This is a genomic window from Streptomyces sp. NPDC002156 (genome assembly GCF_053593675.1).
In genome coordinates this window covers 1-110,352 of sequence record NZ_JBSFDA010000013.1, presented here as the reverse complement: position 1 = coordinate 110,352, position 110,352 = coordinate 1, and the positions used below count along the sequence as shown (strand labels likewise).

Below are 110,352 nucleotides of genomic sequence, written 5' to 3'. Positions count from 1 at the left end.
AGCAGCCTCGGCTACCGCAGCCCCGCCGAATACGAGACCGCACTCGCAGCCTGACCACCACACCAATGGTGTCCGTCAAAGCGGAACAAGCTCACTCCGCGCCTCGATGATATGGCTCGGAGATCTCCTGCAAGCAGCCTACTGATCCCAACATCACACAGGCCCTAGGGGCCGTCGGCGATCGGTGTCGACCGTCTGTGGTCGAAGAACTGACGTTCGCGGGCAGTGATTCGGCTCGTGCTTGTCGGGCCCCGTTGTCACCGGCCGGATGGTGGGAGGGCGTCAGTGTTGACGGTCGTCAGGTCCATGTCCATGAGGATGTCCGCGCGAGCGTAGTAGTCGTCGACGGGGAGATCGTCCTTGGTGATGCGGCGGAACCCTGCCCGTTCGTAGAGGTGGATGGCGGGTTGGAGGCGGGAGTTCGTGCCAAGGAACAGCCGCCGCCCGCCACGTGCGGCGGCATGTTCTACGGCTGCGCGGATCAGAGCGTTGCCTATTCCGTGTCCCTGCGCCTCGAAGGTGACGCCCATCTTGGACAGCTCGAAGACATCGCCGGGGTAGGAAAGCAAGGCGATGCAGCCGACCCGTGCGTCATCGTCTGTGCGCGCGATGAGCACCGCCCCGCCCGGCGCGATGATCTGACCCACAGGATCGTCGAGCACGCGGCGGTCTTCGTCTGTGAGTGAGAAGAGCTCCGAGATCCACACAGCGTTGATCCGCTGAAACGCCTCAGCGTCCTCGGCGTCGGTGAGCGGTGTGATGTGGACAGTGTCGGAGGTGGCGGTCATTCATCTAGCATGCCGGTCACGCATTCAGATGTCTAAGACGAATGAACCAAGGGATCGATAAGATTGGAGAATGGATTCTCGGGTCGAACTGCGTCTGCTGCGGTCCTTCAGCGTCCTGGCTGGTGAACTGCACTTCGGCCGTGCCGCGCAGCAGCTTCGTATCGCGCAGCCGGCACTGTCTCAGCAGATCCGCCAGCTTGAACGGGCGGTCGGCGTCACTCTGTTCGAACGGACGTCCAGATCGGTCGCCCTGACTCGGGCTGGGAGTGTCTTCGCGGCGCGGGTGCGCGATCACCTGCAGCGAATCGAGGAAGACATCGAGGAAGCGCGACGTGTCGACAGGGGAGAGTCCGGCCGAATAGACCTCGCATTCATCTCTTCCGCCGCGCCGGTCGTGGCGACGATCACACGATGGATCGCCGGCGAACGCCCGGGCGTGCTTCTCGACCTCCACGAGGGTACGACCGAGAGCGTGCTCGACCACATCGAGCGCGGCACCGCGGACCTCGGGATCGTCCGCGATGCCGAGAATCGGCCGGGCATCACCCTCACCACGGTGCGCGTCGAGGGCTACGTCGCCGTGCTTCCTCGCGGTCACGCACTCGTCGAAGAAGCCCAGGCCACGGCCGCGGACCTCGCAGGCTCACCCCTTGTGCTCTTTCCGAGGACGGCAGGGTCTCTCGCCTACGCGCGGGCGCTTCAGCCGTTTCGGGAGATGGAGGTCGAACCCGTGATTGCCTTCCATGCATCCCAGTGGAGCAGCATCTTCCAACTCGTCGCCGCAGGCGCGGGCACGACCATCGCCCCCGAGAGCGCGGCTGATCACGTTCCCGCCGGCGTAGCGGTGGTGCCGCTCGGCGGAACGGACACTCGAACGCTCGTACAAGTGGCGCACCGGGCACACCAGACGCATCCCATCGTCCCCACCCTCATCGATCTCCTGCGCACGGAATAGGTCAGACTCGCTCCTTGCGGGCACGGAGGTGTCCTCGTCGTCGCGGTAGGTGGAGAACTGCAGCGGCCTCGTCCGTCAGCTCATGAAGAGATCGATGCTCATCGCGCTACTCCCACCAGCCGGCCGCCGCGTCGACCGTGTCAAGGCCAGCATGCACTGCTTCCCGCGAGGGCTGATAGATCGACTTGTGGCTGATGCTCCGGCACTGGGCGGCGGTGATCTTCTGCAGCGATCAGCACATCGTTCAGTCGGGCGAGGGCCTCGTCCCGCAGTTGGCTGAGTCCGACAGGGGTTCTGTGCGCGGTCCTGCTGATTCGGTCCGATGGGGCTGCGGCTGCCTCAGACCGCTGATGAGCAGGGTCACGACTTCTCGCACGTCGTAGTCCGGGTCGTGTGGGCTCCAGGCGACGAGGTCGCCGACGGCGCGGAGGAGGCGGTAGGCCGAGATGGGTGCGACCACCTCACCTGATGCGCGGGCCGCGTCGAGCAGGTCGGCCAGGACCGGCACGAGGCGGTCGAGGAACAGGACGTGCAGGGCGGTGAACTCGTCGGCGTCCCCCTCCCAGACTCGCGCCAGTCCATGTTTCGTTCCGAGGAAGTCGACGAACAAGTGCACCCAGCACAGGGTCGCTTCGAAGGGACTCGGCGTGGACGCCAGAAGCTGCGGTCCGGCCTGTGCGCACTCCTCGATCTGATGGCGGTACACCGCGACCACCAGATCCGAGCGGGTCGGGAAGTGCCGGTAGAGCGTGGCCACGCCTACTCCGGCGGCCGCAGCAACCTCGCGGACCGGCGCGTCGACCCCCGATGCGGCAAACACCACAGCGGCGGCCTCGAGTAGTGCCCGCTGATTGCGCTCCACATCCCGGCGCCGCCGAGGCGCGTCGGCCGCGGGGGCTGCATTCCTGGGGGAGCTCACCGCCTCATCATCGCACGCCCCTCGCGCATTCGGAACATTGATCCGGTTCGACTTGAAAGAACGGATCAATGTTCCGTATCGTTCCGGAACGGCGATCCGTTTTTGGTCGTCCTTGTCCGTGACCATGGAAGGACTCTCGTGTCTCTCGTTGAAACAACTCCCCGTCCCGCCGCTCAGGTCCTGAGCGTGCGGCCGGTGATTCTCCCCGCCCCGGCTCGTGGCGGCGATCTGCAGGTACGCATCACGGCGCCGGCCGCGGACACCGATCTGCCTGTCATCGTCTTCGCCCATGGCTTCGGTCAGTCGATGACCGCGGGGGACCCGTTGGTGGACTATTGGGCGGCCAACGGATTCGTCGTGGTGCAGCCGACCTTCCTCGACTCCACGACCCTCGGTTTGACGCCCGCCGACCCGCGCTACCCGACGATCTGGCAGACCCGGATCGACGACCTTGTGCAGGTCATCGACGAGCTGGACACCGTCATCGCCGCAGTCCCTGGGCTGACCGGTCGTGTCGACACTCACCGCCTCGCGGTTGCCGGACATTCCTGGGGCGGGCAGTCAGTCGGGATGCTGCTCGGGGCGCGCGTCATCGGCGCGGACGGCCAGCCCGGCGAGGACCGCACCGACGCCCGCGTGAAGGCCGGGGTTCTCCTGTCCACGACCGGAATCTCACGTGGGGACCTCACCCCCTTCGCGCAGGGGCACTTCGCGTTCATGAGCCCGGACTTCACCCGCCTCGCGACGCCCTCGATCGTCGTCGCCGGCGACCAGGACCAGTCACCGCTCTCCACCCGCGGTCCCGATTGGTTCACCGACGTCTACCACCACAGCCCTGGCGCTCGACACCTCGTCACCCTCCATGGCGGCGAGCACACGCTCGGCGGCATCCAGAACTACAACTCGACCGACACCACCGACGAAAGCCCCGAGCGAGTCGACCTGGTACGACGCACCACCACGGCGTTCCTGCACACAGCGCTCGGGATCAACGAAACCGCCTGGTCCGACCTGGCCGCTACCTCCGTCGAGCCCATCGGTCACATCGACTCCAAGTAGACCGCCCCCGCCCCACACAGATCTCGATCCGCGCAAGGACGCCACTGTGACAACCAGACGACACCCCATTGGCAGCGGCTTCACCGCCGCCTCTACCGCGACCGATGTCCTGGCCGGGGTCGACCTCAGCGGCCGCGAGGTGATCATCACCGGCGGGCACAGTCGCCTCGGTCGCGAGGTCACCCGTTCGCTTGTCACCGCAGGGGCTTCGGTGACCGTAGCCGCCCGTGACCCGCAACGAGCCGCAGCGATCCTCACCGACATCACCAACGCCGACGACATCAACGGTCTGGGCGGCGTCCAGGTGGAGGGGCTTGACCTCGCCGACCCGGCCTCGATCGAGGCATTCGCGCAGAGATGGCAGAAGGCCGACCGGGCGCTCCACGCGCTGGTGAACAATGCCGCGATGCTCTTCGCCTCCGAGCGGCGTCTCGACGCACGCGGGAACGAGCTCTCGTTCGCGACCACCCACCTTGGCCACTTCCAACTCACCCGGGCACTCCTACCCGCCCTCCGGCTAGCCGGGAGCGCGCGAGTGCTCACCACCACCTCCGGCGCCGCCCGATTCGGCTCCATCCGATGGGACGACCTGTCCTTCCGCAACGGGTACGACGCGGGCGCGGCCTACGCCCAGTCCAAGTTGGCCAACGTCCTGTTCACCGTCGAGCTCGACCGTCGGTACGCCGATGACGGCATCCGTGCGTTCGCGGCGCACCCGGGAGTGGTCATCGGCCCGGGCCCGCACGCCCCCAGCGCAGTTGCGAACTACCGCGCGCAGGGCCTCGTCGACGACGACGGCGCAACGGTCATCGACCCCGCAGCCGGCAAGAAGACAGCCGAACAGGGCGCCGCGACTCTCGTCTTCGGCGCAGTCAGCCCGCTCCTCGACGGCACCGGCGGCGTCTACCTCAAAGACAGCGACATCGCCGTCCTAGACAACAGCGAACGCCTGCTCACCCGCGACAGCATCCCCTCCGACGCGAACGCGGCCATACTCGACTCGGAAGACGCCCGCCGACTCTGGACCATCACCGAGCGACTGCTCGTCCCATGAACCGCTGCGCTGGGGGCGTGCGTTTGAAGTAGTTGGACGGTTGGCCTTCGCGAGGATTTGGTCGGCGGTCTCGATCCACACGAACGGATGACAGCGATCGTTCCAGCCGTCGACGAACGCGCGGACCCTGGCGTTGACATCGTGCACGGGTTTGAACACGCCCCGGCGGGTGGTCTGACGCTCGGCAACATTGAACCAGATCTCGACGACCGGTAACTTAGGGCTTTGATGTTCGTTTGACCCGTTTGGGTTTGGTGGCACCAACGATGGTGACGGCCGGAACGCATGGGCGGTCTGCAACCTGGTGGACGGCGCGTTTGAGGGGCCAGTTGGCGACTTTGCGTTTGATGACGCGGGGGTTGGCCCGGCGGCGTCGCCGTGGCAGGAGGCGTTCGAGGAGTTCAGCGTGGGTGGCCTTGACCGCGCGGGCGAGTCGACCGGGGGAAAATGCCGCCTGGTCGGTGACCTGGCGGCGCACGACGCGCAGTGAGCGGGTGAAGGAGATCCGGTCGGGGTCGCGTTCGGCTTGTCGTGCAGCCTGGTGCATCAGGTGCCGGATGGCGTGGTGGACGAGCAGAAAGCCGTAAAGCTCCTGCTCGGCCCCGTCAGGGTGTTGCGAACGCAGTACCAGGTGCGACCCGCCCAGGTGAGTCTTGATTTCGTCGAGGGTGGACTCGAACTCCCATCGCTGGGCGTAGAGGGCGGCCAGTTCCGCGGCTGGGGCCTTGTCCGGGTCAAGAATCGTGGTGATGAGCCGGTAGACGCCCTCATGGCCAGCGATCGTGTATTCCACCGCGCGTACTGGCACCCCACGACGGGTGTGGTGGATGTCGCTCCGGTCGAAGATTTCGGTGAGGTAGGAGCCGTCCGACAACTGCTCGACCACTGGCAGTACGAGGTCTTTGCGGACTCGCCACAGCAGGTCCGCCCCCGTGGCCGCAGCTGTGCGCCACAGGTCCACGCCGTAGAAGCCACGGTCGGCCAGCAGCAGCATCCCCGGCCGCAGGGCCACCAGGACAGCCCGGGCCAGAGCCTGCTCTCCGGTGCGCAGAGCTCCGATCGCAGCATCGAAAATGGCGTGGGTGCCACACTCCACCAGGCCGACCATGCGCAACTGCGGGTAGCCGACGTTCTGTTCGCCGCGCCCGGAGCGGGGCGGACGGCCAAACGCCTCCACGTTCGCCTTCGTGTCGGGCAGGTCGAATGTGGTGCCGTCGATCGCGGTCAGCCGCCAGTCGCGGTAGAAGGCGCCCTGAGTGTCCGGTGTGGCAACCGGACGGCACACCCGCGCGAACAACTGCCGCAGCGGCGCCACCCCCAGCCGGGACCTGGCCTTCCAGATCGCCGCTGTACTCGGCACCACCCACGATGTACGCCAATGCCGCGCACCCTGCAAATCCGCGGTCAGCAGTCGGGCGACCTCTTCATAGCTCTGCCCGGAAAACAGGCACATTGCCAGCACGAAGTAGACCACCAGCCGGGCCGGCAGCAGCCGGTTCCGCTGCTGCACCCGACCCGTCTCCGCCAACACCTCGTCCACAAGCGACTGAGGAAACGCCTGTGTCAGCACCCCGACCGCGACCCGGTCCGACAGCCGCTCACCAGATGACTTCAGCTGACCCGCTCTTGCCACACCAACAACAACGACCGGATTACCCCTAACCTCGCGCTTTCATGAAGCGGGCTGTCCGATAGGCGGTCAGGCAAGCAGAAAGTGCCTCTGACCAGCAAGAATGAGGATTGTCTAGGTCCTTGTTCCCGCTGAAACCAAAGGCACTTTCCAGGTGAAGAAGCCTATCGGGTCCTACCCCCGTGTCCGTATCCGGGAGGACGGCCGGGCCGTGGTCTCGCAGGCCGGTTCGGTCCTGCTGATCGAAACTGTCCGCAAGACCGGTCTTGACCAGGCCTTATCCGCAGCCCTGACCTTGTGGCGGAAGCCGCGGGCCGTCCACGACCCCGGCAAGATACTCGTGGACCTCGCACTGGCGGTCGCGCTGGGCGGGGACTGCCTCGCCGATATCACCCTGCTGCGGTCCGAGCCTGCCGTGTTCGGGCCGGTCGCCTCCGACCCTACGGTCTCCCGGCTGATCGACACCCTTGCCGCCTCGGGCGAGAAGGCGCTGACCGCCGTCCGCGCCGCACGTTCCGAAGTCCGCCGACGCGTCTGGGAGTTGGCCGGCAACCGGGCTCCGGACACCGGCGGACAGGTGACCGTGGACCTGGACGGGGTCCTGGTCGTCGCGCACTCGGACAAGCAGGACGCGGCCCCGACCTGGAAGAAGTCCTACGGTCATCACCCGCTCATGGGGTTCGTCGACCACGGTCCGGGAGGGACCGGTGAACCCGTCGCCGCCCTGCTGAGACCCGGGAACGCGGGCTCGAACACGGCCGTCGACCACATCGCAGCCGCCCGCCTGGCCCTCGCTCAACTGCCCAAAAAGTACCGGCAAGGACGGCGGACGCTGATCCGCTGTGATTCTGCGGGCGGCACCCATGAGTTCGTGGCCTGGCTCGCCCAGCGCGGGCGTTGGCTGTCCTACTCGGTCGGCATGGTGATCACCGAGGCCATCCACCAGCACGTTCTTCAGATCCCCGCATCGGCCTGGACGCCCGCGGTCGAGCCGGACGGCGAGGTTCGTGACGGGGCCTGGGTCGCCGAACTCACCGGAGACCTGCTCGACGGCTGGCCGCAGGGCATTCGGTTGCTCGTCCGCAAGGAACGTCCCCACCCCGGAGCCCAGTTGCGGATCACGGATGCGGACGGCATGCGTCTCACGTGCTTCGCCACCAACACCGCCGACCGGCCGATCGCCGAACTCGAGCTCCGTCACCGGTTGCGGGCTCGCGCGGAGGACCGGATCCGAGCCGCCCGGGCCACCGGGCTCCGCAACCTTCCCCTGCACGACACCGCGCAGAATCAGGTCTGGCTGGAGACCGTCCAGATGGCGCTCGATCTGCTGGCCTGGATGCCCATGCTCGCCCTGACCGGCCAGGCGAGACTTTGGGAACCGCGTCGCTTGCGGTTCCGCCTGTTCTCCGCGGCCGGCCAGCTCGTCATCACCGGCCGGCGCCGCCTCCTCCGCCTTGCCCGCCACTGGCCCTGGACCCGCGAGATCACAGACGCCCTCGAACGGCCCGCACTCTTGCCGAACCCCGGCTGACCAGCAGCTTTCCCACCCCTACGAGCAGCATCACCCTCACCCGGAACAGTGGAAACCGGCGTCCACCCGAGACGACACCCGGGCCCCCGGCCTGCCCGGTCTCGGCCATCGACAACGAAATGGGCCGCCGACTTCGTCGACGGCCCATCAAGAAAGATCGAGGCTAGTCGGAGTAGTCAGGTCGAATCGTAATTCGCCCACGGCAGACACGAAAGACTGGAACCTCCTTCGGAAGCTATGTCAACGTACAACACCCCGTCAGTGCGAGGTTGGTAAGAGACCCGCCGGGATACCCGATGAGGAGCTCTCTTTAGTTGAGGCCGCACTTACCCAGTCGCCAGCAAGACACTCTTGCAGGACGGCGCGAGCACCATAGCCCACGATTCCCGATTATCGAAACCGGGGATCCTGCAGATCATTGATGTCGTTCGTGGCGGCTGTACGTAGAGGTGGAGCCGCGCGTGGCGTATGACGACTCCCAGGTTCAAGGAAGACATCAATGGCTCGTCCCCCTGCACTCAAGCTTGCCGAGGTCCTGCAAGAGATCCGCATGAGTCCATCGGCCTTCTACCGCTTGCGTGCCAGAGGTCAGGCCCCCCGAATGATCAAGCTGCCTAACGGCGAACTGCGCTGCCGCCGCGCCGACTTGGATGCGTGGTGGCAAGCGTGTGAAAGGGATACGCCTGAATGGCGATGAGTTACAAAGTCCGGTTCTGGGAGATACGCGAGCGGACCGATCGTCCCTCCAGCTTCGAGGTCCGCTGGACGGTCAACGCCAAAGAGAACTCCGAGTCCTTTCGAACCAAGGGGCTCGCGGACAGCCGACGGTCCAAGCTGATGGTCGCCGCTCGCGATGGCGAACCATTCGATACGCAGTCTGGTCTGCCGGCCTCCGAGATACGCGCTCTAAGGCAACGTACGACGTGGTACGTCCTCGCTAGGGAATACGTTGAGCGGAGGTGGGAGCGGACTCCAGGAAACACTCGCCGCACGATCGCAGAGGCCCTGGCCACGATTACCCCAATGTTCGTCGAGGGAGGCGCTGTCTACCGGGAACCTCGCGTGCTACGTCGAGCCCTGTACTCGTGGGCCTTCAACAAGAAGGCGTGGCAGGACGATCCCCGAGAAGACTGGCAAGCCGCACTCAAGTGGCTGGAGCGCCGCTCGCTGCCTGTCAGTGAACTGGAGGAGCCGGATGTCTTGAGGAGAGGGCTCGACGGACTCTGCCGGAAACTCGATGGGACAGCGGCTGCCGCGAAGACCGTGAAACGAAAGAGAGCAGCGGTCAACGAGGTGTTCGGCGAAGCAGTCGAACGCGGCTACTTCTCACACAACCCGCTCAATGGTCTTCGCTGGTCGGCGCCAGAAGTCGACGATGAGGTCGACCCCGACTGCGTGCCGAACCCCGTTCAGGTCGCCCGACTGCTGTCTGCTGTGAAGGCCCTGCCAGGTCGCGGCCCTCACCTGTACGCCTTCTTCGGTTGCATGTACTACGCCGCCATGCGCCCGGCGGAGGTCATCCACCTCCAGAAGTCACAGTGTCGGCTTCCGGCGAGTGGCTGGGGACTTCTGAACTTGAAGGGCGGCGTTGTGACCGCCGGTAAGGAGTGGACAGACGATGGTGCAGTACACGAGATCCATTCTCTGAAGCGCCGGGCAGCCAGGGCAACGCGGCCGGTCCCGATTCCTCCCGTCCTCGTCCGCATGTTGCGCGAACACATGCGACAGTTCGGAGTTGCTCCCGATGGACGTGTGTTCCGCAATGCGGCGGGAAACTACATCGATGCCTCGGCGTACGGCATCACCTGGGGGCGTGCTCGCGAGGCCGCTCTTACTCTGGACGAGCACTCCCTGGAGCTGGCCAAGCGCCCTTACGACCTGCGCCACGCCGGCATCTCGTTCTGGTTGGCCTCCGGGGTCGACCCAGCGGAGTGCGCGCGCCGAGCGGGCCAGAGCATCCAGGTCCTCTTCCGCTACTACGCCAAGTTCCTCGCCGAAACGAGGAACCACGCCAACCGGCTGATCGAGGCCTCCATGGAGCGCTGGGAGGGCCCGGCGGATGATGCAGAGGGGCCATTAGCGGAACCTTGGCCCGGAAATGCCCCGGAACTGCTGGTCAGAGGTGGGATAGCGGTGGGAGATATCGGGAGTAAGGGCGCGTTTCGACTCGCCGCTTGATTGCGCACCGAGAGGGGTGCCTGACGGGAATCTTCCCTGGTCAGGCGCCCCTTTTGCTGTGCCTAAAAGAAGCCCAGCTTCTTCGGCGAGTAGCTCACCAGAAGGTTCTTGGTCTGCTGGTAGTGCTCCAGCATCATCTTGTGCGTCTCACGCCCGATCCCGGACTGCTTGTACCCGCCGAACGCCGCGTGCGCCGGATACGCGTGGTAGCAGTTCGTCCACACCCGGCCCGCCTGGATCGCGCGGCCCGCTCGGTAGGCGGTGTTCATGTCCCGGGTCCACACACCCGCCCCGAGGCCGTACAGCGTGTCGTTGGCGATCTTGATCGCGTCGTCGAAGTCGCCGAACGACGTCACGGACACCACCGGCCCGAAGATCTCCTCCTGGAAGATCCGCATTCGGTTGTCGCCCTCGAAGATGGTCGGCTGGACGTAGTAACCGCCCTTCAACTCGCCGTCGTACTCGACGCGTTCACCGCCCGTGAGGATCCTGGCGCCCTCCTGCCGACCGATGTCCAGATAGGAGAGGATCTTCTCCAGCTGGTCGTTGGACGCCTGCGCGCCGATCATCGTGTCCGTGTCGAGCGGGTGACCCGGCTTGATCAACTCGGTCCGGGCGACCGCCCCTTGGAGGAAGTCGGCGTAGTTGCCGCGCTGGACCAGCGCCCGGGACGGGCAGGTGCACACCTCGCCCTGGTTGAGCGCGAACATGGTGAAGCCTTCGAGCGCCTTGTCGCGGAAGTCGTCGTCCGCAGCCCACACGTCGTCGAAGAAGATGTTCGGCGACTTGCCGCCCAGCTCCAGCGTGACCGGCTTGATGTTCTCCGAGGCGTACTGCATGATCAGCCGCCCCGTCGTGGTCTCACCGGTGAACGCCACCTTCGCCACCCGCGCACTGGACGCGAGTGGCTTGCCCGCCTCCACCCCGAAGCCGTTGACGATGTTCACGACACCCGCCGGCAGCAGATCCGCGATCAGGCTCATCCAGTAGTGGATGGACGCCGGCGTCTGCTCGGCGGGCTTGATCACGACCGTGTTGCCCGCAGCCAGCGCGGGCGCCAGCTTCCACACGGCCATCAGGATCGGGAAGTTCCACGGGATGATCTGCGCGACCACCCCGAGCGGCTCGTGGAAGTGGTACGCCACCGTGTCGTCGTCGAGTTCGCCGAGCGACCCCTCCTGCGCCCGGATCGCGCCCGCGAAGTAGCGGAAGTGGTCGATGGCGAGGGGGATGTCGGCGGCGAGCGTCTCCCGTACCGGCTTGCCGTTCTCCCAGCTCTCGGCGACCGCCAGTGCTTCGAGGTTCGTCTCCATCCGGTCGGCGATCTTCAGCAGGATGTCGGACCGCTGGGTCACCGACGTACGGCCCCACGCCGGCGCCGCCGCGTGCGCCGCGTCGAGCGCGCGCTCCACGTCCTCGGCGGTGCCCCGCGCGATCTCCGTGAACGGCTGCCCGTTCACCGGACTCGGGTTCTCGAAGTACTGCCCCCGGGCCGGCGGCACGTACTCGCCGCCGATGAAGTGGTCGTAGCGCGCCTGGTAGGAGACGATCGCGCCGTCGGTACCGGGCGCCGCGTAACGGGTCATGCTGGCCTGCCTCCCTGAGCAGAACCGCCCGCCGTTGGACGGCTCACGCCGCGAGGCTAGAAGCGCCGAGGTTGCAGCCAGGTTGCGCACGGATCCCGGCGGCGCCGTGCGCGCGGAGTCGGGCACGGACCTGTCATGCGTACGAGGGTGCCGCCACGTGTGCCGAGAGGTGCCGGACACCCGCGTGAGCCGGGGGACCCGCGCCCCACGATCCACGGGCCCTGGACGGCGCCGCCCGGACAGCGGCTCCTCGGGCGCATGGGTGCCCGCCCGCCTGCCGTCAGTGCCGGACGGCCTGATGCGGCCATCCCCGTGGGGCCGCCTGTTCCGACTCCAGTTCGTTCAGGCGTGCCCGCACGGCCGCCGTCGGTCGTACGGCCGCGAGCGCGCGCCAGACCTCGAGGTCGTCCTCGCCCCACGGCGCGTGGGCCCAGTCGGCCAGCAGGTCCGGGTCCCGGCGGGCGACGAGTGCGGTGCGCAGACCGTCGGCGAGCCTGCGCCGCAGCCGGGCCACAGCCGGCGCCCGGGAACCGGGCAGCAACGGTCCGGCGTACGCCCGCACCGCCGTCGTGACCGCCCCCGACTGCAGCGCCCGCTCCACGACGGCGATGTCCGACTCGACCGGCACCGTCAGCCGGTACGGACGCGACGCCAGCAGCCCGGGAGCCAGGACGCGCCGCAGCCGGGCCAGTTCGGCGCGCAGCGTCACCGGCGTCACCGACTCGTCCTCGTACAGCGCGCACTGCAGCTCGTCCCCGGTGAGCCCTTCCGGGTGGCGGGCGAGCAGGACGAGGATCTCGCTGTGCCTGCGACTCAGCCGCAACTTCCGTCCGGCGGCGAGCAGTTGGGCCTCGTCGCGGCCCAACGCGGTCAGTTCGAGCACGTCCGTGGCGGGCAGGGCCGGGGTGAGCAACGCCAGCTGGGACTCGGCGGCCCGTGCCACCGCCTGTACGAACCCGAGGCTGTGCGGATGCGCGAGTCCGTCCCGGCCGGTGATGTCCACGGCACCGAGCACCCGTCCCGTACGCGGATCGTGCACCGGAGCCGCCGCGCACGTCCACGGCTGCACCTGCCGGCTGAAGTGCTCGGCCGCGAACACCTGCACCGGCCGGTCCACGGCGACCGCCGTACCCGGCGCGTTCGTACCGACCGCCGACTCCGCCCAGCGCGCACCGGGTACGAAGTTGATCCGTCCCGCCTGCCGTCTGGTCGCGGGGTGTCCCTCGACCCACAGCAGCCTGCCCTGCGCGTCGCACACCGCGAGCAGATGCTCGCCGTCGGCGGCGAAGGTGCCCATGAGTTCACGGATCAGGGGCATCACCCGGGCCAGCGGGTGCTCCGCGCGGTAGGCGCCGAGGTCGCCGTCCATCAGCTCCACGCTCGCCGAGCCGTCCGGCCCCACCCCCGCCCGGGCGGAGCGGCGCCAGGAGTCCGCCACCACGGAACGCACCGGCCGGGTCACCGTCCCCGCCTCGGTGAACGTCTCGTGCGCGCGACGCAGCACCCTGACCCGTTCGACGGGGTCGGCCCCCGGTTCCAGGGCCACCCATGGATCGGTCAACTCGGCCTCCCCGGTAGGCGATGCGGCTGGTGACATCGTCACTCCGGGGCTGGACCCGGACAACCGTTTGGACGGAGTCGACCGAACGACGCCACCACTGTTTCGCTCAGGCGGTGTTGACGAGGCGTATGTAGCGTGTCCAGTCCCATTCGGGTCCGGGGTCCGTGTGATCGGTGCCGGGCACTTCGTAGTGCCCGATGATGTGCGCGCGGTCCCTCGGTATGCCGTAGCGCGCGCAGATCGTCGCGGTGAGCCGCGCCGACTTCTCGTACAGGACGTCCGTGAAATATCCGGGCTGGTCCACCCACCCTTCGTGTTCGATGCCGATGCTGCGCAGGTTGTGGTCCCAGTCGCCCGCGTGCCAGGCGATGTCGTGCTCGCGTACGCACTGCGCCACGTGTCCGTCGCCGGACCGCACGACGTAGTGCGCGGACACCTTCTTGTCCGGGTGCTGGAAGACGGCCAGGGTGTTGGCGTAGGACGCCTGGGTGACGTGGATGACGACGAGGTCGGGGACCTGGGTACCGGGGCGGCCGGCCGGCGTGTAGTTGGCGGTGCTCGCCGGCTCCCAGGTGCCGAGGGGGTAGTCGCGGGACGGGGGTTGGGCGCCGATCCGGGGAGCGGGGAGCAGGGCGTAGGGGCCGACGGCGAGCGCGGCGTTCTTCAACAGCCGCCGTCTGCTGGGGAACGACCTGATCCGCGCCATCCGTGAAGGGCCTTTCGAGAGGGGGAGTAACAACAGGGAGTGGGGGAGTACGGGTCGAGAGACGCACTGCTGTGCCAAGGGGGTTGCAGATGCCCGACAGACAGGCTTCCTGGCTCAGAGCCGTAGCGCCGCCGCCGTCTCGCGCAACTGTGCGTGCAGCCCGCGATGGGTCTCGCGCGCGGGCAGCCACTCCTTCCGGATCTTCGCCACACATGTGTAGTTGGTGTCGCAGACATTGGCCAGCGGCGACTCGACGGCCTGCGTCGCGAACTGGTACGCGTCCAGCTCACTGAACCCGTAGTCCCGCACCAGCCACCGCACCAGGTCGAGCTGGGATATCCGGAACGCGTCCTCCAACGGCCGTGCCGAGCCGGTCGAGATGATGTGCGTGTCGGACTCGATACGCGGCCAGGGGGTGGCGACTCCCTTGAGCAGTTCGACGATCACCACGGTGTTCATCGCGCACTCGACGGCGACCCCACAGGTCTCGCCCTCGCCCTGCCGCGCGTGCCCGTCGCCGAGGCTGAGCAGCGCGCCCTCGACGTTCACCCCGAGATAGCAGGTGACACCGGCCCGCATCTCCGGCGTGTCCATGTTCCCGCCGTGCGCGTCGGGCACCAGCGCGGACCGCACCTCCAGGTTGGCGGGCGCCACACCCACCGTGCCGTGCATCGGGTCCATGGGCAGCTCGATCTCGATGTCGCTGTCCCGCGCGCGGAACAGCGCCGTACGCCGTGTCCGGTCGAGCTGCCAGATCCAGACCGTCTCCGGCAGCGCCGGCTGCAACGTGGCCGTGGTGTGCGTGGACGTGAGCGCCCCGAACAGCGGGACCGTCGTCGACGCCGCCCAGTCCCGGGCCGGTTCGATGGACACGAAGTGCACGGCGACCGTGTCTCCCGGCTCGGCGCCCTCCACATGGAAGGGACCCGTCTGCGGATTCAGGAACGGGAACTCGCACACCTCGGACACCAGGTCCTTCTCGGACCGCACCCGGCCGGCGAAACAGTCCTCCGTGTACAGGTCGAGGACGGTGCCCGGCGTGATCCGTGCGACGGGCGGCGCACCGCCGAACGTCCAGGCGTACTCGCCCGGTTCGGGGCGTACGGTCAGGATTTTGGGGTCGCTCACAGCTGCCAACTCCGTTCTGCGGACGGTCGGTGGAGGGGGTTCGCACCAACCGCCACCAGGACGGCCGGGCCTCACGTGGATCACGCTACGGCGCCCGGCGGTCGGGCAGGAAGAGCCCATGGATTTCGGTGGACGACCGAGCGATTGTGGATAACTCGGCCACCCGAACGGGTGAGGGTGGTGCACTGTGCGGCGGACAACGGCCGCGGCGGAGGCGCTCAGCCCGCCCCCACCGTCCGACCGGTCGGAGTCGCTCAGCCCCGCCCCGCCACCGCCCCCGGATCGTCCAGCACCGCCCGCACCACCGAGTGCGCGGCGCCCAGCAGCGGACCCTCGGGCCCCAGCCGCGACACCGACACCGCACAGGCGGGTCCCGTCGTACGCCGGTCCAGTTCCGCCTCCAGCGACGGCAGCAGCCACGGCGCGAGCTCGGACAGCGCACCGCCCAGGACGACCGTCTCGGGGTCCAGCAGATTGACCGCTCCGGTCAGCGCGATACCGAGTGCCGTGCCGGCCTCCTCCAGGACCCGCCGTACATCCGGGTCGCCCTGGGCGGCGCGCTCCGCGAGCAGCCCGACCCGGTCCTCGCCCGGCTCGACGCCCGCCGCCCGCAGGACCGCCTCCTCACCCGCGTACTGCTCCAGGCAGCCACGACCGCCGCACACGCACTCCGGTCCCTCCGGCCACACCGGCACATGCCCCAGCTCGCCCGCGAAACCCCGCGTTCCGCGCAGCAGCCGTCCGTCCACGACCACCGCCGCGCCGATGCCGATCTCGGCCGACACATGCAGGAAGTCGGGTGGGGTGCCGTCGCCGAGCCAGAGCTCCGCCAGCGCGCCGAGGTTGGCCTCGTTGTCCACGGTCAGCGGGAACTCGGCGGGGAGCAGGGCGCCGAGATCCGTGTCGTGCCAGTCGAGGTTGGGGGCGCGGACGACCGTGCGTCCGTCGCGGGCCACGAGTCCCGGCACGGCGACCGCGAGGCCGGCCGGCCACAGGCCCTCGCGCTCCGCCTCGGCGATCACCTTCCGCACCAGCCCGGTCAGTTCCTCGATCACCGGTTCGGGGGAGCGCCCGCGATGTGCACCGTGGCGCACGGCGCGCGCCCGCACCTCGCCCCGCAGATCGACCGCGCACACCGCGAGATGGTCGACACCCACCTCCGCGCCGATCCCGGCCGGACCACGCCCGCTCACGGCGAGCGCCGATCCGGGGCGCCCCACTCGGCCCGGTCGCTCGGGGCCCAGCTCTTCGAGCAGCCCCGAGCGGATCAGCTCGTCCACGAGCGTCGACACCGCGGCCCGCGTCAGCCCGATGTGCGAGGCGACCCCGGCACGGGAGAGCGGCCCCTCGGCGCTGACGGTGTGCATCACGCGCGCGAGGTTGCGGCGGCGCATGCCCTGCTGGGTGTCGGGCAGCCGGGCGCCCGCGCCGGGCGGACGGGCCTCGTGCAGCGGTGCGGTCATGCCTCCCTCAGTCCTCGGTGGGTGTCAGCGACGCCGGCTTTCGCGGACGTGCTCCTACGCCGGTTCGTATGCGTCAGCCGACGTCCGTACCCCGCTCCAGCAGCGGCGATGCGTCGGAGAGTACCCCGGCGATCCGGTCCAGCGTCGCCTGGTCCCGCTCCACCGCGTCCAGGACCGGCCCCCGGGCCGTGTCCCAGCGCCGGGCCACCGCGGCCGGGTCCTCGCCGGTCAGCAGCCCTGCCGCCTGGGCCGCGGCGCCGAGCGCGACCAGCTCCTTCGCCTCGGGCACCTGGACGGGCCGCCCCGACAGCCGACGTACGGTCTCCTGCCAGGCCGTGCCGCGCGCCCCGCCGCCGATCAGCAGCAGCGGCACCGAGCGGTCGGCGTCCGCGTCGAGCACCAGATCGAGGGCGCCGAGCAGCGAGTGCACGGCACCGTCGTATGCGGCCTGGAGCAGCTGTCCGCCGGTCGTGTCGTGGCGCAGCCCGTGCAGCAGTCCCGAGGCACCCGGGAGGTTCGGGGTGCGCTCGCCGTCCAGGTAGGGCAGCAGGGTGACGGCCGTGCCGGGTTCGACGGCCTCGCGGTCCAGGCCGAGCAGGGCCGCGACACGGTCCACGGCGAGCGTGCAGTTGAGGGTGCAGGCCAGCGGCAGCCAGTCCCCGCGCGCGTCGGCGAAGCCCGCGACGGTGCCGGTCGGGTCGGCGGGCCGGTGCGTCGAGACCGCGTACACCGTGCCCGAGGTGCCGAGGCTCAGCACCGGAGTGCCGGGGCGCAGCCCGAGTCCGAGCGCGGCGGCGGCGTTGTCGCCGGTCCCTGCGGCGACCAGGGTGCCCTTGGAGAACGGCAGGTCATGGCTGTCGCGGACGGTCCCGGCCACCTCACCGGGGCGGACCACCCGGGGCAGCAGCGCGGGGTCGAGCCCCACATGTGCGAGCACCTCCGCGTCGTACGCCTCCGTCCCGGACGCCCACCAGCCGGTGCCGGAGACATCGCCGCGGTCGGTGGTGCCCTGGCCCGTGAGCCGTTCGGTGAGGTAGTCGTGGGGGAGCCGTACGGCCTTGGTGGCGCGCAGTGCCTCCGGCTCGTGCTCCGCCAGCCAGGCCCACTTCGTGACCGTGAAGGAGGCGCCCGGCACGCTTCCGGTGCGCTCCGCCCAGGTCTTCGCGCCGCCCAGTTCCTCGACCAGGCGGCGGGCCTGCGGCGCCGAGCGCACGTCGTTCCACAGCATTGCCGGACGGACCGGCTCGCCCTGGGCGTCCAGGGTGACGAGCCCGTGCTGCTGGCCGCCGATCGACACGGCGGCGGCCTCGCGGGCCGCGTCACCGCATTGGCTCAGCGCCTCGCACAGGGCGTTCCACCACTGCCGCGGGTCGCTCTCGCGGCCCGCCCCGGTGGTGACGGTGTGCGAGGCCTGGCCGCTCGCCACGACCTGTCCGGTGGCCGCGTCTACGACCAGCGCCTTGGTGGACTGGGTCGACGTGTCCACGCCGACGACGAGCGGACCCTCGGCTGCTGACATCGGGCTCTCCCTTTTCCGCGGCTCCGCGGGATCTGGCCTGGTGTTTTCCGGTGCCTGTCCGGGTCGCGGCGACCCGTCCCCACCCTCAGTCTCTGCTCAGGGAAACGTTTCAAGGACACGTTGTCTCTTCCCAGAGATGCTTCCGCATACTAATTTGTAAACCGCCATGACGAAATAGTCGGAGCAGCAAGGAGCCGCGGCATGAACTACCAGCCCACCCCCGATGACAGGTTCACCTTCGGCCTGTGGACCGTCGGCTGGCAGGGACGGGACCCGTTCGGCGACGCCACCCGCCGTGCGCTCGACCCGGTCGAGACGGTGCAGCGCCTGTCCGAGCTGGGCGCCCATGGGGTGACCTTCCACGACGACGACCTGATCCCGTTCGGGTCCTCGGACGCCGAGCGCGAGTCGCACATCAAGCGCTTCCGCCAGGCCCTCGACGCGACCGGCATGAAGGTGCCGATGGCCACCACCAACCTCTTCACGCACCCCGTCTTCAAGGACGGCGCGTTCACCGCGAACGACCGTGAAGTGCGCCGCTACGCGCTGCGCAAGACGATCCGCAACATCGACCTCGCGGTCGAACTCGGCGCGGAGACCTACGTCGCCTGGGGCGGCCGGGAAGGCGCCGAGTCCGGCGCCGCCAAGGACGTACGCGTGGCTCTGGACCGGATGAAGGAGGCCTTCGACCTCCTCGGCGAGTACGTGATCTCCCAGGGCTACGACCTGAAGTTCGCGATCGAGCCCAAGCCGAACGAGCCGCGCGGCGACATCCTGCTGCCGACGGTCGGCCACGCCCTTGCCTTCATCGAGCGTCTGGAGCGCCCGGAGCTGTACGGCGTCAACCCCGAGGTCGGGCACGAGCAGATGGCCGGGCTGAACTTCCCGCACGGCATCGCCCAGGCCCTGTGGGCGGGCAAGCTCTTCCACATCGACCTCAACGGCCAGTCCGGCATCAAGTACGACCAGGACCTGCGCTTCGGCGCCGGTGACCTGCGTGCCGCCTTCTGGCTGGTCGACCTTCTGGAGAGCGCCGGTTACGCGGGCCCGAAGCACTTCGACTTCAAGCCGCCGCGGACCGAGGACCTCGACGGCGTGTGGGCCTCGGCGGCCGGCTGCATGCGCAACTACCTCATCCTGAAGGAGCGTGCGGCGGCCTTCCGCGCCGACCCTGAGGTCCAGGCGGCCCTGCGTGCCTCGCGCCTGGACGAGCTGGCGCAGCAGACGGCCGCGGACGGCCTGGCGGGCCTGCTCGCGGACCGCTCGGCCTTCGAGGAGTTCGACGTGGAGGCGACCGCCGCGCGCGGCATGGCCTTCGAGCAGCTCGACCAGCTGGCCATGGACCACCTGCTGGGGGCGCGCGGCTGAGTCGCGTACCGGGGACACCCGTCTCCGACGGGTGTCCCCGGTTCACTGCCGCATCGGCTGTGCTCCGGTTGATCCCCTGTGACCGGTCCTCGCACGGATTGCTCCGGAATCGTGCGGTCCATGGCATGAGGCCGTATCAACTTCCGCGTGGGGGTCGCGTGCTGACCGGTTCGCGGCGAGTCTTGACGGTATGGCCATGCCGCCCGTACCGCCTCAGCCGCCCGGGCCGCCGGGGGGCGCTCCGCCTCCGGGCGGTGGCTTCGGACCACCTCCTGAAGGCTTCGGCCCGCCCTCCGGAGGAGGCTACGGAAGCGGGGGCTACGGCCCTCCTTACGAGGGCAACGGCAGCGGTGGCTACGGGCCTCCTCCGGGCGGCGGCAACTGGCTGCCGCCGGAGCAGCCCGGGCAGCCCGGTGACCCGGGCGGACACCGAGGGCCGGGCAGGCGTCCGAGTCCGCTCCTGATCCTGATCGCCGCGATCGTCGTGCTCGGAGCCGTCGTCGCCGTGGTGCTCCTGGCCTCCGGAGGCGACGACCCGGAGAAGAACCCACCGGAGAGCAGCCAGAGTTCGAGCGGCACCCCCGAGCCGTCGTTCAGCCTCCCGACCGAACTGCCCACGAAGCTCCCCACCAAGTTGCCCACGGAACTGCCGTCCGGGTTCCCCACCGAGCTTCCGACCGAGTTCCCCACGGATCTGCCGAGCGAGTTCCCGAGCGACCTGGAGTCGCTCATCCCCCTGTCCGGCGAAGAAGTCCCGTACTACATGCTGCGAACGGGCGACTGCTTCGACACCGACGCCTCCCACCCCGGACAGGCCGCGAAGCGCGCGTGCGACGGACCGCACGACGCCGAGGTCGTGAAGGTGGCAGAGCTGGAAGGCGGTCACTCGACGGACGCCGCCCTGAAGAAGGCCGCGTCCGCCCTGTGCCGGTCTCCCCTGGAGCGCGCGGCGGCCGAGCAGCCCGCAGGTACCGTGCGGGGCAGCCTGGTGCAGTACCCGGACACCGCGAGCTACCGGTTGGGCATCGACAAGGTCGCGTGCAGCCTGGCCGCCGACCTCGGCTCCGGCACCCGGAAACTCACCGCACCACTGACCTGACGGCCCGGCAGATCGAGCTCCACGCGTGCGTGCCGCTCGATCGGCCCCTTTCCAGGGCCTTCAGAGAGACTCCTCCGGGGCCATGTGCTCCAGCGACGCCAGGGCGGTTGCCGGGTCCTGTGCCGACCGCCCGGCGGGCGCCCAACGGCCGCTCTCCTTCCGGTACGGCCACCAGCGGCCGTCACGCCCCAGGCGCAGCTGGCTGCCCGCGCCGACCACCGTCCACCGGTTGCGCGCCGCCCGCAACGCCGGTCGCCCGCCCTCGTCCCAGGCCGAGTCGAGAGCGGCACGCGCGCGTGCGAGTTCCTCGCCCTCGACCGCCCACTCCTCCTCCAGCACCGACAGCGCCGCCGTACCTCCTGACAGCCAGGCCCGGCCGGCCGACGCCAACTGCTCCCGGCTGCGACCGGACCCCTTGGCGAGCCGGTCCGAAACGGGCCCCGAAGGGCCGCCCACAGCCAGCCGGACGGCGTCCTGAGACACCGTCAACTCCTCCTCGACCGGCCGCCGCTCATGACCGGACCCGAGCGCCTCGGCAAGCAGCCGATGCGCCTGCACGGCCGTCCGCGCGGCCAGGAACTCCAGCGCGCCCGGGTCCACCCCGGGCGCGGGCGGGACCTCGGTGTCCAGGGCCGGCGGTATCCCGGGCGCTTCGGGCAGCTGAGGCAGGGCGGGCAGCGCGGGGAGGATGTCCCCGGCCGCGTACGCCTCGGCCGCGTCCACACCCGCCGGCACGGCGGAACCGTCGGCAGGCGCGGCGCTACGGCTCTGTACGTCGTCCAGCAGGGCGCGTTCGCCGCGTCCCCGCATCAGCAGCAGGACGAACGGGTCCTGATCCAGCAGCCGAGCGACCTGGTAGCAGAGAGCCGCCGTATGACCGCAGTGGTCCCAGGCGCCGCAGTCGCACTCCGGCTCCAGATCGCCCATGCCGGGCAGGAGTTCGACTCCGGCGGCGGCCGAGTCCTCCACCAGGTGCGGAGGCATCTCCCGGTCGAGCAGGGCCGCGATATGACCGGCCCGTTCGACGGCCATGTCCAGAAAGCGGTCCCATTGGTCGCCGGACAGCTCCTGCAGCAGGACGTCGGAACGGTGCGTGGTGCGGTCGAGGTCCTGGACGACGGCGGTGATGCGTCCCGGACGCACCGACACGGCGCCCACGGCTCCCGCGCGCGCGAGCCGACGTCCCGCCCGCACCTGTTCGGAGTCCAGCGCCGCGTCCTCCAGCGACTTCAGCCAGGCACGCCCCCACCACGTCTCCGCGAACCCTCGCCCCGCTGGCGGGGGCAGCGCGGCGAACGTGCGCTCCAGGCCGACACCGGACGCGTCGCCCTCGTATGCCTCGCCGTCGTAGTCGTCACCGTTGCGCGCGTCCCTGTTGTGCTCGTCAACGCTGTGTTGATTCATCGCGCGCCCCCTCGCAGCCGCACCAGATCGGCCAGTTCGGTGTCCGTCAGTTCCGTGAGCGCGGCCTCGCCGGAGCCGAGCACCGCGTCGGCCAGAGCCTGCTTGCGGTTCAGCATCTCGGCGATGCGGTCCTCGATCGTGCCCTCGGCGATCAGCCGGTGCACCTGCACGGGGCGGTTCTGCCCGATGCGGTACGCGCGGTCCGTGGCCTGGGCCTCGACCGCGGGATTCCACCAGCGGTCGTAGTGCACGACATGCTCCGCCCTGGTCAGGTTCAGGCCGGTGCCCGCGGCCTTCAACGACAGCAGGAAGACCGGTACTTCACCCTCCTGGAAACGCTCCACCATCGCCTCGCGTTCCGTGACCGGCGTGCCGCCGTGGAGGAACTGCGTGGGTACGCCGCGTGCCGCCAGATGCCGTTCCAGGAGCCGCGCCATCCGCACGTACTGGGTGAAGACCAGAACGCTCGCCCCCTCGGAGAGGATGGTGTCGAGCAACTCGTCCAGCAGCTCCAGCTTCCCGGAGCGCCCCGCGATCTTCGGCCGGTCCTCCTTGAGGAACTGCGCCGGATGGTTGCAGATCTGCTTCAGACCGGTCAGCAGCTTCACGATCAGCCCGCGCCGGGCCATGCTGTCGGCGCCGGAGATCTCCGCCAGCGTCTCCCGGACCACGGCCTCGTACAGTCCTGTCTGCTCCTTGGTGAGCGACACGGCACGGTCGGTCTCCGTCTTCGGCGGCAGCTCGGGAGCGATACCCGGATCCGACTTGCGCCGTCGCAGCAGGAACGGCCGTACGAGCCTGGCCAGACGCTCCGCGGCGGCCGGGTCCTGACCGCCCTCGACGGACTGCGCGTACCGCGAGCGGAAGGTGCCGAGCCGGCCCAGCAGCCCAGGAGTCGTCCAGTCGAGGATCGCCCACAACTCCGACAGGTTGTTCTCCACCGGAGTACCGGTGAGCGCCACGCGTGCGCGTGCACCGATGGACCGCAGCTCCCGGGCCGTCTCCGAGTACGGGTTCTTGACGTGCTGTGCCTCGTCCGCCACGACCATGCCCCACGGCACCTCGGCCAGCCGACGCGCGTCCAGGCGCATCGTCCCGTAGGTGGTGAGCACGAACTCGCCGTCGGCCAGGGCTTCCAGACTGCGCCGCGACCCGTGGAAGCGGCGGACGGGCGTACCGGGCGCGAACCGCTCGATCTCGCGCTGCCAGTTGCCCATCAGGGACGTCGGACAGACGACGAGGGTGGGTCCCGCCGCCGACTCGTCGGTCTGCCGGTGCAGATGCAGCGCGATCAGGGTGATCGTCTTGCCGAGGCCCATGTCGTCGGCCAGACAGCAGCCGAGCCCCAGGGAGGTCATCCGGGCGAGCCAGTTCAGGCCCCGCAGCTGGTAGTCGCGCAGGGGCGCAGCGAGAGCGGCCGGCTGACCGACCGGGTCCTGTGCCTCCGGGTCCGAGATGCGGTCCCGCAGGGCCGCCAGCCAGCCGGTGGGCCGCACCTCCACCTGGCGCCCGTCGACCTCCGTCGAGCCCGTCAGGGCGGCGCTGAGGGCGTCGACCGGCGTGACCTTGCGGTCCTGCTGCGCATGGGCGCGGCGAACCTCCCCGGGGTCGACGAGGACCCACTGGTCGCGCAGCCGCACCACCGGGCGGTTCGCCTCGGCGAGCCGGTCCAGCTCCTCCCGCGTGAGCTGCTGGTCGCCCAGGGCGAACCACCAGTTGAAGGCGAGCAGCGCGTCGGCCGACAAGAACGACGGCGTGTCCGACGGGACCTTCCCGGGGCTCGTGTCGTCGTCGGGCGGGCCGACGACCGCGCGGGCCGTCAGCTTGCGGGCCAGTTCCTTGGGCCAGTGCACCTCGACCCCGGCGGCGGACAGCGCGCGGGCGCCCTCCCTGAGCAACTCGGTGACCTCTTCGGCGGCCAGTTCGACGGCGTCCGGCACGGCCGCCGAGAGCAGGGGCGTCAGCGGAGGCCAGGTCCGGGCCGCGCGGCGCAGCGCGAGCAGGGCGTCCATCCGCGCGCGCGGGCCGAAGGCGGAGCCGCCGGTCCCGGCCCACACCTCGGCCGCGTCCGCGACGAGCCCGGGCTCGCTGACACTGTGCACCTGGAGCACGGCCCGGAAGCGGAGAGCCGTCTCGTCCGGTTCGGCGGACGCCAGACCCGGAACCTCGATCCGCAGCGAGATCCGTACGCCCGCGTCGTGCCCGGCGGCGACCTCGGTGGCCCACGCGCGCTGCTCCGGCACGTGCTGCGGTTCCCGCATCGCGTAGGCGGCTCCGCCCGTGGCGAGAGAGGCTGCGGGGGAGCGGGGCAGCGAGTCGGCCACCGCGTCCAGGAAAGCGCGCAGCAGCCGCTCCGGGTCGGGCAGCCGGGGCGGCTCCGTGCCCTCCAACGGCACGGCGTGTGCGTCCGGGGGCATCGCGGCGGCGAGTTCGCGGACACGCTCCACGTCCGACGCGCCCAGTGGACCGGCCCGCCAGGCGTCGTGGTCCCGTGCGGACAGGCCGGGCAACAGCAGCCCGCGCGCGGCCAGTTGCAGGGCGAGAACGGCGGCCGTCCCCCAGAACGCCGTCGCCCGATGGGCCTGTGCGGCGGCACGCGCGCGCGTGAGGACCGGCAGCGCCGCACGCACCGGGAGCAGGACGGCGGTCACCCGCGTTCGCTTGACACCGTGGTCGCCCGGCAGGACAACGGTCAGCTCGTCGACGGTTCCGGCGGCGACGGCGAGCGGTGGGTCGTCGTCGGGCCGCCAGAACGCGACCGTGCCGGTGCGGGCCGGATCGGCGGGCACGAACACGGCACAGCAGCGGGCCAGTTCGGAGATCTCGGACGGTGTTGCCGCGGGAATCCTCTGCACAGCGATGGCCGCATTCCTCAAATTTGACTACTGGGGTCCGGGTCGCCGAGAGTACAGCACCCCGAGGGCCAACCCCGCATGGCCGAGTCATGACCCAGGTCACTTTGCCGAAGGGGTGCCATCAACCCCCTCAAGGCGGCGGGGATTTCCCCCGCACGGACACGGGTGGTGGCGTCATGGTCGCCGAGGGTGTCCGCTTCGTACGTTTCCTCAGGTCAGCCCGATGCCCGAAGAGAGCCGGAGACCGACCATGTCCCAGACCGCCGCCCTTGCCGCCGAATCTCCGGGTTCTCCCGCCGCGCAGTCCGGCGGCAGCGACTTCGCCCCGCTCCTGCGCACCATCAGAGGGCAGGGCCTTCTGGAACGGCGGCACACCTGGTACGCCCTCGGCATCGTCGGCAACCTGCTCGCGCTGGCCGGCATCGTCACCGGCATCGTGCTGATCGGCAGCTCCTGGTGGGTCCTGCTCCTCGCACCGCCGCTCGCCGTGTTCTGCGCCCGCACCGCCTTCATAGGCCACGACGCGGGCCACGCCCAGGTCACCGGCAACAAGGCTGTAGGCCGTGCGATCGGCCTGTTCCACGCCGACCTGCTGCTGGGGATGAGCTATTCCTGGTGGATCGACAAGCACAACCGGCACCACGCCAACCCCAACCACATCGACAAGGACCCCGACGTCGTCGCCGACGTCCTGGTCTTCACCGGCGAACAGGCTCGGCACCGCACCGGCTTCCGGCGCTGGCTCACCCGCAACCAGGCCTGGCTCTTCTTCCCGCTCACCCTCCTCGAAGGCATCGCCCTGAAGATCTCCGGCTTCGGGGACCTGCGCCGACAGGCGCCCCGGGAACGGGCCGTGGAGGCCGTCCTTCTGGTGACTCACGTCGCCGCGTACACGACGCTGCTGCTGACCTCCGTCTCCGTCGGCCAGGCACTCGCCTTCGCCGCCGTCCACCAGGCGCTGCTCGGCCTCCACCTCGGCCTGGCCTTCGCGCCCAACCACAAGGGCATGGAGATGCCCGACCCCGACGGCGAGCGCTGGGGCCATCTGCGCCGCCAGGTGCTCACCTCCCGCAACGTCCGCGGCAGCGCCCTGACCGACTGGTTCCTCGGCGGCCTCAACTACCAGGTCGAGCACCACCTCTTCCCGAGCATGCCCCGCCCCCATCTGCGGCTCGCCCAGCCGACGGTGCGCGCCTACTGCCGTGAGATGGGTATTCCCTATACGGAGACTGGGCTCGTCGACTCGTACCGGCAGGCCCTGCGTCACATGTACGAGGTGGGAGAGCCCCTCAGGGGCATCTAAGGGTCGCGTCTCAGGGACGTCTCAGGGTCGCGGTCCGGAACCGTGGGAGGCGCGGACCCGTTTTCAGAGCAGAGAGCGGCCGTGGCCGCGAAGGAGGCGACACTCATGTCGAGGAACGCGAAGATCGCCGCAGGGGGCGTGGCAGTCGGGATCATCCTGTTGTTCTGGCTGCCGTGGTGGGCCGCGCTGCTGATAGTGCTGGGAGTCCCGGCGGCTGCCTATCTCACGCTGGACCCCGCACAGCGGCGCAGGCTGCGCCGTGTCTCACGCAAGAAGGAGATCGGCCGCTGAGGCGCCGCGACCCGGTGCCGCCCGCGCCCCACCCCGGCTGACGCCCCGACCTGCTGAACTCCGCCTGGAACCACAGGTGTCCGGGTGGGGCTCAGCGGGGCTCAACTGGGGCGTACGGCCATCTTGTCGAGCGCTTCGAGGAGGCCGGGAAGTTCCGGTCCCCGGCCCACCGGCAGCACCTCTCCGGGCTCGTCGTCGAGCAGCACGAAGGCGATGTCGTCGGTCCTGGCCACCATCGACCAGCCGGGACCGTCGGCGCGCAGTGTCCGCGCGTCGCCCGGAGCGAAGGAGGAGCGGACGCGGCCGAGCGGCGGAGGCGTCTCCACGTACGCGCGTGCCTCCGCGAGGACCCGCCGGATCCCGGCACGGGGCCGGTTCACGGTGCCTTCGGCCCGGTTCACGGTGTCCTCGGCCGGGTCGGCCGCCTCCGCGACCTGGTCCGTGTCCGGCTCGGCGCCGTCCGGCTCGCCCCCGGATGCCTCGGGAGCCTCGGGTGTCGCGGACCTGCCGCCCGGTGGGGTGAAGTCCGCGTCGCTGAGCTGCTCCCGCCAGGTCGCCCACTGGAGCGCGATCTCGTCGGCGCCCAGACGCCGCTGGGCCGGGCCCCAGGTGGTGGTGTCCGGCGGAGCGAGCGGCGGCCGGTCCGTGAGTTCGGGGCCCGGGTCGTGCGGGGCGGGCACATCCGGAGCCGCGACGGCGACCGCGAGAGGCCAGCCCGGCAGGGCGGCGACGACCGTGTGCTCCTCCGGGGACAGGTCGTACTCCATACCGCAGTCCCACGACGCGATCGCGACCGCGACCAGGGAGACGTCGTCGATGACCACCGTCCACCGCGCGCCGTCGCCGTCCTGGCCGAGCACCAGCCCGTATCCGTCGGCGAACGGCGCGAGGCCGAGCGCCGCACAGGCCTCCGGATAGTCGTCGCCCAGCACGCTCGGGAACTGCGCGGGCGTCAGCAGCACCGCCGTGAGCACATAGAGCGCGTCGTCCTCGGCGGCGACGGCCTCCTCGTCCGTCTCTGCCATCCCAGCCTCCCCATCGGTTCGTCCATCGGCGCGCACCCTAATCCGAGCGGAAGGTCCTTGTCACGACTCCCACCCCACCCGGAGCTGCTGTTTTCCCGCCGGACAGGGAGGAATCGACCGGATGTGCCCGCTTCGGTCAGGTGGCCGGGAGTCCGAGGAGATCCCTGGCCACCGTCCGCGGTGACTCGTCGCGCTCCCTGGCCAGTGCGATGACGGCACGGCACGCCAGCTCGTTCACCCCGAAGGACAACGCCTCCGGGGACACCCAGGCCACGGCCTCGTCCATCTGATCCTGGTCGTCCTCCGCGCATGCCGACACATACACGGCAGCGGCCTCGAAGAGATTGTGCGTGCGCTTCTCCTGCCCCGCGCCCACTTCCGAGCGCCAGGAATGAAGAAATCTGGTGAACGATTTATGGATTCCGCCGAACATGTGGACCACCCTCCCCCTGTGTGGTTGCCATGGTTGATCGTTCATCTGCTCCTACCAACGTAGGGTTGGAGTTCCGGCGGCAGAAGAGGGCATGCGCGGGTGACGGGCTCCGTACGCCGTTGACGGCCCGGGTCAGACCGTCCGGACAGCCAGCGCCAGGAACCGGGCGTCCTCGTCCACGTACGACGTCATGCGCCACCCGGAACCGGCCAGCAGCGGACCGAGGTTGGCCTCCGCGCGCAGATCCTCCGGGGTGATCCGGCGCCCCTGCCGGGCGGCCAGCGCCGCCCTGCCGATCGGGTGGAACAACGCCAGGGTGCCGCCGGGGCGCACCACGCGCGCGAGTTCCCGCAGGTTCTCACCAGGATGCGGCAGATGCGCGATCAGACCTGCCGCGAACACGGCGTCGAGCGACTCCGAGCGCAGCGGAAGGGCGGCCACGTCGGCGAGCAGCAACTGCCCGTCGAGGTTCCTCCCAGCTCGCACCGCCTCCTCCAGCATGGCCGGGGTCAGATCCGCTCCCAGGACCACTCCCGAGGGCCCCACGGCGGCACGCAGCGGCGTCAGGGCCCGCCCGGTGCCACAGCCCGCGTCCAGCACCCGGGCGCCCTTCCGCAGCCCCAACTCGGCGACCGCGGCGGCGTAGACGGGCTCATCGCCGGAGAACTTGCGGTCCCAGTCGGCCGCGCGGGCGGTGAAGAATTCCTGGACGTGTGTGTGGTCGTCGCTCATGGTCCGCATGATCCCGCACAGACGCGAAGCACCCCACGGCGCGCATGTTCGAGCCGGACTCGGTCGTTCAGTCGCAGTTCCCTGTCATATTTCACTACCTTTCGAAATGCGCCCCCTTCGTGCTCCCGTGCCCCCACTAGCGTCCCGTGGTCATGGGACACCTGGACCACGCGGCCTTCGGCTGGCTGACCCCCGTACTGTCATACGTAATGGCCTGCATGGGCGCCGCCCTCGGGCTGCGCTGCACCGTCCGGGCCCTCGGCGCGACCGGACGCTCGCGCCGCAACTGGCTCGTCACCGCGGCCTCCGCGATCGGCACCGGCATCTGGACCATGCACTTCGTGGCCATGCTCGGCTTCAGCGTCGGCGGCACCGACATCCGCTACAACGTGCCGCTGACCATCCTCAGCCTTCTCGTCGCCATGGCCGTCGTCTCCACCGGGGTCTTCGCCGTCGGATACGGGCACGACCGCGCCCGCGCGCTCCTCGTCGGCGGACTCACCACCGGGCTGGGCGTGGCGAGCATGCACTATCTCGGCATGGCCGCGGTACGGCTGCACGGTGACGTGAACTACGACCCGGCGCTCGTCGCGCTCTCCGTGGTGATCGCCGTCGTCGCGGCCACCGCCGCACTGTGGGCGGCGCTGAACATCAGGTCGCCGATCGCGGTGACCGTCGCCTCGCTCGTCATGGGCGCCGCGGTCAGCAGCATGCACTACACCGGGATGTTCGCCGTGCGCGTGGACGTCACGCCCTCCGGCGAGGTGCTGCCCGGGGCCACGGCGATGCAGTTCATCTTCCCCCTCGCCGTCGGCCTCGGGTCCTATCTCTTCCTGACCTCGGCGTTCGTCGCGCTGTCGCCGACCGCCGGAGAACGCGAGGCATCCGCGTCCGCCCAGCGACCGGTCGAGAGCGTCGCTGCCCGCTAGAGGAGCGCCCCGAACCACACCACGAGCGAGGAGGCCATGCGTACACCCCGTAGGACCCCCAGAGCCGGCGCCGTCCCGGCGCCTCCGCCCCCGGTGCGCGGACGCCGCGCCCACGCCGGTCCGCCGGCCGACGAAGGCGCCGAAGAACTCGTCGGAGGCCTGCCCGACGAGATACCCACGCGCGCGGGACGCCGACGACTGCGACCAGGGACCGTCCGCGCCAAGATCGTCTGCCTTCTGATGGTGCCGGTCGTCTCCCTGCTCGCGCTGTGGGCGTACGCCACCGTCACCACGGCCCAGGATGTCGCCCGGCTGCGGCAGTTGCAGCGCGTCGACTCCCAGGTGCGCGCCCCGGTCGCCGTCGTCGTCGCCGCGCTCCAGGCCGAACGCGCGGTCGCCGTACGCCATGCCACCGATCCGGCCGCCGTCCCCGGCATCGACCTCAGGACCCTCGGCGAGCGCACCGACCGGGCCGTGGCGAAGCTGCGCCTCGGCGACCGCAACACCGTCGCCGACGCCGAGGAACTGCCCGCCGGAGTCGCGGACCGCCTGGAGACCTTCGTCGTCGGCGTCGAGCAACTGCGCGCGCTGCGGACTGCGGTCCTCGACCGTCGTACCGGATGGGCCGAGACGTACGCGCGGTACACCAGGACCATCTCGGCGGCCTTCGCCGTCGGCGGTGCGCTCACCGGCATCCAGGACGCCGAACTCGGCTCCGACGCGCGCGTACTGCTCGAATTCTCCCGCGCCGGAGAGGCACTGGCCCAGGAGGACGCTGTTCTCGCCGGGGCGCGGCTCGCCGGGAGCCTCGACGGACAGCGGCTGAGGCTGTTCACCGGGGCCGTGGAGACCCGCCGAACCCTCGTCGAATCCACAGCACCGGACCTGCGCGGCCCGGAACGGACCACCTGGCAGAACCTCGCGACAGGCAGCGCGTACGCCGCCCTGGCCGCTGTCGAGGACAAGGTGCTCGGCAACCACCCCGGCGCCAAGGCGATCGCCGCCGCGCCCGAAGCCGTCTGGACCAAGGCACACGCGCGCGTGCAGGGCGGTATGCGGGCCATCGAGGCGGACGCGGGCCACGACGTCGCGGACCGCGCCGACCCCTTCACCCGAGGCCTGCTCAGCCAGGCCGGCGCCGCGGTGCTGTTCGGCCTCGCCGCAGTCGCCGCGTCCCTGGTGATCTCCGTACGCATCGGACGCGGCCTCGTCGTCGAGCTGGTGAGCCTGCGCAACAGCGCCCTGGAGATCGCCCGCCACAAACTCCCGCAGGCCATGCTGAGACTGCGCGCGGGAGAAGAGATCGACATCCGCGCCGAGGCGCCCCCCGGACCACCTGCCGAGGACGAGACCGAACAGGTCGCGGAAGCCCTCGCCACCGTCCACCGCGCCGCCCTGCGCGCCGCCGTGGAACGCGCGGAACTGGCCAGCGGGATCTCAGGCGTCTTCGTCAACCTCGCGCGCCGCAGCCAGGTCCTCGTCCACCGCCAACTGAACCTCCTCGACAGCATGGAGCGCAGGTCCGACGACCCGAACGAACTCAGCGACCTGTTCCGGCTCGACCACCTCACCACCCGCATGCGCCGCCACGCCGAGAGCCTGATCATCCTCTCCGGAGCGGCACCCGGCCGGGCCTGGCGCATGCCGGTCTCCCTGACGAACGTCGTCCGCGCCGCCGTCTCCGAAGTCGAGGACTACGCGCGCGTGGAGGTACGTCAGTTCCCCGAGGCCTCGGTCTCCGGCACCGCCGTCGCCGACCTCACCCATCTCCTGGCGGAGATCGTCGAGAACGCCGCCCAGTTCTCACCACCGCACACCAGGGTGCGCATCGCCGGAGAACCGGTCGGCAACGGCTACGCCGTGGAGGTCGAGGACCGGGGACTCGGAATGGGCAAGGAGACCCTCGCCGAGGCGAACCGCCGCATCGAACAGTCCGAGGCGCTCGACCTGTTCGACAGCGACCGCCTCGGCCTCTTCGTGGTCAGCAGGCTCGCCGCGCGCCACGACATCAAGGTCCACCTGCGGACCTCGCCCTACGGCGGCACCACCGCGGTCGTCCTGCTGCCCACGGCACTGCTGCACAGCGGCGCGGCAGAACGTGCCCCGCGCGCCGCCATGGACCGGGAGCGTGCCGAGGAACGCGAGTACGCGCGCGTGCCCGCCGATGCTCCGCCCCAGGAACCGGTCCGGGCGTCGGCGGACCGCCCCGCACTGGTGGCTCCCGCACAGGCCGCGGCGCAGAACGCCCCCGAGCCCCCACCGCCAGGAGTCACCGCCCTGCGACTGCACCGTCCGCCCGAGGACCCCGGCGAGGCGGACGAGTCCGACGACCTCCCACGGCGCGTCCGGCAGGCGAACCTCGCCCCCCAACTGCGCGACCAGCGCCCCGAGGAACCGGCCCGGACCGCGGGATCCCGGAACGAGGACAAGCGCACCCCCGAGGCCGTACGGGACCGTATGACGGCCTACCGCGACGGCTGGGTGCGCGGCGGCGGCAGGTCACCCGGCCGCGGAGCCGCCCCCGGCCCCGAAACGGGCAGAGACAGCAGCGAAGGAGACCGCACATGATCAAGGACCCGGGCACCAGGGCGGAGCGGCGGTCCGGCGAACTCGACTGGCTGCTGGACGACCTGGTACTGCGCGTCGGCGAAGTCCGGCACGCGGTGGTGCTGTCCAACGACGGACTCGCGGTGGGCGCCTCCACCGATCTCAGGCGCGAGGACGCGGAACACCTCGCCGCGGTCGCCTCCGGCTTCCACAGCCTGGCCAAGGGCGCCGGCCGGCACTTCGGCGCCGGAGGCGTGCGCCAGACCATGGTGGAGATGGACGACGGCTTCCTGTTCGTCGCCGCCGCGGGCGACGGCTCCTGCCTCGCCGTCCTCACCGCCGCCACCGCCGACATAGGCCTGGTGGCGTACGAGATGGCACGGCTGGTAAAACGCGTGGGCGAGCACCTCCGCACAGCACCGAGAGCAGCGGCGCGCCCGCCCGCCGCCCGATGAGGCGAGAGGGCGGTCCGCACAGATGACCGAGGACACGACAGGCACGCTGCGGGAACCGGGCAGCCAGTGGTACGACAACGAGGCCGGGCCCCTCGTCCGCCCCTACGCCATGACGGGCGGACGCACCAAGCCCGGCCCCACAGGGGTGCGCTTCGACCTGATCGCGCTCGTCACGCTCGACCCGGGCGCGCCCAACATGTTCGACGACACCGCGCTCGGCCCCGAGCACCGGGCCATCATCGACCTGTGCCGTACGGAGACACAGTCTGTCGCTGAACTCGCCGCGGGCGCCGACCTCCTCGTCGGGGTGGTGAGGGTGCTGCTCGGCGATCTCCTGGAGCTGGGCTGCGTCACCGTCAGCCGTCCGGTGCCGCCCGCGCAACTGCCCGACGAACGCATTCTGCGCGAGGTGATCGAAGGGCTGAGGGCGCTGTAGAGCCGTGGACGAGAGACGCGGAACCACACGGACCGAGCCGAGTTGTGCACCCTTCCGGGCACCGAACAGCCGCGAGCCGGTCACATCGGGCTAATTGCGGTCCAACCACCCGTAGGGGAACAGTAGTTGTCATGATGAGAGCCATGGACGTCGACCGTTGCCGGCACTCCCGAGAGAAGTGATCGATGGTCTCCGAGCACTCCGACGCGACGGACGACGAGACGTCCGCCCTGGCGTTGAAGATACTGGTCGCCGGTGGCTTCGGCGTGGGCAAGACCACCCTGGTGGGCGCGGTCAGCGAGATCAGGCCGCTGCGCACGGAGGAACTGCTGAGCGAGGCCGGCCAGTTGGTGGACGACACCGACGGCGTGGACCAGAAGGTGACGACGACCGTCGCCATGGACTTCGGCCGTATCACCATCCGCTCGGGCCTCTCCCTGTACCTGTTCGGTACGCCGGGCCAGGACCGCTTCTGGTTCCTGTGGGACGAACTGTCGCAGGGCGCCCTCGGCGCGGTCGTCCTCGCGGACACCCGCAGGCTGGAGGACTGCTTCCCTGCCGTGGACTACTTCGAGCACCGGCACATCCCGTTCGTGGTGGCCGTGAACTGCTTCACGGGCGCCCGCGCCTACGGCGCCAAGGACGTGTCGCGCGCCCTCGACCTCGACCAGGGCACACCCGTGGTGCTCTGCGACGCCCGCGACCGCGACTCGGGCAAGGAAGTGCTGATCAGGCTGGTCGAGTACGCCGGACGGATGCACACCGCACGGCTGCTCGACTCGGTGAGCTGACGCCGGCCACGCATCTCCTGTGCCACGCGCCCGTCCTGCTTGCTCGAAGGGCGGCCGTGGGGAAGGCTGACTGACCGGAATCCTTCGGCTTGGAGGCCCTGCCGCACGGGGAGATCAGAAACATGGCACAGAACCAAGGACTTGGCTGGCTGCTGGACGATCTGACCGAGCGTGTCGAACACATACGACATGCGCTGGTCCTGTCGAACGACGGGCTCGTGACAGGCGCGAGCACAGGACTTCGCCGTGAGGACGCCGAACATCTCGCCGCCGTGTCGTCGGGCCTGCACAGCCTGGCGAAAGGCTCGGGACGCCACTTCGGCGCGGGCCAGGTACGTCAGACGATGATCGAGTTCGACGACGCGGTGCTGTTCGTCACGGCCGCCGGCACCGGCAGCTGTCTGTGCGTACTCAGCGCCGCCGAGGCCGACATCGGCCAGATCGCCTACGAGATGACACTGCTCGTCAATCGAGTCGGCGAACACCTCGACGTGGATGCCAGGCAACCCGAGCAAATTCCGTTATCAGACGCCTGACCTGCGAATACGGCACTCCGGCGAGAGTTATCCACAGGCTCGCACGGTCGGCGGCCGAACCGGCTACGTTTTTCCCGAGGCCGGCGCACAAGGCGCTGGCCAGCCACTCCACGGGGGAGACCGACCATGTCCGGCGTCAGCATCACGAAACCCGTCCAGGCCGCGGCCGCACCGGCCACCGACACGCTCCGCCCCTCAGGAGCGCCGCTCGCACCGAGCCGTGCCGCACGCGAACTGGGCTTGAAACGACGAGAGTTCGACCTCGCGGTCCATCTCGGGTGTGTACGGACCGTGCCTGACGAAGGGGGCGGCGGCCGACGCGTCGGCCGCGACGAGATCGACCGGCTGCGGGGCGACGAGCACTTCCCCGAAACACTGCGCGAACGCGTGCGAGCCGTGGGCACGGCGGAGGGTGCGACGCTCATGGATGTGACGCCCACCCGGTTCACCCGCCTCGCGCGGCTGGGCCTGGTGACGCCGGTGGCCTTCTACCTCAACCGCTACCGGGCCGTGGTCTGGCTGTATCTCGCCGACGAGCTAAGGCAGTTCGCCGCGGGCAAGGACACCGCCCCGCTGCTGACCGGCCGCACCTCCCAGGACCAGCGCGACAAGCTCGCGGAAGGCCTCGACCTGCGGCCCCGCAACTGGCGCGGGCGACAACTGGGATTTCTGCTCCGACCGGCCGACGATCCATGGGCGCGGGCCGCGGTCGTGGCGTCCTTCCTCGACCCCGCCCAGGTCGCGGAGATCGTCAACGACCCCTACGAACGCGCTCACCTGACCCGCTTCCGGCCGGATCAGCCGGCCCACGGCGCACCGGGTTCGCCCACCGCCCGGCTCGCCGAGCGGATCATGACGGCGGACGACCCGGACGAGATCGCCTGGCTCCGCGCAGACCTGACCGGAACCCTGGCCGAGGCCCGCGACCACCGTCCCGCACCGCGCCCGAGGTCGGAGCAGTACGCGCCCCCGCACGGAGGCCAGGTTCAGGAACGCGTCCGGCCCGTGCCCCCGCAGCACGACAGCCGACCCGAGGCAGCCGAGCGACCCAGGACACCCGAGGCATCCGAGGCATTCGAGCAACCCGGGGTGCCCGAGACGGCCGAGCGATCACGCGGCCTGCTGGGCCGTCTGCGCGGCAGAAGCTCCCGACCCGCACGCGACCGGGGCAAGCGCCCCGCGCGGGTCTGAACAGCGGCGGGACGCCTCAGCCCAGCTTTCGGAACAGACCTTCCTGGACGACCGAGACGAGCAGCCTGCCCTCGACGTCGTAGATCCGGCCGCGGGCCAGCCCGCGCCCGCCCGTGGCGATGGGCGACTCCTGGTCGTACAGGAACCACTCGTCCGCGCGGAACGGCCGGTGGAACCACATGGCGTGGTCCAGCGAGGCCATGTCGAAGGTCCGGGGGCCGAACAGGGGCTCCACCGGGAGGCGTACGGCGTCCAGCAGCGTCATGTCGCTGGCGTACGTCAGCGCGCACGTGTGTACGAGCGGGTCGTCCCCCAGTGGGCCGACCGCGCGCATCCACACCGCGCTGCGCGGCTCCAACTGCTGGACCTCCTCCGGGGTCCAGAGCAATCGGTCCACATAGCGGATGTCGAAGGGCTGACGGCGCGCCATACGCTCGAACTGCTCGGGCAGCGCGCCGAGATGCTCCTTGATCTCCTGGGTGACGTTCGGCAGGGACTCCGGATCCGGGACCTTCCGGGCCGGCGGCAGCTGATGTTCGAAGCTGCCTTCCTCGGGCTTGTGAAAGGAGGCGGTGAGATTGAAGATCGTGCGGCCCTGCTGCACGGCCGTGACCCGACGGGTCGTGAACGACCGGCCGTCACGCACCCGTTCGACCTGGTACACGATCGGCACGCCCGGCCGCCCCGGGCGCAGGAAGTACGCGTGCAGCGAGTGCACCGGACGCTCGCCGTCCGTGGTGCGCCCGGCGGCGACCAGTGCCTGGCCGGCCACCTGGCCGCCGAAGACCCGCTGGAGGGATTCGTCTGGGCTGCGGCCACGGAAGATGTTGACCTCGATCTGCTCCAGGTCAAGCAGGTCGACGAGTCTCTCGGCTGCGTTCGTCATGGATGCGATTCTCCTGTGCTCACAACTGGCCGACGGCGGTGACCTTGACGACGGCACGGCCCTCCGCGTCGGAGGCCACGAGGTCGACCTCCGCGCTGATGCCCCAGTCATGGTCGCCGTTCGGGTCGGCGAAGGTCTGCCGGACGCGCCACAGCCTGTTCTGCGGCTCCTCCTCGATCATCAGCAGCCGGGGGCCGCGGGCGTCGGGGCCGGTGCCGAGGTCCTCGTACTCGTCCCAGTACTTGTCCATCGCCTCGCCCCACGCGTCGGCGTCCCAGCCGGCCTCCGCGTCCAACTCGCCCAGGGCCTCCACCTGGTCGAGCGCGGCCAGCTCGACGCGGCGGAACATCGCGTTGCGGACGAGGACCCGGAAGGCACGCGCGTTGGCGGTGACCGGCTTGACCTGGTCGGCCTTCTCCTGGGCCTCCTCGGCGGTCATCACCTCCGGGTTGGCGAGCTGCTCCCACTCGTCCAGGAGGCTGGAGTCGACCTGGCGCACCATCTCGCCCAGCCAGGCGATCAGATCCTGCAGGTCCTCGGACTTGAGGTCGTCCGGGACGGTGTGGTCGAGGGCTTTGAAGGCACCCGCGAGGTAGCGCAGCACGATGCCCTCGGTGCGGGCCAGGTCGTAGTGGGACACCAACTCGGTGAAGGACATGGCCCGTTCGTACATGTCACGGATGACGGACTTGGGGGAGAGGGGATGGTCACCGACCCACGGATGGCTCTTGCGGTACGTGTCGTACGCGTGAAAGAGCAGCTCTTCCAGCGGCTTCGGGTACGAGACGTCCTGGAGGCGCTCCATGCGCTCCTCGTACTCGACGCCGTCCGCCTTCATCGCCCCGATGGCCTCACCGCGCGCCTTGTTCTGCTGGGCCGCGAGAATCTGGCGCGGATCGTCCAGCGTGGACTCGACCACCGACACCATGTCCAGGGCGTACGACGGCGACTCCGGGTCCAGGAGTTCGAACGAGGCCAGCGCGAAGGTGGACAGCGGCTGGTTGAGCGCGAAGTCCTGCTGGAGATCCACGGTCAGGCGCACGATGCGGCCGGTCGAGTCCGGCTCGTCCAGCTTCTCGACGACGCCGCCGTCCAGCAGCGAACGGTAGATGGCGATCGCGCGCCGGATGTGCCGCAGCTGCTGCTTGCGCGGCTCGTGGTTGTCCTCCAGGAGGTGACGCATCGCGTCGAAGGCGTTGCCGGGACGGGCGATCACCGACAGCAGCATCGTGTGGGTCACCCGGAAGCGGGACGTCAGCGGCTCAGGATCGGAGGTGATCAGCTTGTCGAAGGTGCTCTCCGTCCAGCCGACGAACCCCTCGGGCGCCTTCTTGCGGACCACCTTGCGGCGCTTCTTCGGGTCGTCGCCCGCCTTGGCGAGCGACTTCTCGTTCTCGATGACGTGCTCGGGCGCCTGCGCGACGACGAAGCCCGCCGTGTCGAAGCCCGCGCGGCCCGCCCGGCCGGCGATCTGGTGGAACTCACGCGCGCGCAGGGTCCGTACGCGATTGCCGTCGTACTTCGTCAGCGCCGTGAACAGCACCGTGCGGATGGGCACGTTGACGCCGACACCGAGCGTGTCCGTGCCGCAGATGACCTTCAACAGGCCTGCCTGGGCCAGCTTCTCGACCAAGCGGCGGTACTTGGGGAGCATGCCGGCGTGGTGGACGCCGATGCCGTGCCGGACGTAACGGGAGAGGTTCTGGCCGAACTTGGTGGTGAAGCGGAAGCCGCCGATCAGCTCGGCGATCCTGTCCTTCTCCTCGCGCGTGCACATGTTGATGCTCATCAGCGCCTGCGCCCGCTCCACGGCCTGCGCCTGCGTGAAGTGCACGATGTAGACGGGTGCCTGCCTGGTCTCCAGCAGCTCCGTCAGCGTCTCGGTCATCGGCGTCAGCTTGTACTCGTACGACAGCGGGACCGGGCGGTTCGCCGAGCGGACCACCGAGGTCGGGCGGCCGGTGCGGCGGGTGAGGTCCTTCTCGAACATCGAGACGTCGCCCAGCGTCGCCGACATCAGGATGAACTGTGCCTGCGGCAGCTCCAGGATCGGGATCTGCCAGGCCCAGCCGCGGTCGCCCTCGGCGTAGAAGTGGAACTCGTCCATCACGACCTGGCCGACATCCGCCTGCTTGCCGTCGCGCAGCGCGATGGACGCCAGTACCTCGGCCGTGCAGCAGATGACGGGGGCGTCGGAGTTGACGGAGGCGTCGCCGGTCAGCATGCCGACGTTCTCCGTGCCGAAGATCTTGCACAGCTCGAAGAACTTCTCCGAGACGAGCGCCTTGATCGGAGCCGTGTAGAAGGTGACCTCGTCCCGGGCCAGCGCCGCGAAGTGCGCACCCGCCGCGATCATGCTCTTGCCGGACCCGGTGGGCGTCGACACGATCACGTTCGCACCCGAGACCACCTCGATCAGCGCCTCCTCCTGGTGGGGGTAGAGCGTGAGACCGCGCTCCTGGGCCCACGACTCGAAGGCTTCGTAGAGGGCGTCGGGGTCTGCGGTCTGCGGCAGCTGATCGATGAGTGTCACGCCCCCATCTTGCCTGTGATCGCAGGTGATGGGGGAATCGGATGCCGGCCCGAAGATCACGGCCGCTACGCTGTGTCGCCGACGGAGCGTCAGCGCACCCGGTCAACTGGACAGCGGCGTACGAGGAATAGGGCGGAAAACGGCCATGATGGGACCAGCACACTCACTCTCGGGGGCCGCTGCCTGGCTCGGTGTCGGAGCCGCCGCTGCCGCGGCCGGCGAACCGATGCCCTGGCCGGTCGTCCTGGTCGGTGCCCTGATCTGCGCAGGTGCCGCACTCGCCCCGGACCTCGACCACAAGGCGGCGACCATTTCGAACGCCTTCGGCCCGATCTCGCGCGGCCTGTGCGAGATCGTCGACAAGCTCTCCTACGCTGTCTACAAGGCGACGAAGAAGCAGGGCGACCCGCGCCGCTCGGGCGGGCACCGGACGCTGACGCACACCTGGCTGTGGGCGGTCCTGATCGGTGCGGGTGCCTCCGTCGCCGCGATCACAGGGGGCCGCTGGGCGGTCCTGGCCATCCTCTTCGTGCACATCGTGCTCGCCATCGAGGGCCTGCTGTGGCGGGCGACCCGCGGCTCCAGTGCCGACATCCTGGTCTGGCTGCTGGCGGCGACCAGCGCCTGGATCCTGGCCGGAGTCCTGGACAAGCCGGGCAACGGCGCGGACTGGCTGTTCACGGACCCGGGGCAGACCTACCTGTGGCTCGGGCTGCCGGTCGTGCTCGGCGCGCTGGTGCACGACATCGGGGACGCGCTGACGGTGTCCGGCTGCCCGGTGCTGTGGCCCATCCCGATCGGCCGCAAGCGCTGGTACCCGCTCGGCCCGCCGAAGGCGATGCGGTTCCGGGCGGGCAGCTGGGTCGAGCTGAAGGTGCTCATGCCGGCGTTCATACTGCTCGGGGGAGTGGGCTGCGCGGCGGCGCTCAACTTCATCTGACGCCCCGGTACGAAGCCCCTGGCGGGGCGGCCCGCTCAGCCCTGGCCGCTCCCGCCGCCGTACCGCCGTTCGAAGGCGGCGACGCGGCCCTCGGTGTCCACCGTCCGGGCCTTGCCGGTGTAGAAGGGGTGGCTCTCCGAGGAGATCTCCACATCCACGACCGGGTACGTCTCGCCGTCGTCCCAGTCGATGGTCTGCTCGCTCGTCGCGGTGGACCGGGTCAGGAAGGCGTATCCGGCGACCCGGTCGCGGAAGACGACCGGGTGGTAGTCGGGCTGCTTGTCCTGCTGCATGGATGTTCTCCTTGCTCGGAAAGCTCGGAAAGCTCGGAACGCTTGGTTCAGCCGGGCGGTCGGCCCCGCGGGGCCCTTGGGCGGGCCGGACGGTCAGCCGGACAGGGCGTCTTCGTCGACGATGTGCATCGCGGCCTCCTCGGCCGAGGCCGCGGCGCCGTCGATGCCCACGTCGGTGGCGATCAGTCCGCTCTCCCCGTCCTCGTGCGCGCCCTCGTCGGGGGCCACCAGACGGCCCGAGCGGGCAGTGCCCACCTCGTTGTCCAGCGGCTCGCCGTCCGTGCCCGCACAGTCGCCGATGCCGTCGCCGTCCGCTGCCGCGATGTCCGGAAGCTCCTCGGCGAGGCGCTGGTCCAGGGTCTCGCCCTGCCGGCGTTCCGCCGCCGTCACACCGGAGCGCTCCACCGCCCAGGGCCGGTCCGGAGGGGACCAGCCACGGTCGAGGGGGTCACTGACCCCGTCGGTGACCAGGGTGTCCTCGCCGTCCAGCAGGCCCGCGTCGTCCTGTACCTCGGATCCGTCGGGCTGGTAGACGTCGTCTCCCCATCCCTCGTCACTGTCCACGGGTACCTCCAGGTGCGTGGGGACCGGCCCCGGCGCCGCCCGCAGGGGCGGGCAGCCGCTTCCAGCGTTCCACCCACCGTCGGGACCGCGCAACGGGACGGAGCCGATCCGGCCCCGCCCCGCCGCCCGGTCACCGGTGGGTCACCCGTGCCACGACCGCCACAGCGCCGCGTACGCGCCGTCGGCCGCGACCAGCTCGTCGTGGCTGCCCAGCTCGCTGATCCGGCCGTTCTCCACGACGGCGATGACGTCCGCGTCATGGGCGGTGTGCAGCCGGTGGGCGATGGCGACGACCGTACGGCCGTCCAGGACCCGGGCAAGGGACCGTTCCAGATGACGGGCCGCGCGCGGGTCGAGGAGCGAGGTCGCCTCGTCCAGGACCAGGGTGTGCGGGTCGGCCAGGACCAGCCGGGCCAGTGCGATCTGCTGGGCCTGTGCCGGGGTGAGCGCGAACCCGCCCGAGCCGACCTCGGTGTCCAGGTCCTCGTCCAGCGCCCGGGCCCAGCCGTCCGCGTCGACCGCGCCCAGCGCCGCCCACAGCTCCGCGTCCCCGGCGTCCGTGCGGGCGAGGAGCAGGTTGTCGCGCAGGGAGCCGACGAAGACGTGGTGCTCCTGGTTGACCAGCGCGACGTGCGAGCGGACGTCCTCGGCGGGCATCCTCGACAGCTCGGCACCGCCCAGGGTGATCCGGCCGGTCCGGGGCGCGTAGATCCCGGCGAGCAGCCTGCCCAGCGTGGACTTGCCCGCGCCCGAGGGGCCCACCAGGGCCAGCCGGGTGCCGGGCGCGACCTCCAGGGACACCTGGCGCAGCACGTCCACGCCCTCCCGGTAGCCGAAGTGCACCCGGTCCGCGTGCACGTCCCGCCCGTCCGGGGCCAGCGAGGGGTCACCGGCGTCCGGCTCGATGTCCCGGACGCCGACCAGCCGGGCCAGCGACACCTGGGCGACCTGCAGCTCGTCGTACCAGCGCAGGACGATCCCCACCGGGTCGACGAGCATCTGGGCGAGCAGCGCGCTCGTGGTCAGCTGGCCCACGTCGATCCAGCCCTGGAGCACGAAGACCCCGCCGACCATCAGCACCGAGCACAGCACCGTCACATGGGTGGCGTTGATGACCGGGAAGAGCACGCACCGCAGCCACAGCGTGTAGCGCTCCCAGGCCGTCCACTCCGTGACTCGCCGGTCCGACAGCTCGATCCGGCGTTCGCCCAGGCGATGGGCCTCGATGGTCCGGCCGGCGTCCACCGTCTCCGCGAGCACGGCGGCGACGGCGGCGTACCCGGCGGCCTCCGAGCGGTAGGCGGAGGGTGCGCGCCGGAAGTACCAGCGGCAGCCGACCACCAGCAGCGGCACCGCGAGGAGCACGGCCGGTGCCAGCGGTGGCGCCGTGACGACGAGGCCGGCGAGCAGCAGCGCCGCCCACACCACGCCGATGGCGAGCTGCGGTACGGCCTCGCGCATGGCGTTGGCGAGCCGGTCGATGTCGGTGGTGATGCGGGAGAGCAGGTCGCCCGTGCCGGCCCGCTCCAGGACGCCCGGGGGCAGGCCGACCGACCGGACGAGGAAGTCCTCGCGCAGATCGGCCAGCATCCGCTCGCCGAGGATCGCGCCGCGCAGCCGCACCTGCCGTACGAACACGGCCTGTACGACCAGCGCGGCGGCGAACAGGCCGATGGTGAGTTCCAGATGGAGGTCGCGGGCGTCGTCCGAGACCCGCTCGACGAGGTCGCCCAGCAGGTACGGGCCGACCATGGAGGCCACCACGGAGACCGTGTTGACGGCGACCAGCAGCAGGAAGGCACGGCGGTGCCTGCGGAACAGTTCGGCCACGTAGGCGCGTACGGTCGCGGGGGCTCCGACCGGCAGGGTGCTCGCCGTGGTCGGGGCCGCCGGGTCGTACGCCGGTGGCGCCACGCCGATCATGCCGTCTCTCCGATTTCCTTGAGTTCTTCCAGTTCGTTCAGCTCGTCGAGTTCGTCCAGCGTGTCGCCGACGGCCGCCTCGTCCTCGATCTCCCGGGTCACCACGGCCCGGTACCGCGGCTCCTTGCGCACCAGTTCGCGGTGCACACCGACCGCGGCGACCTCGCCCTCGTGGACCAGGACGACCCGGTCCGCGTGGTCCAGGAGCAGGGGTGAGGAGGTGAACACGACGGTCGTGCGGCCGGTCCGCAACTCCCGTACCCCGTCGGCGATCCGGGCCTCGGTGTGCGAGTCGACGGCCGAGGTCGGTTCGTCGAGCACGAGCACCTCGGGGTCCGTGATCAGCGACCGCGCCAGCGCCAGCCGCTGGCGCTGTCCGCCCGACAGCGACCGTCCGCGCTCGGTGATCCGCGCGTCCATCGGGTCCTCGGCGTCCAGCGACCCCTGCACGAGCGCCTCCAGCACATCCCCGCACTGGGCGGCGGCCAGCGCCTCGGCGGCGGTCACCGCACCCGACGCGGGTACGTCGAGCAGCTCGCGCAGCGAACCGGAGAGCAGCACCGGGTCCTTGTCCTGGACGAGGACGGCCGTGCGGGTGCTGGAGAGCGGCAGCTCGTCGAGCGGTACGCCGCCGAGGAGCGCCGACGTGCCCTCCTCGGAAGGGTGTCCGCCGAGGCGTTCCGCGAGCAGTCCCGCCGCGTCCGGATCGCCGCACACCACGGCGGTCAGACACCCGGCGGGGGCCAGCAGCCCGGTCGACGGGTCGTACAGATCCCCGCTGGGCACGGCCGCCTCCCGCGAGCCCGCCGTGTCCGTGGCGCGCTCCAGGGACAGCACCCGCGCGGCCCGTTTCGCGGAGGGCCGTGAGAAGGAGTACGCCATGGCGATCTCCTCGAAGTGCCGCAGCGGGTACGACATCAGCATGATCGCGCTGTACACGGTGACCAGCTCGCCGACGGTGATCCGGCCCTGCTCGGCCAGGTGCACACCGTGCCAGACGACCGCGATCATCAGCAGACCCGGCAGCAGCACCTGGATCGCCGAGATCAGTGCCCACATACGGGCGCTGCGCACGGCCGCGTGCCGCACCTCCTGCGAGGCCCGGCGGTAGCGGTCGAGGAAGAGTTCCTCGCCGCCGATGCCGCGCAGCACACGCAGTCCCGCGACGGTGTCGGAGGCCAGTTCGGTCGCGCGGCCGGCCTTCTCGCGCTGGAAGTCGGCCCGACGCGTCGCCCGGGGCAGCAGCGGCAGCACGGCGAGAGCGAGGACCGGGACACCCACGGCGACGACGATGCCGAGCGCCGGCTGGTAGACGTACAGGCCGACGCAGACCAGGACGACGGTCAGTGCGGCGGCGGTGAAGCGGGAGAGGGCCTCCACGAACCAGCCGATCTTCTCCACGTCACCCGTGGAGACCGCGACGATCTCACCGGCCGCGACCCGCCGCGTCAGCGCCGAGCCCAGTTGGGCGGTCTTGCGGACCAGCAGTTGCTGGACGCGGGCGGCGGCCGTGATCCAGTTGGTGACCGCGGCCCGGTGCAGCATGCTGTCGCCGAGGGCGATGGCGACACCGCACAGCACCATCAGGCCGCCCGCGAGGGCCAGCCGACCGCCCGAGCGGTCGACGACGGCCTGCACGGCGAACCCGACGCCGAACGGCAGCCCGGAGACTGCCACGAAGTGCACCAGCCCCCAGGCCATTGCGGTGAACTGTCCGCCGAGCTGGTTGCGGAAGAGCCACCACAGGAATCTGGAGCCCGAGCGCGCGTCCGGCACGCCTGGGTCGGGGTACGGAAGGTCTTTGATCTTCATGACGTCCCAGTGGCTCGCATCTCGCAGGAGGGGGGAAGGGGATGGGGATGGGGGTATGGGGGGAGGAGCCCGAAGGCCGACAACGGGCCGTGAAAGGTTCGCGCCACAGCGTGGCCGGAGGCAAACGGTTTTCCGTCGAGAGGCGGGGATTCGGACCGATTGGCCTTTGTTCGCCTCATTGCCGCGAGGGGCCGACTCCCCGTAGAACACCGGCCATGAGAAACCGGATCATCATGTCCATGCTCGCCGGAGCGACCCTCCTGGCGAGCACCCTCCTCGGGGCGAGCCCCGCCCAGTCCGCTCAGCCTGTCGACGTACCGGCCGAGTTCGGCACCGACTGGCACGACCCGGTCACCGCCGCCCCGCCCGTCACCAGACCGACCGGCGGCCGGTCCTGCGAAGTCACCGTCGCCGAGGCCCAGTTCAAGGACTTCACGCCCTACACGGGCACGTACACACCCCCGAGCGGCTGCGGCGCGAGCTGGAGCAAGGTCGTGCTGCGGATGGACGGCACGGTCAAGGGCCGCCAGTACGACCGCCTCGGCTACCTCCACATCGGCGGCGTCGAAGTCCTCCGTACCTCCACCCCGCAACCCTCGCCCGACGGCATCGCCTGGTCCGTCGAGAAGGACGTCACGCGCTACAGCGACACCCTGAGCGCGGCCCAGCCTGTCGAGATGCTCATCGGAAACGTTGTCAACGACACCTACACGGGCATCCTCGATGTCAAGGTCACCCTGACGTTCTACGCGGGCAAACCCGTCGCGAAGGACACCCCCGACCGCGTCCTCACCCTCCAGGAGGGCACCCTCACCACCCCGCGCAACAGCGAACGCATCGTCGCCGAGGTGTACGCGACCGGGTCGGGCGGCGGCTGCGAGGAGTACTGGTACCTCACCGTCCCCGACGCCGCCCCCTACTCCTGCAAGGCCACGGACGGCCCGTACCGTGAGGTGCAGGTCAAGGTCGACGGCCGACTGGCCGGAATCGCCGCCCCGTTCCCGACCGTGTGGACCGGCGGCTGGTCCAACCCCTTCCTCTGGTACGTGATTCCGGGACCGCGCGCCTTCGACATCAAGCCGATCGAATACGATCTCACCCCTTTCGCCGGACTCCTCAATGACGGCCGCCCGCACGACGTGGAGGTCTCCGTCGTCGGTGTCCCCGAAGGCCAGTCGGGCTGGAGCACCCCCGTCAACGTCCTCGTCTGGCAGGACGCGAAGCGCGCGCATGTCACCGGCGGGCTCACCGTCCACCGCGAAGGCGACCTCACCAATTCCTCGACCTACACGCCCGGTTCGGCCGACGAGCAGCACCGCCTCGACACCGAGGGCGGCCACCGGCTGACCGTCTCCGGGTACGTCGACACCTCGCACGGCCGGGTCACCACCACCGTCAGTCGCGCCCTCGCCAACACCTCCGTGCACCGCTGGACCGACGGCGAGAACACCGACGGACTCACCGCCACCTGGACCGACGCCGAGAACATCACCGTCGACGGGCGCGGACCGGCCCGGACGACCCGTACGGGGCGGACGTACACGATGGACGGCACGACCACGCTCGGTGCGGGCGACCGGCTGCGGACCGTGCTGACACTCGGCGACCGGGAGACCGTCACCGAGACGTCCGGGGGCCGGCGACTCGCATGGTCGTGGCTCGACGACTCCTACGCGGGCGACGCGACGTATACGGCGAACGTGCCGCGCGACCAGCGGCACGCCGTCGGGACGACGAGCGAGCGCTACCGGCTGTACGGCTCGGCCGGATGCCACGACCGTTCGCTGGTGACCGTGCAGGGGGTGCTCACCGAGGACCGCGACGGCTACTGAGGGCGCTGTGCGTGCGCTGGGGGCGGTCGATGATTTACGCGGCTGAAATACACAAGTTGCAGTCGGGATCCACGACTCCCCGATAGTGATCGGCGCGGAAGGACTTTTCCGCATCCCAGAATCCCCCTGGAGGAGTGCTCGTGCCGCAGTCCGTACCGTCCCTGCCGCGACGCGTCGCACGCATACTGCGTACCTCACTGTTCGCGCAGGTTGCCTGCGCGCTCGTGCTCGGAATCGTCGTCGGAAAGCTGTGGCCCAACGTGGCCACGGATCTTCAGCCGCTCGGCGACGGTTTCACCCGGCTCATCAAGACGATCATCTCGCCGCTCGTGTTCTGTGTGGTCGTCGTCGGCATCGCCAAGGCCGGAGACCTGAAGGCGTTCGGCCGGATCGGGCTCAAGGCCCTGATCTGGTTCGAGGTGGCGAGCACGCTCGCCCTGATCATCGGGCTGCTCGCCGCCAACATCGTCCAGCCCGGCTCGGGCATGAACGTCGACCCGTCCACGCTCGACACCTCGGCGGTCGACGCGAAGACGGGCGGCGGCTCGCTGCCCTCGACGACCGAGTTCATCGTCAACGCGATTCCCACCAGTTTCATCGGCGCCTTCGCCGAGAACTCGCTGCTCCAGGTGCTGATCCTGGCCTGCCTGGTGGGCGCCGCGCTGCTGCACCTCGGTCACACCAAGGTGCCGAAGGTCCTGCCCGCCATCGAGCAGGCCCAGGAGATCATCTTCGCGGTCGTCGGCTTCATCATGCGGCTCGCCCCGATCGCGGTGTTCGGCGCGATGGCCGTCCTGATCGGCCAGTACGGACTCGGTGTGATCGAGACGTACGCCAAGCTGATCATCCTCTGCTACGCGGCCGCCGCGCTCTTCATCGCGCTGCTCGCCGTCGCCCTCAAGATGGTCACCGGGCTCAGCCTCTGGAAGTTCCTGCGCTACATCCGTGAGGAGATGCTCCTCGCGCTCGGCACCGCGTCCACCGAGTCCGTCATGCCGCGCGTGATGCTGAAACTGCGCAAGGCCGGCGCCCGCGACGACGCCGTGGGTCTGGTGCTGCCCACGGGGTACTCCTTCAACCTCGACGGCGCCTCGCTCTACCTGTCCATCGGCACCCTGTTCATCGCGCAGGCCGTGGGCGTGGATCTCAGTCTTGGTCAGCAGATCACCGTGATCCTGGTGCTCATGCTCACCAGCAAGGGCATGGCCGGCATCCCCGGTTCGGCCTTCCTCGCCCTGTCCGCGACCGCCTCCTCGCTCGGGGCGATCCCGGCCGGCGCCGTCGCCCTGCTGCTCGGCGTCGACCGCATCATGGACTCGATGCGCGTCGTCACGAACCTGCTCGGTAACTGTGTGGCAGTCTTCGCCGTCTCCCGCTGGGAGGGTGCGCTGGACCTGGACCGCGCCAAGAAGGTGCTCGACCGGGAGATCGTGATCTCGGAAGAGGATGACGAGGAGGCAACTCCGGTGGCGGAGGTCCCCCTCCAGAAGGGCGACGTCAAGGAGCCCGCGAGCTGACCTGAGGCAACCGAACGGGCCGTGGGTCCCCCTCCAGCTGGTACGGGAGGGGGACCCACGGCCCGTTGTCGTGTACGTCAGCAGCGCCGCTCGGGCGGCGTTCCGGCCCCGTCCGTCAACGTGTCCAGCAGTACGCCGAGTACCGCGCGCTCCTTGTCCGTCAGCGGCGCGAGGACCTCCTCCGCCGCCGCCCTGCGTGCTCCGCGCAACTCGCTCAGCGCCTTGCGCCCCTCGTCCGTGAGTTCGATCCGGATCACCCGGCGATTGTCGGGATCGGGCACCCGGCGCACCTTGCCGCTCGCCTCCAGCGCGTCCACCAGCGTCGTCACCGCTCGGGGCACCACCTCCAGGCGCTCCGCCAGATCGGCCATCCGGGGCGGGGATCCGTGATGCTGGAGGTGGTGCGAGAGGTTGCGCAGCAGCCGGGACTGGGCCGGAGTGATGCCGACTCCGCGCTGCTCCAGCTGGTGTTTGTGGATGCGGTGCAGACGGCGGGTCAGGCTCAGAAGCTGGTCGGCGAGCGGACCGTCGGCGTCGGGGGAACTCATACGGGAACAATAACAGGATGCAGTTCATTGTGAACATAGGTAACAATGAGCTAAGGTCAGTCAGTCGTCATCACCTTGTCTCCCGAAGGAGCCCATGAAACCCGACCGTCAACCTGCCTGGACCCCGTCCGCCGATGCGGCGGACCAGCCGCACCAGGTCCGCCGCATCCTGAAACTCTTCCGCCCCTACCGAGGCCGGCTCGCTGTCGTCGGCCTGCTCGTCGGCGCGGCCTCCCTCGTCTCCGTCGCGACCCCCTTCCTCCTGAAGGAGACCCTCGACGTAGCGATCCCCGAGGGCCGCACCGGTCTGCTCAGCCTGCTCGCCCTCGGCATGATCGTCAGCGCCGTCCTCGGCGGCATCTTCGGCGTGCTGCAGACCCTGATCTCCACGACCGTCGGCCAGCGCGTCATGCACGACCTGCGCACCGCCGTCTACGGCCGCCTCCAGAGCATGTCGCTCGCCTTCTTCACCCGCACCCGCACGGGCGAGGTCCAGTCCCGCATCGCCAACGACATCGGCGGTATGCAGGCCACCGTCACCTCCACCGCGACCTCCCTGGTCTCCAACTTCACCAGCGTCGTCGCCACGATCGTCGCGATGGTCGCCCTCGACTGGCGCCTGACCGCCGTCTCGCTGCTCCTGCTGCCGGTGTTCGTCTGGATCAGCCGCCGCGTCGGCAACGAACGCAAGCGGATCACCACCCAGCGCCAGAAGCAGATGGCCGTGATGGCCGCCACCGTCACCGAGTCGCTGTCGGTCAGCGGCATCCTGCTCGGCCGCACGATGGGACGTGCCGACTCGCTCACCCGGTCCTTCTCCGAGGAGTCCGAGAGCCTGGTCGACCTCGAAGTGCGCTCCAGCATGGCCGGCCGCTGGCGGATGGCCGTGATCGGCATCGTCATGTCCGCCATGCCCGCCGTCATCTACTGGACCGCCGGTCTCGCCCTCCAGTTCGGCGGCCCGTCCGTCTCGATCGGCACACTCGTCGCCTTCGTCTCGCTCCAGCAGGGCCTGTTCCGCCCGGCCGTGAGCCTGCTCAGCACCGGCGTCCAGATCCAGGCCTCGCTCGCGCTCTTCCAGCGCATCTTCGAGTACCTCGACCTGCCCATAGACATCACCGAACCGGAGAACCCGGTCCACCTCGACACGGTCAAGGGTGAAGTCCGGCTGGAGGGCGTCGAGTTCCGCTACGACGACAAGAGTCGCCCCATCCTCGACGGCATCGACATCACCGTCCCGGCGGGCGGCAGCCTGGCCGTCGTCGGCCCGACCGGCGCCGGCAAGTCCACGCTGGGCCATCTCGTGCCCCGGCTGTACGACGTGACGGGCGGCCGCGTGACCATCGACGGCGTCGATGTCCGCGACCTCGACTTCGACACGCTCGCCCGCGCGGTCGGCGTCGTCTCCCAGGAGACGTACCTCTTCCACGCCACGGTCGCCGACAACCTGCGCTTCGCGAAGCCGGACGCCACCGACGAGGAACTGCACACGGCGGCACGAGCGGCCCAGATCCATGACCACATCTCCGGTCTGCCCGACGGCTACGACACCGTCGTCGGCGAGCGCGGCCACCGCTTCTCCGGCGGCGAGAAACAGCGCCTCGCCATCGCCCGTACGATCCTGCGCGACCCGCCCGTCCTCATCCTGGACGAGGCGACCAGCGCCCTGGACACCCGCACCGAACACGCCGTCCAGGAAGCCATCGACGCCCTATCGGCCAACCGCACCACGCTCACCATCGCGCACCGCCTGTCCACCATCCGGGGCGCCGACCAGATCGTGGTCCTGGACGCCGGGCACGCCGTCGAGCGGGGCACGCACGAGGAACTGCTGCGCCAGGACGGGCGGTACGCGGCCCTCGTACGCAGAGACTCCCAACTGGAGCCGGCCGGGTGACATGCGACGTCGTACAAGACGAAGATATGCCGGGTTTGTAACGTTTTGCGGGTTACCGTGCCCGCATGCAGATGAACACTCCGTCACGGAGCACGATTCGCCTGACGCGCCGTGGCCGGGCCGTCCTCATCGCGACCGGGGCCGTCGTCGCGGCCACCGCCGTGGCGGTGCCGCTGCTGAGCGTCGACAGCGAAGGGGACACCCGGCCGACCTCCCTCCTCATCCCGGAGGGCTGGCGCTCCATCCAGGTGTACGAGGCGGTCGACAAGGCCCTCGCCCTGCCGGCCGGGAGCACCAAGAAGTCGATCGCCAAGGCCCGGCTGAAACTCCCCAACGACGCCGAGGGCAACCCCGAGGGCTATCTCTTCCCGGCGACCTATCCGCTGAAGGAGAAGGCCACCCCGGAGTCCCTGCTGTCGTTCATGGTCGACACCGCGAACCGGAAGTTCGGCGGTGCGCCGGTCACCGCCGGGGCGCAGCGCAACGCCATGAACGTCTACCAGGCCGTCACCATCGCGAGCATCGTCCAGGCCGAGGCCGCCACCAAGCAGGACATGGGGAAGGTGGCCCGGGTCGTCTTCAACCGGCTCGAGCGCGGGATGCCGCTCCAGATGGACTCCACGATCAACTACGCGCTGAACAGGTCCACGCTCAGGACGACTGCCGCCGACACCCGACTGAACAGCCCGTACAACTCCTACCAGCGCATGGGTCTACCGCCCACGCCGATCGCCAACCCCGGCGAGGAGGCGATGCGCGCCGCCATCAACCCGACCCAGGGCGACTGGCTGTACTTCGTCACCGTCAAGCCCGGCGACACCCGCTTCACGGCCGACTACGCCGAACATCAGCGCAACGTCGCCGAGTTCAACCAGAACCAGAAGAACCGGCAGCCCGCGAAGTGACCTGACGGGTCAGAGGACCGTGCGATCCCGTACGGGACGTCAGACAGCGGCCGGCTCCTGGTCGAGCAGTCGCCTGATGTCCCGTACGGCCGCCCGCCCGGCCCGGTTGGCGCCGATCGTGCTCGCCGAGGGACCGTAACCGACCAGATGGACGCGCGGATCGGCGACCGCCCGTGTCCCCTCGACGCGGATACCGCCGCCGGGCTCGCGCAGTCGCAGCGGCGCCAAGTGGTCGATCGCGGCCCGGAATCCGGTCGCCCAGAGGATCACGTCCGCGTCGACCCGCTGCCCGTCGGCCCACTCGACCCCGTCCGGGGTGATCCGGTCGAACATGGGCCGCCGGTCGAGGACGCCGTCGGCGAGCGCCTGCCGGATCGCGTCGTTCAGCGGCAGTCCGGTGACCGACACGACACTCTTCGGCGGCAGCCCCTGCCGTACCCGCTCCTCGACGAGCGCGACGGCCTCCCGTCCGAACTCCTCGGTGAACGGGCCCTCGCGGAAGACCGGCGGACGCCGGGTCACCCACGTGGTCCCGGCCGCGTACGGAGCGATCTCCATGAGGTGCTGGGTGCCGGACGCACCGCCGCCGACCACGATCACCCGCAACCCCGCGAACTCCTCGGGCCCGGGGTACTGCGCGGTGTGCAACTGCCGCCCCCGGAAGGTCTCCTGGCCCTTATAGCGCGGCCAGAACGGGCGGTCCCAGGTGCCGGTGGCATTGATCAGCGCCCGCGTGGACCACACACCGTCCGAGGTCTCGACGAGCAGCCGCCCGTCCCCGTCGCCCTCGCGCACGGCCCGTACGTCCACCGGTCGGCGCACCTTCAGATCGAAGGCGCGTTCGTACGCGTCGAAGTACTCGCCGATGACCTCGGCGGACGGCCGCGCCGGATCGGCGTCCGTCAGCTCCATGCCGGGCAGCGCGTTGATCGCGTGCACCTTGCCGTACGTGAGCGACTGCCACCGGAACTGCCAGGCGCCGCCGGGCTGCGGGGCATGGTCGAGCACGACGAAGTCACGCTCCGGCACGAAGCCCGTGCGCCGCAGGTGATAGGCGCTGGACAGACCGGCCTGACCAGCGCCTATGACGACGACATCGACTTCCCGCACCTCGGCACGCACCCCGGTATCGTTCACGCTTCTACTAACCGGGGGAGGGGCGAGGATCTTCCCGGCCCGACCGGAACACTCAGCGGCCGCTCGCCACCAGAATCGGCGAACCCCCGGCCGCCCCCGGCGTACGCTCCAGCAGCCCACGAGACGCCAGTTCCGGGATCACGCCCTCGCCGAACCAGTAGGCCTCTTCCAGATGCGGATACCCGGAGAGCACGAAGTGTTCGACGCCCAGTGCGTGGTACTCCTCGATCCGCTCCGCGACCTCGCCGTGGCTGCCGACGAGCGCGGTGCCCGCACCGCCCCGGACGAGACCGACGCCCGCCCACAGGTTCGGATAGATCTCCAGCTTGTCGCGCGAACCGCCGTGCAGGGCGACCATCCGCTGCTGCCCGACCGACTCACTACGGCCGAGCGCGGCCTGCGCCGCCGCGATCGTCTCCGCGTCGAGGTCGTCGAGCAGCCGGTACGCGGTCGACCAGGCCTCGGCCGACGAGTCCCGCGAGATGGTGTGCAGCCGGACCCCGAACCGGACCGTCCGCCCCTCGCGCTCGGCCAGCGACCGGATCCAGTCGATCTTCTCCTTCACCTGCGCGGGCGGCTCTCCCCAGGTCAGATACACATCGGCGTGCCGCGCCGCGACCGGCCCCGCGGCGGCCGAGGACCCGCCGAAGAAGAGCGGCGGCACCGGGTCCGGCGGCAGCGCCGTCAGCCCGTCCTCGATCTGGTAGTGCTCACCGTCGAAGTCGTACGGCCGACCGGCCCACGCCTGTCGTACGACGGACAGGAACTCGTCGGTGCGCGCGTACCGACGGTCGTGGTCGAGGTGGTCGCCGAAGCGCCGCTGCTCGGAGGAGTCGCCACCGGTGACGACGTTGAGCAGCAGCCGCCCGCGCGTGACGCGCTGGTAGGTCGCCGCCATCTGCGCGGCGAGCGCCGGTGAGATCACGCCGGGCCGGAACGCCACCAGGAACTTCAGCCGTTCGGTGTGCTGGGCGAGCGCCACGGTCGTCAGCCAGGCGTCCTCGCACCAGGTGCCGGTCGGCGTCAGCACCCCCTCGAAGCCCAACTGCTCGGCAGCCTTGGCGATTTGGGCGAGATACTCGATGTCGGGCGGCCGGACGCCCTTGACGGGACGGTTCGCGCCACCGGTGTTGGGGGCGTACGCGTGCCGGTCGACGAGGGTGCGGCCGTCGCCGCCCGTGGGCAGGAACCAGTGGAGATGGACGGTCATCGCGCGCTCACGACTCCTTGCTGGGGCGGGGCGTGGTGGTGGACGGGGGCAGGTCGTCGTTGAAGCGCCGGTCCACGTACTTCGCGAAGTCGACCTTGTTCGGGATGAGCTTGAGGCTGGTGAAGGTGTCCGCGATCTCCTGCTCGGAGGCGACGAGCGCGTCGTCGATCGCCACCGGGATCCGGGTCGCGTTGGTCCGGTTCACCGACGCGAGTGCCACCTCGTACGGCAGCCCGGTGTCCTTGGCCCACACCTTGGCCCATGCCTCGGGGTGCTCGTAGACCCAGTCCTGGGCGCGCCGCAGCCGCTCCACGAAGTCCTTGATGGCGGCCGTCTTCTTGGCGTCCTTGAGCGCGGAGGGCGCCGCCACCTGGAAGTTGAGCCCGTTGACCACACCCTCGCCGTCGGCCAGGACGCGCCCCTGACCGGCCTTGAGCACCTGCGAGGTGTACGGGTCCCACACGGCCCACGCGTCGACGCTGCCGCTGGTGTACGCGGCCAACGCGTCGGCCGGCTGGAGGTACTTGACCTTGATGTCGTTCAGGGTGAGCCCGGCCTGCTTGAGCGAGGCGATCAGCTGGTAGTGCGCGGACGAACCCTGCGCCACGGCAACGGACTTGCCCTTGAGGTCGGTGGCCTTCTTGAGCTTGGAGTCCTTGGGGACAAGGATCGCCTCGCCCTGGGATCCGCCGCGCAGGGCGCCCACCACCGTGATCTTGGAACCGGCGCCGGCCGCGAAGACCGGCGGGGTGTTGCCGACGCTGCCGATGTCGACGGCCTTGGCGTTGACGGCTTCGAGGAGGGGCGGGCCGGAGGTGAAGGTGGACCACTTGACCTTGTAGTCAAGGTTCTTGAGTTCCCCGGCGGCCCGCAGCACGGCCTCCGCGCCACCTTTCTGGTCACCGACGTTGAGCGTGAGGGACCCCTTGCCGTCGGTACCGCTGCCGGAACCGATCGAGGAGTCGGCGGCCGAGTTCCCGCCGCAGGCGGAGGCGAGCAGGGCGAGAGGGAGGAGCAGGGCGGCGGGGACGAGGCGTCGTCGCATGGTCGTTCGTTCCGATCGTGTGTGTGCAACCGTGGGGAAGGGGAGCGGAGTTGATGGTGCTCAGGCGGCTTCGGCGGCGGTGTCGACGCCCAGGCGTTCCAGGAGCTGGGCGCGCAGTTCGGCGAAGCGCGGGTCGGTGATGTCGCGCGGACGGTCCAGGTCGACCGTCGTCTCGTACGCGATGACGCCCTCGTCCATCACGAGGACACGGTCGGCGAGCAGCACTGCCTCCTCGACGTCGTGCGTCACCAACAGGACGGCGCAGCCCCGGCGTTGCCAGAGTTCGCCGACCAGCCGCTGGGCCTTGATCCGGGTGAGCGCGTCCAGTGCGCCGAACGGCTCGTCGAGCAGCAGGAGATCGGGCTCGCGCACCAACGCCCTTGCCAGCGAGGCACGTTGGGCCTCACCGCCGGAGAGGGTCTTGGGCCAGGCGTCCGAACGGTGGCTGAGGCCCACCTCGGTGAGCGCCTGCTCGGCGACCTCACGTCCGGGCTTGCCTGGCAGCCCGAGCAGGACGTTGCGCCACACCTTCTTCCACGGCATCAGCCGGGGCGCCTGGAAGGCGACGGCCTTGCGGCGCGGTACGAGGACGGTGCCCGCGATGTCGCGGTCGAGCCCGGCGAGGATGCGCAGCAGCGTGGACTTGCCGCAGCCGCTGCGGCCGAGCAGGGCCACGAACTCGCCCGGCCGGACGTTGAGTTGAAGGTTGTCGATGACGGCACGGCCGTCGAAGGCACGGGTCAGCCCCTCGACCCGTACGGCCGGTGAGGTCACCGTCCGGTGAACGTCGGTCGCCATTGCAGCAGCAGCCTTTCGAGGGTACGGACGACGAAGTCGGCCAGCAGGCCGAGGAACGCGTAGACGATCAGGCAGACCACGATCACGTCGGTCCGCAGGAAGTCCCGCGCCTGCACCATGAGGAAGCCGATACCGGCGTCCGCGTTGATCTGCTCGGCGAAGACCAGCGCCAGCCAGGCGATGCCGAGCGAGTAGCGCAGCCCGGTCATCGCCCCGGGCAGCGCGCCCGGCAGCACGACATGCCGGACGAGTCCCCACCGGGACAGCCCGAGCGACTCACCGGCCTCGATCAACTGGGAGTCCACGCCCCGGATTCCGGCGTAGACGTTGAGGTAGAGCGGGAAGGTCACACCGAGGGTGATGATCGCGACCTTCGGGGCCTCGCCGATACCGAACCAGATGATGAACAGCGGGATCAGACCGACGAACGGCACGGTCCGCAGCATCTGCACGGGCGCGTCGACGAGATCCTCGCCGATCCGGAACAGGCCCGAGACCAGGGCGAGTCCGGTGCCGATGACGGTGCCGAAGAGCAGCCCGAGCGCGACCCGCTGCAGCGAGGTGGCCATCGCGTCGCCCAGCGAACCGTCGGCGATCAGATCACTGCCGACATCGGCGATCCGCCCGGGCGAGGCGAGGATGTCGGCGGTCAGTACGCCCGTACTGCTGAGGACTTGCCAGAGCGCGAGGAGCAGCAGGGGGCCCGAGGTGCGGCGCAGCCAGCGGGGGACACGGGCGCGGCGCGTGGAGCTGGGGACGATGGGTTCGAGGTCGGGAGCGGCGTGTTCGACGGCACCGGCGGCGACATCGGACGTACCAGAGTTTGATTTAACCGATATATCGGGCTCGGGGGAGCCGGGTGGGGCATGGCTGATGCTCATGAGTGCTCCACGAGGAGGAGAGCGACCGGGGTGGGGGTGTGCCTCGGCGCCGTCGCGTCCGGGACGGATCAGGGCAGATCGCGGACGTGCGGGTTGGGCGGCGCCCAGGCGGGCGAAGGTGGAAGGAAAAAGGGCGTCAGCAGCCGCGACGACACGCGGCGGAGGCCACCCGCAGCAGGTCGATGTGACCGCGCGTGGTGAGCATGGCTGAACGCAACATGCCGCTGAAAGTAGCCAGGTGACGTGACCACGGTCAATGGTGTCTCGCGGAGTGGACCACCCGTATCAAGGGGCGGGAGAGAGGTCGGGCACGGCTCCCTGCAGGCGCGCGATGATGGACGCATGTCCGATGCCTTCACCACCCGCGTCCTGAACATCGCCTCCGGCACCGAGGAGACGGTCGTCGACCTCACCCACGACTGCGAGACCTTCCTGAGGGAGGCGGCGGCCGGCCGGGACGGCCTCCTCAACATCTTCGTCCCGCACGCCACGGCCGGAATCGCCGTCATCGAGACGGGCGCCGGCAGCGACGACGACCTCCTCGCGGCCCTCCACACCCTGCTCCCCGCGGACGACCGCTGGCAGCACCGCCACGGCACACCCGGCCACGGCCGCGACCATGTACTCCCGGCTTTCGTGCCGCCGCACGCGACGCTGCCGGTGGTGGGTGGGCGGCTGGAGTTGGGGACTTGGCAATCTGTGTGTCTGGTCGACACGAACAGGGATAATCCGCAGCGAAAGGTGCGCTTGACGTTCCTTGCGGGTTAGAGGTCGAGCTCCAGCACCGCCGACGCGGAGCGGCTCACGCAGATCATCATCGTGGTGGCGGTGGCGCGTTCGGACGGGTCGATCACCGTGTCGCGGTGGTCCGGTATCCCGGCTGTTACCGGTGTCTCGCAGCTGCCGCAGTAGCCCTCCTCGCACGAGTACGGCACGGCCGGCAGCAGCTCCCGGACGACGTCCAGGACGGAACGGTCGGCGGGCACGGTCGTGCGCAGGTCGGAGCGAGTCAGTACGACGTCGAACTCGCCCTTCGTGCCTGCGACTTGTGTGTCGCCGTCGCCCGAGGTGAAGTGTTCCGTGTACGCCGTGGGGCACAGGGACATCACCGTGTCGAGCATCGGTGTGGGCCCGCAGGCGTAGACCGCGTGACCGGGCGGAGCGGCGGCGATCTCGGCGGCCAGGTCCGGCAGGCCCGCCTCGTCCTGTGGCACGAGCAGTACGCGGTCCCCGCCCAGTTCGACCAGGTCGTCGGCGTATGCCAGGCGGGAGCGGTCGCGGGCGCCCAGGATCAGGCGCCAGGGGATGCCGCGTGCGGTCAGTTCGCGGGCCATCGGGAGGAGTGGGGTGATGCCGATGCCGCCCGCCAGTAGCAGGTAGCCCTTCGCCGGGAGCAATGGGAATCGGTTGATCGGGCCTCTTACCTCCAACTCCCGCCCTACCAGCGCCGTGTCGTGGACCTCCTGTGAGCCGCCGCGTCCGTCGGGTACCCGGTGTACGGCGACCGTCCATGCGCGGGTATCGGTCGGGTTCCCGCAGAGGGAGTAGGGGCGTCGCAGACCTGAAGGCAGGGTGAGTTCGATGTGGGCACCCGGTTCCCACGGGGGCAGTCCGCCGCCGTCAGGCCGGGTCAGCTGGAGTTCCAGCACGTCGTGGGCGATCCAGCGGGCCTGCCGGACCAGCAGAGGTCCCATGGACGGTGAGGTGTCAGAAGACACGGAAGTACTCCCGTTGTTCCCAGTCGGTGACCTCCTGCTCGAAGCGGGCGATCTCCGCGCGCTTGATACCGGCGTAGTAGGACACGAAGTCCTTGCCGAGCCGGGCCGCCAGGCTCTCGTCCGCCTCCAGCGCGGTCAGTGCCTCGCCGAGCGAGCGTGGCAGTGGCTCGGCACGGGTGGCGTACGGTTCGTCCGCTGCCGGGCCGGGGTCCGAGCCGTTCGCCACCCCGTCCAGTCCGGCGGCGAGTTGGGAGGCGAGGTAGAGGTAGGGGTTGGCCGCCGGTTCGCCGATTCGGTTCTCCAGTCGGGTTGATGACGGTCCGTCACCCAGGACTCGCACCATCGCCCCTCGGTTGTCACGCCCCCACACGGCACGGTCGGGGGCCAGCGACAGGGACCGGAAGCGCTTGAAACCGTTGAGTGTCGGTGTGGAGAACGCGCTCGTTGCTCGTGCGTGGCGCAGTAGTCCGCCGAGGAAGGCGGTGCCGTACGGCGACAGGGATGGCCGCCCGGACGCGGCACCCTCCGGACTCTCCGGGGCGAAGATGCCGACGCCGTCCCGCAGCACGCTCTGGTGCAGATGCCAGCCGCTGGAGAACACCCCGGGGAGATGGGGGCGGCACATGAAGGTCGCGTGGTGGCCGTGGCGGGCGGCGACCTGTTTGACGGCGCCGCGCAGCAGCACCATCGCGTCGGCCGTGCCCAGCCCGTCGGCGGGTTGCAGGGTCAACTCGACCTGGCTCGGCCCGAATTCGACCTCCAGACTGCGCAGCGGCAGCCCCAGTCCCTCGATGTTTGCGCGCAGGACGTCGAGGATCGGGTCCAGCTCGTCGTACCGCAGCCCGCTGAGGTACTGGTAGCCGTGGTTGAGCATGCCGACCTCGGGAGCGGCACCCGGCTGGCCCAGATCACCGGGGCCCAGGCGGGGGTCGGTGAGCCGGAAGAGGTGGAACTCCACCTCCAGGCCGGTGCGGTAGGTCAGGCCGCCCGTCTGTTCCAGGACCGAGCGCAGCAGGCCGCGCGTGCACAACGGCACCGGCGCTCCGGTGGTGAAGCGCAGGTCGCAGAGCAGCCAGCCCGTGCCCGGCGACCAGGGCAGCATCCGGAAGGTGAGCGGGTCGGGGATCATCACCATGTCGGCGGCGCCCCGCAGTTCGGGCAGCCCGAGCGGCGTCTCCTTGGTGAAGAGGGGGAAAACCGTCCGCCCCGAGGTGTCCTTGGCGAGCAGCGACGAGGCGATGCCGGTGCCGTCGCGCAGCACGTTCGGCAGCTCCCCTACGGTGACGGTCTTGCCGCGCAGCAGGCCGTGCTGGTCGGCGAAGACCAGGCGTACGACCTTCATGCCGCCGCTCTCGGTGCGCTCGCGTATCTCCCCGGCCGCCGTGGTCTGTTCGGGGTTCCACAGGCCGTGGCGCTCGATGAATCCCACGTGGCTCAGCCGTCCGTTCCGACGGGCTGTGCCCAGCTGCTGTCGGCTCGTTGTTTGGCTGTGGCGGCTGCCCAGTGCTCCTGCCAGCCCTCAGTGGGGCCGATGCCGTCCAGCGTGACCGGTCCCTGGATTCGCGCGGCCTCCTCGGGCGGCAGCACCAGCGGTGGGTTCTCACCGCGCTCCACGGCGGAGACGGCCTCGCCCAGCATCCGTCGGTACATCACGATCGCCTTGTCCGAGCGGCCCAGATGCTCGCGCGTACGGTCCTGGACGGCTCCCTGGCCCTCCACCGCCCACTGGTCGTGCACGTTGATGTCGGTGCCGAGACCGGTGTACGTCGTCGTGCGCTGTTCCTCGGGGTCGTAGCCGTAGTTGTTCGTACGGCCGAAGCGCGGGCGGTAGTCGGGCAGGGTTACCGCGCCTACCCGTTGTCGGCGCATCTCCGCGCCGTCCACCGGGGCGCCGACGCTGGTGAACAGGGCGTACCAGTGGGAGGAGTTGTCGTCGATCGGTACGTGCCACTGGGTGATGGCGGTCTCCGCGTCGAGCGGGATGTGGAAGGCGTGCGGGAACACCTGGTGGGTGACGCGGACATGGGTGCGGCTGCCGTCCATCGCGTTGCCCTGGGTGTCGGTGCCGTCCAGGGTGCGCAGGGCGGTGATGCGGATGCCGTACGGGGTGCGCACGGCGTCGATGTCGGGACGGCCGTACTCGCGCAGGATCTTCGTCATCGGCAGGTCGGTGCCCCGGGAGGCGGCCCGGAACTGTTTGCCGTAGCTGTCCTCGGGGTCCTCGTCCTGGAAGAAGCGGTGGAGGTAGGAGGCGTGGGCGGGGTCGATGCCGACCTCCAGGGCCTGGAGCCAGTTGCACTCCAACAGTCCCTTCCAGGCGAAGGCGTGGTCGGGGGGTGCCTGGAAGCAGTCCAGGGCGGGGAGTTCGGGCGGTTCGCCGGGGCCGAGGTAGCCCCAGATGATTCCGTTGATCTCGCGTACTGGGTAACTGGCCAGGCGTACGCGGGACTTGAGTGGGCTGCCGAGCGGCTCGGCGGGTGTGTCCAGGCAGGTACCGTCACGGCCGAACAGCCAGCCGTGGAAGCAGCAGCGCAGGCCGCCGTCCTCCAGCCGGCCGAGCGCCAGGTCGGCGCCACGGTGCGGGCAGCCGCGGTCGACCAGGCCGAGTCCGCCGGCGTCGTCCCGGAACAGGACGAGGTCCTGGCCCATGACCTTGGGCGCCACCAGGGGCCGTACGCCGTCGAGTTCCTCGCTCAGGGCGATGGGCTGCCAGTAGCGGCGCATCCACTCGCCGGCCGGGGTGCCCGGGCCGGTTCGGGTGAGCCGTTGGTTCTCTTCCTCGCGCATCAGATGCCTTTCCGAGGTGTCACCGTGAGTTGTGTCATCGGGCACGGGGTCAGCCGCAGCAGTGGTCCGTCGGTGTCGTGGGCGATGGTTGCTTCGGCGTGTGGGACGGCTGTATTGGCGTGTGGCAGGAGACCGGTGCGGGCACGTCCAGGGCCGGGTTGCGGTCGAAGAAGCCGTCCGGCTCCAGCCGTAGCCGCGCCTTGGCCACCGGCATCACCGGCCACTCCTCGGGGCGCGGGAAGTGGTGGGAGCCGATCGTGGCCCACAGGACCAGGTCGGTGCCGTCCAACGAGCGGTTCTCCTCCTGCCACTTGTGCACACCGTCGGCGCCCGGCTCGGCCTGGTTGGGGTACTCGCCGGCGACGAACCGGCGGTCCGGGTCGTAGGCGGTCGCCCACAACTGCCGTGCCACGAACGGGGCTCGGCGGGCGCACACACTGTCCTCGCGCACCGGCAGCACCGCCGTGTTCTCCAAGTGCACGCGGTACGCGGTCGGTTCGCCCATCCGATTGCGGGCTTCGGTGCTCTCCACCCGCCAGTGCAGGGCGCGGGAGGGGTCCGTGCTCCGGGCGCCCTCCGCCTCGTTGAGGATCGGACGCAGGACGGTGCGGGCCGCGTTGCCGTACGGGTTGAGGTCCGGGTCCGTCTCCGGCTCCGCAGTGACCTCGACCAGGCGGTTGTCGGTGCCGTCCACCGCCATGTCCAGTCGTACGGCGAAGAAGTGCTGGTGGTTGGTGACCGCGACGTTCGGGGCGACCCGGCGCGCGTAAGGGGTCTCCTCGTCCTCCGTGACGCCGGTCGCGGAGAGGATGCCGGTCATCTTGATCTCCAGCATCACCGAACCGTCCTGGTACAGCGACCAGTAGAAGCCGTAGTCGTAGTTGGCGACCGTGGCGAACGCCGAGATGATCAGACGGCGGGAACGGCGGACCTCCGTGCGGCCGGTGCGGCCGTCGTGGTGCTTCCAGAGGATGCCGTCGTCCTCCTCGTGCACGCAGACGGCGTTGGGGATGAGCCGGGGGACACCGTCGCCGCCGAGCACCGCCGCGTCGAAGTACTGAATGACACCGAGGCAGTCGCAGCCCAGGGCAAGGGAGTTGGTGAGCGGGCCCGCGCCGTACTCGCCCCAGTCGAAGAAGTTCTTGCGGTACTGGGTGGAGGCGGTGTCGAAGTAGGGGACGTACATCTCGTTGACCGCCGCACGCCGGATCACCTGTCGCGGGCCCTTTCCGGCCGCGTCGAAGGTCAGGTCGTGCAGGACCAGGCCCTCGCGGTGGCTGAAGCCGACGCGCACCGACCAGCCCTGCCAGGCGAGCCGTTGACCGGTGACGGTGAAGCTGGGTCCGTCTGGCTGGACAACTTCCAGTGACTTGAGGCCTGTTCGCTCTGCTACGACGCCCGCGCCGAATGTCCCGGACTCCTCCGACAGCGGGACGATGCCGTGGTCCTCGATGTGCAGGATCTCCATCGACTCCATGTCGATGATCGGCACCACGCCCTGGACCGGGCGCGCATAGCCGTTGTCGTCCTCGGACGTGCGGTGCCAGACGCTGCCCCAGGTCAGCCGGCGCCCCGGGTACTCGGGCGGTTCGAAGCCGCCGATCGACTCCGGGTCCACCATGACCAGCGACACGTCGTGGATGCCGCGCAGGGCGAGCGCCTCCCTGAAGCGCGGGTCGGCCCGGCACATGGCGGCGGCCTGGCGGGCCTCCTCGGAGGAGCAGCCGGGGCTGCGTACGTCCAACTTCCGCCAGGCGGTGCTCTGGGGCTTGTCGCCGAGTTCGAGGGCGACCTCGTAGGCGATGTGCGCGGAGGGGCAGATCACGACTGCGCGGGCCCGTCTCGGATCGCCCGGGACGGCGCGGCGGGCGTGGTCCTCGTCCAGGGCCACGCCCCAGAAGCGCGCGTCCTCGGTGATCCGGGTATCCGCCTTCAACACCGTGACCACGGCGGCCAGTTCGGTGACGGACAGCGGGTCCAGCGGGTGTGGTGCGTCGGTCGCCGGTACGGGTTCGGGGGCGAGTGTGCTCATGCGGGGGTTCCTTCCGGGACGGGGACGGCCGGGCCGCCGCACAGCACGGTGCCGCCGTCGGCGCGTGGATCGGCGGCGCCGTCGAGGCGGCCGTCGGCGGTCAGTCGTACGGCCTGGGTGTGGCCGGCCAGGTCGGTGCGGCCGGGCGTGACGACGACCGGCACGCCCGACGGGAGGGTGGTCGTGGTGGCGGGGACGGAACCGGGCTCGGCCAGCAGGGTCTGGGACTCGTGGCCTATGTCGCGGGCGCCGACCACCCAGCGCGGGCGGTCCAGGACGCTGGCCGGATCGGCGTCGGGGTTCATCAGGGCGGGCGCGGTCTGGGCGAGGATCTGCGGTTGGGCCCTGCCGCCTTGGCACCCGGCGGCCAGTAGGAGGTCGGCTGAGCGGCCGAGTACCGGGCACAGGGTGTGCGGGGGGCGTAGGCCGGGGCCGATGAGTGCGGGGTGGTCGGGGTCCAGGCTGAAGGCCGAGCCGCGGTTGTGGAGGACGATGCCGGTGGTGGGGTCGCAGATGCCGGAGCCGAAGGTCTGGTAGACGCTCTGGATGAGGGAGATTGCTAGGCCGGAGTCGTCTACTGCCGTGATGGCTACGGTGTCGCCGGCCGGGCGGGAGGGGGGCTTCGGTGGCTGTGCGCCGTTGAGTGGCGCGGGCCGTAGCAATCCGTTGAGGTCCGGCTGCGTACCGCGTGGGTCGCCCAGGAGGCGGTCGCGTGCTGCCGAGGCGTCTTGGCAGAGGGGCGCCAAGTGTTCCGCTGGGTAGGTGGCTTGTTCACTGCGGGCCGGTGGGGGCTGGTCGCGCAGTTCCCCGCGCCCCTTTTGGGGCGCTTCACCACACCGGAGTTCACCAGTTCCCAGCACCGCCAGCAGCGTTGCCCCCTGGCTCGGTGGGGGAGCCGTCCACCAGCGGGTGTCGGCCGTGTCCAGTGTCAGCGGCTCGACGGTCTCCGGGCGGTGGGCCGCCAGGTCGGCCGCCGTCAGGGGGCTGCCCGCCCGGCGCAGGCCCTCCGCGAGGGACTCGGCCACCGGTCCCCGGTAGAAGGACCAGGGGTCGTCGGCCAAGTTTCGTAGTACGGCGGCCAGTTGTGGCTGGGGGAGTGGGGCGCCCTCGGTGAGCGGGGTCCCGTCGGGGGCGGTCAGCAGGGTGGTGAGTCCGGGGTCGGCGGCGATCTGCTCGGCGCGTTCGCCTATCGCGCGTGCCAGGCCCGGCGACACCGTGGCGCCGTTCTCCGCCAGTTCGGCCGCGTCCCGCAGCGCGGCTGCGAGGGCGCCCGGTGTGCCGTAGGACTCGGCGAGGGCCGCCCAGCCGGCCACGACGCCGGGGACGGTCACCGTCTGTGGACCCTGCGCGGGCATCCGTCGGTCCGCGGCGCGCAGGGCCTCGACGTCCACGTTCTGTGCTGCGGCTCCGGCGGAGATGATCGCGCGCACGGTTCCGTCGGGGGAGTGGACGAGGGCGATCAAGTCGCCGCCCAGGGAGCACTGGTGGGGGTAGACGACGGTGAGCGCGGCGGCAGCGGCCAGCGCTGCGTCCACCGCGTTGCCGCCGCGCTCCGCGGCTCGGCAGGCGGCCGAGAGCGCCGCCGGGTGCGGTGCGGCGAGGATCAGCCGGGAACCGGCGCTCACGTGTCGTCCCTCGGCAAGAGCACCGTCCGCGACGGGGCTGCCTCGGCGCCCTGCAGGGGCAGGGGGAGCGAGAGCATGTCGTAGACGCCCGCCGGGGTGTGCAGCAGGTCGACCACTTCGAGGATCAACACCTCGGCGGAGCACAGGAGTTGGTGGGTCTCCCAGTGGGTGGTGTAGGCGACGGCCTCGATGCTCAGGTAGTCGATGCCTGCCGTGCGCACCCCGGCTTCTATGAGGCGTTCCGCGCCGTCCGGGGCCAGGCCGACCCACTCCCTCGCCTTCCACGGGCTGCGCAGCACGCCCTCCGAGTTGCTGGTGCGCAGCAGCACCCGTTCCTCGTCTCCGAGGCCGGCCGCGTCCAGGTCGGCGGCGGTGATCTGCTCCTTCACATGGGTCAGGTCGAGGACCCGCGCGGTGCCGTTGAGCGCGGAGAGGTCGAGCTGGTCGACGGTCTTTCCGCCGTCGATGAAGTGGGCGGGCGCGTCGATGTGGGTGCCGGTGTGGGCGCCTATGCGCCAGCGGCTCACGTTGGACGGGTCACCGGCGGTGCGGGACTCCACGATCTCCATCTCGGGACGGCGGCCCCAGTGCAGCATTCCGGGGTGGATGGGGACGGACACGTCGATGGCCTTGGCGAAATCCAGGATCATGCTCATGCTGTGCTCCTATTGGATGCGGATATCATGGAAGTGGATCCAATAAGCGATGGCAGTGGATGCCCTCGGGTGCATGGGAAACTGCTCCACCACCGCGCACCCTCCGACCGACCCCGAGAAGGGCTTGACCGACTCCGATGACGCCCCACACAGACGAGGGCCCCCTCGTCGACGACATCGCGGCCCGCATCCGCGCGCGGATCATGAACGGCGAACTGGCGATCGGCAAACCGCTGCGCCAGGCGGCACTGGCCGCCGAGTTCGGGGTCAGCCGCACTCCTGTGCGCGAGGCGCTGCGCCAGCTGCAGAACGGCGGCCTGATCGAGATGCAGCCCCACCGTGGCGCGGTGGTCCGGGTGCCCGCGCCCTGGGAGGTGCGCCAGGCGTACGAGGTGCGCGCCGAGCTGGAGGGCCTGGCCGCCCGGCGTGCAGCCACCCGCATCACCGAGCGCCAGCTCGCCGAACTGCGCGAGCACAACGCCGTCCTGAGAGACGCGGCGGAGCGCGAGGCCGGTGGCAGCCCCGCCACCACCGCCGCCAACGACTGCTTCCACACCGTCGTCTGCGTGGCGGCCGACAACCCCTGGCTGAGCCGCATGATCGACCGCATAAACGAGAGCTTCCCGCGCAACGTCTCCTCGCTCGCCCTCGCCGGCGACGAACGCCACCGGCAGGAGAACATCCGCCAGCACGAGGCGATCATCGAAGCCCTGACCGCCCGCGACCCCGACCGTGCGGACGACGCCATGCGCGACCACATCGTCAGCTCGGGCGAGCATCTGACGGCCTGGTACGAGCGCCGTTCCCAGACCGTGTTCCACGGCTGAGACAGCCGTGGGGCCTGTCATCGGGCCCCACCCGTCAACAGCCGTGCGGGCGAGAGGAATTCAAGGTCCGGGCGAGCGGTCCCGCACACCAGATCGGCCAGCGCCTCGCCGATCGCCGGCCCGAACTTGAACCCGTGACCCGAGCAGGCCGACGCCACCAACACCTGCGGCACACCCGGCACTTCGCCGACGAGGAAACGACGGTCCGCCGTCATCGTGTAGAGGCACGTCAGACTCTCGGTCACCGGTCCGGCGCCGGGCAGTACCTGCGCCACCGCCTCGGCGAGCAGGGCGAGTTCGTCCGCGCTCGCCGGAGGGCGGGGTGCGTCCGGATCCCAGGCCGGTCCGCTGTCCAGCCCCGCCTTCAGGCCACGGCCATCGGCGGCGGGGAACCCGTACAGCAGGCCCTGCGGCAGATCCACCGAGAAGCTCCCCAGACCGGATCTGCCCAGCGGGCCCTCGGGGTCGGCCGCGAAGTAGGCGCTCACGATCCGAGTGACGGTCAGATGTGGTGCGAGGTAGGGGACTTGGGTTGCCGTCCAGGGTCCCGTGCAGAGCACCAGGCGGCGCGTGCGCAGTTCGCGGCTGTCGGCGGTGCGTACGACGACCTCGTCGCCGTCCGGCTCCCAGCCGAGGACCGGCGTACGGTCCAGCACGTCCGCGCCCGACCGTTCGGCCAGGGCGAGTTGGGCCCGTAGCGTCTCCGCTGCGTCGATGATTCCGGCCCTCGGGTCGTACACCGCGCCGTATCCGGCGGGTAGTCGGAGCCCCGGGAAGATCCGTGCCGCCTCCTCCGGGTCCACCTGCCGACAGCCGGGGCCGCGCAGCGGATCGGGCCGGTCCAGCGGCGCCGCGTACAAACCCCCGGTGTTGTCGAGGAGTTGCGTCTTCGCGGCCTCCTCCAGATCTGCCCAGGCCCTGTAGGCGGTGTCCACCAGGTCGTCCCAGTCGGGGTGGGGGTAGGCGCGCCGGATCATCCGGGTCGCACCGTGCGAGGAACCCAGCTCGTGGGCCGAGGCGAACTGCTCCAGGCCGAGGACGTCGAGTCCACGTGCGGCCAGCCGGTGCAGGGCGGCGCTGCCGTGGACGCCGAGACCGACGACGATCGCGTCGTGGCAGCGGAGGGCCGCACGGGGTGCGGGGGCGGTGGTGGCATGGGGCGCCGGCACCTTCGAAACCGCCCTTCGGTGATCCCGTACGTCCGTCTCCAGTGCCGATGCCTCGGCAGCCCTCCTTCGCCCGGCTGCCCGTACGTCCGCCCCTTGCCCCCGTACGATCTCCCGCACCGCCTCCACCAGGGCGTCCAGGTCGGACTGGTCGTTGTAGACGTGCACCGACGCCCGGACCACCTTGGTCAGCCCCCGGGGATCCATGTCCCAGCGCCCGTGCCCGGCGGGCACCGCGATGAGATGGACCCGGCGTTCGGCGAGTTCGCGCTGTACGTCGGAGGCGTCCAGGCCGTCGACCACGAAGGTGACGATGGCGCCGCCGGCGGCCGGTGGGTCGGTGATGTGCACGCCGGGCAGTTCCGCGAGCCGCTCCCGCAGACCTGTGGCGAGCCTCGCCAGGTGTCCGGCGACGACGTCCACGCCCAGGGAGTCGAGGGCGGCCAGTGCGGCGCCCAGGCCGAGGCGCAGGGCGTGCGCGGCCTCCCACAGCTCGAACCGCTTGGCGTCCGGGACCAGTTCCCAGCTCCGCTCGGCGGTCCAGTGCGCGCCCCGGACGTCGGGGGCCTCGGGGGAGAGCCGTTCGAGGAGCGGGCGGCGGACCGCGAGCAGGCCCGTGCCGCGCGGGGCGCGCAGGAACTTGCGGCCGGTTCCGATGAGGAGGTCGCAGCCGATGGCGCCCATGTCGACGGGCAGTTGGCCGAGCGACTGCGTGGCGTCGAGCAGGAAGGGCACCCCGTGTGCTCTCGCCAACGCGCCGATTTCGGCGGCGGGTTCGACCAGACCTGAGGAAGTTGGGACATGCGCCGCGGTGACCAGTGCTGCGGGACCCGCGCGCAGTGCCGCCTCCAGCGCCGCCAAGTCCACTGCCCCGTCAGAGGCGTTGGGCAGCAGCTCGACGCGAACGCCCAGGTCGCGCTCGGCCGCCAGCAGGTGCAGGGCGCAACTGACGTAGCTGGAGCGGGCGGCGAGGACGCGGTCGCCGGGGCGTAGCCGCAGTGCCGACACCGCGCGCTGCCAGCCCGCCGTCGCGCTCTCGACGAGGGCGACCTCGTCCGGGCCGACGCCGAGGAGGCGGGCGGTGCGTGCGTAGACGGCGTCCAGAGCGGGGGCCGCGTGTTTGGCGGCCTCGTATCCGCCGGACAGGCTCTCGGCGCGCAGGTGGTCGATGACCGCGTCGACGGTGCCATCGGCGAGCAGGGCCGCGCCGGCCGCGTTGAAGTGGTGGCCGGTGGCGGAGCCGGGTGTCCGGGCGCGCTCGGCCGCGACGTCCGGTCCGCGGGTGGCCGGGGACGAGGACGCGGCCGTGGTGCCGGTCGTCACGGGGGCGCTCACAGGGCGATCGTGATGCTCTTGAGCTCGGTGAACCCGTCGACTGCGGCGTCGCCGAGGTCCCTGCCGAGGCCGGACTGCTTCATCCCGCCGAAGGCCACGGCGGGATCGAACTCGTTGTACGTGTTGACCCACACGGTGCCCGCCTCCAGCGCGGCGGCGGTGCGGTGGGCGCGCTGGAGACTGCCGGTCCACACGCCCGCGGCGAGCCCGTAGTCGCTGTCGTTGGCGAGCGCGATCGCCTCCTCCTCGGTGTCGAAGGGCATGACCGTGGCGACCGGGCCGAAGATCTCCTCCCGGGCGATCCGCATGTCGGGCGTGACACCCGTGAACACGGTCGGCCGCACGAACCAGCCCGGCCCCGGTATCGGTTCCCCGCCCACGGCCACCTCCGCGCCCTCCGCGCGGCCGAGTTCGACATAGCTAGTGACACGGTCGTACTGCTCCTGCGACACCAGCGGACCGATGTTGATCCCGCCCGCCAGGCCCGGCCCGATCCGCAGGGCCTCCACGGCGGGCACCAGCAGGTCGAGGAACTCCTTGACGACCGTGCGCTCGACCAGGAGCCGGCTCCCGGCGGTGCACATCTGTCCGGAGTGCCCGAACACCGCACGGACGGCGGCCGGTACGGCGGCCTCCAGATCGGCGTCGGCGAACACGATGTTGGGCGACTTGCCGCCGAGTTCGAGGGTGAGCCGCTTCACCGTCGGCGCGGCGGCCGCCATGATCAGCCGCCCGACCTCGGTGGACCCGGTGAAGGACACCTTGGCGACATCCGGGTGGGCGACCAGCTCCGCCCCTGTACGGCCGTCACCCGTCACCACGTTGACCACGCCCTCGGGGACGCCCGCCTCCAGACAGAGCGCGGCCAGTCGCAGCGCGGTGAGCGGGGTCTGCTCGGCCGGCTTGACCACGACCGTGCAGCCCGCCGCCAGCGCCGGGGCGATCTTCCAGGCGGCGATCATGAAGGGGAAGTTCCACGGCAGCACGGCAGCGACCACGCCGACCGGCTCGCGCACGCTGTAGACGTGCCGGTCGGGCCCCGCCGCGTGCACGGTGCCGGTCAGCCGGGCCGGGGCGCCGGCGAAGTGCCGGATGGCCTGGAGGCCGAGGTCCACGTCGCCACGGGCGCGCTCGATGGCCTTGCCGTTGTCGAGCGTGTCCAGCACCGCGAGCTGCTCGGCGTCGCGCTCCACCAGGTCGGCGAGGCGCAGCAGCACGTCACGGCGTTGCCGGGGCGGCAGTCCGCGCCAGCGCCGGTCGCGGTGTGCGGCGACCGCGGCGGCGACCGCGGCGGACACCTCTGCGGGGCCCGCCTGCGCGATGGCGGTGAGCTGTTCGCGGGTGGCGGGGTCGAGCACCGGGATCCGCTGCGGCGAGGTCCCCGTGGTCCAGTCGCCGCCGATGAGCATGGGCTCGCAGTCCGGCAGGTGGGGGAGGGTGGTGCTGGGGTCCAAGGTGTGCTCCTTCTGGGGCAAGGGGTCACGCAGGGGCACGTACGGGCGCGTACGGCGTCCGGGTCACGTACGGCTCACGTACGTCCGCCGGGCCGGTGGGCCGGGTCGGGCCACGGCTCTCGCACCGCCGCCGACACGGCCCGGGCGGTGGTCAGGACGCAGCGGTCGAACTCCGCCGCCCCGTGCTTGGCGTCGGCGTCGGTCACGTCCCTGCCCCACACGCCCGTCTCGCTGACCTGGTCCATGCGGTAGTCCCAGAAGGAGTCGACGTCGACATGGGAGGTCGCCCGGTCCATCCGCACCAGCTCCGGCGCCAGGTGCAGCATGACCGACGTCTCGAAGAAGTTGGCGTGCATCAGCGCCCGGCCGTAGGTGACGTGCCCGTCGACCTCCGGGCCGGGGTACATCGTCACGTACCCCAACGCCCGTACCCGCGCGTCTCGGTGACGGACCCTCAGTTTCTCTGCCGAGACATCGAGCGCCCCGTTGTTCCAGATGTGCCCGTTCAGCAGCACGAACTGCCGTACCCCGGAGGCGTACAGCGAGTCGATGACGTCCTCGATCACGGCGATCATGGTCTCGGGGCGCAGCGCCACCGTCCCGGCGAAGTCACCGTGGGACGCGGACACCCCGAAGCTCAGGGGCGGCAGGACGGGGACCCCCGTCAGGGCGGACACCCCGAGGGCGACCGCCTCGCAGATCCGGGTGTCCACGGCGAGGGGGAGGTGCGGGCCGTGCTGTTCGGTGGCGCCCACGGGGATGATGACGGCGTCCTGCGCGGCGGCCGTGGTCCCGGCCTCCGGCCAGGTCAGCTCCTCCCACAGCAAAGGGGCGCCGGTGCCGCCGAGTTGGGCGGCGAGTTCCGGGACGTCCAGTTCCGTGGGGACGGTCCGTCCGGACGGACCGGTGATGATGGCGGACATCTCTCTCCTCAAAGTCGTCGCGATCGTGTTGCTCACCACTGGCGCCGGCTCTTCTCGGGCAGCAGATCCAGGGCGCGCAGCGGGACCGGCTCGTCGCCGTCGACCGTGGTGACCCACACGGTGGCGTCCGGGCAGTAGTCGCTGATCAGCTCCCGGCACACCCCGCACGGCGCGATGATCCGGAACCGGCCCGCCGGCTTGATCTGCACCGACACCACGGCCGTGATGCCCAGCGGAGCCCCGCCCGGCAGCGCGCCCCGCGCGGCCCCCATGGCCACTCCCTCGGCACACACCGAACTGCGCCGACAGGAACCCTCCATGTGCACGCCGGTATGGATCCGGCCGTCTGCGGTCCGCAGCGCGGTCGCCACCTCGTGCCGGCCGTGCTGCCACACACGGGCCAGCAACTCCTGTGCGATGGCGAGGAGTTCGGCGTCGTCTGCGCTCATCGACGGCGGCGCGGCCACGGACGCGATGCTGCCCGCCGCGCTCATACCGGCAGACCCAGCAGGCGGGCCATGTTCCCGCCCTCGACCAGCGCCCGGTCCTTCTCGTCCTCGATCGCCTTCGCGATCTTCATCCGCTCCAGGTCGAAGTCGGAACCGGGCCACTCGCTGCCCATCAGGATCTTCTCCGGGCCCAGGCGGGCGTACGCCCGCCGCACGTCGCTCAGCAGGGTCGCGGAGGTCTCCAGGTACACGTGCGGCTGACGCTCGGCCACGATGATGGCCTCCGGTACGTTCCACACGGCGCCCATGTGGGCGATGATCGTGGGCACTTGAGGGTGGTCGCGGGCGATCTCCTCGATCGCGAACGGCGCGCAGAAAGCGTCGTCGAGCGCGTTGACGATCACCAGCAGCCCGCGCCGGGCGCACGCCTCGAACACCGGGTCCAGCAGACCGTGGTCGGCGACGTGGTAGCCGTGCAGGCTCGGATGCAGCTTCAGGCCGACGAGGCCCGCGTCGGCCATCCGGTCGATCTCCTCGATCGCGTCGTCGGCTTGCGGCAGCACCTGCCCGAAGCCGAAGAAGCGGTCCGGGTGCGCGGTGACCAGGGAAGAGATGAAGTCGTTCTCGATCCGCTGGGCCAGCGAGCACACCATCGCCATGTCCACCCCGGCGGCGTCCATCCGGTCGAGGATGCGCCGGGGATCGAAGGGCGTGTACGGCGGCGGGGCCTGGCCCTTTCGCGCGCCGGTGAGGTAGTCCGAACGGCCCCGGACGTCCTGCGTCGTGTTGTAGGCGTCGATGATCAAAGCGTTACGTCCTTAATCGCTGGGCTCGCGGAGCCGCCTGCTTCGAGGCCGCCGGAGATCAGGGGCAGATGACAGCGGACGCTTCTCCCCGGCGCGATCTCCCGCAGCTCGGGCATGCGCGTACAGCACTCGGGGGCGGCGATGGGACACCGCGTCCGGAACAGACAGCCGTCCGGCGGATTCGCCGGGTCGGGCAACTCGCCCTCCAGCACCTCCCGTTCGCGCGCCGGATCTCCGCCGGGCCGCCGCAGCGCCGGTACGGAGGACAGCAGGGCCCGGCTGTACGGGTGCGCGGGGCCGGTGAAGAAGGCGTCCCGGGAGGAGATCTCGATGATCTGTCCCAGGTACATGACGGCGATGCGGTCGGCGATGTGCCGTACGACGCCCAGGTCGTGCGAGATGAACAGCATCGTCAGACCCCGGTCGCGGACGAGGTCCGACAGCAGGTTCAGCACCTGCGCCTGGATCGACACGTCCAGCGCCGACACCGCCTCGTCGGCCACCACGAACTGCGGAGAGGAGGCCAACGCCCGTGCGATGCCGATACGTTGACGCTGCCCGCCGGAGAACTCGTGCGGCCTGCGCGCCCCGGCCTCCGCGCCCAGACCGACCAGATCGAGGAGTTCGGCCACCGCCCGCGCGGCCTCTCCACGGGTCGCTCCACGCGCCCGCAGCAGCGGCTCGGCGACGATGTCGGCCACCTTGCGGCGCGGGTTGAGCGAACCGAACGGGTCCTGGAAGACCATCTGCAACTCGGCCCGGGTACGCCGCAGTTGACGCCCCCGCATCTGGGTGAGGTCGGAGCCGGCGAACTCGATCCGGCCCGCCGAGGGTTCGATCACCCGCAGCAGCGCCCGGCCGAGCGTCGACTTGCCGCACCCCGACTCACCGACCAGACCGAGCGTCTCACCCTGGAGGATGTCGAGGTCGACGTCCCGCAGCGCCCTGACCCGGCCCCCGGCCCTTCCCGGGTACTCGACCCGCAGCTGGCGGGCGGAGACGAGCGGGGCGCTCATTCGGCGCCACCCTTGGTACGGGCCTCAGCGCGCTCCGCGCCGGGCAGTACGCAGGCGTCCACATGCCCCTCCCCACCGTGCCGCCGCCGCAGTTCCGGACGCTCGGCGCAGGCGTCGTGCACGAACGCGCACCGGGGCGCGAAGGCACAGCCGGACGGCCGCTCCACCCCGGTCAGCGGGCTCCCGGAGATCGCGGGCAGCCGCCGTAGCACCGGACCGTCGATCGGCGGAACGGAGCCCAACAACCCCATGGTGTAAGGGTGTTGTGGGTTGAACAGCACTTCGTCCCGCAGCCCCTGCTCCACGATCCGGCCCGCGTACATCACGGCCACCCGGTCGGCGACCTCGGCCACGACGCCCAGGTCGTGGGTGATCAGCAGCACCGAGGTGCCGTGGTCGCGCTGTACCCGCTTGAGGACCGTCAGGACCTGGGCCTGGATGGTGACGTCCAGGGCGGTCGTGGGCTCGTCGGCGATCAGTACGGCCGGGTCGTTCGCGAGGCCCATGGCGATCATCACGCGTTGGCGCATGCCGCCGGAGAGTTGGTGCGGGTAGGAGCGTGCCGCGCGGTCCGGTCCCGCGATGCCGACCTCGCCGAGCAGCTCCACCGCGCGGTCCCTGGCCTGCGCGCGCGGTACGTCACGGTGGGCGCGGATCATCTCGGAGACCTGGGCGCCCGCCCGGTGCAGGGGATTGAGCGCGGCGAGCGCGTCCTGGAAGACGACGGCGATCTCCTTGCCCCGGACCGCCCGCAGTTCCCGCTCCGAGGCGGTGACCAGGTCACGGCCGCCGAAGGACACCTCGCCGGTGATGTGGGTGCGCGGGCCCCGGTTCAGGCCGACCAGGCTCATCGACAGGGCGGACTTGCCGGACCCCGACTCGCCCACCAGGGCCAGGACTTCGCCCTGGCGGAGGATCAGGTCGACGCCGTCCACGGCCGGAAGGCGGCCTCCGGGCACGTCGAACTGCACACGCAGGTCGCGGATTTCGAGTACCGGCTCCGACACGGCCTGGTCCAGGGTGTGTTCGAGTGCGGCCGTCATGAGGCGGTGCCGACGGCCAGTGCGGCCGTGTGGATCAGGTCGGCGACGCGTTGCGGCCACACGAGGGTCGTGTAGTGGCTGCCGGGTACGTGCTCGACCGTGGCCTTCATCCGCTCGGCCATGTCCCGCTGGATCTCGGGGCGCAGGGTGCGGTCGTCGTCGGCGACCATGTACCAGCTGGGCAGGGTGCGCCAGGCGGGGACGCCGGTCGGCTGCCTGAAGATTGCGTTCTCCGCCTTGCGCCCCTCCGCCTCGACGATGACCCGCTGCTCGGGGGAGAGGTCGGGACCGATCTCGGCCCAGAACTCGGGACTCGTCTCCGACTTCCACTCGCCGTTCGGGCCGCGTCGCATGTACTTGGAGATCTCGGCGTCCTCGTACCGCTCGACGATCTCGTTGACGGTCTCGCCCTCGTCGGGCCCGAACGCGCAGATGTAGACGAGCCCCTTGACCCGTGGATCGCGGCCGACGTTGCTGATGACCGCGCCGCCGTAGGAGTGCCCGACGAGCAGTACGGGGCCCCAGGTCTCCGTCAGCACGGCGGAGGTGTTTGCGACGTCGTCGGAGAGCGAGGTCATCGGATTGGTGACGGTGAACAGCCGGTGGCCGAGGGCGGTGAGCAGGGGCTCCACCGCCGACCAGGTCGTGGGCCGTCCGCCGGCGCCGTGGACCAGCACGATGTCCATGCGGCTCATCCTTTCCGTATGCGGGGATCGAGGACCGTGTAGAGCAGGTCCACCGCGTGGTTGACGAGGGTGAAGAGGAGGGCGATGGCTAGCGCGGCGCCCTGCACGACGGGGTAGTCGCGCTGCAGGACGCCCTGGACGAGGAGGCGGCCGACACCGGCGTACGAGAAGACCGTCTCGGTGATCACCGAACCGCCCAGCAGCGAGCCGAACTGGAGGCCCAGGACCGTCACGATGGGCAGCCAGGCGTTGCGCAGCACATGGCGGCGGACGACCACGCCCTCGCCGAGGCCCTTCATCCGGGCCGTGCGCACGAAGTCGTCGTCGAGCACCTCCAGGACCGAGGCGCGCACGATGCGGGTGATGAACCCGGCCATCGACAGAGCGAGCGTCACGGCGGGCAGGATCAGATGCTGGATCCACGGCCACACCAGCTCGGGGCGGTTCTGGAGGATCGCGTCCAGGAGGACGAAGTTGGTCGTCGGGTTGTAGTCGAGCGAGCTGGGCATGCGGCCCAGGACCGGCAGCCAGCGCAGCCACACGCCGAACACGACGATGCCGAGCACACCGAGCGCGAACCAGGGCAGCGAGAAGCTCACCGTGGCCACGACCCGTGTCGAGGTGTCGACCCAACTGCCCTTGCGCAGCGCGGCGATCACGCCGGTGACGACACCGAGCACGACCGCGATCGTCATCGCGGCGAGGGTCAGTTCGATCGTCGCCGGGAGGGCGTCCCCGAGCAGCCCGAGGACGCTGTTGGACCCGAAGAAGGAGGTGCCCAGGCGCAGATGCACCAAGTCGTTGAGGAAATGGCCGTACTGCGTGAGCAGCGGCTGGTCGAGGCCGAGCGCCTTGGTGACGCGCTCCTCGTTCGCCGACACCTCGACCGCGGACATGTCGCCCCGGCCCGCCGAGAGCGAGGTCGCGGGCGAGCCGGGCAGCAGACGTATCGCGAGGAACACCAGGGTGGCCAACGCGAACAGGACGACGGGGATGACCGCCAGTCGTCGTACGACCAACAGGGCGGTCCCGGAAGCCCACTTGGGCAGGTGCGCGCGAAGAGCGAGAGAAGGCGTGGACGCGCTCATGCCGTCCCCCGGGGATCGAGGGCGTCGCGCAGGTCGTCGCCCACGAAGTTGCACGCGACGACGAACAGCAGGGTCAGCGTCGCCGGGAGGACGACCAGCCGTGGCGCGGAGTACAGGAACTCCTGTCCCGCCTGGACCATGTATCCCCAGTCGGGCTGCGGCGGTTGGATGCCCAGGCCGATGTACGACAGCCCGGCGGCGAAGCCCGCCGCGACCGACAGCGTCATGACGACCTGGGCGAGCATCGGGCCCGCGATGTTCGGCAGCAGTTCCCGTACGAGGATGCGCGGGGTGCCGGTGCCGCCGAGGCGGCAGGCGACGACGTAGTCGCGGGCGGCTTCGCGGGCCGTCAACGCGCGGGCCAGCCTGGCCAGTCCGGGCGCGAGCGAGACGCCGATGCCGACGATCAGGCTGACCGTGCCCGGCCCGGCCGCCGCCACCAGCAGGATGACGAGAAGGATGGACGGGAAGGAGAGGGCGAGGTCCACCAGGCGCATCAGGGCCTGTTCGACGACACCACCCGCGTACCCGGCGACGAGCCCGATCACCGTGCCCGCAACGGCGGCCAGCGCGGTCGCCGCGAACGACACCAGCAGCAGCGGGCGTGCCCCGTGCACCAGCCGGGCCAGCTCGTCGCGGCCCAGGTCGTCCGTGCCGAGCGGATGCCCCGCGGAGCCGAACGGCAGGAGCGCGGACGGGGTCTGGCGCAGGGGGTCGGCCTGGACGAGGAGCGGGCCGACGGCGGCGACGAGGAGTACGGCGGCCAGGACCAGCCACGACAGGACGGCTGGCCAGGACCGGGCCAGCCGACGGCGGCGCAGGGCGGCGGCGATGACGGACGGCCCGCGCGTGACCGTGACCGTGGCCGCCGCGTCAGACACTCGCTTTCTCCATGTAACACCGGTGGTTGGCAAGGGCGCTGGTGTTCATGTCCTTCACCTGCGAGCCGCTGACGACGAGGTTGGTGAAGCAGGCCAGCATCGACAGGACCATGTACTCCTCCGCCCAGCGCCGCTGGATCTTCGTGTAGGCGGCGGTGCGCTGCTTGCCGTCGGGGAGGTTCTTGGCGGCGAACAGGTCGTCGGCGAGGGAGTCGACGCCGTCGAGGGTGTCCATGCCGGTGATCTTGGAGCCGTAGATGCCGGTGGGGCTGGCCATCGCGCCGACCATGTCGTTGGCGTCGGGGACGTAGGTGTTGCGTTCCCAGATCATCAGGTCGTGGTACTCGTCGTCCGGGTCGAGGAGGCGGCCGAAGTAGGTCGCCGGGTCGACGGAGGTGGTCTCGACCTTGAAGCCGACGTCGGTGAGGTTCTGGGCGATGATCTGGGCGGCCTTCGGATGCCAGGAGTCGCTGGCCGCCATGATCCGGATCGTGCGGCCCCCGGCACCGGCCTCGGTGACCAGCCGCTTCGCCTGGGCGACGTTCTGGGTGCTCAGGTCGGCGAGGGCGGTGTCGTAGCCGTTCTGGGCGGGCGGGATCGTGTAGCCCTTCGGCTCGCTGCCCATGCCGAAGAACGCCTGGCTGAGGATGGCCTTGCGGTCGACGGCGAGATTGATCGCCTTGCGCACCTTGATCTCGGGGATGCGCCGGGCGTCGATCATCATGATCGCGTCGGCGCTGTGCGGGGTGTCGTAGACGGTGACCGAGTCGTCGCCGCGCAGTTGGTCGGCCGCCGAGTACGGCGTGAACTGGGTCGCCGACACATCGCCGCTGAGCAGCGAGCTGACGATGGCCGACGGATCCTGGACCTGGCGCAGCACCAGGCGGTCGATGGGCGGTCTGCCGAGCCGGAAGCCGTCGAAGGCCTCCAGGGTGATCGCTTGGCCGGAGGTGGCGGAGGAGAAGGCGAAGGGGCCGGTGCCGACGAGGTGCTTGCCGATGTCGGCGCCGTACTTCTCCAGGGCGGCCTTGGAGATGATCCGGCCGCCGATGTCGGACAGCCGGCCGAGCACCGTCCGGTCGGGCTGCTTGAGGACCATCTTCACGGTGAGGTCGTCCTCGGCGGTCAGCGAGGCGACGTTGGTGCCGAGGCTCGCCAGCGGCCGGGTGCCGCCCTTGGGGAGGGTCTTGTCGTTCTCGTCGAACTGCCGGCCCAGGCTGGCCAGTACGTCGGCGGAGGTCAGGGTGGTGCCGTCGTGGAACTTGACCCCCTCGCGCAGGGTGAAGGCGTACGTCAGCTGGTCGTCGGAGATCTTCCAGCTCTTGGCCAGGTCGGGCGTGGGCTCGTTGGTCTCGAAGGAGATGAAACTCAGGCCGCGGCAGATGCAGTCGACGGCCATCCAGTCGCCCAACGAGGTGTAGAAAGCCGGGTCGTTGACGGCGCTCGTCGCGTCGATGGCCAGGGTCAGCGTCCCGCCCTTGCCGCTGCCCTCGGCATCGTCGGCCGCCGCACCGCAGGCGCTCAACAGGGCGGGCAGCCCGAAGCCGACACCCACGCCAAGGAGCCCCGCACCCCTGAGCATGGTGCGGCGCGAGACCTCCGGAGTGGTGGAGCCGGGCGAGAGCGATCCATGTGAACGGTCCGGCATATGGGCCTCCTTGGGCACCGATCCTCGGAAACTGGATCTAATGTGTGCTGGATTGGATCCAATATGAGCTTCGGGGGTCACGAAATCCTCCTCGTGTCCCGGAAGTTAAAGGGGTGTGAACCGGCGCCGCATCAACTCCGGCCAGACGACGGGGTCATGGCCGGGGACGAGCTCGTAGCCGCGCTCGGCGGCGATGCGCTTGAGCCGGCGGATCGGCTCCACCGTCTGCTCCGGATCGACCCCGATGGAGGCGCCGATCGGCAGTTCGTGCTTGATGTTCTCGGTGAGGTCGGCGGCGTCGAAGGCGAACACGAGCCCTCCGCCGTCCGCGAGGTCCACCACGAAGCTCTGGTGGCCGGGCGTGTGCCCGGCGGTCAGTACGGCGGTCACCCCGGGGGCGATCTCGACATCGCCGTCGGCCTGCCGCCAGTCGATGCGGGGATCGTCGAAGTCGACCCGGAAGATCGAGTGCCGCTCCACCTCCGGCCGCCCCGACAACCCGTAGGCCAGCTCGGCCTGTTGTACGTGCACCGGCACCCGGCCCGCGAAGTGCTTCAGCCCGCCCGCGTGGTCGGCGTGCAGATGACTGACGGCCACCGCATGGATCGCGTCCATCGCGATGCCGGCCGCGTCCAGCGCCTCCTCCAGCGGTTCACCGGGGCCGGGCAGGATCGGACGGTAGTTGGGGGAGGCGTAGAAGCGGCGCCGGAGTGCGGGGTCCCGGATCAGGGCCGTGTTGAAGCCGGTGTCGAGCAGCAGCCAGCCGCCGTCGCACTCCAGCAGCACCGCGGGTACGGGTTCGCGCAGCCGCTCCTCGTACGGGGCGCCGTACACCGAGACCGACTTGGGGAGTTCCTCCCAGCCGAGCAGCAGCGGCACGATCCGCCGCACACCGTGTCGTGTCATGCTCGATCCGGGCCTCTCCGCCAGTCCGCAAGGATCCATACCATAGATATTTGGATCCAATGATGGGTTGCGGCGAAGTAAACAACCGGCAGGACCGGGCCAGTCGACAGTCGGCAGTCGACAGTCGGCAGTCGGCAGGCCCGCACCCGTCAATAGTCGGCGTGCCTGCTCCCGTCAGTAGACGGACAGCCCGTAGGCGCTCAGTACTTCCTGGATCGGCTGGTAGTAGGTGCTCCCTCCCGAGGTGCAGTTACCGGTGCCGCCGGAGAGGATGCCGACGACCTTGTCGCCGGCGTAGAGCGGGCCGCCGCTGTCGCCTGGCTCGGCGCAGATGCTGGTCTGGATCAACCCGGAGACGATGGTGCCGCCCCCGTAGTTGACGGTCGCGTTGAGCGCGGTGACCAAGCCGCAGTGGACACCGGTGGTCGCTCCTCGACGGCAGACCCGCTGGCCGACATAGGCGGTCGCGGTTCCGGTGACGTCGACGGTTCCGATGGTGCCGGGGTGAGGCACGGCCGGGTTGTCGTACCGGACGACACCGAAGTCGTTGCCCGGGAAGCTGGTTCCCGTGGTGGGGCCGATCGCCGTCGTCATGGCGGAGCTGGTGTACCAGGTGGACGCACCCTCGGTGCAGTGGCCGGCGGTGACGAAGTAGTACGTGGAGCCGCTCTGTACGTTGACCCCTGCCGAGCAGCGCCAGCCGGAGGTGTAGATGGAGTCGCCGCCCGACAGAAGGGTGCGCAGTCGGCCGTCGAGCCGTTCGAGGGTCATGGCACCGGCGGAACGCGCGGTGGCCCGGCGGAGCCTGGCCAGGTCGGCGTCCGCGACCGTGGAGTCGGCGAGCACCCGCAGTCTGCCGGTGCGTTCGTCGACGGCCCAGGTCGTTCCGGCGATTCCCAGGGACTCGACGGCCGAGGCGGCGCCGGACAGCGAGGCGGTGGACGGAGCGGGGCCTGGCCCGGGTGCCGCGGCCACGCTGGTGTCGGACACCGCGAGCGCGGTCACGACAAGCAGGCTCAACACCGAGGCGATCAGCCGCGGACGTCCGATGGTGGTACGGAGTGCTCTGATCACCGAGGTCTCCCCGAGGACGGTGTGCGGTGTGCGGTGATGAAGGGCAGTGTGCCCGGCCGCGCCCGGCGCGGGTAGGCGTCCGTCGGCCGAAGGAGTCGACTGGAGGAGACATACGGCCGATGGCTCGGTTCGGTGCGCGAAACGCGCGCGAAACGGACCTTTCCTAAGCTTCCGTATGTGCCTCTGACAGTTCTTGACGCCCCCACCGAGTGGAGCCGGTTCACCGACGGGTCCATCGAACGCCGGATGCTGCTCGCCCTCGAAGCCCGGCTCGGCATCGTGCTGCGCCCGAAGCCGCTCATGCTGCCCGACGGCAGCCGGGTCGAGGTCGAGGGGATCGACGCGGCCGGCCGTGTGCTCGTCCAGCTCGTCGGCAACCAGGGCGCCTACAAGCCCGCCTTCCGCAACAAGGTCATGGCGGACATGTTCAAGCTGCTCTGGCTGCGCGACTCGCTGCCGACCACCGAGCGGACCGTGCTCCTCGTCACCGAGGTGATCGTGCCGGCGCTCGGCGGATGGGTGGCGCGCGCCGCCGCCGATCTGGGGATCGAGGTCTATGTGTTCGGCGGCGACGAGGCCGTAACACCGCTCGGTGCCGCGTGACATCCAGGAAACAGAGCGGCGGGTCCTGACGAAACACAGGGCTTCTACCGTCGGGAGCACCTAAGCGGATTTCCGCGTGGCAGTTCTCGCACTCGCCACGCACGCTCTCCGACTTCCAGGATCGGGCCTCCGTGCCCGCGACATGGATGGGAGCGTGAAGGTGACTGGTACGCCAGCCCTCGAACTGCGGTCGGTGCACCGGACCTACGGGTTCGGACCAGCGGCGACGATCGCCCTCGACGACGTCGGGTTGACCGTCCCCGCAGGCCGTTTCGTCAGCCTCATCGGGCCCAGCGGCTGCGGGAAGTCGACGCTGCTCAGGATCGCCGCGGGCCTTGAGGAACCCGACCACGGCGAGGTCCGGGTGCACGGCGTCCCGCCGGCCCGGGCGTGCGCGGCGAAGATGATCGGGCTGGTGCCCCAGAGCCCGGCCCTGCTGCCCTGGCTGTCGGTGCTGAAGAACGTCACCCTGCCGCACCGGATCAACAAGCGGGCGGCACGGCGCCGGGAGCGGATCACCGGCTCCGGCGAGCGGACGACGAGCGCGCCCGACATGCGGGAACTCCTCGTCAAGGCGGGTCTCGGGGAGGCCATGGACAAGCTTCCCGCCGAGCTGTCCGGCGGAATGCGGCAGCGGGCCGCGATCGTCCGGGCCTTCGGTCTGCGACCCGACGTACTCGTCATGGACGAGCCCTTCTCGGCGCTGGACGAGTTCACCCGGGAGAGCCTCCAGGACCAACTCCTCGATCTCTGGGACGAGTTGAAGACGACCGTGCTGTTCGTCACCCACTCCGTGTCCGAGGCCGTACGGCTGTCCGACACCGTGGTCGTGATGGCCCCGCGGCCCGGCCGGATCGTCGACACCATCGAGATCGACCTTCCCCGGCCGCGCAAGGACCGGCTCTTCGCGGAGCGCCGTTTCCACGAGTACGAGGACCTGGTCCGCGACCGCCTGCACAGCGCGTGGCACCGGGACGCGGCGTGAGCGGCGTGGGTGAGGTGAGCGAGGTGAGCAAGGTTCGGGAGATGACCGTGGTCGACGCTCGCACCGAGCACGCCACCGCCGGCCGGCCGCCCGTGGAACCGTCCCGCTTCAGCCTCCGCCATCCACGGTCCCGCATCGCGTGGATCCGGCCCGCCGTATGGGCGCCGTTCGTGCTGATGGTGGCGGTGCTCGCGCTCCTGTGGCACTGGGGCGCCGAGAAACTGCCCTATCTGCTGCCGCCGTTGTCCGACATCGGCAACTCGCTCAGCTCGGACCTCGGCTACTACACCGGGAACGCCCTGGTCACCCTCGGGGAGGCGACGGCCGGTCTGGCGATGGGGTTCGCCGCCGCGTTCGTCCTCGCGGTGCTGACCAGCGAACTCCCGCCGCTGCGGCGGGCCGTCATGCCGATCGCGGTCGTCCTCAATGTGACCCCGCTGGTGGCCATCGCGCCCGCACTGGTCGTGGCCTTCGGGTTCGGCCCGACGCCCAAGCTGGTCATCGCGGCGCTGATCTGCTTCTTCCCGATCTTCATCAACGTCTCGGCCGGCCTGCGGTCCGTACCCCAGCAGGTGCTCCAGGTGTACCGGACGATCGACGCGAGCCGGCTGGAACTGCTCTGGCACGTCCGCGTCCCCAACGCGCTGCCCTATCTGTTCGCGGCGCTGCGCATTGTCTTCCCGCTGTCCATCGTCGGCGCGGTGGTGGCCGAGATGTCGGCCTCGGGCTCGGCCCGCGGCCTGGGCACCGCCATCAGTGTGGCCTCCTCCATGAACCAACTTCCGGTCGTATACGCCTCGATCCTCGTCCTGGCGATCATGGGCGTACTGCTCCTGCTCGTCGTGACCCTGGTCGAACGCCGCGTCCTGCACTGGCACGACAGCGCGCACGACTGACCGGCCCGCTCACCGCACATACGGCTCACCGCACATACGGCTGGCGCTCACAGCCGAGTCCCACCACACCTTCGCCCGGCGGACACCGCCAGTCTGGAGTCACCCATGCCTTCCCGCCTCAGCATCAGAGCCGCCCTCGCCTGTGCCGCCGCCCTCGCCATGACCGCCGGGGTCGCCGGATGCGGCTCCGGTTCCGGCTCCGACAGCGGCTCCTCGAAGGGCTCCGAGGGGTCCGCGATCTCCGCCGATCGCTGCGCCGAGAACAAGGCCGCAGGCAAGATCACCTACCTGTCGGGCTACCAGTACCAGTCGTCGGTGTCGATCCTCGAGTACATCGCCGCCGCCAAGCTCGGCTACTTCAAGGACCTCTGCCTCGACGTCACCCTCAAGCCCGGCACCGGCGACACCGCGCAGAACACCAAGCTCCTCGCCAGCGGCCAGGCCACCGTCAGCCCGATCTCCGAGCAGGACGTCATCCAGGCCCGGGCCAACGGGATCGACATCACCGGCGTCTCCTCGTACTCGAACTCCGGCCTGGACATCCTGATGACCAACAAGGACATCACCAAGCTGCCCCAGCTCGACGGCAAGGTCGTCGGCCACAAGGGCTACATGCCCGCCACCGTCCGGGCGATGCTGGTCAAGGCCGGGGTGAAGTACGACTCGCTGAAGCTGGTGAAGCAGGGTTACGACCCCTCCGTACTGCCCCGCAGGCAGGGCGGCCTCGCCGCGCTCACCGGGTTCGTCTCCAACGAGCCCAACCAGCTCAAGGCGGCGGGCAAGCCGGTCACCGTGTGGCAGCCGTCCGACTTCGGTGTCCCCGGCTCGCTCGGCGCGATGGCCGTCAACCCGGCGTTCGCCGCGAAGCACCCGCACGCCGTCGAGGACATCCTGCGCGCCGCGCTGCACGCCTACGACTACTGCACGGCCGACGCCACGAAGACCGCAGAGTGCGTCGGCTATGCGGCCGACCTGTCCGGGCCGACGTACGACAAGAAGCTGAACACCACCATCTGGAACACCGAGACACAGATCGTCAAGGACAGCCCGACACCCGGCCAGCCGCGCGGCGGTATCGACACCGCCAACGTGAAGGGGATCGTGGACATGCTGCGCCAGTTCGACATCGTGTCCGGCGAGGTGACCCCGGCCGGCGCCGAGGAGTGGTTCGACGGGTCCTTCGTGAAGAACATCCACGACGGGGACAAGCTGGTCTGGCCCGCCCCCTAGGGCCCGCCCCGTAACCGTCGTCCCGCACCGCCCACGAAAGGCCCGCAACGTGCCCACGAAAGAGTACGGAATCTTCCTCCCCATCGGGAACGGTGGCTGGATGCTGTCCACGACCGCGCCCCACCCCGAGGCGAACTACGCCTGGAACAGGCGTGCCGCGGTGCACGCCGAGAACATCGGCCTCGACTTCGTCATGTCGATGGCGAAGTGGCGCGGCTTCGGCGGCAGCACCGACCACTGGGGGCGCTCCCTGGAGTCGATGACGATGATGGCGGCCCTCGCCGAGGCGACCAGCCGGGTCAAGATCTGGGCGACCCTGCACGCCAACGTCCACAACCCGGCCGTCGCCGCGAAGATGTTCGCCACCCTCCAGGACATCTCCGGCGGCCGGGCCGGACTGAACATCGTCAACGGCTCCTACGCGGAGGAGTTCGAGCAGTTCGGCGAGTGGGACCCGAAGCTCACCCACGCGGACCGCTACCGGATGACGGAACTGTGGACGGAGGCGGTCACCCGCCTGTGGAGCGAGGACTCCGTCACCCTGCGCACCCCGTACTTCGACCTGGTCGACTGCGAGTCCCGGCCGCGCCCCCAGGTCCGCCCCACCGTCATCAGCGCGGGCCGCTCCGAGGACGCCCGCCGCTTCCAGGCCAAGTACGCCGACGGCGCGTTCCTGGCCGCCGAGAGCCTGGAGGAGATGCGCGAACTGTCGGCGGACGTCCACGAGCGGGCGCGGGCGGCCGGGCGGGTCTGCAAGACCTACTCGATGCTCACCGTCGTCCAGGACGACACCGACGAACTGGCCGCCCAGAAGGTCCGGGAGTGGGGGGCGGGCCTGGACCGGGAGGCACTGGTCCACATGCGGCGCGCCTGGGGCATCCCCGAGGAACAGGCCCGCGCCTGGGCCGACGGGGCGGACGGGGAGGCGGCGTTCCAGACCCCGTATGTCGCCGGGTCGGCGCGTACGGTCACCGACCACATCGAGTACATCGTGCGGGAGGCGGACCTGGACGGTCTGATGCTGATCTTCCCCGAGTACGACGAGGACATGGTGCTGTTCGGCAAGACCGTACTGCCCGAACTGCGCGCCCGCGACGGGGTGACGGCCTGATGCCCGGCACCGACGGCACCGACCTGCGGGCGCGGCAGTTCGCCCACCTCGCCCGCCCCGGCAGCGCGCCCGCGCTGCTCGTGGTCGACGTACAGCGCGACTTCGCCGATCCGGACCGGCTGACGGAGTACGGCCTGACGGACGCTGCCCTGGCCGCTCTCGACCAAGCTGTCACCCGCATCGGACACCTCGTGGACGCCGCCCGCGCCGCCCAAGTACCCGTAGCCTGGGTGGAGTTGGGGAGCGATCCGGCACGGCCCTGGCGGGCGAGCAACTGGCTGCGCGGCGGGGACCACGACGCCCCCATGAGTCCCGACGAGCCCTGCCGTATCGGCACGGACGGCGCCGAGTGGTACCGGATGCGGCCCGCCGAGGGCGAGGAGCGTGTCGTGAAGAGGGGCTACAGCGGGTTCCTCGGCACCGATCTCGACGCGCGGCTGCGCGCCGCCGGCTGCGGCTGGCTGACCGTGGTGGGGCTGACCAGCGAGTGCTGTGTGTACGCCACCGCCCAGGACGCCGTGCAATACGACTGGCCGGTCGTGGTGCCCACCGACGCCACGGCCGCCTACGACCTCGACGTCAACGCGGCGGCCCTCCAGCAACTCGCGCTGAACGTGGCCGTGCTCGCCGACGCCGACGAGGTCACCGCACTGTGGGAGAGGAACTCGCGATGAGCGGCATGCACATAGGTTTCGACCTCTCCTTCACCCACACCGAGGGAGCCTGGGCCCGGCCGGGCTCCTGGGTGGGGCTGGACTTTCCCGACGTACGCATGTTCATGGAGCTGGCGCGGACGGCCGAACGCGCCGGTGTGGGCCTGCTGTTCTTCGGTGACGGCAGCGGCATCCCCAGCACCTGGCGCGGCGGTATCGAGCCCGCCGTGGAGTGGGGCATCCAGTGGCCGCGCCACGACATGGCGCCCGTGATCGCGGCGATGGCCACGGTGACGGAGCGGATCGGCTTCGGGCTGACGTACTCGTCGACGTTCATGCACCCCTTCTACGTCGCACGGCTGCTGAACTCCCTCGACCATGTCACCGGCGGGCGCATCGCGTTCAACGTGGTCGCCTCGACCCGGGGCGCGGACGCGGCGAACTACGGCTACGGCGAGCTGATGGACCACGATCTGCGCTACGAGCGCATGGAGGAGTTCGTCGAGGTCTGCCGTGCGCTGTGGGACTCCGTGGCACCCGACGCCATCGTGCGCGACCGGGAGACGGGCCGCTTCGCCGATCCGGCCAAGGTGCACCCGATCGACCACAAGGGCCGCTTCTTCGATGTGAAGGGACCGCTCGCCTCCGTACCCGGCCCACAGATCCACCCGCTCATCGTCCAGGCGGGCAACTCGCCCCGTGGCATCGCCGCTTCGGCCCGCTTCGCCGACCTGATCTTCGGCTTCGGCGGCAACCTCGCCTCCCAGCTGCGGCACCGCCGACTGCTCGACGAGGCCCTCCTCGCCGAGCGACGGGACCCGGCCGACACGGGCATCCTCTGGGCCACCCAGGTCATCGTCGGCCGGACGGCCGCCGAGGCACGGGCGCGCCGCGACGAGGTGCACGCCTTCTGGAACGAGGAGACCGTCGCCATCCACCTCTCGCACAACATGGGCTACGACCTGTCGACGCTCCCGGAGTCCTTCCGGCTGGGCGAGCTGCGCGACGAACTCGTCGCGGCCAACGCGTCCCCCGCCGGGCTCGTCGGCTCGCTCGTCGCGGAGTTCGGCGAGGAGTGCGCGATGAGCCGGGACGAGTTCTTCGCCCATGGCCGGGGCCGGGCGACCGGGCTCGACCACAGCATCGTCGGGGACGCCGAGTCGGTCGCCGACGAGCTGCAGGAGAACTTCGCGGCGACCGGGGCACGCGGCGGCTACATGCTGTCCAGCCCGCTCGCCATGCCCTCCGGCCTCGCCGACATCAGCGAGCTGCTGCTGCCGGAACTGCGCCGCCGTGGCGCCCTCGCCTCCCCGGCCGCCGGCGCCACATTGCGCGAGAATCTGGCGGTGTGACATGACCGCAGGGAGCGAGCGACGGGACTGGCTCGCCCTCGCCAGCCTGTGCACGGGGTTCTTCATGCTGCTGCTGGACAGCACCGTCACCTCGGTCGCCCTGCCCGCGCTGATCGACGGGCTGCACACCGGCGAGGCCCGCGCGATGTGGGTCAACAGCGGGTACCTCATCGCCTACGCCGTCCCCCTGGTCATCGCCGGACGGCTGGGCGACCGCTACGGGCACCGGCGCGTACATCTCATCGGACTGGCCGTCTTCACCGCCGGGTCGCTGCTGTGCGCCCTCGCCACGAGCATCGAGGCCCTCGTCGGGTGGCGGGTCGCGCAGGGCGTCGGCGCCGCGCTGATGACCCCGCAGTGCCTCACCCTCATCAAGGCCCTGTTCAGGCCGCCGCGCCTGGCCGTCGCCCTCGGCGTCTGGGGCGCGGTCGGCGGGGCCGCTGTGGCCGCCGGGCCACTGGTCGGCGGGTTCCTCGTTGCCGTCGGCGGCTGGCCCGCGGTGTTCTGGGTCAACGTCCCGGTCGGCGTCGCCGCGATGGCCGCCGTGTCGGTGTTCGTCCCTGCCCTGCCGCGCCAGACGGCGGCCATCCCGGTCTGGGCGATCTGCGCCAACGCGGCCGGAGCCGGAGCACTCGTCCTCGGCGTCCAGGGCACCGACGCGACCGGCACGGACGTGTGGGGAGTGCCGCGTTGGCTGCTGGCCGGCGTCGGCGCCCTGACCGTCGCCGCCGTCGTGTGGCTGCAACGCGGCCAGGGGACACGCGCCCTGGTGCCGATCTCCCTGCTGCGCACCCGGGGGTTCGTCACCGCGACCTGGGGCGCTGCCGCCGCGGCCTTCTGCTCCGGGTCCGCCATGATCCCGGTGATGCTGTACCTCCAGCGGGAACGCGGACTCTCGTCCGGCGAGGCGGCACTCACCCTGATTCCGATGGGCCTGGTGTGTGTGCTCGGCGCTCCGGTGTCGGCCCGGCTCAACAACGGCGTCGGGACCCGTGCCGTCGCCGTCATCGGTGCCTGCGCCCTGGTCCTGTCCGTCGGCGCGTCCGCCGCGCTCGTCGCCGCCGACGCCCCGGTCGCCGTCCTGACCTCGGCCTTCGCGCTGTACGGGGTCGCCAACGCGTTCGTCTGGTCGCCCCTGTCCATCGCGGCGGTGACCACCGTTGCCCCGGACGAGGTGGGCGCGGCATCGGGTGCCTTCAACGCCATGAAGCAGCTCGGCGCGGTGCTGGGCAGCGCGGTCTGTGCCGTGCTGCTGACCGCGTACGGCTATGCCGTCGCCCTCTGCTCGCTCGCCGCCGTCGGGCTGCTCAGCCTGCTCTCCGCCCTGCTGCTGCGCGTCGACCCGCCCAAGGCGCCACCCATACCGGACACGGCGACCACCGCCGCGTCCGAACTACCCACAGGAGTCGCCTGATGAAGGCCGTCGCCGTCGTCGGAAACCCCAAGGCCGCCTCGCGTACCCGTGACGCCGCCGAACGACTCGCCGCCGCCCTCGGGCTGGACTGCGAGGTCCTCGAAGTCACCGAGCTGGGGCCGGGTCTGCTCGCCTGGGACGCCCCCGAGGTCAGCGCGGCTGTGGAGCGAGTACGCATGGCCGATGTGGTGATTGCCGCGTCACCCACCTACAAGGGCACCTACACCGGCCTGCTGAAACTGTTCCTCGACCGGTTCCCCACGGACACCGGACTCGCAGGGCAGGTGGCGCTGCCCCTGATGCTCGGCGCGGGACCCGCACACGCGCTCGCCCCCGAACTCACCCTCAAACCCGTCCTGGTGGAACTCGGCGCGATCTGCCCCGCCCAGGGCCTCTACCAACTCGACTCCACCTACACGACGGACGACTCACTGGCCCGCTGGACCGGGCGCTGGGGCCGGACCGTACTCGACGCGGCGAAGGCGAGGACGGCACGATGACCACGCTCGAAGGCTTGACCTCGGACCCCGACGAGGTGCGCGAGGCGTTCGGCGGATTCCCGTCGGGAGTCGCCGCCGTCTCGGCCCGAGTCGACGGCGAGCCGACCGTCATGATCGTCTCCTCGTTCACCGTCGGTGTCTCCTACCAGCCGCCCATGGTCTCCCTCGCCGTCCAACACTCCTCGACGACCTGGCCGTTGCTGGCCGGCGCCGAGACGCTCGGTGTCTCCGTACTGGGCGAGGAGCACAGCGCCAAGACCCGCCAACTGGCGTCGAGGAGCAAGGAGGACCGCTTCGTCGGCCTCGGCACCCAGGAGGCGGCATCCGGCGCGATCTTCCTGGAGGGCGCGCCGATCTGGCTGGAGTGCGCGATCGAGCACACCTACCCGGCGGGCGACCACGACATCATCGTGCTGCGGGTGCTCGCCATGCGGGCCGACGACGACCGCAGTCCGGTCGTCTGGCACCGCCGGCGGCTCAAGACCTTGGCCGGCTGACCGAACCGCAGTGCCCGCGGACCCGCGGAGTGAACAGTCACTTCACAGGAATCGTGTTTCTTTTATTGACAACAGAAAAGAATGAACCCAGAGTTCCCGGCATGCGCCCGCCCCCACACCCACCCTCCGAGGCGTTCCCCGCCCACACCCCTGCCGCCGCCCAGATCTTCACCATCGTGCTCTCCCACGGCCCGGTCACCCGGGCGGAGATCGCGCGGCGGGCCGCGCTGTCCCCGGCGGCGGTGACCAAGGCCGTCCGGCCGCTGATCGAGACGGGGTATCTGCTGGAGGACGTCGACGAGGAGCACCGGCGGGCGCTCGGCCGGCCCGCCAACCCGGTGCGGGTCGACGGTGGTCGCGCGCTGTTCCTCGGGGTCAAGGTGACGGGCGACGAGATCATCGCCGTACTGACGGATCTGTGCTGCCGTATCCGGGTCGCCCGGCACATCCCGCTCGACGACCGGCGGCCCGGGGGAGTTCTCGCCACCCTCAGCGGCCTCGTCCTTGAACTGCTCGCCGACGCCGAAGAGTTGGGAGCGCGGGTCAGCGGCGTGGGGATCGCCGTCTCCGGCGATGTGGACCGCACGGAGGGCATGGTGCGGTACTCCCCGTTCCTTGAGTGGCGGGACGTTCCGCTCGCGCACCTCGCCGCCATGACCACCGGTCTGCCGGTCACCGTCGACAACGACGTCCGCGCGCTGACCGTCGCCGAGCAGTGGTTCGGCGCGGGGGTGGGCCTGTCCGACTTCGCGTTGGTGACGGTGGGCGCCGGGATCGGCTGCGGTCTCGTCGTGGGCGGGCGGGTGGTCTCCGGTGCGCACGGCGTGGCCGGTGAGATCGGGCATCTCTCCTTCGACCCGGCGGGCCCGCGGTGCCACTGCGGCAACCGGGGCTGTGTGGAGGCCGTCGCCTCGGAGTCGGCGATCGTGCGCGACGTACGGGCGGAGACCGGGATCGACGTGGCGGACGCGGCCCAGGCCCTGGAACTCGCCCACCGCGGCGACCCGGGAGCCCGGGAGGTGTACGCGCGTGCGGGTGCGGTCATCGGACGGGCCATCGGGTCCGTGGTCAATCTGCTCGGACCCGAACGCGTGATCATCTCCGGCGAAGGGCTCGCCGCCTACGACCTGTTCGCCGAACGGATCAGGGAGACCTTCGCCGCCTCCGCCTTCGGTGCCGCCGCGCGCTGCGATGTCACCACGCGCCCGCTGCCCTTCGAGGAGTGGGCCCGTGGAGCGGCGGCCACCGCCATCCAGTCCTTCATCCGATCGGACACGCCCAGGGAACGGGGGTGACGCCGCAGAGCCGTATCGCGTGAAGGTCCGACCACGCATTCCTGTATGTCATGCGCACGTCATGATCGTCGTTCAGTGATCCGGAGGTAGCCCCCATGCGGTTGTCCCCCCACCGTGCCCGCCGCACCGGTAGCACGCTGCTCGTCCTCGCCCTGACCACGGGCCTCACGGCACTCACCCCCGCCGCCACAGCCACCGACTCCCCGGCCACGGCAGCCGTTTCGGCGCCGACGGCGGCCAAGCCGTACATGGGCTGGACGAGTTGGAGCATGCAGTCCTCCAAGTACCCGGGCCTCAACCCGGACGGGGACTACAGCTATCTGACCGAGAAGAACGTCCTGAAGCAGGCCGACGCCCTCGCCGCCAAGCTCAAGCCGTACGGCTACGAGTACGTCAACATCGACGCCGGCTGGTGGATGGACATGGACTGGAAGCCCCGCTTCGACGAGTACGGCAGACAGGCCGCCGACCCCGGGCGCTTCCCGCGCGGGATGAAGGCCGTCGCCGACGACATCCACGCCAAGGGGCTGAAGCCCGGCATCTATCTGCCGGTCGGGCTGCAGAAGGAGGCGTACGGCGGGGGTGCGGTGCCCGTCTGGAACGCCGAGGGCTGCACGACCGCCGACATCGTCTACGGCGACCTGCGCACCACCAACGGCTGGGACAGCGCGTACAAGATCGACTTCTCTCGGCCCTGTGCCCAGAAGTACATCGATTCCCAGGCCCAGTTGTTCGCCGACTGGGGCTACGACTTCCTCAAGCTCGACGGTGTCGGGCCCGGCTCGTTCAAGAGCGGCGAGAACTACGACAACGTTGCCGACATCGCCGCCTGGCAGAAGGCGATCGCCGCCACCGGACGGCCGATCCACCTCGAACTGTCCTGGTCCCTCGACATCGGCCATGTCGCCGACTGGCAGCGGTACTCCAACGGCTGGCGCATCGACACCGACGTCGAGTGCTACTGCAACACGCTGGTCACCTGGGAGAACTCCGTCGAGGACCGCTGGGACGACACCCCTGCCTGGACCCGCCACGCCGGCCCCGGCGGCTGGAACGACCTGGACTCCCTCAACGTCGGTAACGGCGAGATGGACGGGCTCACCAAGGCCGAACGGCAGAGCTACGCCACCCTCTGGGCCATCGCCAAGACCCCCCTCTACACCGGCGACGACCTGACCCGCCTCGACTCCTACGGGCTCTCCCTGCTCACCAACAAGGAGGTCATCGCGGTCAACCAGGGCGACACCCCGCCCGCCAGGCCCGTCACCCCCTCCGACGACCAGCAGGTCTGGGCGGTGAGGAACCCCGACGGGAGCTTCACGGTCGCCCTGTTCAACCTCGGCGAGGCGCCCGCGTCCGTGACCGCCGACTGGGCCGCTCTCGGCTTCTCCGGCAAGGCGAAGGTCCGCGACCTCTGGAACCACGAGAACCTCGGCTCCTACCGGGACAAGGTCAGCCAGGCGTTGCCCGCGCACGGCTCACGACTGTTCACCGTCACGCCCCAAGGCCCGGCCCTGACGAAGACCGTCTACGAGGCGGAGGCGGCGGCCAACACCCTCGCCGGCAACGCCTCGGTGGCCGACTGCGGTGCCTGCTCCGGGGGCAAGAAGGTCGGCAACCTCTACCTCGGCGGCAAGCTCACCGTGAACGGCGTCAACGTCGCGAAGGCCGGGCGGTACGTCGTCGACATCGCCTATGTCAGCGGTGACGCTCGGTCGGTGCGGATCTCCGCCAACGGCGGCGGCGCCACCGGCCACAAGTTCCCCGCCACGGGCGACTGGGGGACCGTCGAGACGGTGAGCGTGCCGCTCAATCTGAAGGCCGGCGCCAACACCATCACCTTCGACAGCGGCGACGGCTACGCCCCGGACATCGACCGGATCGACGTACCGAACCCGTCCTGACGGCCGACCCTCACTGGAGCGCATCCATGGACACCCCACGCCCCGATTCGCCCGAACCCCGCCCCAGCAGGCGCGGTCTGCTCTCGTTCGCCGCAGCGGGCGGAGCCCTGACCGCCCTCGGCGGACTGCCCGCTTTCACCGCCTCCGCCGCACCCCGACGACCGGTCGACTCCCCGATGCTCGCAGCGAGCGAGGACGAGAGTGCCACCACCCGACTCTGGTGGCAGGCGCCCGCCGACGACCGCTCGATGATCGCCCAGGGCCTCCCGGTCGGCAACGGCCGCCTCGGGGCGCTCGTGGGCAACGACCCCGGCCGGGAGCGGCTGTTCCTCACCGACGCCACCATGTGGACCGGAGACCTCAACTCCACCCTCGACGACGACGGCCAATTCCCCTACGCCCGCGAGAACTTCGGGTCGTTCACCCTGCTGGCCGAGCTGACCGTCGACATCCCCGACCATGACCTCTCGGCCGTCTCCGGCTACCGACGCACCCTCGACCTCCGCCAAGGCCTGGTCACCGCCTCCTATGTCCGCTCTGGCGTGACATACCGACGCCAGGTCTTCGCCAGCGCGCCCGACGACGTCGTCGTCCTGCACTTCACCCAGGACGGCGGCGGGCACTACACCGGCGGCATCAGCCTGGACGGCACCCACGGCGAGACCACCACGGGCACCCAGTCGAGCGGCCAACACGCATCCTTCGGCGGGGAGTTCGCGAACCGACTGCGGTACGGGGCCGCCGTCACCGCGTACGGCAGCGGCGGGACCGTCGCCGTCGACGGGGCGCGGATCTCCTTCCGGAACTGTCGGAGCCTGACGGTGATCGTCGCCGGTGGGACCAACTACGCGCCCGACCCGGCCACCGGCTACCGCGACCCGTCGCTCGACCCGCGCAGGCTCGCCCGTACGAAGGTCCTCGACGCCGCCGGGCACTCCGCGACCACCCTGTTGCACACCCATGTCGCCGACCACCGCGGGCTGTTCGAGCGCATGGACGTGTCGCTCGGCACGTCGAGCCCGCTGCAACGCGGCATGGACACCTGGGAGCGGATCCGCGCCCGGTACACCGACGGCACGCCCGATCCCGAACTCGAAGCGGCCTACCTGCAGTTCGGGCGCTACCTCATGATCGCCGGGTCGCGCGGCAGTCTGCCGCTGAACCTCCAGGGGCTGTGGCTCGACGGCAACGACCCTGACTGGATGGGCGATTATCACACCGACATCAACCTCCAGATGAACTACTGGCTGGCCGACCGCGCCGCCCTCTCCGACTGCTTCGACGCCTTCACCGACTACTGCCTGGCCCAGCTGCCCTCCTGGACCGAACTCACCCGCACCCACTTCAACGACCCCCGCAGCCGCTACCGCAACTCCACCGGCAAGCTGGCCGGTTGGACCGTTGCCATCTCCACCAACATCCACGGCGGCATGGGCTGGTGGTGGCACCCCGCGGGCAACGCCTGGCTGTGTAACTCCCTCTACGAGCACTACGAGTTCACCCAGGACCGCGCCCATCTCGCCCGTATCCACCCGATGCTCAAGGGGGCCTGCGAGTTCTGGGAGGCGCGGCTGCTGACGACGACGGTCACGGACCCGGCGACCGGTGAGCAGCGGGACGTCCTCGTCGCCGACAGCGACTGGTCGCCGGAGCACGGCCCGCTCGACGCCAAGGGCATCACGTACGCCCAGGAGCTGGTCTGGGCGCTGTTCGCCAACTACCGCACGGCGTGCGAGGTGTTGGGCAGGGACACCGCGTACGCCCGAACCGTCGCCGACCTCCAACGGCGGCTCCATCTGCCGGGGGTGAGCCCGAAGACCGGCTGGCTGGAGGAGTGGATGTCCCCCGACAACCTGGGGGAGACCACCCACCGGCATCTCTCCCCGCTCGTCCAGCTGTTCCCCGGCGACCGCGTCCGCCCGGACGGCTCCACACCCGAGGCCGTCGTCGAGGGCGCGACCGCCCTGCTCACCGCGCGCGGCATGGAGAGCTTCGGCTGGGCGAACGCCTGGCGCGCGCTGTGCTGGGCCCGGCTGAAGGACGCCGACAAGGCCTACCAGCTCGTCGTGAACAACCTGCGGCCCTCCACCGACGGCAGCAACGGCACCGCGCCCAACCTGTTCGACATCTACGAGGTCGGGCAGGGCCGGGGCATCTTCCAGATCGACGGCAACTTCGGTACGCCCGCCGCGATGATCGAGATGCTGGTGTACTCACGCCCCGGCCATGTCGAGCTGCTGCCCGCGCTGCCCGAGGCCTGGGCCGCTTCCGGATCGATCACAGGCGTGGGCGTACGCGGCGGCTTCACCGTGGATCTGCGCTGGCGGGACGGCAGACCGACTGAGGTCACGGTGACGAGCGTCGGCGGTCGCACGACCACGGTGGCGTACGGGGAGAGATCCCGGAAGGTCACCCTGTCGCCCGGCCGGTCCGTGACGCTGCGCGATCTGGGGCGGTGAGCGATGCGTCCTGCGTTTCTGAGGCGACTTGCCCTGTCGGGCGTCGCGTTGACCCTCGCCGCGCAGTGGCTGACCTCGTCGGCGACGGCGGCCCCTGCCGCGACCACGCACGAGATCGTCACCTGGGGCGCGAGCGCCGACCGTATGGGCGAGGCCGCCTCGAACCGCGGTTACCGGCTCGTCGTACGGACCAGTGCCGGGGGAACCCAGCTGCGCGTCCGCCTGTCCAACGCCTTCGGCGACCGGCCTCTGACCTTCGGCCGGGCGTACGCGGGCGTGCAGAAGGAGGGCGCCGCCCTGGTCCGGGGCAGCAACCGGCAACTGTCGTTCGGCGGGGAGCAGTCCGTCACCGTGCCCGCCGGGGAGACCGTGCTCAGCGATCCGTTGCCCGGACGGCTGCCCGCCGCGACCTCACTGGTCGTCAGCCTGTACGCCGCCGATGCGGGCGGTCCGGTCACGGGGCACGGCATGGCCATGCAGACGTCCTACACCAGTACCGGCGACCACACGGCGGAGGAAGGCTCGGACAACTGGACCGGGACCACCGGCTCATGGTTCTACCTGGACGCCGTCACCGTACGGACGGACTCCGACGTCGGTGCGGTCGTCGCTCTGGGTGATTCCATCACCGACGGCTGGCAGTCCACCACCGACAAGAACCGCCGCTGGCCCGACTATCTGGCCCGCCGTCTCCAGGCCGACCCCGACTCCGACACCGGCATCGAGGGAGTGGCCAACGAGGGGATCTCCGGCAACAAGGTTCTCGCCGACGGAGCCGGGCAGAGCGCCCTCAACAGACTGAACCGGGACGTGCTCTCCCACCCCGGCGTCCGAACGGTCCTCCTCTTCGAGGGCGTCAACGACATCAAGGCCCACACCGGTGTCACGGCAAGGGAGTTGATCGACGGTTACCGCCGGATCATCGACCGTGCGCATGCGGCCGGGCTGTGCGTCGTCGGGGCCACGGTCGGGCCGTTCAAGGGCTGGTACGAGTGGGACGCGCCCGCCGAGGCCGTACGGCGGGAGGTCAATGAATTCGTCCGCGCCGGCGGTGAGTTCGATGCCGTGGCGGACTTCGACCGCATCCTGCGCAGCCCCTACGACCATGAGCGGATCCTGCCGTTCTTCGACAACGGCGATCACCTGCACCCCAACGACACCGGTATGCAGGCGATGGCCGACGCGGTGCGGCTGAGCGACCTCGACTGCGACCGCTCCGCGCCCTGAATCCGACGAGCGTCTATGGCGTCTACAGCGGCGCCGGTGAGGAAGCCCCCGCGATCAGCAGGCGGGGGCTTCCCTTGCCGTTCGCGGGCACGCTCCACAGGTCGCTGCTGCCGACCTTGCCCTCGGTGGGGAGGGCGTAGGCGAGCGTGTTGTTGTCGAGCCAGGTGGCCTGGTCGTCGACGCTGTGGCGTTCGGCCAGTGCCGTCTCCTTCAGGGTCTTGAGGTCGAGGACGTACTCGTGCCAGAGGGCCGTACGGGACAGGACCCGCTTCTTGAAGGCGACGCGGGTTCCGTCCGGGGAGAGCGACGGGCACTCCACGTTCTCGATCAGGGTGGTGACCGTCTGCTTCGAGATGGAACCCCGCACCAGATACGTCTTGTTGGCGGTGTTGAGGGTGGCGTAGAACGTGTCGTCGTCGGAGGCGAAGGTGACGCCCCAGAAGTTGACGTCCGAGGCGCGGTAGGACTTGCCGTCAAGGGTGATCTTGAACGTCTCCAGGCTGGGGATCAGCCGCATCGTGCGGGTGTCCAGGATGGAGGTCCGGGTCGAGAAGAAGGCCGACGCGTAGGACTCGCCGGAGACGAAGACCGTCCAGGCGGCGAAGCGGCCGCTGGGCGAGACCCGGGCGCGGCTGGGGGTGCCCGCGAGCGCGTAGGTGTGCACGGTGCGGAGGTCGGCGTCCAGGAGCAGAGCACGGTTGCTCTGCTTGAGGACACCGGGGACCGACTGGAGGCAGACGCCGGTGCCGGCCGCCGCGTAGAAGCGCACGCACTTCAGGTCCGAGGCGGTCCGGCCCGCGCCGGGGTCGGTCGACGGGACCGACGCGACGGCCGTGCGGTGTGGGCCTGCGGCCGCGTTGACGAACGTCAGGCGGCTCTTCTGGTCGAGCGTCAGCCTGCCCGTGCTGACGGCGGGGCCGCCCGGCTGCGGCTTGTTGGCCTGCTCCGCGCGGTCGGCGGCGTGCAGGACCACGCCGGTCGCCAGGCCCGCGAGGAGCAGCACCCCCGTGACGAGTATGAGCAGACGGCCGCGCAGCGATGTCATCCGGATCCTTGGGGCGTTGTGGCTGTGGTGTCTGTGGTCTCTGTTGTGCCTGCGGTGTCTGTGGTGCTCGTCGGGTCCTTCGGGCGCAGCACGATGCCCGCGACTGCCGCGCAGCACAGCAGGCCGACCGCCGATCCGGCCAGCGCCGCGCTGTCGCCCCACAGCGTCCAGGCGGCGCCGAAGGACAGCGAGCAGCAGAACCGGGCCAGCGCCTGACTGGTGCCGACGATGGCCAGACCGGTGGCGCGCAGTTGCTCGGGCACGATGTCGGCGAGGGCGGCCGGGAGCACGCCGTCGGTGGCCGCGTAGAACATGCCGTGCAGGGCGAGGACGAGAAAGGGCAGGGCCGGGGTGGCCGGGGCCCACAGGAGGAGGGCGTAGGCGGTGAGCAGCCCCATGTGCCCGGTGAAGAACACGACGCGCCGCCCGACCCGGTCGGCCAGCGCGCCGACGGGCACGGCCAGCAGCAGGAAGACCGCGGCGGTGCCCAGCGGCAGCAGCGGGAACCACTCGTCGGCGATGCCCGCACGCCTTTGCAGCAGCAGATAGACGAAGGCGTCCGAGACCGTGGTGAGGCCCAGCAGCGCGGCGCAGCCGGCGAGTGCGCGGAGCCGTGGCAGGCGCAGCAGGGCCAGCGCGTCCCGTATGCGGACGGGTGGTGAGCTGTTCGCCGAACCCGCTTCGTCGCTCGGCTTGTTACCTGCTTCGTTCGTTCGCGTTACCTGCCCTCTGGCGGGTACGAACAGCACCAGTACGAGCACGCCGAGCCCGGCGACGCACGCGCTGACCCCGAACACGGCGTCGTAGCCGTCGGCCGCCGCGCGCAGGATGAGGAAGGCCGCCAGCGGGCCGAGCATCGCGCCGGTGGTGTCCATCGCCCGGTGTACGCCGAAGGCGCGGCCCTGCTTCTCGGACGGGGTGGACAGGGAGATCATCGCGTCGCGCGGGGCGGTGCGCAGGCCCTTGCCGGTGCGATCGAGGGCGAGGACCGTGCCGAGCGTGGCGATGCTGCTCGCGAGCAGGAGCAGCGGTTTGCACAGGGCGGACAGGCCGTACCCGAGACCGGCCATCAGTTTGTGATTGCGAACCCGGTCGGCGATATGGCCACCGGTGAGCTGGACCAGCGCGCTGACGCCGTTGTAGACGCCGTCGAGGGTGCCGAACGCCAGCGGGGTGAAGGCGAGCGTGGTGACGAGGTAGAGCGGCAGAACGGCGGTGACCATCTCCGAGGAGATGTCGGTTATCAGGCTGACCGTCCCCAGGACGAACACGACCGGGGCGACCTTGCGCCCCGGGGCGCGTCTTCGGCCGTGTTCGGTGTCCGTCTGTGCGGGGGCGGAGCGGTCGGTGAGATACATGATCGAGACTCCAGGTGCGGTGCGATCAGTTCTGCCGGCTGCTCTCGTCCCGTAGCCAGGTCCCGAAGTCCTGTTCCCGGACGGCCTTTCTGGCTCCCCGTCGGGCGGCGACCGCCGCCGCGAGGAAGACTACGACACTGGTCACGAGCCTCGGCTCCCGGCGGACCATGGCCTTGAGGTCCGCGACGCTGGTGCGCGCCGAGGCTTCCTCCGGGTCCTGATGCTGTTCGACCTGGGCGGTGGAGACGGCGGCCCGGATCCGTCGTTTCATCAAGTCCGGCCAGGTGCGCGGCGGATGGACCACGACGCTTGCTCCGCCGACGACGAGCCGCTCGTGCGGGGCGAACGCCAGGGACGCGGCCAGGTCGTCCGCCATCAGCGGCGGCAGCGCGGCGATCCGGGCGTGCCCGGCCTTGGAGACCGCGATGACACCCCGGCCGAACAGCCCCTCGCGCACGGCGGGCAGCCGCTGCCACACCCGGTAGTAGGAGCGCACCCGCCAGGCGCAGCCGGTCAGCGGAATCCGCCGTTCTGGGGCGGTCGCGAGAACGTCCGAGGTGTCGTCGTTCAGGGGTTCGATCAGTGCACGTACGTCGGCGCTCGCGAGGACGACGTCCGCGTCCACGTAGAGACGGGGGAAGCCGTGGGCGTGGTCGTCCCCCGCGCGAAGGGCCGCGTGTTTGGAGGGCGTTGGTATCTCGACCACCCGGACGCGGGGTCCACGATCGGCCGCGATCCGCGCGGTGTCGTCCGTGCAGCCATTGCATACAACCACGATGTCGGTCTCGTCCTCGGCGGAGCCGGCCAGCAGCGAATCGAGGAGTCGTCCGATGACTCGGGCCTCGTTGTGGGCCGGGATCACGATGCTCGTCACGTGGGCAGTATGCCGCCAGTGTCACTAATGCGATGTGTGTTTCGTTCAACCGTTCCCGTGACTGTGTTCGGTGGTCTAGATTGAGTGCCGCCGGACCGGTTTGGGTGGGGAAGTTGTCCCTGACTGCGCGTCATGGTTCGGCTTTGCGTATGCATTTGAGCATTTCAGTAAGAGCATGCTGGGGGGCATGAGGCGGTTGGGGAACCGCTGACGCTCCCTCGCTTTCCAGTGCCGCTGCGTGGAGGGCACTTCGGACGGGGGGTAGCCGCGCATGTGGTGGGGGGAGCATGACCATTGAGGTCACGCATGAGCAAGTGGTTGTGGAACGGACCAGTCCGGAAGCTCGCCGAAGACGGTGGGAACAGAAGTATCGATTCACCTTGTTGGTCGCGGACGGTTTCGCAGCTGTTGCCGCGGCCTTTTTGATCCACGCGGCCTACGACCGCTGGACGGTCGCCCTGGTGCTTCCCCCGACGTGGATCGTGACCATGCTCGTCCATCGCTCCTATGACCGCAGGGCGTTGGGTGTGGGCGTCGAGGAGTACCGACGGGTGCTCCGCGGAGCCGTCGCGGTGCCGGCGCTGGCCGCGGGTGTGCACTACTTGTTCACCCATGATTCGGGACTTCTTCATGACATGGTCATGGCGACGATACCCGCTGTCGCGATCGCCCTGCCGGGCCGTTACGCACTGCGCCGCCGGCTCCACCGAAGATGGGCCCGGGGCCGGGACCAGAGCACGACACTCCTGGTCGGGCCGTCCCACGGCATCGCGGACCTGGTCGCCGTACTGCGGCGCGGCGGCGAACAGGAACTGCACATCGCCGGGGTGTGCCTGAGCGATCCGCGCAACCGCGCGGAGATCCGCAAGCTGGGGCTCCCCGTCCTCGGTGGCGTCGGTGACATGGAGAACGTCGTCCGGGCCATGGGCATCGGCACCGTGGTGGTCGTGCCGGTCCCCGGGTCCGACGCCTCCGTCCTGCGCCGGATGTCCTGGACGGCGGCCGTGCAGGGCGTCGACTTCCTGCTGGCCCCCGTACTGACCGACGTGTCCGCCGCTCGGCTCTCGGTACGGCCCACCCACGGGGTGCCGCTGATGCGGATCCAGGCACCGAACCTCGCCCGGACCTCTCGGCTGCCCAAGGAACTCCTCGACCGGTCGCTCGCGGCACTGCTCCTGGCGGTCCTCGCACTGCCGATGATGCTGATCGCCCTGATCGTCCGCCTGGACAGCACCGGACCGACCCTGTTCCGGCAGCAGCGGGTCGGCCGCTACGGCGACCACTTCACCATGCTGAAGTTCCGCACCATGCGGCCCGACTCGGAGGACCTCCGGGCCGAGTTGGAGCACCTGAACGAGAACAGCGACGGCCTGCTGTTCAAGGTGAAGCAGGACCCGCGGATCACCCGGTTCGGATCGTTCCTGCGGCGCAGCTCGCTCGACGAACTGCCGCAACTGCTCAACGTCGTCAAGGGACACATGTCGCTCGTCGGCCCCCGCCCTCCGCTGCCCGAGGAGGTCGAGGAGTACACGCCGGAGGTCAAGCGCCGACTGCTCGTCAAACCCGGTCTCACCGGGCTGTGGCAGGTCAGCGGACGTTCCGACCTGCCCTGGGACGAGGCGGTCCGGCTCGACCTCGGATACGTGGACAACTGGTCGATGGGCCTGGACCTGACGATCCTGGCGCGCACCGGCTCCGCCGTGGTGCGCGGAACGGGGGCCTACTGATGGACCGACAGAAGAGGGACCAAGTGACACAGGGCACGGAGTCGTTGGGCACGGAGCCGTTGGGGGTCGCGGTCGTCGGGGCGGGCTACTGGGGTCCCAACCTCGTACGCAACTTCCAGGCCAGCGAGCGGTTCCGGCTGCGCTGGCTGTGCGACCTCGACGTGGACCGCGCCCAGCGCGTCCTCGGCGGCTACTCGACGGTCCAGGCCACCGCGGACTACGCGGCCGTCCTCGCCGACCCCTCCGTCGACGCCGTCGCCGTGGCCACGCCCGCCGGCACGCACCTCGACATCGCCCTCGCCGCCCTGCGCGCCGGAAAGCACGTCCTCGTGGAGAAGCCGCTCGCGGCGACCTACGCCGACGGGATGCGCCTGGTGACCGAGGCCGAGGAGCGCGGGCTCACCCTGATGTGCGATCACACCTACTGCTACACACCCGCCGTGGGCCGTATCCGGGAACTGGTCCGCTCCGGCGAACTCGGCGAGATCCACTTCGTCGACTCGGTCCGCATCAACCTCGGGCTCGTCCAGAAGGACATCGACGTCCTGTGGGACCTGGCCCCGCACGACCTGTCGATCCTCGACTTCATCCTCCCCGACAACGTCGAGCCGGTCGCCGTCGCCGCCCACGGAGCCGACCCGATCGGCGCCGGACAGGCCTGCGTCGCCTATCTGACGCTCCAGCTCAACACGGGGGCCATCGCCCACGTGCACGTCAACTGGCTCTCGCCGACCAAGGTGCGGACCACCATGGTGGGCGGATCCAAGCGCACCCTGATCTGGGACGACCTCAACCCGGCCCAGCGCGTGGCGATCTTCGACCGGGGCGTGGAACTGGCCGCGCCCCAGGAGATCGGCGACGACGAACGCCGGGACATGCTCATCTCCTACCGCTCCGGAGACATGGTCGCGCCCGCCATCGGCGAGAAGGAAGCGCTGCGGAGCATGGTCGACGAGTTCGGCGACGCCATCAGGGAACGCCGGTCGCCCCTGACCGACGGCCGGGCGGGCCTCAGAGTGCTCGACATTCTTGAGGCGGCGTCCCGGAGTCTCGAATTCAAGGGCGCGGTCGTCGGCCTGCGCGCCGGGCACTGACAGTCCCACGTCACTGACAGTCCGAACCCATTGAGAGGGCAGCGCAGTTGAGCAGCGTACGAGGCAAGAAGATCCTGGTCACCGGGGGAGCGGGCACCATCGGCTCCAACCTCGTCGACCTCCTGGCCGAGGGCGGCGCCCGCGAGATCGTCGTACTCGACAACTTCGTGCGCGGACGGCGGGCCAACCTCGCCCGGGCCCTGCCCAGCGGCGTCGTGGAGATCGTCGAGGGCGACATCCGGGACGCCGCCACCGTGCGGAAGGTCACCGAGGGCGCCGACCTGGTGTTCCACCTCGCCGCGATACGCATCACCCAGTGCGCGGAGGAGCCCCGCCTCGCCAACGAGGTACTGGTCGACGGCACCTTCAACGTCCTGGAGGCGGCGGCCGCGGCCGGCGTGAGCAAGGTGATCGCCTCGTCCTCGGCGTCCGTCTACGGCATGGCCGAGACCTTCCCGACGACCGAGCGGCACCACCCGTACAACAACGACACCTTCTACGGCGCGGCGAAGGCCTTCAACGAAGGCATGCTGCGCAGCTTCCACGCCATGTCCGGCCTGGACTACGTGGTGCTGCGCTACTTCAACGTCTACGGCCCCCGGATGGACATCCACGGCCTCTACACCGAGGTGCTCATCCGCTGGATGGAGCGCATCGAGGCGGGCGAACCGCCGCTGATCCTCGGCGACGGCGCCCAGACCATGGACTTCGTCGACGTCCGCGACATCGCCAGGGCCAATGTGCTGGCCGCCGAGTCGGATCTCACCGACGAGGCGTTCAACGTGGCCAGCGGTACGGAGACCTCGCTGAAGGAACTCGCCCAGGGCCTGCTGGAGGCGATGGGCGCGTCGGGCCTGGAGCCGGAGCACGGGCCCGCCCGCGCGGTGAACGGCGTGACCCGGCGGCTCGCGGACACCTCGCAGGCCGCCGAACGGCTCGGGTTCCGGGCCGAGATCGACCTGCGTACGGGCCTCAAGGACCTGGTCGCATGGTGGCGCGCGGAGCGTGTCGTGGCAGGGGAGGCGGCCAAGTGAGCACCGACCGCATCCCGGTGATGATCCCCTGGCTCGGCGAGGAGGAGGCCAAGGCGGCCTCCGACGCGGTGCTGTCCGGGTGGGTCGCCCAGGGCCCCCGGGTCGCCGCCTTCGAGAAGGCTTTCGTGGAGCGGGTGGGCGCCGAGCACGGTATCGCCGTCAGTTCGTGCACCACCGGCCTCCACCTGTCGCTCGTCGCGCTCGGCGTGGGACCCGGCGACGAGGTCGTCGTGCCCTCGCTGTCGTTCATCGCCACCGCCAACGCGGTCCGTTACGTCGGTGCCGAACCGGTGTTCGCCGACGTGGACCCCGCCACGGGCAACCTGACCACGGCCACCGTGGACGCGGTCCGCACCCCCCGTACGAAGGCCGTCCTCGTCGTCCACCAGGGCGGCGTACCGGCCGATGTGCACTCCCTGCGCGCCGCCTGCGCCGAGTGGGACCTGCCCCTGGTGGAGGACGCGGCCTGCGCCATCGGCTCGACCGTCGGCGGCAAGCCCGTGGGGCACGGCGCGCTGATCGCCGCCTGGTCCTTCCACCCCCGCAAGGTCGTCACCACCGGCGAGGGCGGCATGATCACCACCGACGACGCCGAGTGGGCGGCACGGCTGCGCCGACTGCGCGAGCACGGCATGAACGCCTCGGCCGCCGAACGCCATGCGAGCAACAAGCCGGTCCTGGAAAGCTACTTGGAAGTCGGCTTCAACTACCGGATGACGGACGTCCAGGCCGCGATCGGCCTGGTCCAGCTCGGTAAACTCGACGCGATGATCGCCCGCCGTCGCGAACTGGCGGCCCGTTACGACGAGTTGCTGCGGGGCGTGCCCAGTCTCACCCCCGTACGCGACCCCGCGCACGGGCAGAGCAACTTCCAGTCGTACTGGGTGCTGTTGGACGAGGACTTCCCCGTCGGCCGCGACGACCTGCTCGCCGCGCTCTCCGAGGCCGGGGTCTCCGCCCGGCGCGGGATCATGGCCTCGCACCTCGAACCCGCCTACGCGGACCACCCCGCCGTGCCGCTCCCGGCCACCGAGCGGATCAGCCGCGACTCGCTGATCCTGCCCCTCTTCCACACCATGACCGAGGCCCAGCAGGACCGGGTCGTGGCGGCGCTGCGCGAACAGGCCCGCGGATGAACGAACTTGTCGTCGTCGGCGCGGGCGGCTTCGCCCGGGAGACCGCACAGGCCGTACGGGACGCGGGCGACTTCGAGCTGCTCGGACACCTCGACGACAACCCCGACCTGCACGGCAGGGAAGTCGACGGCGTGCCCGTGCTCGGCGGCTGCGACCTCGTCCACGCGCTGCCCGAGGCAAGGGTGGTGATCTGCGTCGGCAACCCCCGGGACTACGCGGCCCGTGCCCGCCTGGTCCGTAGGTTCGGCCTGCCCGTGGACCGCTACGCCACCGTCATCCACCCGACGGCGGCCGTGTCGGCGACCTCGGAGGTCGGGCCCGGCTCGGTCCTCCTCGCGCACTGCGTCCTGACCGCCGCAGTGCGGGTGGGCGCGCATGTCGCCGTGATGCCGCATGCCGTCCTCACCCATGACGACGCGGTCGAGGACTTCGCCACGATCACCTCCGGTGTCCGCCTGGGTGGTGGCGTACGGCTGGAGCGGGGCGCCTATGTGGGCTCCGGGGCTCTGGTCAGGGAGGGCACGACGGTCGGCGCCTGGTCGCAGATCGGGATGGGGAGCAGCGTGCTCGGCGACGTTCCGCCGGGCGAGGTCTGGGTGGGGAGCCCGGCCCGGCGGCTGCGCGAGGCGGCGGCGCCCGCGCTCGACGAACTCGCGACACGGACAACAGTGGGGGGACCGCTGAAATGAACCAGATACCGCTGGTGGACCTCAAGGCGGCACACGCCGAGGTCGCCGACGAGGTACGGGCCGGATTCGAACGGGTGCTGGCGAACACCGCGTTCATCGGCGGCGACGAGGTGGGTGCCTTCGAGCGCGAGTACGCGGATTTCGGCGCCGTCGCGCACTGCGTGGGCGTCGCCAACGGCACCGACGCCGTCGAACTCGCCCTGCGGGCAAGCGGAGTCGGGCCCGGCGACGAGGTCGTCGTACCCGCCAACACCTTCATCGCCACCGTCGGCGCGGTGGCCAGGATCGGTGCCCGACCGGTCCTGGCGGACTGTCTGCCCGGCACCCATCTCCTCGACCCGCAGGCCGCGTTGGACGCGGTCGGCCCCGCCACCCGCGCGGTGGTGCCGGTGCACCTGTACGGCCAGATGGCAGAGGTGACCGGGCTGGCCGGCCAACTGCCCGACCGCGTACGGGTCGTCGAGGACGCCGCCCAGTGCCAGGGCGCCACCCGTGACGGCCGGTCGCCGGGCAGCGGCGGGATCGCGGCGACCAGCTTCTACCCGGGCAAGAACCTCGGTGCCTACGGCGACGCGGGCGCGGTGCTGACCGACGACGAGGAACTGGCCGGCCTGGTGCGCGCGATCGCGAACCACGGCGGCGTCGCCAAGTACCGCCACGACGTACCCGGGTTCAACAGCCGTCTGGACGGACTCCAGGCCGTCGTCCTGCGGGCGAAGCTGGCGCGCCTGGCGGACGGCAACGCGGCCCGGCGGGCAGCCGCGGCCCGCTACGACGAGTTGCTCGCCGACCTGGCGGCGACCGGGCGTGTGGTTCTCCCGGCCACGGCGGACGGCAACGTCCACGTCTGGCATCTGTACGTCGTCCAGGTCGCCGGCCCGGACCGCGACGACATCGTCGGCAAGCTCAACGCCGAGGGCATCGGTGCGGGCGTGCACTATCCCGCCCCCGTCCACCTCACCCCGGCCTACCGCCAACTCGGCCACGCCCGGGGCGACTTCCCCCACGCCGAGCAGGCGGCCGACCGGATCCTGTCCCTTCCGCTCTTCCCGCAGATCACCCCCGACCAGCAGCAACGCGTCGTGGACACCCTCGCCGACGCGCTCGCAGGCTGATCGACCCTCGGATTTACCGCGCCACCCCCCGACTTCACGGATCGGTTGCACAGCACCGCTGAGAGGTACACATGAACAGATGGAGCAGACGGATCCGGGGCGGGCGCCTCGCCGTCGTAGCAGCATTGATATGGGCGGTGCTCCCGCAGGCCATGCCCGCACAGGCAGCATCCGATCCGTGCGGCACGGCCTCGAACGAGATCGTGTGCGAGAACTCCAAGACGGGCAGCCCCATGTCCGACTGGTACTCGCCCAACTCCTACGGCGGCATCAAGGGGTTCTCCACCAAGGAGAGCGTCCAGGCCGGTGACACCGTCCAGTTCAAGATCCAGTCGCCGGTCACGTACCGCGTGGAGATCTACCGCCTGGGCTGGTACGGCGGCGACGGCGCCCGCCTGATCTCGACCGCGGCCCAGGCCGCCGTGACCTACCCGGCCAACTACACGACCAACCCGGCCAGTTGCACCACCAAGAGCAGCACGGGCCTGGTCGACTGCGGCAACTGGCCCGTGACCGTGAACTGGACGGTCCCCAGCGACGCCGTGTCCGGCCTGTACATCGCGAACCTGACGCAGACCGACGGCGACGGCCTGATGCCGTACCCGTTCGTCGTCCGCAAGGACTCCAGCACCTCCGACATCGTCGTACAGACCAGTGACCAGACCTGGCAGGCGTACAACGACTACGGCGGCCAGGACTTCTACGGCGGCGCGGGACCCGCGCCCGACGGCCGTGCCTACGAGGTCAGTTACAACCGGCCGCTGGACATCGGCGGTGACAACGGCATCTACGGCTCCGAGTTCATGATGCTGTCCTGGCTGGAGCGCAACGGCTACGACGTCAGCTATCTGTCCGGCGTCGACGTGTCGACCCACGGTGACACCCTGCTGGAGAACCACCAGGTGTACCTCTCCTCGGGCCATGACGAGTACTGGACACAGAGCCAGTACGACAACGTCCTGGCGGCCCGGAAGGCCGGCGTCCAGCAGGCCTACTTCAGCGGCAACGAGGTGTTCTGGAAGACCCGGCTCGCCCCGAGCAACGACGGCACCAGCACCTCGAACCGGACCCTGGTCTGCTACAAGATGACCAAGATGGTGCAGGGCAACGGCGTCGCCGACCCCAGCGGCACCTGGACCGGCACCTGGATGGACCCGACCAGCACCCAGTACGGCATGGACTACCAGCCGCCGAACATCCTCACCGGCTCCATGTTCACGGTGAACGGCTACCGCGCCGACTCGATCACGGTCCCCGGCTCGTACGGCAAGAACCGGATCTGGCGCAACACCTCCATCGCGAACCTCACGTCGAGCCAGACCGCGACCTTCCCGGCCGGCACCCTCGGCTACGAGTGGGACAGCGACATCGTCAACAGCACCAGGCCCGCCGGAGCGATCCACGTCTCGTCCACGACCGTGGACATCGACGACGGCAAGTACCGCCTCGACTGGGGCAACATGTACGGCAACGGGACCGCGACGCACAATCTCGTCGAGTTCCGCGACCAGGACTCCGGGGCCCTGGTGTTCGGGGCGGGGACCGTGCAGTGGTCGTGGGGGCTGACCAACCTCCCGACGTACGACCCCGAGGACGTCGTGGTCACCGAGGACGTCCGCATGCAGCAGGCGACGGTGAACATCCTCGCCGACATGGGCGTCCAGCCGCTGGACCTGCAGAGCAACCTCTCCACCGCGACGCAGTCCACCGACACCACCGGCCCGGCCATCACCGTGACGACCCCGGCCTCCGGGGTCACCGTCCCGGCGCTGAAGCCGGTCACCATCAGCGGTACCGCCACCGACTCCGGCGGGGGAGTGGTGGCCCGCACGGAGGTGTCCACCGACGGCGGCACCACCTGGAACGCCGCCACCGGCCTGACGTCCTGGACCTACAGCTGGACGCCGACGGCCCCGGGCACCGCCTCCATCAAGGTCCGCGCGGTCGACGACAGCGTCAACATCGGCGCCGTCACCACCATCCCGGTGACCGTCGGCCCCCAGGCCTGCCCCTGCACCATCTGGCCGGCCACGGCAGTCCCCGGCACCATCAACGCGGGCGACGGCGGTCCGCTGGAACTCGGCGTCAAGATCCGTACCACGGTGGCCGGTTCGATCACCGGCGTCCGCTTCTACAAGTCGCCCGCCAACACCGGCACCCACACCGGCAGCCTGTGGAGCGCCTCCGGCACCCGCCTGGCCACCGGCACCTTCACCAACGAGACGGCCTCCGGCTGGCAGCAGCTGAACTTCGCCACCCCGGTGACCGTCAAGGCCAACACCACCTACGTCGCCTCGTACTTCGCCCCCAACGGCGGATATTCCTACGACGGCGGCTACTTCTCCGGCAGTTCGGCCGGCCTGGCCCCGCTCACGGCGCTCCAGTCCGGCACCGACGGCGGCAACGGCGTCTACCGCTACAGCTCGACCAGCGCCTTCCCGTCCTCGGCGTCCTCGGGCAGCAACTACTGGGTGGACGTGGTGCTGGACACCGCGACGGCCAGTACGACCCCGCCCGTCGTCACCTCGACCTCCCCGACCTCCGGGGCGACCGGCGCGGCGATCACGGCACCGGTGTCGGCGGTCTTCGACCACGCCATCGACGGCGACACCCTGGCGTTCACGCTGAAGGACCCGAACGGCAACACCGTGCCGGGCGCCAAGACGCTCCCCGCGTCGAACAAGGCGACCTTCACACCGTCGACGGAACTGGAGCTGAACACCACGTACACCGCCTCGGTCCAGGTCGAGGACCTGTGGGGCAACGCGATGTCGGCCCCGGTGACTTGGAGCTTCACCACCAGCTCCACGCCACCCGCGGTCACCTGCCCCTGCACGCTGTGGAACACCAGCACCGTGCCGGCCAGGACCGCCGTCACCGACGACCCCAACTCCCTCGAACTGGGCACCCGCTTCCAGTCCTCGGCGAGCGGCTGGGTCACCGGCGTCACCTTCTACAAGGGCGCCACCAACACCGGCACCCACACCGGCAGCCTCTGGTCCAACGACGGCACGCTCCTCGCCTCCGGGACCTTCACCACCGAGTCCGCCTCCGGCTGGCAGACGATGACGTTCGCGACCCCGGTGGCGATCAGCGCCGACACCTCGTACGTCGTCTCCTACCACGCGCCGAACGGCAACTACGCGGTGGACGGCGGCTACTTCGGCTCGGCGCACAAGTCCTATCCGCTGACCGCCACCGCCGACATCAGTACGTCCCACAACGGGCTCTACCGGTACGGCAGTGACGTGGCCTTCCCCAACGGCTCCTACGGGTCCGCGAACTACTGGGTCGGGCCGGTCTTCACCGCCGACGACCCGTCGGCGTCTCTGGCGACGGTCGACATCTCGGAGGTGAGCGCCTCCTTGGTGGCGCGCACCGCCGACGCGTCGAGACCCCTCGTCACCACGCTGCCCAGCGCGACCAAGGTGGGTTCGGTCAAGGCGACGGTGACCGTCCTGCCGGGCGCGAAGGCCGCGGCCGCCAGGAAGCTCCACGTCAAGGCCTATGTCTCCTACGACCGGGCCACCCACAAGGTGTCCGTCCATCTGTCCACCCCGCTGCCGGACGGCACGCGGTTCAAGATCACGGTCACGGCCCGGGACAAGAAGAACCACACCGTGAAGTCCCATGTGTGGACCCTGACCAGCAAGACCGTCCGCAAGAAGAACTGACCGTCCGAATGAAGAACTGACCGACCACAACCCACCGCCGGGGGGGGCGCCGACCCCCGCCGGGGGCGCCCCCCCCGGGGGGGCGGGGCCCCCCCCGGGCGGTGCGCCGGTTGTGCTTTCCATCTAAAAATAAAGCCAAATAATAAACCAACCACCTGTGTGGGGAGG

Annotated in this window: 93 protein-coding genes and 1 pseudogene; 45 read left to right on the top strand and 49 right to left on the bottom strand. The window is 70.3% G+C overall.

Annotation, left to right across the window (positions count from 1 at the left end):
• Positions 1 to 257: 257 nt before the first annotated feature.
• Positions 258 to 788 (bottom strand): GNAT family N-acetyltransferase, encoded by a 531-nt coding sequence (locus tag ACWCRB_RS09025; RefSeq protein ID WP_450995398.1) that lies wholly within the window; start codon positions 786 to 788, stop codon positions 258 to 260.
• 70 nt (positions 789 to 858) lie between these two features.
• Between ACWCRB_RS09025 and ACWCRB_RS09020 the strand changes: the two genes are divergently transcribed.
• Positions 859 to 1,743: a LysR substrate-binding domain-containing protein gene (locus ACWCRB_RS09020; protein WP_352375526.1), complete on the top strand. Its 885-nt coding sequence runs from the start codon at positions 859 to 861 to the stop codon at positions 1,741 to 1,743.
• 244 nt (positions 1,744 to 1,987) lie between these two features.
• On the opposite strand, the gene ACWCRB_RS09015 is transcribed toward ACWCRB_RS09020, so the two are convergent.
• On the bottom strand, positions 1,988 to 2,788 hold the full coding sequence (locus tag ACWCRB_RS09015; protein WP_450995397.1) for a TetR/AcrR family transcriptional regulator: 801 nt from the start codon (positions 2,786 to 2,788) through the stop codon (positions 1,988 to 1,990).
• 12 nt (positions 2,789 to 2,800) lie between these two features.
• Between ACWCRB_RS09015 and ACWCRB_RS09010 the strand changes: the two genes are divergently transcribed.
• The gene (locus tag ACWCRB_RS09010) at positions 2,801 to 3,721 is read left to right on the top strand and encodes an alpha/beta hydrolase family protein (RefSeq protein ID WP_450995396.1); all 921 of its coding nucleotides are present in this window, start codon (positions 2,801 to 2,803) and stop codon (positions 3,719 to 3,721) included.
• A gap of 46 nt (positions 3,722 to 3,767) precedes the next feature.
• Positions 3,768 to 4,775, top strand: coding sequence for an SDR family NAD(P)-dependent oxidoreductase (locus ACWCRB_RS09005; RefSeq protein ID WP_450995395.1), 1,008 nt, complete (start codon positions 3,768 to 3,770; stop codon positions 4,773 to 4,775).
• A gap of 439 nt (positions 4,776 to 5,214) precedes the next feature.
• Here the strand turns inward: ACWCRB_RS09005 and ACWCRB_RS09000 are convergent.
• A pseudogene (locus ACWCRB_RS09000) lies at positions 5,215 to 6,408 on the bottom strand (IS4 family transposase); the annotation flags it as partial.
• Between the two features lie 151 nt (positions 6,409 to 6,559).
• Between ACWCRB_RS09000 and ACWCRB_RS08995 the strand changes: the two are divergent.
• The 3 genes from ACWCRB_RS08995 to ACWCRB_RS08985 all read left to right on the top strand — a co-directional run bounded on the left by ACWCRB_RS08995 (position 6,560) and on the right by ACWCRB_RS08985 (position 10,114).
• On the top strand, positions 6,560 to 7,936 hold the full coding sequence (locus ACWCRB_RS08995) for an IS1380 family transposase (protein WP_450995394.1): 1,377 nt from the start codon (positions 6,560 to 6,562) through the stop codon (positions 7,934 to 7,936).
• Between the two features lie 499 nt (positions 7,937 to 8,435).
• Entirely contained in the window at positions 8,436 to 8,633 is a 198-nt protein-coding gene (locus tag ACWCRB_RS08990; RefSeq protein WP_254650162.1) for a helix-turn-helix transcriptional regulator, read from the top strand.
• Positions 8,630 to 10,114, top strand: coding sequence for a tyrosine-type recombinase/integrase (locus tag ACWCRB_RS08985; protein WP_450995393.1), 1,485 nt, complete (start codon positions 8,630 to 8,632; stop codon positions 10,112 to 10,114). Before ACWCRB_RS08990 ends, ACWCRB_RS08985 begins: the two co-directional genes overlap by 4 nt.
• A gap of 62 nt (positions 10,115 to 10,176) precedes the next feature.
• Here the strand turns inward: ACWCRB_RS08985 and exaC are convergent, their stop codons facing one another.
• From exaC to xylB, 6 genes are all read right to left on the bottom strand, one after another.
• A complete protein-coding gene (exaC, locus tag ACWCRB_RS08980; protein WP_450995392.1) occupies positions 10,177 to 11,700 on the bottom strand; it encodes an acetaldehyde dehydrogenase ExaC in 1,524 nt (507 codons plus the stop codon).
• 280 nt (positions 11,701 to 11,980) lie between these two features.
• On the bottom strand, positions 11,981 to 13,297 hold the full coding sequence (locus ACWCRB_RS08975) for a GAF domain-containing protein (protein WP_450995391.1): 1,317 nt from the start codon (positions 13,295 to 13,297) through the stop codon (positions 11,981 to 11,983).
• A 70-nt stretch (positions 13,298 to 13,367) separates the two neighbouring features.
• The gene (locus ACWCRB_RS08970; RefSeq protein ID WP_450995390.1) at positions 13,368 to 13,967 is read right to left on the bottom strand and encodes an N-acetylmuramoyl-L-alanine amidase; all 600 of its coding nucleotides are present in this window, start codon (positions 13,965 to 13,967) and stop codon (positions 13,368 to 13,370) included.
• Positions 13,968 to 14,081: 114 nt separating this feature from the next.
• Positions 14,082 to 15,095, bottom strand: coding sequence for an acetamidase/formamidase family protein (locus ACWCRB_RS08965; protein WP_450995389.1), 1,014 nt, complete (start codon positions 15,093 to 15,095; stop codon positions 14,082 to 14,084).
• A 254-nt stretch (positions 15,096 to 15,349) separates the two neighbouring features.
• Positions 15,350 to 16,558: an ROK family protein gene (locus ACWCRB_RS08960; protein WP_450995388.1), complete on the bottom strand. Its 1,209-nt coding sequence runs from the start codon at positions 16,556 to 16,558 to the stop codon at positions 15,350 to 15,352.
• Between the two features lie 73 nt (positions 16,559 to 16,631).
• Positions 16,632 to 18,077: a xylulokinase gene (gene xylB, locus ACWCRB_RS08955; RefSeq protein WP_450995387.1), complete on the bottom strand. Its 1,446-nt coding sequence runs from the start codon at positions 18,075 to 18,077 to the stop codon at positions 16,632 to 16,634.
• Between the two features lie 201 nt (positions 18,078 to 18,278).
• Here xylB and xylA point away from each other — a divergent pair, with 201 nt between their 5' ends.
• Both xylA and ACWCRB_RS08945 read left to right on the top strand, forming a co-directional pair.
• Entirely contained in the window at positions 18,279 to 19,445 is a 1,167-nt protein-coding gene (gene xylA / locus ACWCRB_RS08950; RefSeq protein ID WP_389359732.1) for a xylose isomerase, read from the top strand.
• Positions 19,446 to 19,635: 190 nt separating this feature from the next.
• A complete protein-coding gene (locus tag ACWCRB_RS08945) occupies positions 19,636 to 20,544 on the top strand; it encodes a hypothetical protein (RefSeq protein WP_450995386.1) in 909 nt (302 codons plus the stop codon).
• Positions 20,545 to 20,604: 60 nt separating this feature from the next.
• Here ACWCRB_RS08945 and ACWCRB_RS08940 read toward each other — a convergent pair whose 3' ends face one another.
• The gene (locus ACWCRB_RS08940; RefSeq protein ID WP_450995385.1) at positions 20,605 to 21,948 is read right to left on the bottom strand and encodes an SWIM zinc finger family protein; all 1,344 of its coding nucleotides are present in this window, start codon (positions 21,946 to 21,948) and stop codon (positions 20,605 to 20,607) included.
• A complete protein-coding gene (locus ACWCRB_RS08935; protein WP_450995384.1) occupies positions 21,945 to 24,803 on the bottom strand; it encodes a DEAD/DEAH box helicase in 2,859 nt (952 codons plus the stop codon). The genes ACWCRB_RS08940 and ACWCRB_RS08935 overlap by 4 nt, the downstream gene beginning before the upstream one ends.
• Positions 24,804 to 25,053: 250 nt before the next feature.
• Between ACWCRB_RS08935 and ACWCRB_RS08930 the strand changes: the two genes are divergently transcribed.
• A complete protein-coding gene (locus tag ACWCRB_RS08930; RefSeq protein ID WP_450995383.1) occupies positions 25,054 to 26,106 on the top strand; it encodes an acyl-CoA desaturase in 1,053 nt (350 codons plus the stop codon).
• 105 nt (positions 26,107 to 26,211) lie between these two features.
• The gene (locus tag ACWCRB_RS08925) at positions 26,212 to 26,397 is read left to right on the top strand and encodes a hypothetical protein (protein WP_450995382.1); all 186 of its coding nucleotides are present in this window, start codon (positions 26,212 to 26,214) and stop codon (positions 26,395 to 26,397) included.
• Positions 26,398 to 26,498: 101 nt separating this feature from the next.
• On the opposite strand, the gene ACWCRB_RS08920 is transcribed toward ACWCRB_RS08925, so the two are convergent.
• The 3 genes from ACWCRB_RS08920 to ACWCRB_RS08910 form a co-directional block, all read right to left on the bottom strand.
• Positions 26,499 to 27,422, bottom strand: coding sequence for a hypothetical protein (locus ACWCRB_RS08920; RefSeq protein WP_450995381.1), 924 nt, complete (start codon positions 27,420 to 27,422; stop codon positions 26,499 to 26,501).
• Positions 27,423 to 27,558: 136 nt separating this feature from the next.
• Positions 27,559 to 27,855 carry a hypothetical protein gene (locus ACWCRB_RS08915; protein ID WP_450995380.1) on the bottom strand — a complete coding sequence of 99 codons (297 nt, stop codon included), beginning with the start codon at positions 27,853 to 27,855 and terminating at the stop codon, positions 27,559 to 27,561.
• Positions 27,856 to 27,987: 132 nt separating this feature from the next.
• On the bottom strand, positions 27,988 to 28,596 hold the full coding sequence (locus ACWCRB_RS08910; protein ID WP_450995379.1) for a class I SAM-dependent methyltransferase: 609 nt from the start codon (positions 28,594 to 28,596) through the stop codon (positions 27,988 to 27,990).
• Positions 28,597 to 28,739: 143 nt separating this feature from the next.
• Here ACWCRB_RS08910 and ACWCRB_RS08905 point away from each other — a divergent pair, with 143 nt between their 5' ends.
• The 7 genes from ACWCRB_RS08905 (at position 28,740) to ACWCRB_RS08875 (ending at position 35,472) form a co-directional block, all read left to right on the top strand.
• Positions 28,740 to 29,516, top strand: coding sequence for an MHYT domain-containing protein (locus tag ACWCRB_RS08905; RefSeq protein WP_369030046.1), 777 nt, complete (start codon positions 28,740 to 28,742; stop codon positions 29,514 to 29,516).
• A 36-nt stretch (positions 29,517 to 29,552) separates the two neighbouring features.
• Positions 29,553 to 32,084, top strand: a complete 2,532-nt coding sequence (locus tag ACWCRB_RS08900) for a sensor histidine kinase (protein ID WP_450995378.1) — start codon at positions 29,553 to 29,555, stop codon at positions 32,082 to 32,084.
• A complete protein-coding gene (locus tag ACWCRB_RS08895; RefSeq protein ID WP_369030044.1) occupies positions 32,081 to 32,518 on the top strand; it encodes a roadblock/LC7 domain-containing protein in 438 nt (145 codons plus the stop codon). The genes ACWCRB_RS08900 and ACWCRB_RS08895 overlap by 4 nt, the downstream gene beginning before the upstream one ends.
• Before the next feature lie 22 nt (positions 32,519 to 32,540).
• The gene (locus ACWCRB_RS08890; protein WP_450995377.1) at positions 32,541 to 32,954 is read left to right on the top strand and encodes a DUF742 domain-containing protein; all 414 of its coding nucleotides are present in this window, start codon (positions 32,541 to 32,543) and stop codon (positions 32,952 to 32,954) included.
• A gap of 185 nt (positions 32,955 to 33,139) precedes the next feature.
• Complete coding sequence (locus ACWCRB_RS08885) at positions 33,140 to 33,745, top strand: GTP-binding protein (RefSeq protein ID WP_450995376.1); 606 nt, start codon at positions 33,140 to 33,142, stop codon at positions 33,743 to 33,745.
• A 122-nt stretch (positions 33,746 to 33,867) separates the two neighbouring features.
• The gene (locus tag ACWCRB_RS08880) at positions 33,868 to 34,281 is read left to right on the top strand and encodes a roadblock/LC7 domain-containing protein (protein ID WP_450995375.1); all 414 of its coding nucleotides are present in this window, start codon (positions 33,868 to 33,870) and stop codon (positions 34,279 to 34,281) included.
• A gap of 126 nt (positions 34,282 to 34,407) precedes the next feature.
• Positions 34,408 to 35,472, top strand: coding sequence for a DUF6397 family protein (locus tag ACWCRB_RS08875; protein ID WP_450995374.1), 1,065 nt, complete (start codon positions 34,408 to 34,410; stop codon positions 35,470 to 35,472).
• Between the two features lie 16 nt (positions 35,473 to 35,488).
• Here the strand turns inward: ACWCRB_RS08875 and ACWCRB_RS08870 are convergent, their stop codons facing one another.
• Together ACWCRB_RS08870 and ACWCRB_RS08865 are read right to left on the bottom strand one after the other, a co-directional pair.
• Positions 35,489 to 36,358 carry an acyl-CoA thioesterase gene (locus tag ACWCRB_RS08870; RefSeq protein WP_369030039.1) on the bottom strand — a complete coding sequence of 290 codons (870 nt, stop codon included), beginning with the start codon at positions 36,356 to 36,358 and terminating at the stop codon, positions 35,489 to 35,491.
• 19 nt (positions 36,359 to 36,377) lie between these two features.
• Entirely contained in the window at positions 36,378 to 38,891 is a 2,514-nt protein-coding gene (locus tag ACWCRB_RS08865; protein WP_450995373.1) for a DEAD/DEAH box helicase, read from the bottom strand.
• A gap of 145 nt (positions 38,892 to 39,036) precedes the next feature.
• On the opposite strand from ACWCRB_RS08865, the gene ACWCRB_RS08860 reads away from it, so the two are divergent.
• Complete coding sequence (locus ACWCRB_RS08860; protein ID WP_450995372.1) at positions 39,037 to 39,831, top strand: metal-dependent hydrolase; 795 nt, start codon at positions 39,037 to 39,039, stop codon at positions 39,829 to 39,831.
• 35 nt (positions 39,832 to 39,866) lie between these two features.
• On the opposite strand, the gene ACWCRB_RS08855 is transcribed toward ACWCRB_RS08860, so the two are convergent.
• The 4 genes from ACWCRB_RS08855 to ACWCRB_RS08840 form a co-directional block, all read right to left on the bottom strand.
• Positions 39,867 to 40,124, bottom strand: a complete 258-nt coding sequence (locus ACWCRB_RS08855) for a type B 50S ribosomal protein L31 (protein ID WP_369030036.1) — start codon at positions 40,122 to 40,124, stop codon at positions 39,867 to 39,869.
• A 93-nt stretch (positions 40,125 to 40,217) separates the two neighbouring features.
• The gene (locus ACWCRB_RS08850) at positions 40,218 to 40,688 is read right to left on the bottom strand and encodes a DUF5709 domain-containing protein (protein WP_450995371.1); all 471 of its coding nucleotides are present in this window, start codon (positions 40,686 to 40,688) and stop codon (positions 40,218 to 40,220) included.
• Positions 40,689 to 40,829: 141 nt separating this feature from the next.
• Entirely contained in the window at positions 40,830 to 42,611 is a 1,782-nt protein-coding gene (locus ACWCRB_RS08845; RefSeq protein WP_450995370.1) for an ABC transporter ATP-binding protein, read from the bottom strand.
• A complete protein-coding gene (locus tag ACWCRB_RS08840; protein WP_450995369.1) occupies positions 42,608 to 44,422 on the bottom strand; it encodes an ABC transporter transmembrane domain-containing protein in 1,815 nt (604 codons plus the stop codon). Before ACWCRB_RS08840 ends, ACWCRB_RS08845 begins: the two co-directional genes overlap by 4 nt.
• 215 nt (positions 44,423 to 44,637) lie before the next feature.
• On the opposite strand from ACWCRB_RS08840, the gene ACWCRB_RS08835 reads away from it, so the two are divergent.
• Both ACWCRB_RS08835 and ACWCRB_RS08830 read left to right on the top strand, forming a co-directional pair.
• The gene (locus ACWCRB_RS08835) at positions 44,638 to 46,254 is read left to right on the top strand and encodes a peptide-N4-asparagine amidase (protein ID WP_450995368.1); all 1,617 of its coding nucleotides are present in this window, start codon (positions 44,638 to 44,640) and stop codon (positions 46,252 to 46,254) included.
• 140 nt (positions 46,255 to 46,394) lie between these two features.
• The gene (locus ACWCRB_RS08830; protein ID WP_450995367.1) at positions 46,395 to 47,771 is read left to right on the top strand and encodes a cation:dicarboxylate symporter family transporter; all 1,377 of its coding nucleotides are present in this window, start codon (positions 46,395 to 46,397) and stop codon (positions 47,769 to 47,771) included.
• Positions 47,772 to 47,848: 77 nt separating this feature from the next.
• Here ACWCRB_RS08830 and ACWCRB_RS08825 read toward each other — a convergent pair whose 3' ends face one another.
• The gene (locus ACWCRB_RS08825; RefSeq protein WP_450995366.1) at positions 47,849 to 48,319 is read right to left on the bottom strand and encodes a MarR family winged helix-turn-helix transcriptional regulator; all 471 of its coding nucleotides are present in this window, start codon (positions 48,317 to 48,319) and stop codon (positions 47,849 to 47,851) included.
• A gap of 94 nt (positions 48,320 to 48,413) precedes the next feature.
• Between ACWCRB_RS08825 and ACWCRB_RS08820 the strand changes: the two genes are divergently transcribed.
• Together ACWCRB_RS08820 and mltG are read left to right on the top strand one after the other, a co-directional pair.
• Entirely contained in the window at positions 48,414 to 50,216 is a 1,803-nt protein-coding gene (locus ACWCRB_RS08820; protein WP_450995365.1) for an ABC transporter ATP-binding protein, read from the top strand.
• Positions 50,217 to 50,281: 65 nt separating this feature from the next.
• Positions 50,282 to 51,121, top strand: a complete 840-nt coding sequence (gene mltG, locus ACWCRB_RS08815; RefSeq protein WP_450995364.1) for an endolytic transglycosylase MltG — start codon at positions 50,282 to 50,284, stop codon at positions 51,119 to 51,121.
• Positions 51,122 to 51,160: 39 nt separating this feature from the next.
• Here mltG and ACWCRB_RS08810 read toward each other — a convergent pair whose 3' ends face one another.
• From ACWCRB_RS08810 to ACWCRB_RS08785, 6 genes are all read right to left on the bottom strand, one after another.
• A complete protein-coding gene (locus tag ACWCRB_RS08810) occupies positions 51,161 to 52,258 on the bottom strand; it encodes an NAD(P)-binding domain-containing protein (protein ID WP_450995363.1) in 1,098 nt (365 codons plus the stop codon).
• A 52-nt stretch (positions 52,259 to 52,310) separates the two neighbouring features.
• Entirely contained in the window at positions 52,311 to 53,468 is a 1,158-nt protein-coding gene (locus ACWCRB_RS08805; RefSeq protein ID WP_450995362.1) for an LLM class flavin-dependent oxidoreductase, read from the bottom strand.
• Positions 53,469 to 53,475: 7 nt separating this feature from the next.
• Positions 53,476 to 54,513 (bottom strand): ABC transporter substrate-binding protein, encoded by a 1,038-nt coding sequence (locus tag ACWCRB_RS08800; RefSeq protein WP_405539017.1) that lies wholly within the window; start codon positions 54,511 to 54,513, stop codon positions 53,476 to 53,478.
• 60 nt (positions 54,514 to 54,573) lie between these two features.
• On the bottom strand, positions 54,574 to 55,311 hold the full coding sequence (locus ACWCRB_RS08795; protein WP_450995361.1) for an ABC transporter ATP-binding protein: 738 nt from the start codon (positions 55,309 to 55,311) through the stop codon (positions 54,574 to 54,576).
• Positions 55,284 to 56,192 carry an ABC transporter permease gene (locus tag ACWCRB_RS08790; RefSeq protein ID WP_450995360.1) on the bottom strand — a complete coding sequence of 303 codons (909 nt, stop codon included), beginning with the start codon at positions 56,190 to 56,192 and terminating at the stop codon, positions 55,284 to 55,286. The genes ACWCRB_RS08795 and ACWCRB_RS08790 overlap by 28 nt, the downstream gene beginning before the upstream one ends.
• Positions 56,193 to 56,328: 136 nt before the next feature.
• Positions 56,329 to 56,397, bottom strand: a complete 69-nt coding sequence (locus ACWCRB_RS08785; protein ID WP_351286961.1) for a putative leader peptide — start codon at positions 56,395 to 56,397, stop codon at positions 56,329 to 56,331.
• A gap of 137 nt (positions 56,398 to 56,534) precedes the next feature.
• Between ACWCRB_RS08785 and ACWCRB_RS08780 the strand changes: the two genes are divergently transcribed.
• Positions 56,535 to 56,960 (top strand): YjbQ family protein, encoded by a 426-nt coding sequence (locus ACWCRB_RS08780; RefSeq protein WP_450995359.1) that lies wholly within the window; start codon positions 56,535 to 56,537, stop codon positions 56,958 to 56,960.
• Here ACWCRB_RS08780 and ACWCRB_RS08775 read toward each other — a convergent pair.
• From ACWCRB_RS08775 to ACWCRB_RS08750, 6 genes are read right to left on the bottom strand one after another with little or no spacing between them, the layout of a single operon-like run.
• Positions 56,957 to 57,886: a PDR/VanB family oxidoreductase gene (locus tag ACWCRB_RS08775; RefSeq protein ID WP_450995358.1), complete on the bottom strand. Its 930-nt coding sequence runs from the start codon at positions 57,884 to 57,886 to the stop codon at positions 56,957 to 56,959. The two genes, ACWCRB_RS08780 and ACWCRB_RS08775, sit on opposite strands and share 4 nt — an antisense overlap.
• Before the next feature lie 13 nt (positions 57,887 to 57,899).
• Positions 57,900 to 59,339 carry a glutamine synthetase family protein gene (locus ACWCRB_RS08770; protein WP_450995357.1) on the bottom strand — a complete coding sequence of 480 codons (1,440 nt, stop codon included), beginning with the start codon at positions 59,337 to 59,339 and terminating at the stop codon, positions 57,900 to 57,902.
• A gap of 5 nt (positions 59,340 to 59,344) precedes the next feature.
• Positions 59,345 to 60,697, bottom strand: coding sequence for a Rieske 2Fe-2S domain-containing protein (locus tag ACWCRB_RS08765; protein WP_450995356.1), 1,353 nt, complete (start codon positions 60,695 to 60,697; stop codon positions 59,345 to 59,347).
• A 49-nt stretch (positions 60,698 to 60,746) separates the two neighbouring features.
• On the bottom strand, positions 60,747 to 62,729 hold the full coding sequence (locus tag ACWCRB_RS08760; RefSeq protein WP_450995355.1) for a primary-amine oxidase: 1,983 nt from the start codon (positions 62,727 to 62,729) through the stop codon (positions 60,747 to 60,749).
• On the bottom strand, positions 62,726 to 64,354 hold the full coding sequence (locus ACWCRB_RS08755) for a gamma-glutamyltransferase (protein WP_450995354.1): 1,629 nt from the start codon (positions 64,352 to 64,354) through the stop codon (positions 62,726 to 62,728). Before ACWCRB_RS08755 ends, ACWCRB_RS08760 begins: the two co-directional genes overlap by 4 nt.
• The gene (locus tag ACWCRB_RS08750; protein WP_450995353.1) at positions 64,351 to 65,010 is read right to left on the bottom strand and encodes a cyclase family protein; all 660 of its coding nucleotides are present in this window, start codon (positions 65,008 to 65,010) and stop codon (positions 64,351 to 64,353) included. The genes ACWCRB_RS08755 and ACWCRB_RS08750 overlap by 4 nt, the downstream gene beginning before the upstream one ends.
• 137 nt (positions 65,011 to 65,147) lie before the next feature.
• Here ACWCRB_RS08750 and ACWCRB_RS08745 point away from each other — a divergent pair, with 137 nt between their 5' ends.
• Positions 65,148 to 65,837: a GntR family transcriptional regulator gene (locus ACWCRB_RS08745; RefSeq protein WP_450995352.1), complete on the top strand. Its 690-nt coding sequence runs from the start codon at positions 65,148 to 65,150 to the stop codon at positions 65,835 to 65,837.
• A gap of 17 nt (positions 65,838 to 65,854) precedes the next feature.
• Here the strand turns inward: ACWCRB_RS08745 and solA are convergent, their stop codons facing one another.
• The 13 genes from solA to ACWCRB_RS08680 all read right to left on the bottom strand — a co-directional run bounded on the left by solA (position 65,855) and on the right by ACWCRB_RS08680 (position 80,309).
• Complete coding sequence (solA, locus tag ACWCRB_RS08740) at positions 65,855 to 68,338, bottom strand: N-methyl-L-tryptophan oxidase (RefSeq protein ID WP_450995351.1); 2,484 nt, start codon at positions 68,336 to 68,338, stop codon at positions 65,855 to 65,857.
• Complete coding sequence (locus ACWCRB_RS08735; protein WP_450995350.1) at positions 68,335 to 69,792, bottom strand: aldehyde dehydrogenase family protein; 1,458 nt, start codon at positions 69,790 to 69,792, stop codon at positions 68,335 to 68,337. Before ACWCRB_RS08735 ends, solA begins: the two co-directional genes overlap by 4 nt.
• A 74-nt stretch (positions 69,793 to 69,866) precedes the next feature.
• The gene (locus ACWCRB_RS08730) at positions 69,867 to 70,715 is read right to left on the bottom strand and encodes a creatininase family protein (RefSeq protein WP_450995349.1); all 849 of its coding nucleotides are present in this window, start codon (positions 70,713 to 70,715) and stop codon (positions 69,867 to 69,869) included.
• A 32-nt stretch (positions 70,716 to 70,747) separates the two neighbouring features.
• On the bottom strand, positions 70,748 to 71,209 hold the full coding sequence (locus tag ACWCRB_RS08725) for a cytidine deaminase (RefSeq protein WP_450995348.1): 462 nt from the start codon (positions 71,207 to 71,209) through the stop codon (positions 70,748 to 70,750).
• Positions 71,206 to 71,970, bottom strand: a complete 765-nt coding sequence (locus tag ACWCRB_RS08720; protein WP_450995347.1) for an amidohydrolase family protein — start codon at positions 71,968 to 71,970, stop codon at positions 71,206 to 71,208. Before ACWCRB_RS08720 ends, ACWCRB_RS08725 begins: the two co-directional genes overlap by 4 nt.
• Positions 71,967 to 72,986: an ABC transporter ATP-binding protein gene (locus ACWCRB_RS08715; protein ID WP_450995346.1), complete on the bottom strand. Its 1,020-nt coding sequence runs from the start codon at positions 72,984 to 72,986 to the stop codon at positions 71,967 to 71,969. The genes ACWCRB_RS08720 and ACWCRB_RS08715 overlap by 4 nt, the downstream gene beginning before the upstream one ends.
• Positions 72,983 to 74,029, bottom strand: coding sequence for an ABC transporter ATP-binding protein (locus ACWCRB_RS08710; RefSeq protein ID WP_450995345.1), 1,047 nt, complete (start codon positions 74,027 to 74,029; stop codon positions 72,983 to 72,985). Before ACWCRB_RS08710 ends, ACWCRB_RS08715 begins: the two co-directional genes overlap by 4 nt.
• Positions 74,026 to 74,715, bottom strand: coding sequence for an alpha/beta hydrolase (locus tag ACWCRB_RS08705; protein ID WP_450995344.1), 690 nt, complete (start codon positions 74,713 to 74,715; stop codon positions 74,026 to 74,028). The genes ACWCRB_RS08710 and ACWCRB_RS08705 overlap by 4 nt, the downstream gene beginning before the upstream one ends.
• Before the next feature lie 5 nt (positions 74,716 to 74,720).
• Positions 74,721 to 75,803, bottom strand: a complete 1,083-nt coding sequence (locus ACWCRB_RS08700) for an ABC transporter permease (RefSeq protein WP_450995343.1) — start codon at positions 75,801 to 75,803, stop codon at positions 74,721 to 74,723.
• Positions 75,800 to 76,684, bottom strand: coding sequence for an ABC transporter permease (locus ACWCRB_RS08695; RefSeq protein ID WP_450995342.1), 885 nt, complete (start codon positions 76,682 to 76,684; stop codon positions 75,800 to 75,802). The genes ACWCRB_RS08700 and ACWCRB_RS08695 overlap by 4 nt, the downstream gene beginning before the upstream one ends.
• Positions 76,677 to 78,332: an ABC transporter substrate-binding protein gene (locus ACWCRB_RS08690; RefSeq protein ID WP_450995341.1), complete on the bottom strand. Its 1,656-nt coding sequence runs from the start codon at positions 78,330 to 78,332 to the stop codon at positions 76,677 to 76,679. The genes ACWCRB_RS08695 and ACWCRB_RS08690 overlap by 8 nt, the downstream gene beginning before the upstream one ends.
• A gap of 105 nt (positions 78,333 to 78,437) precedes the next feature.
• Positions 78,438 to 79,238 (bottom strand): N-acyl homoserine lactonase family protein, encoded by an 801-nt coding sequence (locus ACWCRB_RS08685; protein WP_450995340.1) that lies wholly within the window; start codon positions 79,236 to 79,238, stop codon positions 78,438 to 78,440.
• Positions 79,239 to 79,412: 174 nt separating this feature from the next.
• Complete coding sequence (locus tag ACWCRB_RS08680; RefSeq protein ID WP_450995399.1) at positions 79,413 to 80,309, bottom strand: S1 family peptidase; 897 nt, start codon at positions 80,307 to 80,309, stop codon at positions 79,413 to 79,415.
• 180 nt (positions 80,310 to 80,489) lie between these two features.
• On the opposite strand from ACWCRB_RS08680, the gene ACWCRB_RS08675 reads away from it, so the two are divergent.
• The 14 genes from ACWCRB_RS08675 to ACWCRB_RS08610 all read left to right on the top strand — a co-directional run bounded on the left by ACWCRB_RS08675 (position 80,490) and on the right by ACWCRB_RS08610 (position 96,438).
• On the top strand, positions 80,490 to 80,915 hold the full coding sequence (locus tag ACWCRB_RS08675; RefSeq protein WP_389348382.1) for a hypothetical protein: 426 nt from the start codon (positions 80,490 to 80,492) through the stop codon (positions 80,913 to 80,915).
• 160 nt (positions 80,916 to 81,075) lie between these two features.
• The gene (locus ACWCRB_RS08670) at positions 81,076 to 81,900 is read left to right on the top strand and encodes an ABC transporter ATP-binding protein (protein ID WP_450995339.1); all 825 of its coding nucleotides are present in this window, start codon (positions 81,076 to 81,078) and stop codon (positions 81,898 to 81,900) included.
• A 23-nt stretch (positions 81,901 to 81,923) separates the two neighbouring features.
• Positions 81,924 to 82,796, top strand: coding sequence for an ABC transporter permease (locus tag ACWCRB_RS08665; RefSeq protein WP_450995338.1), 873 nt, complete (start codon positions 81,924 to 81,926; stop codon positions 82,794 to 82,796).
• A gap of 105 nt (positions 82,797 to 82,901) precedes the next feature.
• Entirely contained in the window at positions 82,902 to 84,026 is a 1,125-nt protein-coding gene (locus tag ACWCRB_RS08660; RefSeq protein WP_450995337.1) for an ABC transporter substrate-binding protein, read from the top strand.
• Between the two features lie 49 nt (positions 84,027 to 84,075).
• Positions 84,076 to 85,137, top strand: a complete 1,062-nt coding sequence (locus ACWCRB_RS08655; RefSeq protein ID WP_450995336.1) for an LLM class flavin-dependent oxidoreductase — start codon at positions 84,076 to 84,078, stop codon at positions 85,135 to 85,137.
• Positions 85,137 to 85,811: a cysteine hydrolase family protein gene (locus ACWCRB_RS08650; protein WP_450995335.1), complete on the top strand. Its 675-nt coding sequence runs from the start codon at positions 85,137 to 85,139 to the stop codon at positions 85,809 to 85,811. Before ACWCRB_RS08655 ends, ACWCRB_RS08650 begins: the two co-directional genes overlap by 1 nt.
• Positions 85,808 to 87,142, top strand: a complete 1,335-nt coding sequence (locus ACWCRB_RS08645; protein ID WP_450995334.1) for an NtaA/DmoA family FMN-dependent monooxygenase — start codon at positions 85,808 to 85,810, stop codon at positions 87,140 to 87,142. The genes ACWCRB_RS08650 and ACWCRB_RS08645 overlap by 4 nt, the downstream gene beginning before the upstream one ends.
• 1 nt (position 87,143) lies before the next feature.
• Positions 87,144 to 88,556, top strand: a complete 1,413-nt coding sequence (locus ACWCRB_RS08640) for an MFS transporter (protein WP_450995333.1) — start codon at positions 87,144 to 87,146, stop codon at positions 88,554 to 88,556.
• Positions 88,556 to 89,056: an NAD(P)H-dependent oxidoreductase gene (locus ACWCRB_RS08635; protein ID WP_450995332.1), complete on the top strand. Its 501-nt coding sequence runs from the start codon at positions 88,556 to 88,558 to the stop codon at positions 89,054 to 89,056. Before ACWCRB_RS08640 ends, ACWCRB_RS08635 begins: the two co-directional genes overlap by 1 nt.
• Entirely contained in the window at positions 89,053 to 89,553 is a 501-nt protein-coding gene (locus tag ACWCRB_RS08630) for a flavin reductase family protein (protein WP_450995331.1), read from the top strand. Before ACWCRB_RS08635 ends, ACWCRB_RS08630 begins: the two co-directional genes overlap by 4 nt.
• A 101-nt stretch (positions 89,554 to 89,654) precedes the next feature.
• Positions 89,655 to 90,848 carry an ROK family protein gene (locus tag ACWCRB_RS08625; protein WP_450995330.1) on the top strand — a complete coding sequence of 398 codons (1,194 nt, stop codon included), beginning with the start codon at positions 89,655 to 89,657 and terminating at the stop codon, positions 90,846 to 90,848.
• A gap of 95 nt (positions 90,849 to 90,943) precedes the next feature.
• Entirely contained in the window at positions 90,944 to 92,752 is a 1,809-nt protein-coding gene (locus ACWCRB_RS08620) for an alpha-galactosidase D (RefSeq protein WP_450995329.1), read from the top strand.
• 26 nt (positions 92,753 to 92,778) lie between these two features.
• Positions 92,779 to 95,211 (top strand): glycosyl hydrolase family 95 catalytic domain-containing protein, encoded by a 2,433-nt coding sequence (locus tag ACWCRB_RS08615; protein ID WP_450995328.1) that lies wholly within the window; start codon positions 92,779 to 92,781, stop codon positions 95,209 to 95,211.
• Positions 95,212 to 95,214: 3 nt separating this feature from the next.
• On the top strand, positions 95,215 to 96,438 hold the full coding sequence (locus tag ACWCRB_RS08610; RefSeq protein WP_450995327.1) for an SGNH/GDSL hydrolase family protein: 1,224 nt from the start codon (positions 95,215 to 95,217) through the stop codon (positions 96,436 to 96,438).
• Between the two features lie 22 nt (positions 96,439 to 96,460).
• On the opposite strand, the gene ACWCRB_RS08605 is transcribed toward ACWCRB_RS08610, so the two are convergent.
• Genes ACWCRB_RS08605 through ACWCRB_RS08595 form a run of 3 tightly spaced genes read right to left on the bottom strand, consistent with a single transcriptional unit; the run spans position 96,461 to position 99,715 of the window.
• Positions 96,461 to 97,483, bottom strand: a complete 1,023-nt coding sequence (locus ACWCRB_RS08605) for a TolB family protein (protein ID WP_450995326.1) — start codon at positions 97,481 to 97,483, stop codon at positions 96,461 to 96,463.
• The gene (locus ACWCRB_RS08600; protein WP_450995325.1) at positions 97,480 to 98,841 is read right to left on the bottom strand and encodes an MFS transporter; all 1,362 of its coding nucleotides are present in this window, start codon (positions 98,839 to 98,841) and stop codon (positions 97,480 to 97,482) included. The genes ACWCRB_RS08605 and ACWCRB_RS08600 overlap by 4 nt, the downstream gene beginning before the upstream one ends.
• A 25-nt stretch (positions 98,842 to 98,866) precedes the next feature.
• Positions 98,867 to 99,715, bottom strand: coding sequence for a glycosyltransferase family 2 protein (locus ACWCRB_RS08595; RefSeq protein ID WP_450995324.1), 849 nt, complete (start codon positions 99,713 to 99,715; stop codon positions 98,867 to 98,869).
• Between the two features lie 380 nt (positions 99,716 to 100,095).
• On the opposite strand from ACWCRB_RS08595, the gene ACWCRB_RS08590 reads away from it, so the two are divergent.
• From ACWCRB_RS08590 to ACWCRB_RS08560, 7 genes are all read left to right on the top strand, one after another.
• Positions 100,096 to 101,442, top strand: coding sequence for a sugar transferase (locus tag ACWCRB_RS08590; RefSeq protein ID WP_450995323.1), 1,347 nt, complete (start codon positions 100,096 to 100,098; stop codon positions 101,440 to 101,442).
• A 23-nt stretch (positions 101,443 to 101,465) separates the two neighbouring features.
• The gene (locus ACWCRB_RS08585) at positions 101,466 to 102,536 is read left to right on the top strand and encodes a Gfo/Idh/MocA family protein (protein ID WP_450995322.1); all 1,071 of its coding nucleotides are present in this window, start codon (positions 101,466 to 101,468) and stop codon (positions 102,534 to 102,536) included.
• 47 nt (positions 102,537 to 102,583) lie between these two features.
• Positions 102,584 to 103,570 carry an SDR family NAD(P)-dependent oxidoreductase gene (locus tag ACWCRB_RS08580; RefSeq protein ID WP_450995321.1) on the top strand — a complete coding sequence of 329 codons (987 nt, stop codon included), beginning with the start codon at positions 102,584 to 102,586 and terminating at the stop codon, positions 103,568 to 103,570.
• The gene (locus ACWCRB_RS08575) at positions 103,567 to 104,706 is read left to right on the top strand and encodes a DegT/DnrJ/EryC1/StrS family aminotransferase (RefSeq protein WP_450995320.1); all 1,140 of its coding nucleotides are present in this window, start codon (positions 103,567 to 103,569) and stop codon (positions 104,704 to 104,706) included. Before ACWCRB_RS08580 ends, ACWCRB_RS08575 begins: the two co-directional genes overlap by 4 nt.
• Positions 104,703 to 105,395, top strand: a complete 693-nt coding sequence (locus ACWCRB_RS08570; RefSeq protein ID WP_450995319.1) for an acetyltransferase — start codon at positions 104,703 to 104,705, stop codon at positions 105,393 to 105,395. Before ACWCRB_RS08575 ends, ACWCRB_RS08570 begins: the two co-directional genes overlap by 4 nt.
• Positions 105,392 to 106,510: a DegT/DnrJ/EryC1/StrS family aminotransferase gene (locus ACWCRB_RS08565; protein WP_450995318.1), complete on the top strand. Its 1,119-nt coding sequence runs from the start codon at positions 105,392 to 105,394 to the stop codon at positions 106,508 to 106,510. The genes ACWCRB_RS08570 and ACWCRB_RS08565 overlap by 4 nt, the downstream gene beginning before the upstream one ends.
• A 71-nt stretch (positions 106,511 to 106,581) precedes the next feature.
• Positions 106,582 to 110,184, top strand: coding sequence for a DUF4082 domain-containing protein (locus ACWCRB_RS08560; protein WP_450995317.1), 3,603 nt, complete (start codon positions 106,582 to 106,584; stop codon positions 110,182 to 110,184).
• The last annotated feature ends 168 nt before the right edge of the window (positions 110,185 to 110,352 follow it).

Bases quoted from the DNA above. Each gene is read 5' to 3' on its own strand.
- ACWCRB_RS09025 (WP_450995398.1), bottom strand. From the start codon at position 788: ATGACCGCCACCTCCGACACTGTCCACATCACACCGCTCACCGACGCC.
- ACWCRB_RS09020 (WP_352375526.1), top strand. From the start codon at position 859: ATGGATTCTCGGGTCGAACTGCGTCTGCTGCGGTCCTTCAGCGTCCTG.
- ACWCRB_RS09015 (WP_450995397.1), bottom strand. From the start codon at position 2,788: ATGGTCACGGACAAGGACGACCAAAAACGGATCGCCGTTCCGGAACGA.
- ACWCRB_RS08990 (WP_254650162.1), top strand. From the start codon at position 8,436: ATGGCTCGTCCCCCTGCACTCAAGCTTGCCGAGGTCCTGCAAGAGATC.
- ACWCRB_RS08985 (WP_450995393.1), top strand. From the start codon at position 8,630: ATGAGTTACAAAGTCCGGTTCTGGGAGATACGCGAGCGGACCGATCGT.
- exaC (WP_450995392.1), bottom strand. From the start codon at position 11,700: ATGACCCGTTACGCGGCGCCCGGTACCGACGGCGCGATCGTCTCCTAC.
- ACWCRB_RS08975 (WP_450995391.1), bottom strand. From the start codon at position 13,297: ATGTCACCAGCCGCATCGCCTACCGGGGAGGCCGAGTTGACCGATCCA.
- ACWCRB_RS08970 (WP_450995390.1), bottom strand. From the start codon at position 13,967: ATGGCGCGGATCAGGTCGTTCCCCAGCAGACGGCGGCTGTTGAAGAAC.
- ACWCRB_RS08960 (WP_450995388.1), bottom strand. From the start codon at position 16,558: ATGACCGCACCGCTGCACGAGGCCCGTCCGCCCGGCGCGGGCGCCCGG.
- xylB (WP_450995387.1), bottom strand. From the start codon at position 18,077: ATGTCAGCAGCCGAGGGTCCGCTCGTCGTCGGCGTGGACACGTCGACC.
- xylA (WP_389359732.1), top strand. From the start codon at position 18,279: ATGAACTACCAGCCCACCCCCGATGACAGGTTCACCTTCGGCCTGTGG.
- ACWCRB_RS08945 (WP_450995386.1), top strand. From the start codon at position 19,636: ATGGCCATGCCGCCCGTACCGCCTCAGCCGCCCGGGCCGCCGGGGGGC.
- ACWCRB_RS08940 (WP_450995385.1), bottom strand. From the start codon at position 21,948: ATGAATCAACACAGCGTTGACGAGCACAACAGGGACGCGCGCAACGGT.
- ACWCRB_RS08930 (WP_450995383.1), top strand. From the start codon at position 25,054: ATGTCCCAGACCGCCGCCCTTGCCGCCGAATCTCCGGGTTCTCCCGCC.
- ACWCRB_RS08925 (WP_450995382.1), top strand. From the start codon at position 26,212: ATGTCGAGGAACGCGAAGATCGCCGCAGGGGGCGTGGCAGTCGGGATC.
- ACWCRB_RS08920 (WP_450995381.1), bottom strand. From the start codon at position 27,422: ATGGCAGAGACGGACGAGGAGGCCGTCGCCGCCGAGGACGACGCGCTC.
- ACWCRB_RS08915 (WP_450995380.1), bottom strand. From the start codon at position 27,855: ATGTTCGGCGGAATCCATAAATCGTTCACCAGATTTCTTCATTCCTGG.
- ACWCRB_RS08910 (WP_450995379.1), bottom strand. From the start codon at position 28,596: ATGCGGACCATGAGCGACGACCACACACACGTCCAGGAATTCTTCACC.
- ACWCRB_RS08905 (WP_369030046.1), top strand. From the start codon at position 28,740: ATGGGACACCTGGACCACGCGGCCTTCGGCTGGCTGACCCCCGTACTG.
- ACWCRB_RS08900 (WP_450995378.1), top strand. From the start codon at position 29,553: ATGCGTACACCCCGTAGGACCCCCAGAGCCGGCGCCGTCCCGGCGCCT.
- ACWCRB_RS08895 (WP_369030044.1), top strand. From the start codon at position 32,081: ATGATCAAGGACCCGGGCACCAGGGCGGAGCGGCGGTCCGGCGAACTC.
- ACWCRB_RS08890 (WP_450995377.1), top strand. From the start codon at position 32,541: ATGACCGAGGACACGACAGGCACGCTGCGGGAACCGGGCAGCCAGTGG.
- ACWCRB_RS08885 (WP_450995376.1), top strand. From the start codon at position 33,140: ATGGTCTCCGAGCACTCCGACGCGACGGACGACGAGACGTCCGCCCTG.
- ACWCRB_RS08880 (WP_450995375.1), top strand. From the start codon at position 33,868: ATGGCACAGAACCAAGGACTTGGCTGGCTGCTGGACGATCTGACCGAG.
- ACWCRB_RS08875 (WP_450995374.1), top strand. From the start codon at position 34,408: ATGTCCGGCGTCAGCATCACGAAACCCGTCCAGGCCGCGGCCGCACCG.
- ACWCRB_RS08870 (WP_369030039.1), bottom strand. From the start codon at position 36,358: ATGACGAACGCAGCCGAGAGACTCGTCGACCTGCTTGACCTGGAGCAG.
- ACWCRB_RS08860 (WP_450995372.1), top strand. From the start codon at position 39,037: ATGATGGGACCAGCACACTCACTCTCGGGGGCCGCTGCCTGGCTCGGT.
- ACWCRB_RS08855 (WP_369030036.1), bottom strand. From the start codon at position 40,124: ATGCAGCAGGACAAGCAGCCCGACTACCACCCGGTCGTCTTCCGCGAC.
- ACWCRB_RS08845 (WP_450995370.1), bottom strand. From the start codon at position 42,611: ATGATCGGCGTGGCGCCACCGGCGTACGACCCGGCGGCCCCGACCACG.
- ACWCRB_RS08840 (WP_450995369.1), bottom strand. From the start codon at position 44,422: ATGAAGATCAAAGACCTTCCGTACCCCGACCCAGGCGTGCCGGACGCG.
- ACWCRB_RS08835 (WP_450995368.1), top strand. From the start codon at position 44,638: ATGAGAAACCGGATCATCATGTCCATGCTCGCCGGAGCGACCCTCCTG.
- ACWCRB_RS08825 (WP_450995366.1), bottom strand. From the start codon at position 48,319: ATGAGTTCCCCCGACGCCGACGGTCCGCTCGCCGACCAGCTTCTGAGC.
- ACWCRB_RS08820 (WP_450995365.1), top strand. From the start codon at position 48,414: ATGAAACCCGACCGTCAACCTGCCTGGACCCCGTCCGCCGATGCGGCG.
- mltG (WP_450995364.1), top strand. From the start codon at position 50,282: ATGCAGATGAACACTCCGTCACGGAGCACGATTCGCCTGACGCGCCGT.
- ACWCRB_RS08805 (WP_450995362.1), bottom strand. From the start codon at position 53,468: ATGACCGTCCATCTCCACTGGTTCCTGCCCACGGGCGGCGACGGCCGC.
- ACWCRB_RS08800 (WP_405539017.1), bottom strand. From the start codon at position 54,513: ATGCGACGACGCCTCGTCCCCGCCGCCCTGCTCCTCCCTCTCGCCCTG.
- ACWCRB_RS08795 (WP_450995361.1), bottom strand. From the start codon at position 55,311: ATGGCGACCGACGTTCACCGGACGGTGACCTCACCGGCCGTACGGGTC.
- ACWCRB_RS08790 (WP_450995360.1), bottom strand. From the start codon at position 56,192: ATGAGCATCAGCCATGCCCCACCCGGCTCCCCCGAGCCCGATATATCG.
- ACWCRB_RS08780 (WP_450995359.1), top strand. From the start codon at position 56,535: ATGTCCGATGCCTTCACCACCCGCGTCCTGAACATCGCCTCCGGCACC.
- ACWCRB_RS08775 (WP_450995358.1), bottom strand. From the start codon at position 57,886: ATGGGACCTCTGCTGGTCCGGCAGGCCCGCTGGATCGCCCACGACGTG.
- ACWCRB_RS08765 (WP_450995356.1), bottom strand. From the start codon at position 60,697: ATGCGCGAGGAAGAGAACCAACGGCTCACCCGAACCGGCCCGGGCACC.
- ACWCRB_RS08760 (WP_450995355.1), bottom strand. From the start codon at position 62,729: ATGAGCACACTCGCCCCCGAACCCGTACCGGCGACCGACGCACCACAC.
- ACWCRB_RS08750 (WP_450995353.1), bottom strand. From the start codon at position 65,010: ATGAGCATGATCCTGGATTTCGCCAAGGCCATCGACGTGTCCGTCCCC.
- ACWCRB_RS08745 (WP_450995352.1), top strand. From the start codon at position 65,148: ATGACGCCCCACACAGACGAGGGCCCCCTCGTCGACGACATCGCGGCC.
- ACWCRB_RS08730 (WP_450995349.1), bottom strand. From the start codon at position 70,715: ATGTCCGCCATCATCACCGGTCCGTCCGGACGGACCGTCCCCACGGAA.
- ACWCRB_RS08725 (WP_450995348.1), bottom strand. From the start codon at position 71,209: ATGAGCGCGGCGGGCAGCATCGCGTCCGTGGCCGCGCCGCCGTCGATG.
- ACWCRB_RS08715 (WP_450995346.1), bottom strand. From the start codon at position 72,986: ATGAGCGCCCCGCTCGTCTCCGCCCGCCAGCTGCGGGTCGAGTACCCG.
- ACWCRB_RS08710 (WP_450995345.1), bottom strand. From the start codon at position 74,029: ATGACGGCCGCACTCGAACACACCCTGGACCAGGCCGTGTCGGAGCCG.
- ACWCRB_RS08705 (WP_450995344.1), bottom strand. From the start codon at position 74,715: ATGGACATCGTGCTGGTCCACGGCGCCGGCGGACGGCCCACGACCTGG.
- ACWCRB_RS08700 (WP_450995343.1), bottom strand. From the start codon at position 75,803: ATGAGCGCGTCCACGCCTTCTCTCGCTCTTCGCGCGCACCTGCCCAAG.
- ACWCRB_RS08690 (WP_450995341.1), bottom strand. From the start codon at position 78,332: ATGCCGGACCGTTCACATGGATCGCTCTCGCCCGGCTCCACCACTCCG.
- ACWCRB_RS08685 (WP_450995340.1), bottom strand. From the start codon at position 79,238: ATGACACGACACGGTGTGCGGCGGATCGTGCCGCTGCTGCTCGGCTGG.
- ACWCRB_RS08660 (WP_450995337.1), top strand. From the start codon at position 82,902: ATGCCTTCCCGCCTCAGCATCAGAGCCGCCCTCGCCTGTGCCGCCGCC.
- ACWCRB_RS08650 (WP_450995335.1), top strand. From the start codon at position 85,137: ATGCCCGGCACCGACGGCACCGACCTGCGGGCGCGGCAGTTCGCCCAC.
- ACWCRB_RS08645 (WP_450995334.1), top strand. From the start codon at position 85,808: ATGAGCGGCATGCACATAGGTTTCGACCTCTCCTTCACCCACACCGAG.
- ACWCRB_RS08640 (WP_450995333.1), top strand. From the start codon at position 87,144: ATGACCGCAGGGAGCGAGCGACGGGACTGGCTCGCCCTCGCCAGCCTG.
- ACWCRB_RS08635 (WP_450995332.1), top strand. From the start codon at position 88,556: ATGAAGGCCGTCGCCGTCGTCGGAAACCCCAAGGCCGCCTCGCGTACC.
- ACWCRB_RS08630 (WP_450995331.1), top strand. From the start codon at position 89,053: ATGACCACGCTCGAAGGCTTGACCTCGGACCCCGACGAGGTGCGCGAG.
- ACWCRB_RS08625 (WP_450995330.1), top strand. From the start codon at position 89,655: ATGCGCCCGCCCCCACACCCACCCTCCGAGGCGTTCCCCGCCCACACC.
- ACWCRB_RS08620 (WP_450995329.1), top strand. From the start codon at position 90,944: ATGCGGTTGTCCCCCCACCGTGCCCGCCGCACCGGTAGCACGCTGCTC.
- ACWCRB_RS08615 (WP_450995328.1), top strand. From the start codon at position 92,779: ATGGACACCCCACGCCCCGATTCGCCCGAACCCCGCCCCAGCAGGCGC.
- ACWCRB_RS08610 (WP_450995327.1), top strand. From the start codon at position 95,215: ATGCGTCCTGCGTTTCTGAGGCGACTTGCCCTGTCGGGCGTCGCGTTG.
- ACWCRB_RS08605 (WP_450995326.1), bottom strand. From the start codon at position 97,483: ATGACATCGCTGCGCGGCCGTCTGCTCATACTCGTCACGGGGGTGCTG.
- ACWCRB_RS08600 (WP_450995325.1), bottom strand. From the start codon at position 98,841: ATGTATCTCACCGACCGCTCCGCCCCCGCACAGACGGACACCGAACAC.
- ACWCRB_RS08570 (WP_450995319.1), top strand. From the start codon at position 104,703: ATGAACGAACTTGTCGTCGTCGGCGCGGGCGGCTTCGCCCGGGAGACC.
- ACWCRB_RS08565 (WP_450995318.1), top strand. From the start codon at position 105,392: ATGAACCAGATACCGCTGGTGGACCTCAAGGCGGCACACGCCGAGGTC.
- ACWCRB_RS08560 (WP_450995317.1), top strand. From the start codon at position 106,582: ATGAACAGATGGAGCAGACGGATCCGGGGCGGGCGCCTCGCCGTCGTA.